101 protein-coding genes, 1 tRNA gene and 1 riboswitch are annotated in these 113,614 nt (G+C 62.6%); of the genes, 52 read left to right on the top strand and 50 right to left on the bottom strand.

From position 1 onward, the window contains the following. Positions 1 to 203: 203 nt before the first annotated feature. Positions 204 to 2,150 (bottom strand): methyl-accepting chemotaxis protein, encoded by a 1,947-nt coding sequence (locus tag G522_RS0112755; RefSeq protein ID WP_026791381.1) that lies wholly within the window; start codon positions 2,148 to 2,150, stop codon positions 204 to 206. Positions 2,151 to 2,504: 354 nt separating this feature from the next. On the opposite strand from G522_RS0112755, the gene G522_RS0112750 reads away from it, so the two are divergent. Continuing rightward, positions 2,505 to 3,575: an AbrB family transcriptional regulator gene (locus tag G522_RS0112750; protein WP_036839063.1), complete on the top strand. Its 1,071-nt coding sequence runs from the start codon at positions 2,505 to 2,507 to the stop codon at positions 3,573 to 3,575. Here the strand turns inward: G522_RS0112750 and ppdK are convergent. The 4 genes from ppdK to ygfZ all read right to left on the bottom strand — a co-directional run bounded on the left by ppdK (position 3,565) and on the right by ygfZ (position 8,371). Further along, on the bottom strand, positions 3,565 to 6,246 hold the full coding sequence (ppdK, locus tag G522_RS0112745; RefSeq protein WP_026791379.1) for a pyruvate, phosphate dikinase: 2,682 nt from the start codon (positions 6,244 to 6,246) through the stop codon (positions 3,565 to 3,567). The genes G522_RS0112750 and ppdK overlap by 11 nt on opposite strands. Positions 6,247 to 6,351: 105 nt before the next feature. After that, positions 6,352 to 6,879 carry a tyrosine phosphatase family protein gene (locus tag G522_RS0112740; RefSeq protein ID WP_026791378.1) on the bottom strand — a complete coding sequence of 176 codons (528 nt, stop codon included), beginning with the start codon at positions 6,877 to 6,879 and terminating at the stop codon, positions 6,352 to 6,354. Then, positions 6,876 to 7,496, bottom strand: coding sequence for an HD domain-containing protein (locus G522_RS0112735; RefSeq protein ID WP_026791377.1), 621 nt, complete (start codon positions 7,494 to 7,496; stop codon positions 6,876 to 6,878). The genes G522_RS0112740 and G522_RS0112735 overlap by 4 nt, the downstream gene beginning before the upstream one ends. Before the next feature lie 5 nt (positions 7,497 to 7,501). Beyond that, a complete protein-coding gene (gene ygfZ, locus G522_RS0112730; RefSeq protein WP_026791376.1) occupies positions 7,502 to 8,371 on the bottom strand; it encodes a CAF17-like 4Fe-4S cluster assembly/insertion protein YgfZ in 870 nt (289 codons plus the stop codon). 332 nt (positions 8,372 to 8,703) lie between these two features. Between ygfZ and G522_RS0112725 the strand changes: the two genes are divergently transcribed. Both G522_RS0112725 and G522_RS28990 read left to right on the top strand, forming a co-directional pair. Further along, positions 8,704 to 11,715, top strand: coding sequence for a hypothetical protein (locus G522_RS0112725; protein WP_156886930.1), 3,012 nt, complete (start codon positions 8,704 to 8,706; stop codon positions 11,713 to 11,715). A gap of 388 nt (positions 11,716 to 12,103) precedes the next feature. Then, entirely contained in the window at positions 12,104 to 14,527 is a 2,424-nt protein-coding gene (locus tag G522_RS28990; RefSeq protein WP_051228582.1) for a putative bifunctional diguanylate cyclase/phosphodiesterase, read from the top strand. A gap of 64 nt (positions 14,528 to 14,591) precedes the next feature. On the opposite strand, the gene tyrS is transcribed toward G522_RS28990, so the two are convergent. Continuing rightward, positions 14,592 to 15,845 carry a tyrosine--tRNA ligase gene (gene tyrS / locus G522_RS0112715; RefSeq protein ID WP_026791374.1) on the bottom strand — a complete coding sequence of 418 codons (1,254 nt, stop codon included), beginning with the start codon at positions 15,843 to 15,845 and terminating at the stop codon, positions 14,592 to 14,594. A gap of 102 nt (positions 15,846 to 15,947) precedes the next feature. Between tyrS and G522_RS0112710 the strand changes: the two genes are divergently transcribed. Next, complete coding sequence (locus tag G522_RS0112710) at positions 15,948 to 17,054, top strand: anhydro-N-acetylmuramic acid kinase (RefSeq protein ID WP_245586648.1); 1,107 nt, start codon at positions 15,948 to 15,950, stop codon at positions 17,052 to 17,054. An 18-nt stretch (positions 17,055 to 17,072) separates the two neighbouring features. Beyond that, positions 17,073 to 17,894 carry a hypothetical protein gene (locus G522_RS0112705; RefSeq protein WP_026791372.1) on the top strand — a complete coding sequence of 274 codons (822 nt, stop codon included), beginning with the start codon at positions 17,073 to 17,075 and terminating at the stop codon, positions 17,892 to 17,894. On the opposite strand, the gene G522_RS0112700 is transcribed toward G522_RS0112705, so the two are convergent. Together G522_RS0112700 and G522_RS0112695 are read right to left on the bottom strand one after the other, a co-directional pair. Beyond that, the gene (locus G522_RS0112700) at positions 17,891 to 18,751 is read right to left on the bottom strand and encodes a 4-(cytidine 5'-diphospho)-2-C-methyl-D-erythritol kinase (protein WP_156886929.1); all 861 of its coding nucleotides are present in this window, start codon (positions 18,749 to 18,751) and stop codon (positions 17,891 to 17,893) included. The two genes, G522_RS0112705 and G522_RS0112700, sit on opposite strands and share 4 nt — an antisense overlap. A gap of 20 nt (positions 18,752 to 18,771) precedes the next feature. Continuing rightward, the gene (locus tag G522_RS0112695) at positions 18,772 to 20,526 is read right to left on the bottom strand and encodes a tetratricopeptide repeat protein (RefSeq protein ID WP_169453519.1); all 1,755 of its coding nucleotides are present in this window, start codon (positions 20,524 to 20,526) and stop codon (positions 18,772 to 18,774) included. A 277-nt stretch (positions 20,527 to 20,803) separates the two neighbouring features. Here G522_RS0112695 and G522_RS0112685 point away from each other — a divergent pair, with 277 nt between their 5' ends. After that, positions 20,804 to 21,475 carry a DnaJ domain-containing protein gene (locus tag G522_RS0112685; protein ID WP_169453518.1) on the top strand — a complete coding sequence of 224 codons (672 nt, stop codon included), beginning with the start codon at positions 20,804 to 20,806 and terminating at the stop codon, positions 21,473 to 21,475. A gap of 116 nt (positions 21,476 to 21,591) precedes the next feature. Here G522_RS0112685 and G522_RS0112680 read toward each other — a convergent pair whose 3' ends face one another. After that, on the bottom strand, positions 21,592 to 23,280 hold the full coding sequence (locus G522_RS0112680; RefSeq protein ID WP_084633152.1) for a serine hydrolase: 1,689 nt from the start codon (positions 23,278 to 23,280) through the stop codon (positions 21,592 to 21,594). Between the two features lie 518 nt (positions 23,281 to 23,798). Between G522_RS0112680 and clpS the strand changes: the two genes are divergently transcribed. Beyond that, positions 23,799 to 24,167 carry an ATP-dependent Clp protease adapter ClpS gene (gene clpS, locus G522_RS0112675; RefSeq protein WP_026791367.1) on the top strand — a complete coding sequence of 123 codons (369 nt, stop codon included), beginning with the start codon at positions 23,799 to 23,801 and terminating at the stop codon, positions 24,165 to 24,167. Positions 24,168 to 24,176: 9 nt separating this feature from the next. Further along, complete coding sequence (gene clpA / locus G522_RS26645) at positions 24,177 to 26,582, top strand: ATP-dependent Clp protease ATP-binding subunit ClpA (RefSeq protein WP_036839059.1); 2,406 nt, start codon at positions 24,177 to 24,179, stop codon at positions 26,580 to 26,582. Between the two features lie 58 nt (positions 26,583 to 26,640). Here clpA and G522_RS0112665 read toward each other — a convergent pair whose 3' ends face one another. Further along, a complete protein-coding gene (locus G522_RS0112665; protein WP_026791366.1) occupies positions 26,641 to 27,387 on the bottom strand; it encodes an alpha/beta fold hydrolase in 747 nt (248 codons plus the stop codon). A gap of 130 nt (positions 27,388 to 27,517) precedes the next feature. Here G522_RS0112665 and G522_RS0112660 point away from each other — a divergent pair, with 130 nt between their 5' ends. The 5 genes from G522_RS0112660 (at position 27,518) to G522_RS0112640 (ending at position 31,909) form a co-directional block, all read left to right on the top strand. Next, on the top strand, positions 27,518 to 27,763 hold the full coding sequence (locus G522_RS0112660) for a zinc-finger domain-containing protein (protein WP_026791365.1): 246 nt from the start codon (positions 27,518 to 27,520) through the stop codon (positions 27,761 to 27,763). A gap of 20 nt (positions 27,764 to 27,783) precedes the next feature. After that, complete coding sequence (locus G522_RS0112655) at positions 27,784 to 28,983, top strand: FAD-dependent monooxygenase (RefSeq protein WP_026791364.1); 1,200 nt, start codon at positions 27,784 to 27,786, stop codon at positions 28,981 to 28,983. A gap of 21 nt (positions 28,984 to 29,004) precedes the next feature. Beyond that, a complete protein-coding gene (locus tag G522_RS26640; protein WP_051228578.1) occupies positions 29,005 to 30,201 on the top strand; it encodes an MFS transporter in 1,197 nt (398 codons plus the stop codon). A gap of 108 nt (positions 30,202 to 30,309) precedes the next feature. Beyond that, complete coding sequence (gene rpmG, locus G522_RS0112645) at positions 30,310 to 30,477, top strand: 50S ribosomal protein L33 (RefSeq protein WP_026782960.1); 168 nt, start codon at positions 30,310 to 30,312, stop codon at positions 30,475 to 30,477. Between the two features lie 187 nt (positions 30,478 to 30,664). Beyond that, entirely contained in the window at positions 30,665 to 31,909 is a 1,245-nt protein-coding gene (locus G522_RS0112640; protein ID WP_026791363.1) for a TCR/Tet family MFS transporter, read from the top strand. 4 nt (positions 31,910 to 31,913) lie between these two features. Here the strand turns inward: G522_RS0112640 and G522_RS26635 are convergent, their stop codons facing one another. Then, positions 31,914 to 32,927 carry a cell envelope integrity EipB family protein gene (locus G522_RS26635; RefSeq protein ID WP_084633151.1) on the bottom strand — a complete coding sequence of 338 codons (1,014 nt, stop codon included), beginning with the start codon at positions 32,925 to 32,927 and terminating at the stop codon, positions 31,914 to 31,916. A gap of 184 nt (positions 32,928 to 33,111) precedes the next feature. Between G522_RS26635 and G522_RS0112630 the strand changes: the two genes are divergently transcribed. Together G522_RS0112630 and G522_RS0112625 are read left to right on the top strand one after the other, a co-directional pair. Continuing rightward, on the top strand, positions 33,112 to 33,576 hold the full coding sequence (locus G522_RS0112630) for a RidA family protein (protein WP_026791362.1): 465 nt from the start codon (positions 33,112 to 33,114) through the stop codon (positions 33,574 to 33,576). A 5-nt stretch (positions 33,577 to 33,581) separates the two neighbouring features. After that, entirely contained in the window at positions 33,582 to 34,337 is a 756-nt protein-coding gene (locus tag G522_RS0112625; protein WP_026791361.1) for a glycerophosphodiester phosphodiesterase family protein, read from the top strand. 59 nt (positions 34,338 to 34,396) lie between these two features. On the opposite strand, the gene G522_RS0112620 is transcribed toward G522_RS0112625, so the two are convergent. Further along, a complete protein-coding gene (locus G522_RS0112620) occupies positions 34,397 to 35,287 on the bottom strand; it encodes an SDR family oxidoreductase (RefSeq protein WP_026791360.1) in 891 nt (296 codons plus the stop codon). A gap of 153 nt (positions 35,288 to 35,440) precedes the next feature. Here G522_RS0112620 and G522_RS0112615 point away from each other — a divergent pair, with 153 nt between their 5' ends. Continuing rightward, a complete protein-coding gene (locus G522_RS0112615; protein WP_084633157.1) occupies positions 35,441 to 35,824 on the top strand; it encodes a winged helix-turn-helix transcriptional regulator in 384 nt (127 codons plus the stop codon). A gap of 9 nt (positions 35,825 to 35,833) precedes the next feature. Here the strand turns inward: G522_RS0112615 and G522_RS0112610 are convergent, their stop codons facing one another. Then, entirely contained in the window at positions 35,834 to 36,259 is a 426-nt protein-coding gene (locus tag G522_RS0112610) for an HIT family protein (RefSeq protein ID WP_026791358.1), read from the bottom strand. 56 nt (positions 36,260 to 36,315) lie between these two features. Next, a complete protein-coding gene (locus G522_RS0112605) occupies positions 36,316 to 37,530 on the bottom strand; it encodes a GNAT family N-acetyltransferase (protein ID WP_026791357.1) in 1,215 nt (404 codons plus the stop codon). A gap of 207 nt (positions 37,531 to 37,737) precedes the next feature. On the opposite strand from G522_RS0112605, the gene G522_RS29580 reads away from it, so the two are divergent. After that, positions 37,738 to 38,052 (top strand): PilZ domain-containing protein, encoded by a 315-nt coding sequence (locus G522_RS29580; protein ID WP_084633150.1) that lies wholly within the window; start codon positions 37,738 to 37,740, stop codon positions 38,050 to 38,052. Between the two features lie 51 nt (positions 38,053 to 38,103). On the opposite strand, the gene G522_RS26630 is transcribed toward G522_RS29580, so the two are convergent. After that, positions 38,104 to 38,607: a DUF6803 family protein gene (locus G522_RS26630; RefSeq protein ID WP_036839054.1), complete on the bottom strand. Its 504-nt coding sequence runs from the start codon at positions 38,605 to 38,607 to the stop codon at positions 38,104 to 38,106. A gap of 256 nt (positions 38,608 to 38,863) precedes the next feature. Here G522_RS26630 and G522_RS0112590 point away from each other — a divergent pair, with 256 nt between their 5' ends. Continuing rightward, positions 38,864 to 39,106 carry a hypothetical protein gene (locus tag G522_RS0112590; RefSeq protein WP_026791356.1) on the top strand — a complete coding sequence of 81 codons (243 nt, stop codon included), beginning with the start codon at positions 38,864 to 38,866 and terminating at the stop codon, positions 39,104 to 39,106. Positions 39,107 to 39,180: 74 nt separating this feature from the next. On the opposite strand, the gene hisI is transcribed toward G522_RS0112590, so the two are convergent. Together hisI and folE are read right to left on the bottom strand one after the other, a co-directional pair. Then, positions 39,181 to 39,654, bottom strand: coding sequence for a phosphoribosyl-AMP cyclohydrolase (gene hisI / locus G522_RS0112585; RefSeq protein ID WP_026791355.1), 474 nt, complete (start codon positions 39,652 to 39,654; stop codon positions 39,181 to 39,183). A 6-nt stretch (positions 39,655 to 39,660) separates the two neighbouring features. After that, positions 39,661 to 40,275, bottom strand: coding sequence for a GTP cyclohydrolase I FolE (folE, locus tag G522_RS26625; protein WP_036839053.1), 615 nt, complete (start codon positions 40,273 to 40,275; stop codon positions 39,661 to 39,663). A 172-nt stretch (positions 40,276 to 40,447) separates the two neighbouring features. Between folE and G522_RS0112575 the strand changes: the two genes are divergently transcribed. Then, complete coding sequence (locus G522_RS0112575; protein ID WP_026791354.1) at positions 40,448 to 40,888, top strand: iron-sulfur cluster assembly scaffold protein; 441 nt, start codon at positions 40,448 to 40,450, stop codon at positions 40,886 to 40,888. 8 nt (positions 40,889 to 40,896) lie between these two features. Continuing rightward, a complete protein-coding gene (yidD, locus tag G522_RS26620) occupies positions 40,897 to 41,271 on the top strand; it encodes a membrane protein insertion efficiency factor YidD (protein ID WP_084633149.1) in 375 nt (124 codons plus the stop codon). On the opposite strand, the gene G522_RS0112565 is transcribed toward yidD, so the two are convergent. Beyond that, positions 41,263 to 42,663, bottom strand: a complete 1,401-nt coding sequence (locus tag G522_RS0112565) for an MFS transporter (RefSeq protein ID WP_026791353.1) — start codon at positions 42,661 to 42,663, stop codon at positions 41,263 to 41,265. The genes yidD and G522_RS0112565 overlap by 9 nt on opposite strands. A gap of 174 nt (positions 42,664 to 42,837) precedes the next feature. Then, positions 42,838 to 42,988: riboswitch (FMN riboswitch) on the top strand. Positions 42,989 to 43,090: 102 nt separating this feature from the next. Between G522_RS0112565 and G522_RS0112560 the strand changes: the two genes are divergently transcribed. The 8 genes from G522_RS0112560 to G522_RS0112525 all read left to right on the top strand — a co-directional run bounded on the left by G522_RS0112560 (position 43,091) and on the right by G522_RS0112525 (position 52,344). Further along, positions 43,091 to 44,023, top strand: coding sequence for a DMT family transporter (locus G522_RS0112560; RefSeq protein ID WP_026791352.1), 933 nt, complete (start codon positions 43,091 to 43,093; stop codon positions 44,021 to 44,023). 203 nt (positions 44,024 to 44,226) lie between these two features. Then, a complete protein-coding gene (locus G522_RS0112555; protein WP_026791351.1) occupies positions 44,227 to 44,928 on the top strand; it encodes a phosphatidylserine decarboxylase in 702 nt (233 codons plus the stop codon). A gap of 11 nt (positions 44,929 to 44,939) precedes the next feature. After that, positions 44,940 to 45,794 (top strand): CDP-diacylglycerol--serine O-phosphatidyltransferase, encoded by an 855-nt coding sequence (pssA, locus tag G522_RS26615; RefSeq protein WP_084633148.1) that lies wholly within the window; start codon positions 44,940 to 44,942, stop codon positions 45,792 to 45,794. Positions 45,795 to 45,860: 66 nt separating this feature from the next. Beyond that, positions 45,861 to 46,778, top strand: a complete 918-nt coding sequence (gene puuE / locus G522_RS0112545) for an allantoinase PuuE (RefSeq protein WP_026791350.1) — start codon at positions 45,861 to 45,863, stop codon at positions 46,776 to 46,778. Positions 46,779 to 46,924: 146 nt separating this feature from the next. Further along, positions 46,925 to 48,526 carry a peptide ABC transporter substrate-binding protein gene (locus tag G522_RS0112540; protein WP_051228576.1) on the top strand — a complete coding sequence of 534 codons (1,602 nt, stop codon included), beginning with the start codon at positions 46,925 to 46,927 and terminating at the stop codon, positions 48,524 to 48,526. Positions 48,527 to 48,700: 174 nt separating this feature from the next. Then, positions 48,701 to 49,624 carry an oligopeptide ABC transporter permease OppB gene (gene oppB, locus G522_RS0112535; RefSeq protein ID WP_026791348.1) on the top strand — a complete coding sequence of 308 codons (924 nt, stop codon included), beginning with the start codon at positions 48,701 to 48,703 and terminating at the stop codon, positions 49,622 to 49,624. 1 nt (position 49,625) lies between these two features. Then, entirely contained in the window at positions 49,626 to 50,750 is a 1,125-nt protein-coding gene (locus G522_RS0112530; RefSeq protein WP_425414061.1) for an ABC transporter permease subunit, read from the top strand. Between the two features lies 1 nt (position 50,751). Further along, a complete protein-coding gene (locus G522_RS0112525; RefSeq protein WP_026791346.1) occupies positions 50,752 to 52,344 on the top strand; it encodes an ABC transporter ATP-binding protein in 1,593 nt (530 codons plus the stop codon). 91 nt (positions 52,345 to 52,435) lie between these two features. On the opposite strand, the gene G522_RS0112520 is transcribed toward G522_RS0112525, so the two are convergent. Both G522_RS0112520 and G522_RS0112515 read right to left on the bottom strand, forming a co-directional pair. Beyond that, positions 52,436 to 54,046, bottom strand: a complete 1,611-nt coding sequence (locus tag G522_RS0112520) for a peptide chain release factor 3 (RefSeq protein ID WP_026791345.1) — start codon at positions 54,044 to 54,046, stop codon at positions 52,436 to 52,438. A 58-nt stretch (positions 54,047 to 54,104) separates the two neighbouring features. After that, positions 54,105 to 54,512, bottom strand: a complete 408-nt coding sequence (locus tag G522_RS0112515) for a hypothetical protein (RefSeq protein ID WP_156886928.1) — start codon at positions 54,510 to 54,512, stop codon at positions 54,105 to 54,107. Positions 54,513 to 54,904: 392 nt separating this feature from the next. Between G522_RS0112515 and G522_RS0112510 the strand changes: the two genes are divergently transcribed. The 7 genes from G522_RS0112510 to G522_RS30760 all read left to right on the top strand — a co-directional run bounded on the left by G522_RS0112510 (position 54,905) and on the right by G522_RS30760 (position 61,217). Further along, a tRNA-Gln gene (locus tag G522_RS0112510) sits at positions 54,905 to 54,978 on the top strand. Between the two features lie 44 nt (positions 54,979 to 55,022). Beyond that, a complete protein-coding gene (rpiA, locus tag G522_RS0112505; protein WP_026791343.1) occupies positions 55,023 to 55,742 on the top strand; it encodes a ribose-5-phosphate isomerase RpiA in 720 nt (239 codons plus the stop codon). Between the two features lie 248 nt (positions 55,743 to 55,990). Further along, positions 55,991 to 57,304 carry a GGDEF domain-containing protein gene (locus G522_RS0112495; RefSeq protein WP_156886927.1) on the top strand — a complete coding sequence of 438 codons (1,314 nt, stop codon included), beginning with the start codon at positions 55,991 to 55,993 and terminating at the stop codon, positions 57,302 to 57,304. 174 nt (positions 57,305 to 57,478) lie between these two features. Beyond that, entirely contained in the window at positions 57,479 to 58,120 is a 642-nt protein-coding gene (locus G522_RS0112490; RefSeq protein WP_169453517.1) for a GntR family transcriptional regulator, read from the top strand. Positions 58,121 to 58,371: 251 nt separating this feature from the next. After that, entirely contained in the window at positions 58,372 to 59,073 is a 702-nt protein-coding gene (locus G522_RS0112485) for a haloacid dehalogenase type II (RefSeq protein ID WP_156886926.1), read from the top strand. Positions 59,074 to 59,184: 111 nt separating this feature from the next. After that, entirely contained in the window at positions 59,185 to 59,862 is a 678-nt protein-coding gene (locus G522_RS0112480; RefSeq protein WP_026791339.1) for a response regulator transcription factor, read from the top strand. A 365-nt stretch (positions 59,863 to 60,227) separates the two neighbouring features. Further along, a complete protein-coding gene (locus G522_RS30760) occupies positions 60,228 to 61,217 on the top strand; it encodes a sensor histidine kinase (RefSeq protein WP_425414060.1) in 990 nt (329 codons plus the stop codon). Here the strand turns inward: G522_RS30760 and G522_RS26605 are convergent. The 6 genes from G522_RS26605 to G522_RS0112445 are packed head-to-tail and all read right to left on the bottom strand — an operon-like array spanning position 61,174 to position 66,068. Beyond that, positions 61,174 to 61,887, bottom strand: a complete 714-nt coding sequence (locus G522_RS26605) for a class I SAM-dependent methyltransferase (protein ID WP_051228573.1) — start codon at positions 61,885 to 61,887, stop codon at positions 61,174 to 61,176. The two genes, G522_RS30760 and G522_RS26605, sit on opposite strands and share 44 nt — an antisense overlap. Continuing rightward, the gene (locus G522_RS0112465; protein WP_026791338.1) at positions 61,884 to 62,552 is read right to left on the bottom strand and encodes a tetratricopeptide repeat protein; all 669 of its coding nucleotides are present in this window, start codon (positions 62,550 to 62,552) and stop codon (positions 61,884 to 61,886) included. The genes G522_RS26605 and G522_RS0112465 overlap by 4 nt, the downstream gene beginning before the upstream one ends. A gap of 23 nt (positions 62,553 to 62,575) precedes the next feature. Then, positions 62,576 to 63,343, bottom strand: a complete 768-nt coding sequence (locus G522_RS26600; RefSeq protein ID WP_036839048.1) for an SDR family NAD(P)-dependent oxidoreductase — start codon at positions 63,341 to 63,343, stop codon at positions 62,576 to 62,578. Continuing rightward, the gene (locus G522_RS0112455; RefSeq protein ID WP_026791337.1) at positions 63,333 to 64,001 is read right to left on the bottom strand and encodes an iron-containing redox enzyme family protein; all 669 of its coding nucleotides are present in this window, start codon (positions 63,999 to 64,001) and stop codon (positions 63,333 to 63,335) included. The genes G522_RS26600 and G522_RS0112455 overlap by 11 nt, the downstream gene beginning before the upstream one ends. Before the next feature lie 35 nt (positions 64,002 to 64,036). Continuing rightward, the gene (locus G522_RS26595; protein ID WP_051228572.1) at positions 64,037 to 65,494 is read right to left on the bottom strand and encodes an AMP-binding protein; all 1,458 of its coding nucleotides are present in this window, start codon (positions 65,492 to 65,494) and stop codon (positions 64,037 to 64,039) included. Beyond that, entirely contained in the window at positions 65,478 to 66,068 is a 591-nt protein-coding gene (locus G522_RS0112445) for a thermostable hemolysin (protein ID WP_026791336.1), read from the bottom strand. The genes G522_RS26595 and G522_RS0112445 overlap by 17 nt, the downstream gene beginning before the upstream one ends. A 318-nt stretch (positions 66,069 to 66,386) precedes the next feature. On the opposite strand from G522_RS0112445, the gene G522_RS0112440 reads away from it, so the two are divergent. The 3 genes from G522_RS0112440 to G522_RS0112430 all read left to right on the top strand — a co-directional run bounded on the left by G522_RS0112440 (position 66,387) and on the right by G522_RS0112430 (position 70,152). Further along, positions 66,387 to 68,123 (top strand): cation:proton antiporter domain-containing protein, encoded by a 1,737-nt coding sequence (locus tag G522_RS0112440; RefSeq protein WP_026791335.1) that lies wholly within the window; start codon positions 66,387 to 66,389, stop codon positions 68,121 to 68,123. A gap of 228 nt (positions 68,124 to 68,351) precedes the next feature. After that, positions 68,352 to 69,707, top strand: a complete 1,356-nt coding sequence (locus tag G522_RS0112435; RefSeq protein ID WP_026791334.1) for a sodium-dependent transporter — start codon at positions 68,352 to 68,354, stop codon at positions 69,705 to 69,707. Positions 69,708 to 69,840: 133 nt separating this feature from the next. Beyond that, positions 69,841 to 70,152: a hypothetical protein gene (locus G522_RS0112430; protein ID WP_156886925.1), complete on the top strand. Its 312-nt coding sequence runs from the start codon at positions 69,841 to 69,843 to the stop codon at positions 70,150 to 70,152. A 69-nt stretch (positions 70,153 to 70,221) separates the two neighbouring features. Here the strand turns inward: G522_RS0112430 and G522_RS0112425 are convergent, their stop codons facing one another. Then, on the bottom strand, positions 70,222 to 71,136 hold the full coding sequence (locus G522_RS0112425) for a TIM barrel protein (RefSeq protein ID WP_026791332.1): 915 nt from the start codon (positions 71,134 to 71,136) through the stop codon (positions 70,222 to 70,224). A gap of 366 nt (positions 71,137 to 71,502) precedes the next feature. Here G522_RS0112425 and G522_RS0112420 point away from each other — a divergent pair, with 366 nt between their 5' ends. After that, positions 71,503 to 72,495 (top strand): lactate/malate family dehydrogenase, encoded by a 993-nt coding sequence (locus G522_RS0112420; protein ID WP_026791331.1) that lies wholly within the window; start codon positions 71,503 to 71,505, stop codon positions 72,493 to 72,495. Here the strand turns inward: G522_RS0112420 and G522_RS0112415 are convergent. The 7 genes from G522_RS0112415 to G522_RS0112385 all read right to left on the bottom strand — a co-directional run bounded on the left by G522_RS0112415 (position 72,482) and on the right by G522_RS0112385 (position 80,325). Continuing rightward, positions 72,482 to 72,793, bottom strand: a complete 312-nt coding sequence (locus G522_RS0112415; RefSeq protein WP_026791330.1) for an MTH1187 family thiamine-binding protein — start codon at positions 72,791 to 72,793, stop codon at positions 72,482 to 72,484. The two genes, G522_RS0112420 and G522_RS0112415, sit on opposite strands and share 14 nt — an antisense overlap. Positions 72,794 to 72,841: 48 nt before the next feature. Then, positions 72,842 to 73,699 (bottom strand): glycosyltransferase family 10 domain-containing protein, encoded by an 858-nt coding sequence (locus G522_RS26590; RefSeq protein ID WP_051228571.1) that lies wholly within the window; start codon positions 73,697 to 73,699, stop codon positions 72,842 to 72,844. A gap of 166 nt (positions 73,700 to 73,865) precedes the next feature. Next, positions 73,866 to 76,004 (bottom strand): beta-galactosidase, encoded by a 2,139-nt coding sequence (locus G522_RS0112405; protein WP_026791329.1) that lies wholly within the window; start codon positions 76,002 to 76,004, stop codon positions 73,866 to 73,868. A gap of 15 nt (positions 76,005 to 76,019) precedes the next feature. Then, complete coding sequence (locus G522_RS0112400; RefSeq protein WP_026791328.1) at positions 76,020 to 77,156, bottom strand: ABC transporter ATP-binding protein; 1,137 nt, start codon at positions 77,154 to 77,156, stop codon at positions 76,020 to 76,022. Between the two features lie 26 nt (positions 77,157 to 77,182). Then, positions 77,183 to 78,034: a carbohydrate ABC transporter permease gene (locus G522_RS0112395; protein WP_026791327.1), complete on the bottom strand. Its 852-nt coding sequence runs from the start codon at positions 78,032 to 78,034 to the stop codon at positions 77,183 to 77,185. Beyond that, positions 78,034 to 78,918 (bottom strand): carbohydrate ABC transporter permease, encoded by an 885-nt coding sequence (locus tag G522_RS0112390; RefSeq protein WP_026791326.1) that lies wholly within the window; start codon positions 78,916 to 78,918, stop codon positions 78,034 to 78,036. The genes G522_RS0112395 and G522_RS0112390 overlap by 1 nt, the downstream gene beginning before the upstream one ends. 126 nt (positions 78,919 to 79,044) lie before the next feature. Then, complete coding sequence (locus G522_RS0112385) at positions 79,045 to 80,325, bottom strand: ABC transporter substrate-binding protein (RefSeq protein WP_156886924.1); 1,281 nt, start codon at positions 80,323 to 80,325, stop codon at positions 79,045 to 79,047. Between the two features lie 200 nt (positions 80,326 to 80,525). On the opposite strand from G522_RS0112385, the gene G522_RS0112380 reads away from it, so the two are divergent. After that, complete coding sequence (locus G522_RS0112380) at positions 80,526 to 81,683, top strand: ROK family transcriptional regulator (RefSeq protein ID WP_026791324.1); 1,158 nt, start codon at positions 80,526 to 80,528, stop codon at positions 81,681 to 81,683. Between the two features lie 101 nt (positions 81,684 to 81,784). Here the strand turns inward: G522_RS0112380 and G522_RS0112375 are convergent, their stop codons facing one another. From G522_RS0112375 to G522_RS0112360, 4 genes are all read right to left on the bottom strand, one after another. Beyond that, a complete protein-coding gene (locus tag G522_RS0112375; RefSeq protein WP_026791323.1) occupies positions 81,785 to 81,991 on the bottom strand; it encodes a hypothetical protein in 207 nt (68 codons plus the stop codon). A gap of 78 nt (positions 81,992 to 82,069) precedes the next feature. Beyond that, positions 82,070 to 82,684, bottom strand: coding sequence for a cysteine hydrolase family protein (locus G522_RS0112370; protein WP_342663896.1), 615 nt, complete (start codon positions 82,682 to 82,684; stop codon positions 82,070 to 82,072). Between the two features lie 2 nt (positions 82,685 to 82,686). After that, on the bottom strand, positions 82,687 to 84,798 hold the full coding sequence (gene katE, locus G522_RS0112365; RefSeq protein WP_026791321.1) for a catalase: 2,112 nt from the start codon (positions 84,796 to 84,798) through the stop codon (positions 82,687 to 82,689). A 274-nt stretch (positions 84,799 to 85,072) separates the two neighbouring features. Continuing rightward, complete coding sequence (locus tag G522_RS0112360; RefSeq protein ID WP_026791320.1) at positions 85,073 to 87,406, bottom strand: glucose/quinate/shikimate family membrane-bound PQQ-dependent dehydrogenase; 2,334 nt, start codon at positions 87,404 to 87,406, stop codon at positions 85,073 to 85,075. Positions 87,407 to 87,559: 153 nt separating this feature from the next. Between G522_RS0112360 and G522_RS30045 the strand changes: the two genes are divergently transcribed. From G522_RS30045 to G522_RS30040, 4 genes are all read left to right on the top strand, one after another. Then, positions 87,560 to 87,697 carry a hypothetical protein gene (locus G522_RS30045; RefSeq protein WP_156886923.1) on the top strand — a complete coding sequence of 46 codons (138 nt, stop codon included), beginning with the start codon at positions 87,560 to 87,562 and terminating at the stop codon, positions 87,695 to 87,697. A 191-nt stretch (positions 87,698 to 87,888) separates the two neighbouring features. Continuing rightward, the gene (locus G522_RS0112350) at positions 87,889 to 89,310 is read left to right on the top strand and encodes a cytochrome ubiquinol oxidase subunit I (protein WP_026791318.1); all 1,422 of its coding nucleotides are present in this window, start codon (positions 87,889 to 87,891) and stop codon (positions 89,308 to 89,310) included. After that, positions 89,300 to 90,304, top strand: a complete 1,005-nt coding sequence (gene cydB, locus G522_RS0112345) for a cytochrome d ubiquinol oxidase subunit II (protein WP_026791317.1) — start codon at positions 89,300 to 89,302, stop codon at positions 90,302 to 90,304. Before G522_RS0112350 ends, cydB begins: the two co-directional genes overlap by 11 nt. Then, a complete protein-coding gene (locus tag G522_RS30040; RefSeq protein WP_156886922.1) occupies positions 90,304 to 90,420 on the top strand; it encodes a DUF2474 domain-containing protein in 117 nt (38 codons plus the stop codon). The genes cydB and G522_RS30040 overlap by 1 nt, the downstream gene beginning before the upstream one ends. Positions 90,421 to 90,442: 22 nt before the next feature. Here the strand turns inward: G522_RS30040 and glgA are convergent, their stop codons facing one another. Then, positions 90,443 to 91,891: a glycogen synthase GlgA gene (glgA, locus tag G522_RS26585; protein ID WP_036839164.1), complete on the bottom strand. Its 1,449-nt coding sequence runs from the start codon at positions 91,889 to 91,891 to the stop codon at positions 90,443 to 90,445. Positions 91,892 to 92,393: 502 nt separating this feature from the next. Here glgA and G522_RS0112330 point away from each other — a divergent pair. After that, positions 92,394 to 93,173, top strand: coding sequence for an SDR family oxidoreductase (locus G522_RS0112330; RefSeq protein ID WP_026791316.1), 780 nt, complete (start codon positions 92,394 to 92,396; stop codon positions 93,171 to 93,173). Between the two features lie 25 nt (positions 93,174 to 93,198). On the opposite strand, the gene G522_RS0112325 is transcribed toward G522_RS0112330, so the two are convergent. The 7 genes from G522_RS0112325 to kdpF are packed head-to-tail and all read right to left on the bottom strand — an operon-like array spanning position 93,199 to position 101,616. Continuing rightward, entirely contained in the window at positions 93,199 to 93,651 is a 453-nt protein-coding gene (locus G522_RS0112325; RefSeq protein ID WP_026791315.1) for a PTS sugar transporter subunit IIA, read from the bottom strand. 52 nt (positions 93,652 to 93,703) lie between these two features. Beyond that, positions 93,704 to 94,396, bottom strand: a complete 693-nt coding sequence (locus tag G522_RS0112320; protein ID WP_026791314.1) for a response regulator — start codon at positions 94,394 to 94,396, stop codon at positions 93,704 to 93,706. Continuing rightward, positions 94,393 to 97,098 (bottom strand): sensor histidine kinase, encoded by a 2,706-nt coding sequence (locus tag G522_RS0112315; protein ID WP_026791313.1) that lies wholly within the window; start codon positions 97,096 to 97,098, stop codon positions 94,393 to 94,395. Before G522_RS0112315 ends, G522_RS0112320 begins: the two co-directional genes overlap by 4 nt. A 52-nt stretch (positions 97,099 to 97,150) precedes the next feature. Continuing rightward, positions 97,151 to 97,720 (bottom strand): potassium-transporting ATPase subunit KdpC, encoded by a 570-nt coding sequence (gene kdpC, locus G522_RS0112310; RefSeq protein ID WP_026791312.1) that lies wholly within the window; start codon positions 97,718 to 97,720, stop codon positions 97,151 to 97,153. Positions 97,721 to 97,732: 12 nt separating this feature from the next. Next, the gene (gene kdpB, locus G522_RS0112305; protein ID WP_026791311.1) at positions 97,733 to 99,775 is read right to left on the bottom strand and encodes a potassium-transporting ATPase subunit KdpB; all 2,043 of its coding nucleotides are present in this window, start codon (positions 99,773 to 99,775) and stop codon (positions 97,733 to 97,735) included. Between the two features lie 25 nt (positions 99,776 to 99,800). After that, complete coding sequence (kdpA, locus tag G522_RS0112300) at positions 99,801 to 101,504, bottom strand: potassium-transporting ATPase subunit KdpA (RefSeq protein ID WP_026791310.1); 1,704 nt, start codon at positions 101,502 to 101,504, stop codon at positions 99,801 to 99,803. Between the two features lie 22 nt (positions 101,505 to 101,526). Then, on the bottom strand, positions 101,527 to 101,616 hold the full coding sequence (kdpF, locus tag G522_RS29575; RefSeq protein ID WP_084633147.1) for a K(+)-transporting ATPase subunit F: 90 nt from the start codon (positions 101,614 to 101,616) through the stop codon (positions 101,527 to 101,529). Positions 101,617 to 101,994: 378 nt separating this feature from the next. On the opposite strand from kdpF, the gene G522_RS0112285 reads away from it, so the two are divergent. Then, entirely contained in the window at positions 101,995 to 102,939 is a 945-nt protein-coding gene (locus G522_RS0112285; RefSeq protein ID WP_026791309.1) for a lactate/malate family dehydrogenase, read from the top strand. 17 nt (positions 102,940 to 102,956) lie between these two features. Here G522_RS0112285 and G522_RS0112280 read toward each other — a convergent pair whose 3' ends face one another. The 4 genes from G522_RS0112280 to G522_RS26580 all read right to left on the bottom strand — a co-directional run bounded on the left by G522_RS0112280 (position 102,957) and on the right by G522_RS26580 (position 106,364). Continuing rightward, on the bottom strand, positions 102,957 to 103,787 hold the full coding sequence (locus G522_RS0112280; RefSeq protein ID WP_026791308.1) for an SDR family NAD(P)-dependent oxidoreductase: 831 nt from the start codon (positions 103,785 to 103,787) through the stop codon (positions 102,957 to 102,959). A 95-nt stretch (positions 103,788 to 103,882) separates the two neighbouring features. Continuing rightward, complete coding sequence (locus tag G522_RS0112275) at positions 103,883 to 104,749, bottom strand: DMT family transporter (RefSeq protein WP_026791307.1); 867 nt, start codon at positions 104,747 to 104,749, stop codon at positions 103,883 to 103,885. Further along, on the bottom strand, positions 104,746 to 105,474 hold the full coding sequence (locus tag G522_RS0112270; protein ID WP_026791306.1) for a copper homeostasis protein CutC: 729 nt from the start codon (positions 105,472 to 105,474) through the stop codon (positions 104,746 to 104,748). The genes G522_RS0112275 and G522_RS0112270 overlap by 4 nt, the downstream gene beginning before the upstream one ends. Beyond that, on the bottom strand, positions 105,471 to 106,364 hold the full coding sequence (locus tag G522_RS26580) for an ROK family protein (protein WP_036839046.1): 894 nt from the start codon (positions 106,362 to 106,364) through the stop codon (positions 105,471 to 105,473). The genes G522_RS0112270 and G522_RS26580 overlap by 4 nt, the downstream gene beginning before the upstream one ends. A 322-nt stretch (positions 106,365 to 106,686) precedes the next feature. Here G522_RS26580 and G522_RS0112255 point away from each other — a divergent pair, with 322 nt between their 5' ends. From G522_RS0112255 to G522_RS0112230, 6 genes are all read left to right on the top strand, one after another. After that, a complete protein-coding gene (locus G522_RS0112255; protein WP_026791304.1) occupies positions 106,687 to 106,887 on the top strand; it encodes a YgaP family membrane protein in 201 nt (66 codons plus the stop codon). Between the two features lie 13 nt (positions 106,888 to 106,900). Next, positions 106,901 to 107,854 (top strand): efflux RND transporter periplasmic adaptor subunit, encoded by a 954-nt coding sequence (locus tag G522_RS0112250; RefSeq protein WP_026791303.1) that lies wholly within the window; start codon positions 106,901 to 106,903, stop codon positions 107,852 to 107,854. Beyond that, a complete protein-coding gene (locus G522_RS0112245) occupies positions 107,851 to 111,075 on the top strand; it encodes an efflux RND transporter permease subunit (protein ID WP_026791302.1) in 3,225 nt (1,074 codons plus the stop codon). Before G522_RS0112250 ends, G522_RS0112245 begins: the two co-directional genes overlap by 4 nt. 241 nt (positions 111,076 to 111,316) lie before the next feature. Continuing rightward, positions 111,317 to 112,453, top strand: a complete 1,137-nt coding sequence (gene tgt / locus G522_RS0112240; RefSeq protein ID WP_026791301.1) for a tRNA guanosine(34) transglycosylase Tgt — start codon at positions 111,317 to 111,319, stop codon at positions 112,451 to 112,453. Then, positions 112,450 to 113,112, top strand: coding sequence for a thiaminase II (gene tenA / locus G522_RS0112235; RefSeq protein ID WP_026791300.1), 663 nt, complete (start codon positions 112,450 to 112,452; stop codon positions 113,110 to 113,112). The genes tgt and tenA overlap by 4 nt, the downstream gene beginning before the upstream one ends. A gap of 41 nt (positions 113,113 to 113,153) precedes the next feature. Then, positions 113,154 to 113,549, top strand: coding sequence for a TfoX/Sxy family protein (locus G522_RS0112230; protein WP_036839044.1), 396 nt, complete (start codon positions 113,154 to 113,156; stop codon positions 113,547 to 113,549). The last annotated feature ends 65 nt before the right edge of the window (positions 113,550 to 113,614 follow it).

Raw genomic sequence — 113,614 nt, 5'->3', positions numbered from 1 at the left:
AAGAAGTTGTTCGTCTATTATAAACTGACTTGGGGCGTCTAGATAATTTAGCTGATAGCTTTTCGTATTTATGCTCAGATGTGCGATATTCATTTGTTTTATTGCTCTAGAAAGAGCTGAACGGTTATTTTGTTGCGTCGGCGACCTAAAGAAAAACCCGGCCGAGGTCGGCCGGGCTCCAATTCTTCCAGATCGAGGATGTGTCAGGCTGCGTCGATCTCGGCGAGGAAACTCTCGACCTTGCGGCCAAGATCAACCGATGATGTCTTCAGCGAAGTCACCGCATCCAGCACCGTTTTCGCCTCGGCGCGGGTGGTGGCGGCGCCGTTGCTGAGTTCGACGATGGTACGAGACAGTTCGCCATTGCCGCGCGCCGCTTCCTGCATGTTGCGGGTGATCTCGCCGGTGGCTCCAGTCTGCTGGGTGACGGCGGAGGTGATGCTGGCGGAGACGGTGTTCACCTCTTCGATGATGTCACCGATCTCGGTGATCGCATTGACGGTGTTGTCGGACACCACCTTGATCTCGCCGATCTTGCGAGAAATATCCTCGGTGGCTTTCGCCGTCTGATTGGCGAGCGACTTCACTTCCGCCGCAACAACTGCGAACCCCTTGCCAGCCTCGCCGGCTCGCGCCGCCTCGATCGTGGCATTGAGAGCGAGGAGGTTGGTTTGCTCGGCGATGGCTGTGATCAGGCTGACCACCTGAGTAATCTGGTCGGTGGCGGCGAGCAGTCGGCCGACCGTCTCGCGCGTCTCGTTGGCCGAAGAACGCGCCTTGCCGGCGACCGCTTGTGATGTGCCGACCTGACGGGCGATCTCCGTGGTCGACGCCTCGAGCTCCTCGCAGGTGGCGGCGACCGACCGGACGTTGCCCGAAGCCTGTTCTGCGGCCGATGCGGCGACGCTGCTGCTGCGTTCGCTGCCTTCGGCGGTCGCCATCAGTTCCTGAGCAGAAGCTTCGAGGCGCTGGGCGGCGTCGACGACGCTGCCGATGGTGCCGGTAGCTTCGGCACGGAAGCGATCGATCAGCGCTTCGGCACGGGCAGCGCGGCGTTCTCGTTCCGCCACGGCGGTGCGCTGGCCTTCTTCCAGGCGATCGCGTTCCTCGGCATTGGTCCGGAACACCGCGACTGCGGCCGCCATCTGGCCAATCTCGTCGCGGCGGTCGAGGCCGGGAATGTCGGCCTTGCGGTCGCCAGCGGCCAGAGAGTGCATGGCGGCGGTCATGGCAGTGATCGGCCCGGCAACCACGCGCTTCAAGACGAAGCCCAGAGCGAGCAGCATCAGAATTGTCGCGGCGATGGTGGCGACGAGAGCGGTGATGCCGAGCTTGTTGAGGCTGGCGTAGGCCATGTCGCTGTTGACGGCGACGCCAACATACCACTTGACCGGCAGGCCATCGATGGCAACGAAGCTGGCGACGTGTTCGCGGCCACCAAAGGTGGTATCAAGCACCCGGCCGGCAGTCGGCGTCGTCAAGCCGGTGAAAGCTTCCGACAGCGGCTTGCCAACCAGGCTGGCGTCGGGATGGACCAGAATTTTGCCTTCGGCGGAAACCAGGAAAGCCTGGCCGATGCCGCCGAAGTTGGCTGCCTTGATGCGTTCGATAAGGGCATCGAGAGAGAAATCGCCGCCGAACACGCCGATCAGCTTGCCGTTGGCGTTGACGGGCACGCAAGCCGAAATGACCACCTTGTTGGTTGCCAGATCGACATAGGGCTCGGTCAACTGGACTGACATCGCCTTAGCGGTATCCATGTACCAAGGACGTTTGCGAGGGTCGTAGTCCTTGGGCATGTCGGCCTTGGGAGAGATGGTGAAAGCACCATTTTCTTCGCCCAGATAGACGGACAGAAACTCCGCGCTCATCGTTTTCCCCGCCAGCACGAGGCCGAGCACGTCCTTGGATGTCCCAATGGCATCGGCGGCCTGGGTGGCGATCAGCAGGCGTCCCTGGAACCAGTTGCCGGTGCCGGAGGCGACGCTGCTTCCCGTGGTGGCCAGGATACGGGCGACATTGTCTTCGAGATCCTGCCTCTCCAGCACGTAGATGGTGGTGGAAAACAGGGCGAAGCTCGCGATCACGATCAGCGATGCGATGAAGATGATCCGGTGTAGCAGTTTTCCGCGGGTGTTGAGGAAGGTCATGTTATTCGACTCTTGTGTTGATTACCAAGAGAAATAATCGATGACCTATTTATGAATGGTAACTTCAGCCCACGTTTCGTTTCTAAATCGAAAAGATATGCGAATTCCTTCTTTCCGAATAAAACTTACTTAGAACAGTTATGTTATTTGTGCACTGCTCTGTACGATCTCTGGTTGTTTCGGTTGTACTTGGCACAGAAAGGTTGAGTCGTCCGCAGGGCTGCCATTCGAAAACATGTCTGGTCGAGTGGACCTTTAAGGGTATAGCGCTCATTATGCGCAGGAGGCCTCTGGCATCCTTGTGCTCAGGCTGTGCAACAGCCGACGCTTTTCCACCGCCGATCGGTATTGTTGATGCTTCTCCCGACGCCGGGCACCGGCTTCCGCGCCAATATTTTCCGCTGGGCCATCCTGCTCTCGATATCGGCGGCGATTAGCATAGCCTTTGAGCTCCTTCACTTGCCGGCGGCCTTGCTGCTCGGCCCGATGCTGGCAGCGATCCTGCTTGGCATCAACGGACAGGCCGTGGCGATGCCGAGGCCAGTCTTCATGATGGCACAGGGGGTTGTCGGCACGCTGATGGCGCGGGCGATGCCGCCCACCGTGCTCGGCGAGATACTCGCTGCCTGGCCGGTGATCCTAATCGGCGTCGCCTCGGTGGTGCTGACGGCGAACGTCATTGGCTATGCGCTGGCTCGCTTCCGCATACTACCCGGCACCACCGCCGTCTGGGGCGCTTCGCCGGGGGCCGCCACCGCCATGGTGATCATGGCCGAAGCCTATGGCGGCGATACGCGTCTGGTTGCCGTCATGCAGTATCTTCGGGTGCTGATCGTCGCCACCATGGCCTCGCTGGCGGCGCGCTTCTATCTCAACACCACGCTGACCGGCGGCACAGCGGCGGCCTGGTTCCCGGCAATCCATTGGACGAATTTTCTCGCAACGCTGACGGTGATCGGCGCCGGGCTTGTTCTGTCCCGCATCTTCCGCCTGACGACGGGCGCGATGATCCTGCCGATGCTGTTTGCCATCGGACTGCAAGGCGCCGGCGTGCTTGCCGTCGAACTGCCGCCGGTGCTGCTCGCTGTCTCCTACGCCATCTGCGGCTGGGCAATCGGCAGCCGGTTCAATCGAGAGATCCTCGCTTACGCGGCGCGCGCTCTGCCCACCATTCTCCTGGCGATCGTCGTGCTGGTTGCCATCTGCGCCATCTATGCCAGCGTATTGGCGTCGGTAACCGGAGTCGACTTTCTGACCGCCTATCTCGCGACGTCGCCGGGTGGTGCCGATTCAGTGGCGATCATTGCCGCGTCCAGCAACGTCGACATGTCCTTCGTCATGGCCATGCAGACCATGCGCTTTTTCATGGTGCTGTTCACCGGGCCGGCGACGGCGCGTTTCATCGCCGACCGCGTCAGGTATTGAGCTGCTCCTCGCGGCCCATGACGACGGCGCGCGCCGCTGCGAGGCGGGCGATCGGCAAGCGAAAAGGCGAGCAGGACACATAGGCAAGGCCGGCTTCTTCGCAGAAGGCGATGGAAGCCGGATCGCCGCCGTGCTCACCACACATGCCCAAGCCGATATCGGGCCGTGACTTTCGCCCTCGCTCGATGGCGATGCGGATCAGTTCGCCGACGCCGTCGCGGTCGATGCTGACGAAAGGATCACGGGCGAGCACGCCCTTCTGCAAATAGGTTGGCAGGAAGGAAGCGGCGTCATCGCGGCTGATGCCGAAGGTGGTCTGGGTGAGGTCGTTGGTGCCGAAGGAAAAGAAGGCGGCGGACTGGGCGATGTCCTCGGCCATCAGCGCGGCGCGCGGCAGCTCGATCATGGTGCCGACCTTGTAGTTCACCGGCTGGCCGGCGGCCTCGGACACCTCGACGGCGACGCGGGCGATGATCGCCTTGACGTAGTCGAGCTCCTTGCGGGCGGCGACGAGCGGCACCATGATTTCCGGTACCACCGGCTGGCCGAGCTTTTTTCCCGCCGCAATGGCTGCCTCAAAGATGGCGCGGGTCTGCACCTCGGCGATTTCCGGGAAGGAGACGGCGAGGCGGCAGCCCCGGTGGCCGAGCATCGGATTGTATTCTTCGAGATTGGCGATGCGGCGGCGCAATACATCCGGCGCCACTCCCGCCGTCTGAGCCAGTTCGGCCACCTCCCGCTCGGTGCGCGGCAGAAACTCGTGTAGAGGCGGATCGAGAAGGCGAATGCACACCGGCCGGCCGTCCATGATCTCGAACAGCTCCTCGAAATCCTGGCGCTGCATCGGCAGGATTTTTTCAAGCGCGGTGCGGCGGCTCTCGGGTGTCTCGGCGAGGATCATCTCGCGCACGGCGGAAATGCGCGAGTGCTCGAAGAACATGTGTTCAGTGCGGCAGAGGCCGATGCCTTCGGCACCGAACTGGCGGGCGATGCGCGCCTCGGTCGGCGTCTCGGCGTTGGCGCGCACCTCGAGGCGGCGGACGGCGTCGGCCCAGGTCATGATCTCAGCAAAGGGACCGGACAGCTCCGGCTCCTTCATGGGAACCCGGCCAGCCATGATCTGACCTGACGAGCCATCGATGGTGATGAAGTCCCCGGCACGGAGCTCGCGCTTGCCGATGGTAACGGTGCCGGCTACCGGATCGGCCTTGAGGGCGCTGACGCCGACCACGCAGGGCTTGCCAAGGCCGCGGGCGATCACCGCCGCATGTGACGTCATGCCGCCGCGTGCGGTGACCACACCGATCGCCGAATGCATGCCGTGCACGTCGTCCGGACTGGTCTCGGCCCGTACCAGGATGACCTTGATGCCGCGCTGGCGGGCCTTCTCGGCCTGTTCGGAGTTGAAGGCGATCTCGCCCACCGCCGCGCCAGGCGAAGCCGGCAGACCCGTTGCCAAAATGTCGCGTGGCGCGTCGGCCTCGATGGTCGGATGCAGGAGCTGTTCCAACGACGACGGGTCAATGCGCTCGAGCGCTTCTTCCCGCGTGGTCAGCCCCTCGTTGGCCATGTCGACGGCGATCCGCAGGGCGGCCTCGACGGTCCGGCGGCCGGAGCGTGTCTGCAGCATCCAGAGCTTGCCGCGCTCGATGGTGAACTCGAGGTCCTGGATATCCTTGAAGTGCCGTTCGAGCTTCTGGCAGTAACCGATGAACTCACGGTAGGTTTCGGGCATCAGCGTCTGAAGCGAGGGGCGGTCGGAACGACTGGAGAGCCGGGCTGCCTCGGTAATGTCCTGGGGCGTCCTGAGGCCGGCCACCACTTCCTCGCCCTGGGCGTTGAGCAGGAACTCGCCGTAGAGCTGAGGTTCGCCGGTGGACGGATTGCGCGTGAAGGCGACGCCGGTTGCCGAGCGCTCGTCCATGTTGCCGAACACCATGGTTTGGACGTTGACGGCGGTGCCGGAGTTCGAGGAAATGCCGTGCAATTTGCGGAAGGTGGCGGCGCGGCTGTTGCTCCAGGAGCCGAACACCGCGCCGATGGCACCCCAAAGCTGTTCCAGCGGGTCGAGCGGAAACGGCTTGCCCGTCTCATCGATGACCAGTTCCTTGAAGGAGGCGATCACCTTGCGCCACTCGTCGGCGGTGAGCTCAGTGTCGTTAAAGTAACCCTCGCGCTCCTTGAGATCGTCGAGGATTTCCTCGAAGGCTTGGCCGTCGACGCCCATGACGACATCGCCGAACATCTGGATGAAGCGTCGGTAACTATCGAGCGCAAAGCGCGCGTCGCCGGCCTCGGCGGCCAGTGCCTCGACCGTGACATCGTTGAGGCCGAGGTTGAGCACGGTGTCCATCATGCCCGGCATGGCAGCCAGCGCGCCGGAGCGGACCGATACCAGAAGCGGCCGCTCGGGATGGCCGAACGAACGGCCGGTGCGCCGGCTCAGAAGGTCGATCGCAGCATTGACCTGCCGCTCCAGATCCGGCGGATACTGGTGGCCGTTGGCATAGTAGTGCCGGCAAACCTCGGTGGTGATGGTGAAGCCAGGCGGTACAGGCAGGCCCAGGCTGGCCATTTCCGCCAGGTTGGCGCCCTTGGTGCCGAGAAGATGTCGGAGACCGACGCCGCCGTCCGCCACGCCCTCGCCGAAGCTGTAGATCCACGTCGGCATGCTGCCGCTTTCCAGTTGCGTGTCGCGAGTATCCATGACCTGCCTATAACACGGAAACCCGGCCTGCGCGTCCGTTGAGACGCTCAATCGTTTCGCTTGCGCAGGTTACGGTTCCACCTCGAGTTCGAGGCAGAATGGCGTGCCCTCAAAGGCATCGGCACCGCGACCGATGGCGTCGATAGCCGCCACCATGCGACCGTCGCGGCCGAGCAGCCGATCGGCGATTTCGACGATGCGACGGTTGGGTGTCGCCGATGGCGCCCGCTCGCGCAACAAGGCGGCAAGGGCGGCCTCATCGCGCCACGGATTGAACGCCGAGACCAGCGTGTAGGCAGCAGCCGTGGAGCGGGAGATGCCGGCAAAGCAGTGGACGACCAGCGGTGTCGTTCGATCCCAATCCTTCACCCATTCCAGCATCTTAGCCACGTGCGTTTCTCCGGGCGGTGTCATGCCGTCGACCGTTTCGATGATGTCGTGCATGGCGAGGAAAAGATGGTTGTCGTGGCCGATCGTTGTCGGAAGGCGCATGGGCGTGCCGGCGTTGATCAACGTGATGACGTGACGAGCGCCGGTGAGCGCCACCGTTTCTTCGAGCTTGGTCAGGGAGCAGACGTAGATGGATGCGGCGGTCATCTCTGGCTTTCGAGCTGTTGGAATCGATTGAGGAAGGCTTCTTCCGCTGAGACGGTGGGCAGAGGATCGAGGCCGAGCGCCGGCCCTGCCGGGGTCTGGCGGCCGATGCCTTTTGGCACGCCAAAGATACGCTTCGCCTCCTCGGTGGTGAAGCCGGCCAGCTCCACCGCTTCGAAATAAGCCGACATGAGATCGGCCTTCTTGGCGAGCCTCTTGAGACGCTCGGTGTCGTATTTTTCAAGCCCGAAACGACGATGAATGGCATCGGCGAGACGCTTCTCGACTGTCTTGTAGTCGCCGCCCATCACCGCCTTGAACGGCGAGATCATGTCGCCGATTACATATTCAGGGGCATCGTGCAACAGCACGATGAGGCGCTGGCAAACGGTGAGTTCCGGCTCGAGTAGGCCGGCGATGTCCTCGACGACAAGGCAATGCTGGGCCACCGAAAAGGCGTGATCGCCAATGGTCTGGCCGTTCCAGCGGGCGACGCGTGCCAGTCCGTGGGCAATATCGGTGATCTCGACGTCGAGCGGCGAGGGGTCGAGAAGATCAAGCCGTCGTCCCGATAGCATGCGCTGCCAGGCGCGGGGTGGAGAGCCGGCTTTGTCGGCCATAGATGTCAGTCGTCCGGTTTGGATGCGTCGGGTTTTGCAGTCTCTGGCCAGCCGTAGTCGGCCCATGCCGGAAGCGCAACCGAAACCGGCAGGCCGTCCACGGTGATGGCCTCGCTTGAGCTCATCGCATCGCGGACGCGATCGAGCCTTAGGACCGCGATGCCGTTGGCGCCGCTCGCCGAGCCGAGATGGCCGGCAACCCGGCCGCCGATCAGGATTTCGGTGCCGGCCGACGGCAAACCCGCCTCGGCTGAGATCAGGACAGGCCGGCGGCGGGCGGTACCGCGATAACGCATGCGGCTCACCACTTCCTGGCCGACGTAGCAGCCCTTGTCGAAGTCGACGCCCTTGAGGCTATCCATGGCAAGGTCGTGGGGAAAGGCGTCGAGAAGCGGCAGATCGGCGCCGGCTTCCGGAATGCCGAGCGAAACGCGATGGGCCTGCCAGGTCGCCTCATCGGCGTTGGTCGCCACCGATCCCTCCGGCGCGTAGATACGCCAGCCGAGATCCTGATGACGAGGATCGATGGCCAGAAGACCGGCATCGGGTGGCGTGCCTACTCCGGCATACACAACGAGTGGCGAGGCCTGGATGGTCACGTCAGCGCGCAGCTTGAACATTGTCAGGCGCTTGCGGAGGTCGTTGGCGCCAGTGGACGGCGCATCGAGCAGAAATCCGCCATTTTCCTGCCGGACAACAAGAAAATCCGAAATGATCTTGCCCTGCGGTGTCAGGAGCGCGCCGAAGGCGGCGGTTCGTCCGTCCGCGGCTTCGGTGTTTTGTGTAATCATGCGGTCGAGAAAGTCGGACGCCTCTGGACCGGCGACTTCAACGAGGCTACGGCTTTCGAGACGGCAGAGGAAGGAATCGGCCATGGTGGGATCTTTCCGATCGTGTCAGCGCGTGACCGCTACGTAGTTTCCGATTGGTAGCCGGCTGTCAGAAGAGAGGCAAGTCTGGCACCACTGCCAAAGATGATTCTGGCCCGGTGCTCTGCCGGCCAAGCTCGATCAGGGAGGACGCCGACATAGCGGGGACCGGTATCGACGGAAAAAAGCCGAACGGCCGAACGCGCTGGTGGAGACGCGCCCTCCGGTTCGCGGTGATTTTGTTCGCCGTAACCGGTATCGCGGTTGCTTTTTTAGTTTGGCGCCTGTTGCAAGGGCCGCTGTTCCTGCCGTTCCTGGCGAGCCGGATCGAATCGGTCATGGCTGCCAACGGCAATGGTGCCAATGTCAGCGTCGGTCTTGCCGGCATCGAAATTGCCGACGATCTTAATCCCAATCTCGTCATTCGCGACATCAGACTGGAGCGGCCGAACGATCTCATCGTGTCGATCAACGAATTGCGCATCGCCGCTCGCTGGCCAAAACCGACAGCCAACATCGCTCCGATAGATGGCGTGGAGCTGGACCATGTTCTGGTCAGCGATATCGGGCCCAATTCGAAATTGCCGCCGCTCGACCAGGTGATCACGGCGGTGCGTCAGGCGGTCGAGGAAAACGGTCTGCGTTTTTTCGAGATCCGCTCCTTCGGATTTGGCATCGAGCGGCCGGGAAAAGCGCGCCGCGAAATCGTATCCGACGTGTCGGTAACCGGCGGCGTTAGGGACGGTCGCACCATCGAGGCTCAGGCGATTGGTCTTGGGGCCAACGGTGCCGTTTCGGTGCGGCTCACCGCAGATCTGCCGGCGCCGGGCGCTCCGATCGTCGTCAACAGCGAGACGCGTGGTTTCGATCTTGCCGATCTCGCTTCGGCGGCGGGCCGCGACGATCTCAACCTGTCGGGCACGATCGGATGGACCGGCACCGTTACGGTCGATTCTGAAAAGGGCGTCACCGCTGCCGGCTGGCAGGTGACGGTCGGACCTTCGCTTCATTTTGGCGATAGCGACCTGGACGCGCTCACGGCGCCGGTCCGGCTTGATTTCACCTGGAATCCCGAGAAGCGATCGATCTCTCTCAACCCATCACCGATCATTCTCAGTACCGGCTATCTGCTCGCCCATGGTGAAGTGGTGCCGCCTCGTGGCACCAAGCTCTGGACCTTCGACATGCAGCTCGAAGGGCAAGACGTCCTGAGTGGCATACGGACCAGCGGCGGGCGGATCGCCGGCAGTTACGATCAAGCCGCCGCGTTGCTCGTCATGGACGACATGCATGTCGAGGGAGCCGGCATCAGCTTTACGGCGGCGGCGCGGGCCTCACACAAAGAAGGGGCCTCTTTCGCGGTGCTCTCGGGCGTATCGCCACGTCTGCCGGCTGCCGCGTTGAAGGTGCTCTGGCCGACCACGGTCGCACCCGAGGTGCGCGACTGGATCGGCAAGCATATCCATTCGGGGCTGATCTCCAACGCGACGGTAGACATCTCCATGCGTGGCGACCAAATGGCAGGCGGCAGCACCCCCCCAGATGCCATTGTCGCTTTCGATTTTTCCGAAGGCGCCTTTACACCGTTCGATGACGCACCCCTGATCCGCGATGCATTTGGGCGCGGGAAGCTCTCCGGCAACCGCTTCGAGGTTACGGTCGACAGCGGTTGGGTCGACCTCGGGGAAGGGCGGCGCCTCAACATCGGGCCTTCCACCTTCGTGGTTCCGATGGTGAATGCAAAGGTGCCGGACGGCGAGGTTGCACTCAAGCTTTCCGGCTCGGCGGCCGCCGGCATCGCCCTGTGGAACCGTCTGCAGCTTGCCGAGGCGGGCGATTTTTCGCCCGATCCCGCCCGTGCCGCCGGCGACATGACCGCCGATTTGTCCATCCGCTTGCCGCTCGCGGACGAAATAGCCGATACCGACATCATCTATAATGGCCGGATCGATCTGACCGGTTTCGATCCAGGCGCGCCGATCAACGGGCGAGCGGTGACGGATGGCAATCTTGCCATTGAGCTGCATGACGGTGCGGCGCATGTCAGTGGCAAGGCGTCGATCGATGGCGCGCCGGCCGATATTTTCTTGACGCAACCGCTCTCAGGCGACGGCGCGGCGAAATCGGTGGTCAAGCTTGATCTCGATGCCGGTGCGGCCAAGGGCTATGGCCTCGATTTCGGTGACATGCTCGACGGCGTCGTTTCCGTTGAAATGACTGACAACGGAGAGTCGCGTCATGTCACGGTCAATCTCGCCAAAGCCGGCATCAATTTGCCGCTGGTCGGATTTCGCAAGCCGGTCGGCAAGCCGGGCACGCTGGCTTTCGATATGACGGCGCGGGCAGGTGGCACCGCCGTGACCAACCTTGCGCTGAAGGCGGGAGCGGCTGAGGTCGAAGGGCAGATTAGCCTCGATGCCAAGGGCGGCTTCGTGGGCGCCAACCTCACCAAATTCAATTTTTCGCCTGCGGACCGTCTGGCTCTCAAGGCTTCGAGGGGCGACGGTGGTCTCAAGATCACAGTCAACGGCTCTCGCCTCGACGCACGCTCGCTGGTCAGCAGCCTTTTGCGCCGAACGTCAGCACCGGGTATGCCCGGCGATATGTCGCTTGACCTGTCTGCCGCCATTGCCAACGTGTCTGGCGAGGGAGGCGAGCAACTTGATGGGCTCAACCTCTCAGCGGCGATCTCGGGCGGAAGGATCGACGATCTATCGTTGACGGTGCAGACGTCGGGTGGCGGCTCGGCGTCGGCGACGTTGCAACCTGGTGCGAAGGGGAGGGACATCAAGGTAGAGGCCGGCGAGGTGGGGCGGCTTCTGCGCTTCCTTGGTGTCTATCGGCGTGTCTACGGCGGGCGCGCTACGCTGACAGGGGTTATCGACGACAATGGCATCCTGTCGGCCAGCATCGATGGTAGCCGCTGGAAAGTCGTGGAAGAGCCTGCCCTGGCGCAGCTCTCGACCGCCTCGCGCAATGGCCCGACCGAGGGTCTGTCGACGGCCGATATCGGTCGGCTGATCTTCGATGTGAAGTTTGGCAACGGCATGCTGTCGATCGGCGAGGGTTTCATCCGGACCGAGACGGCCGGTCTCACCATGGCTGGCGATGTCGATTTCTCGAAGAACGCATTGCGCCTTGCCGGCAGTTATCTGCCGGCCAGCCAACTCGACAGCGTGTTGGCGGCCATCCCGGTGCTCGGCCAGACGATCTTCGCCGGGGGCGGTCGCTCCGGCCTGCTCGGCGTTTCCTATCGCCTCAACGGGCCGATCGATGCGCCATCGCTGTCGGTCAACCCGCTGTCGGCCATCGCGCCGGGTATTTTCCGACGCCTGTTTGAGCTGAAATAGCGTCTCGCCGATGGACGACAGGCGAAGGCAATGCCGCGCAGCCGGAGGGCGACGCGGCTGCGTTGCCAAATTTCTCGCCAAAAGGGTGTCGCTCCTCGCCTCCGTGCCCAATCGGAAAGCAGTAAATCCCTCATGGGTCAAGGAGATAGACTTTCTGATAGTTGGCAGTGCCAATAGTTCAGATGAGCAAATGCGCCTACAGTGTTAGTTTGATTTATGTGACTGCTGGGCTGTTTGTTGGGGGGCACGAAAATGGCACATCGGCTTCGGGTGCGGACGAGGTTCGGCCAACGAGAAGGACGGTAAGCCGTGCGTCGGCGCTTATGTGGCGCCGAGCTCTGCACGGCACACCACAACTCTCCAATAATCCAAATCCGGATTAGCCGTCATGTTTGCTTTGCTGGTTTTGCAAATAGCCGCCTTCTCGGTGTTTCCTCTCTATTTTACGACCCTTTCCGGCCCGATCCGCCAGGTTCATTTCTACGTCTATATTTCTCTGGTGCTGCTGATCGGCGGTTTCATGGGGAACGTCTACTCCCTGCCGGTCGCCGACGGCATCGTCGTTTCAGGCGGCAATCTCTGTTACGGCGCCTTCATGATGACGTCGGTGATGTTCGTCTGGGTCGAGCGAAACGCTTTCATCCTGCGCCATTTGGTTCGACTGGTCTTTGTCGTCGATCTCTTCAACATCGCCTTTTCTTTCCTGACGCAGTCCGTCCTGGAAACGAAAGGGGTCATCAATCCGCACGGCGTTCCCACCGGGATGTTCGAGGTTTCGACGTTCCTGATCGCGCTCGGCGGTGTCCTGATTGTCAGTGAGCTGTTGATTCTCCTCTATATTTTCGAGTTTACGAAGAAGAGAAAGCCGGCGCTTGCCATTACCGCGACGATTTACATTCTTTCCTTCGTCCTGGTTCTCGTGCTGGACGGCATCGCGTTTCCCTTCATCGCCTTCGGCATCAACGCGCAAATCGCTGCGATCGTCTTTGGAGGGCTTTCCGGCAAGGTTTTGATAGCCGCCGCCTTCGGCGTTCCGCTTGGCCTTTTCATTCTCTGGCAGCGAAAGGCTTTCGTCGATTATCTGGAGACGGACACGGTTCGCTGGCGCCTCCTGGTCTCCAGCAGTGCTCAGCTGATCAGGGAAATGGCGAAGAAGGATCAGGATGTTCGGCGCGGCGATATCGTCTTCAAGAATTCAACCGAAGGTCTCGCGATTGTCGGCCCGACCGGCGCCATGCTCAAAGCCAACGCTGCCTTTCAGCGGATGCTCGGCATCGGGGAGGCTGGCGAGCCAAGTCTGGTCAGTCTGAGCGAAGCCTTCTGGTGGGATGGGAAACCGGTTCCGCTTCCGCAAAATTCCAAGGAGATGTGGCGGCGGGAAGTGATGTTCGGGAAGGACAGGAATCGGCCTGGGATTCTCTCCATTACTCCCGCCGGAGAGGATACCGAGGGGGGCGAGACCTATGTCTACTCGCTCATCGATATCACCGAGCAAAAGAATACTCAGGAGCGGTTGGGATATCTTGCCTCGCGAGACCAACTGACCGGCCTTGCCAACCGTCGTATTCTCGATCAGCGCCTTGCCGAACTCAAAGACACTCCCTTTGTGCTGATCATTGTCGATCTCGACCACTTCAAGGATGTGAATGACAGTTATGGCCATGGGGCGGGCGATCGCGTCCTCCAGGTCGTTGCCAACCGTCTGGATGCGATCCGGCAGGAGCATCTCAAGCCGGACGACATCCTGTGCCGCATCGGCGGCGATGAATTCGCATTTCTCATTCGTTCGGAAGATGGCTTTTTCATCGAAAGCACGCTCGAGAAAATTCAAACCACTCTGGGCCAGACCGTCCGCATCGACGACAGCTTGGAAGTGTTTTCCTCTGCGACGCTCGGGGTGAGCTACAAGTTGGGCGCTGGCGGTCAAGATGCACTTCTGGAAGCCGACGCCGCCCTCTATGAGGCAAAGCGCAACAGGCGAGGGTCGGTCGGCGTTTATGAGGACCGGCTGACCGCGGAGAGCCAAAAGAAGATAAAGCTGGGCGTGAAACTGAAGAATGCTTTGGCGAACAACGTGTTGCAGGTTCACTATCAACCGCAGTTCGATGCCGTGAGCCATAAGTTGTGCGGTGTGGAGGCCCTCGCCAGATGGACGGATCCGGAGCTTGGCGTGGTGCCTCCGAGCGATTTCATCCCTGTGGCGGAAGGAACCAGCCTTATCGAGGCCGTGGGCGAGTATGTTCTCGAACGAGCTTGTCGGGATGGCCAGGATTGGCTTCAGGGCGGATATGCGCCCATTACCGTGTCGGTCAACATATCGGCGAGCCAGGTCAGATTCGGCAGTTTCATATCCATGCTGTCGAAGACCCTATCCAAGACAGGTTTCCCGGCCCGCAATCTTCAAATCGAAATAACGGAATCCTCCTATATCGAGCGCGAGAACGAGGTGACGCCGCTTCTCAAGGAGTTGAAGGATATGGGCGTCAGTATCGCCATCGACGATTTCGGTACGGGATACTCGTCCTTTTCCTATCTCAGAGAGATGCCGTGGGACTGCATCAAGATCGATCGCAGCTTTATCACCGGGATCCCTACGGATACTCAGCAGTGCGGCTTGGTATCGACGATCATCGGACTTGCGAAAGTCATGTCATTCGATGTCGTTGCAGAAGGTGTCGAGACCAGGGAACAACTGAACTTCCTGGCTGCCCTGGGCTGCGATCTTATCCAGGGATACTATTTCTCGAAGGCTCTTCCAAAAGAGAGCCTCGTCTCCCTGCTGCCTCTGCGTGACGAGTCTTTGGCACTTTAACCTACAGGCCAGCGCCCCCGGCGAGAGCCGGACGGCGCCTTCTTATGTCGGGTCGCTCTGCCAATCACACCGGCTTCAGCAGGATGTGCTTCTTCTTGCCGAGCGACAGCTTGATGACGCCGTCCTTGTTGAGACTTTCAAGCGTCAGCATTTCCTTCGGATCGGTGACCGTGCGGTCGTTGACCTTGAGGCCGCCGCCCTGGGCAGAGCGGCGGGCGTCGCCGTTGGAGGCGGCGAGGCCGGCCTGCACGAAGGCGGTGAGCACGCCGACACCCGCTTCCAGATCGGCCTTCGGAATTTCCAGCGTAGGCAGATCGTCGGCGTGGACGCCTTCCTCGAAGGTCAGCCGCGCCGTCTCGGCGGCCGCGTCCGCCGCTTCCCGCCCATGGACGACGGCAGTCGCCTCGGTGGCCAGGATCTTCTTGGCCTCATTGATCTCGGCGCCGCCCAGGGCTCCCAGCCGGGCGATCTCCGAAAGCGAAAGACGGGTGAAGATCTTGAGGAAGCGGACGACGTCGGCGTCTTCAGTGTTGCGGAAATACTGCCAGAAATCATAGGGGCTGAAGAGGTCGCTATTGAGCCAGACGGCGCCATTGGCGGTCTTGCCCATCTTCTGGCCCGAGGAGGTGGTGAGCAGCGGCGTCGTCAGCGCGTAGAGCTGCGGGCCACCCATGCGGTGGCTGAGGTCGACGCCGTTGACGATGTTGCCCCACTGGTCGGAGCCGCCCATCTGGAGCACCGTGCCGTAGCGGCGGTTGAGCTCGACGAAGTCGTAGCCCTGCATGATCATGTAGTTGAATTCGAGGAAGGACAGCGACTGCTCGCGGTCGAGCCGCAACTTGACGCTGTCAAACGACAGCATGCGGTTGACCGAGAAGAAGCGGCCGACGTCGCGCAGGAACTCGACGTAGTTGAGCTTCATCAGCCAGTCGGCATTGTTGGCCATGATGGCGTCGGTCGGACCGTCGCCGTAGCGCAGGATGCGCGAATAGACCTTCTTGATGCTCTCGATGTTGGTGGCAATGGTCTCCGGCGTCAGCAGCTTGCGCTGGTCGTCGCGGAAGGAGGGATCGCCGACCATCGACGTGCCGCCGCCCATCAGGCTGATCGGCCGGTGGCCGGTCTCCTGTAGCCAGTAGAGCATGGTGACGGTGATGAGGTTGCCGATGTGGATGGAGGTGGCCGTGGCGTCATAGCCCACATAGGCGGTGATCGGACCCTTCATGCACGCTGCGTCGAGACCTTCGGGGTCCGAGATCTGGTGGATGAAGCCGCGCTCGTCGAGCGTGCGCAGGAAATCCGACTTGAAGCCGCTCATCTTTCTTTACCTTTGGTTTGTTCGCGGACCCGAATTGACGTATCAGTCCGCTGGGCTTCCTATCAGGATCGAAGCGGGATTTCACGGGGTATGAGGTCAAAAATGTCGGACGATTCGGCCATGTGGGCACTCGGTCTGATGAGCGGTACGTCGATGGACGGCGTCGACGCGGCGCTGATCCGCACCGATGGCGAGGGGATCGCCGAATTCGGGCCGACGCTATTCCAGGCTTACGGTGACGAAGAGCGGGCGGTTTTGCGGGCTGCTCTGAAAGATGCGCGCGGCATGACCGCGCGCGACGACCGCTTTGGCAGGCTTGCCGAGGCGGAAACCATTGTCACCGACGCCCACGCCCACGCGGTGGCGGTGCTGCTGATCGCCGCCGAGAAGAAGGGCATCCGCCCGGAGGTGATCGGTTTCCACGGCCAGACGGTGCATCACGCACCTGATCGCGGCTTTACCGCCCAGATCGGCGACGCCGGTGTGCTCGCCGAGCGCTTCAATCTGCCAGTGGTGTACGATTTCCGATCTGCCGACATCCGCGAGGGCGGGCAGGGGGCTCCCCTGGTGCCCGTTTACCATCGGGCATTGGCTCAGAAGGCCGGACTCACGCCGCCCGTGGCCTTCCTCAACATCGGGGGGGTGGCCAACGTCACGCTCATCGGCGAGGATGGCGAACTTACCGCTTTCGATACCGGCCCGGGCAACGCGCTGATCGACGATCTCGTGTTCAATGCCACGGGTGCCCGCTTTGACGTCGATGGCGCCATCGCCGCGCAGGGTCGCGTGGATGCCAGCGTGCTTAGCCAGTTGATGGATCATCCCCATTTCGAAACGCCGGCCCCGAAGTCGCTCGATCGCAATACCTTCCGCGCCGATGCCGCCGCCCGCCTGCCGTTTGCCGATCGTGTCGCGACGCTTACGGCGTTCACGGCCGAGGGCGTCGCCGCCGGCCTGCGCCTCGCTGGGGCTCCGATTCGGACGGTCATCGTCTCGGGTGGCGGCGCACGCAACCCGGTGATGGTGCGCATGATTGCCGAGCGGTCCGGTGTGGAGGTCGTGCCGGCTGGAGATGTCGGCTTTGATGCCGACTTCGTCGAGGCGCAAGCCTTCGCCTATCTTGCCGCGCGACGCCTGAAGGGGTTGCCGTCATCCTTCCCCACCACCACGGGCACGCCAAGGCCGGTGGTCTGCGGCGAAATCGCCTGACCCAAGCGGATACCACGCATGCTCGCCGAGGCCCTCCTGTTTGCAGTCACCCGTCTGACCTCACCTAGAAGCCGTTCGGCGGCCGTGCGTGATGCCATCGGGTTAAGGGCACGTGCCCGGCGCTGTCATGTCGCCTGGGCCGAACACCAGGCGCGGACGCGGGCGGCGATCGACCGGGCGATCGATGGCGTTGCGGTGCGCCGCACGGTGGTGGTGCTGGGATCAGGCCTGCTCCTCGATGTGCCGATTGATCGGCTTTCCAGCATGTTCAACAGGGTGGTGCTGGTCGATATCGTTCATCTGCCGACGGTTCGGTTGAAAGTATTGCTGCGGCGCTATCCCAACGTCACTTTCATGACCCGCGACATCTCCGGCTATGACAAGCTTGCCGAGCAGTCGCGCATCAAGCTGGCGACCGGACAGGACGATCTCGGTGTTCGTCTCGATCCCCTGGGTTTTCTCCGCAAGATCGACGAACTCGATCTGGTGATCTCGGCCAATGTACTGTCGCAGATCGCGGTGGGTGCCGTGAGCCGTTTGCATTCGAAGGACGGGCAGGCACGCATCATGCCTGACGACGCGGTAGCACAGCTGGTCGCCGGGCATCTCGATGGGCTTGCGCAATTACCCTGCAAAACGGTGATCGTCACCGACGTGTCCTATATTCGACGCCGCCGCGATGGAGGTGTCATCGAGACCCGCGATCTTCTCCACGGCGTCACCCCGCCCATTCCCTTCGATGCCTGGGATTGGCCGGTGGCGCCGTTTGGCGAGGAATCGGCGGATGAGGAGCGCGTCCACCATGTCATCGCTGCCGAGGACGTGGCCGTCGATCTCTAGAACACCGACGTCGTCGGCTGTATCCACCAGCTCGGGCGATCGGCGGCGAGCTGCGTGGCCGCCATTTCCGCCGCCGTCCTATCGTCAAACAGCCCGAAGCAGGTGGCGCCGGATCCCGACATTCGGGCCAGCCGAATGCCCGGCAGGCGGGCAATGGCTGACAGCACATCGACTATGATCGGGGCGATGGCTTCGGCCGGCAGCTCGAGGTCGTTGCGCGTTTCGATGGTCAGGAAGGCCGCAAGATCCGCTACCGTGTCGAAGGCGGGCAGGGTGGGAAGCGGGGGATTGTCGTGCCGCTCCAGCATCCGAAAGGCGGCAGGCGTCGATACGCCGACGCGCGGATTGACCAACAGCAGACCGAAGCTAAGGCGCCCGCCCGTTGGTGCGATGCGTTCGCCGATACCAGCCGCGTGAGCGGGCCGGCTCATAACGCACATTGGTACGTCGGCGCCGAGGGACTGGGCGAGAGCCGTGATGGCGGGATCGTCTGCCGAGCGATCATGCAGATTGCATAGGCCACGGAGAATGGCTGCCGCATCGGCCGAGCCGCCACCGATGCCCGAGGCGACCGGCAGACGCTTCGTCAATCGGATCGCCAGCGGATCCGTCTGCCCGCTCAGGTCACGAAAGCCGCGCAGCGCCCGCAGCACGAGATTATCAGCGCCGGCGCCGATATCGCCGGCCATTGGCCCGTCGATGTCGAAGCGGTCCCGATCACTCGGCGCCAGGGTCACGGTATCACCGGCGTCGGCAAAGGCGACGAGCATGTCGAGCTCGTGATAGCCATCGGGCCGCCGCCCGATGACATGAAGCGCCAGATTGACCTTGGCGCGGGCCTCTTCGACGATCGGCATGGTCGTCGATCCCAGGCGCGTCAGGGCGTCGCCTGAGCCGGCTTGGGTTCGACGGCTTGGGCTGCCGCTTTGCCCGTGTTGTCCTGCACCAGACCGTGCTCGATCTTGGCTTCGATCTTGGCGAGATCCTCCGGCTCAGGCTTGCTGGCCTTGGCGTGGTTCCACTGGAAGCGTGCCTCGAGACGGCGGCCAACCTGCCAGTAGGCGTCCCCGAGATGGTCGTTGATGGTCGGATCGGACGGCATCAGCGACACGGCTCGCTCAAGCTGGTCGACCGCATCCTCATACTCGCCGAGTTTGTAATGCGCCCAACCGAGACTGTCGACGATATAGCCGTCCGCCGGTGACAGGCTGACCGCCTTCTCGATGAGCGCCATGCCCTCCTTGAGGTTGAGCCCCTTATCGACCCAGGAGTAACCCAGATAATTGAGGACCAGTGGCTGATCCGGCTTGAGTTCCAACGCCTTCTTGAAATCGGCTTCCGCTTCCGGCCAGCGGTTGGTGCGCTCGTAGGTGATGCCGCGGTTGTAGAACACCTGCCAGTCGTCGGGCTGGGGCTGATCGCCAATGACTTTTATGGTCCGCGTATAGATATCCGCCGCTTCGACGAACATCTTGCGCGTCCTCAGAATATTGCCGAGGCCGTTCAGCGCCTCCTTGTCCTTCGGGTCCTTGCGAATGACTCGCTTCAGGGTAGACCGCGCTTCATCTACCCGATCGAGCACATTGTAATCGAAGGCCATCATGATCTCGGCATTGCGCCGAAGCGGCGAGCGCGTCGGAACCTTGTCGAGAATGGCGATCGCATCGTCCGGGCGTTCCAGGCGTTCGAAATTCTCGGCAAGAGTGATGCGGGTCATGTCGTCGGCCGGATCGAGAAACAGCGCGAGCTGCAGAAAGACGACGCCGAAATCGTTGGTGTCCTCGCGCACCACGGCTGAGCCGAGACCGGAGAGTATTTCGGCCGCTCCTTCATTGACCGTGCGGACGCGCGGCGCAGGGCGGCTCTTGGCGTTGACGATATCCGCCACCTCCTTGAGGAGCGGATGACCGGGGGCCGAGGCGAGCGCCTTGTCTATGGTGGCTTTGGCAGCGTCAAAATCGCCATTGCGAGCAAAGGTGCGTGTCGCCGCGTCGATCACCGATACCGGACCGTCGTCGATGGCGAGCGCCGCCTTCAGCTCCGTGGCGGCCACATCGCCGCGGCCGGCCACTGAGGCGATGAGACCGGCATGATAGTGACGGAAAAAGAGGTACCATTTTTCGCCATCAAGCTTGGCGAGGCGGGCGAGCGCCTCATCGGTCCTGCCGGCGCCCTGTTCGGCCCAAGCCGACAGAATTTCCACGGCCAGCGTCAACAGCGGCCCAGACTTGGCGTGCTGGAAAGAGGCGATCGCGTCGTCCCAATGACCGGCCTGAAAATCATCAAGGCCGATGGTCAGGCTTGCGATCGGGCTTTCGGCGTCCACGGCGCTCAGGCGTTCGGCAAAGGCGCGGACTTCCGTCAACTCGCCGGCGGCAATGTAGAGCGACAGGGCACGCTCGAGAAGAAACTTGTCATCGGGTGCGTCGATCAGCGCCGACGCAAAATAGTCGGCCGAGGAACGATAGTCGGAAATGCTGCCGGCAAAGCGGCCGGCGAGATAGTTGCCCTCCAGCGAGGAGGCAATGGGCAGCCCACTATCCGGTTGCGCCGCAGCCATGCCGCGCGCACCGGCTGGGAATGAGCCGGCTAAGGCAAAGGTGGCCAGCGCCGCTCCGAAAAGAGGACCCATGGCGAAGCGTCGAAATGTCGGCTGGCGTAGCATCATGGGTGAAGGATCCCGTCGTCGGTTTGGGGCAGCGCGCAAATATCATGGCGCCCGAATATCGGTCGCCGACTCCACTAAACGGCAAAATGGCGGCAAAGGCGTGGCGCTTCAAGCGGCGCGTAGCGTCCCGCCTCAAGAAAGTCGTCGATGTCCATTGCCATTGCATTCCAGCCGGCAAAGTTCGAAATGAAGCGTCAAACAAATCGAACGCTGGATGCGCCCTTTCATGAATATGGCCTTCATGCTGGTTCTGCTGCTCGCCTTGGGCGCGTGGCTCATCCGTTGGCGCGGCGCCAGCCTCAAAGCCGACATTGATGCTCTTGCCCGCAATTACGCCCTGCTGGCCGGGCTTGGCGTCGTTGCTGCTCTCGCGGTTACTGGCCGTGTGGCGTTCGCCGTGGTCGGCGCTGCCATACTGATGGGGCTTCATCGATCGGGAATGCTCGGGTCTTTCCGAGGGACCCGACGTGGACAGCCGGTATTGCGGTCGCCGATGGTTGAGGTGGTGGTCAATGGCAGCGCGATCGGCGGCCGGGTTGTCGGGGGCGCCTTTCGCGGCCGCGATCTCAACCGCCTCGGCGGGGCGGAACTCTCCAGCCTCTATGCCGAGACGGCGCGCGATGGTCGCAGCCGCGCGACACTAGAGATTTATCTCGACCGCCGAATGCCCGGCTGGCGTGAGGACATGCAGGGTGAGGCCGCATCGCGGAGCCGTCGAGCGGCGAATGCGGGCTCCATGAGCGAGGAGGAGGCGTACGAGATCCTTGGGCTTCAAAAGGGCGCCGGAGAGGCCGACATCCGGGCCGCCCACCGCCGTCTGATGAAGCGGGTGCATCCCGACCAGGGCGGCTCCACTTTCCTGGCGGTACGTATCAACCAGGCCAAGGACCGGCTTCTGTCCAAACATGTCTAGCTCCCGTTACGCAAAACAGTGGGTGCTGGTGACTAACTAAGCGGACCGCGCCGGACGAAAGGCGGAGACTTGCCTTAAGGATGGGGCGCGGGGTGCTCCAACCGCCGGAGGGGCGGTCAGAGCCTGATTGTGAAACAGGCGAAGTCGTTTTTCTTCAGGGCCGCGCAGGCCCGATTTGCGGCTTTCTCATTCTCGAAGCCACCAAAACGCGCCCGCACCACGCCTTTGCCTGCCGTTTCAGCCAGGGGGCTGGCAGAGGCAAGCTGCGGTGCGGCCGATTTCGCCTTGTCGAGCAGATCCATGGCGGCGGCCTTCGAACCGACAGCGCCGATCTGGATATACCAGCCGCTTTGGCGCGCGGCGGCCGGAGCCGTCGTCTCGCGCGGTGTCGGAGCGGCATCGGTCATAACGTTGGTGGGAGCGGCGGAGGCCACTTCGACGTCTTTGGCGGCTGCGCGGCGCGAATGGCCATTGGCACGGGCGACAAGGTCGGCCATCGGATCGGCCTGGGGCGCCGGACCGATGTCAGCGAAGGCTTCCGCGGCCGAGGAGGGCAGGTGCGCGTTGGCAAGGCTGGCCGGCAGTGTGGCCGTCGCGAGGCTGAGCGGCTCGGGAGAGGGGGCTGCAGTGTGGCTGACGACAGGGGCGGGAGCTTCGGCGACGTCTTCTTCCTGTTCAGCGGACGGAGCCGCCGGCGGCAGGGGCGAGGCTGGAGCGACCGAGGCGGTGATCAGGGCCGGATCGGGATCGTCGTTGTTGGCGTCGGCCATCATCGGGCGCGGCACCGGCGCCGGATGGGGCGGCAGCGTCGACGCGGCGACGAGGCGGGCCGGCTCATCTGGCACGGCCGATCTGACGGCGGCCACCTTCGGAGCGTTCATGGCGTCTGCCACAAGCTGATCGTCATAGCCGCGGGCGCGCGATGCCTTGGGCAGGTAGGTATTGATCAGCTGAACCATGTGGGCGTCGCGTTGGGCGGCTGTCTTCCCCCCCATGACGACGGCGACGATCTTGCGGCCGTCGCGTTTCACGGAGGTGACGAGATTGAAGCCGGAGGCGTTCACATATCCGGTCTTGATGCCGTCGACGCCGTTGACGCGACCGAGCAGGTTGTTGTGATTGCCAATGGTCCGCCCACGGAAGTTATAGGAGCGGATCGAGAACATCGGATAATACTGCGGAAAGCGGACCTGCAGCGCCACACCGAGCTTCATCATGTCGCGCGCCGACGTGAACTGACCGGGGTCGGGCAGGCCATTGGCGTTGCGGAAGCGTGTGTTGGTCATGCCGATGGCGCGCGCGGTGCGCGTCATGCGATCGGCGAAGGCCGGCACCGAGCCGGCGACGTTCTCGGCGATGACCGCGGCGGCATCATTTGCCGACCGGGTGATCAGGCCCTTGATGGCATCCTCGACGGAAATCGTCTCGCCGGCGCGCAGACCCAGCTTGGTCGGCGACTGGCGCTGGGCGAGCGCGGAGACGCGCAACGGCGTCGATAGCTTGAAGCGTCCCCTCTCTAGCTCTTCGAACATGACGTAGAGCGTCATCATCTTGGTGAGCGAGGCTGGGTAGCGGTGGGTATCGGGGGCCACCTCGTACAGGACCTTGCCTGTCGCGGTATCGACCACGATAGCCGAGTATTTCGAAGGGACGACTTGGCTTGGGAATTCCTTGGCCGCGATGGCGGCTGTGGATACGCCCGCCGCGATGACGGCGACAGCGGCCGGAACCGCCACTCGGTGCAGGACCTTGGATACTAGATTACGCAAACTCGACAATGGACCGCCCTCACAACGCCAACTCATGGCTTCCTCCGGGCTGTTCGCCGGATTCAAAGCCAAAATGACCTGTTCTCCATCCCCTGCGCCCAACGGGCAACGCTCGCAAAATTAGCGGCAACGCGGTTACAGAAGCGTAAAGTTTGAATCGAGTTTTCTGGATTTGCACCGTCCCGAAATAGGACTCCGCATTTTTCGGAGGTTCATCGGGAATTGTCGCGGGTCATGCGAAAAGCTGGGGGCTGCCAGCAATTCATCATATTGCATCGCGTCTTGACCTAAGCGAAACTGCTTACCAGATACGGAGAGACAGGCGATCGTCTTCTCACAAGTGCGTGGAGTGTCGGCCTGGACTCCAGATTGGAATTGCGCCCCCGTTGTCCCTGATTCAATATGTCCCTACGACCCGCAAGATCGGGGCAAGCAATCGGAGGAAAAAGGTGGTTGAGGCGGTTCAGGCTGGCGTGACGGAAATGGCACCCGTGGATCTCGACTGCGGTGTGCCGGATTGCCGTTTCGTGGTCAGCCAATGGGCCGACCTTAAGATGGAAGAGAAGACGCGCCGTTCGACCCTATCGGCCGACGACGAAGAAGACGGGGGAAGTGGGAACGGGTCGGACTCGGGAACCGGGGTAGCCTCCAAGGTCCTGACTAAGACCAAACGACCGAGCATGTATCGCGTTCTGATTCTGAATGACGATTACACGCCAATGGAATTCGTGGTGCACATCCTGGAGCGTTTCTTCAACAAGGGGCGTGAAGAGGCAACTCAGATCATGTTGCACGTCCACCATCATGGGGTGGGGGAGTGCGGTGTCTATACCTACGAAGTCGCCGAAACCAAGGTGACGCAGGTGATGGACTTCGCGCGTCGCCATCAGCATCCGCTTCAGTGCGTCATGGAAAAAAAGTGAGGGTCCATCGTGCCATCCTTCTCGCGCAGTCTCGAAAAAGCCCTTCATCAGGCCCTCGCTTTCGCCAATGAACGCCGCCAGGAATATGCGACGCTTGAGCATCTCCTGCTGTCTTTGGTGGAAGATCCCGACGCGGCCGCCGTCATGCGGGCCTGCTCCGTCGATCTTGATGTGCTGAAGCGCAACCTCGTTGAATATATCGACACCGAACTCGATAACCTCGTCACCGAGCTTGGCGAGGAAGCCAAGCCGACAGCCGGCTTCCAGCGGGTCATCCAGCGGGCGGTGATTCATGTCCAGTCGTCCGGGCGGGATGAAGTGACCGGTGCCAACGTGCTGGTGGCCATCTTTGCCGAGCGCGAAAGCCACGCCGCCTATTTCCTGCAAGAACAGGACATGACGCGCTACGACGCGGTCAACTATATCAGCCACGGCATCGCCAAGCGGGCCGGTATGAGCGAAAGCCGGGCGACACGCGGCGTCGACGAAGAATCGCCATCCCCGGAGACGCCGCCGAGCGGCGGGCCGACGGCCGAGAAGAAGAAAGCGGACGCGCTCGATGCCTATTGCGTCAACCTCAACGAGAAGGCGCTGAAGGGCAAGATCGATCCGCTGATCGGTCGGGCCGACGAAATCGCCCGCACCATTCAGGTGCTGTGCCGTCGCTCGAAAAACAATCCGCTCTATGTGGGCGATCCAGGCGTCGGCAAAACGGCGATTGCCGAGGGCCTTGCTCGCCGCATCGTCGACGGCGACGTGCCGGGCGTCTTGAAGGATGCCACCATCTTTGCGCTCGACATGGGCGCACTCTTGGCCGGTACCCGCTATCGCGGCGACTTCGAGGAACGTCTGAAGCAGGTGGTCAAGGAGATCGAGAATTATCCTGGCGCCATCATGTTCATCGATGAGATCCATACGGTGATCGGTGCCGGCGCCACCTCCGGCGGCGCGATGGATGCCTCGAACCTCTTGAAGCCGGCGCTGTCCAGCGGCAGCGTCCGTTGCATCGGCTCGACCACTTATAAGGAATACCGCCAGTTCTTCGAGAAGGACCGGGCACTGGTCCGCCGCTTCCAGAAGATCGACGTCAACGAGCCGACCGTCACCGACGCCATCGAAATCCTGAAGGGCCTCAAGCCCTATTTCGAGGAGTTCCACAAGGTCCGCTATACCCAGGACGCCATCAAGTCGGCCGTCGAGCTCAGCGCCCGTTACATCAACGATCGCAAGCTGCCGGACAAGGCGATCGACGTCATCGACGAGACGGGCGCCAGCCAGATGTTGTTGCCCGAGGGCAAGCGCAAGAAGGTGATTGGCGTCAAGGAGATCGAGGCGACCATCGCAACGATGGCCCGCATCCCGCCGAAGTCGGTGTCCAAGGACGACGCCGAGGTGCTGGAACGCCTTGAGACCAACCTCAAGCGCGTGGTCTATGGCCAGGACAAGGCAATTGCCGCGCTCTCCTCGGCGATCAAGCTGGCGCGTGCCGGCCTCAGAGAACCGGAAAAGCCGATCGGCAACTACCTGTTCTCCGGCCCGACCGGCGTCGGCAAGACCGAAGTCGCCCGTCAGCTCGCTTCGATCCTCGGCGTGCCGATCCTGCGCTTCGACATGTCGGAGTATATGGAGCGGCACACCGTCAGCCGGTTGATCGGCGCGCCTCCGGGCTATGTCGGCTTCGACCAGGGCGGTCTTCTGACCGATGGCGTCGATCAGCATCCGCACTGCGTGCTGCTGCTCGACGAGATCGAGAAGGCGCATCAGGATCTGTTCAACATCCTGTTGCAGGTGATGGACCACGGCAAGCTGACCGACCACAACGGCAAGCAGGTCGATTTCCGCAACGTCATTCTGATCATGACGACCAATGCCGGTGCCGCCGACATGTCGCGTGAGCCGATCGGCTTCAATCGCAGCCGGCGCGAGGGCGACGATACCGAGGCGATCAACCGCATGTTCACGCCGGAGTTCCGCAACCGCCTGGACGCCGTCATTCCGTTCGGTGCGCTGCCGCCGGAAGTGGTGCGTTCGGTGGTGCAGAAGTTTGTCATGCAGCTCGAAGCGCAGCTTGCCGACCGCAACGTCACCTTCGAACTGGACGACGCGGCGATCGAATGGCTGGCCACCAAGGGCTATGACGAGCACATGGGCGCCCGTCCGCTCGGCCGGGTCATCCAGGAGCACATCAAGCGTCCGCTCGCCGACGCGGTGCTGTTCGGCGTGCTGAAGAAGGGTGGCACCGTCAAGGTGTCGGTCGAAACCAACGAAGCCGGCGAAGTCGGCCTGAAGCTCGATTGCCTGCCCGACCCGGCGCTGAAGCGCAAGGTGGAAGAAGTCGACGCCAAGGTCGCCGATGCACCAGTGCCGCCGAAGCCGCGCAAGCGCAGCCCCAAGCAGAGCGCCAAGGCGGTGTGACGGCGGGCGTTCATTGAGACAGTGAGAGCGGCGCGATCGCAATGGTCGCGCCGCTTTTTTATTGGCTGAAGAAGGTCGCGGCACCTTCCTTGAACATCTGATCACCAGTGGCGTGCATGTGATCCCGGTTTGGGATGTCCAGCACCTCGGCTTTGGGGATCATCGCAGCAAGTTCGGCCGCCGAGCCGGCAACAACGTCTCTGCTGCCCACCGCCACCAGTGTCGGGACAGCGATGCGAGCGGTCTCTGTTGGATCGACCGGACGGCCGTAACCGCGAATGCAGGCCGCGAGCGCTTGCCGGTCGGATCGGGTCTTGTCGGCGAACAGTCGATAGCTCCGGCCGACCGGGTCGCCGACATTATCGAGGGACGGAGCGAGGAGGGCGGCAGCGATAGGCTCGCGGTCAAGACCGGTCTTTGCCATGGTGCCGCCGATGCCACCGAGCACGAGTCTTTCCAGACGATGGGAATGGCGGGTGGCGAAGTCGAGAAGAATGCGGGCCCCCATCGAATAGCCGATCGCCCGGACACTCGGGAATCCGAGGTGATCGATTAACGCCTCGACATCGCCAGCCATCTTCTCAAGACGATAGTCCTCGGGGTCGTGGAGCTTGACCGAGCCGCCGTGCCCGCGGTTGTCGAGAGCGATCGTCCGATAGCCGCAGCGCACCAGCCAGTCGATCCAGCCGGTATCCAGCCAGTTGACGCGGGCACTCGAGGCAAAGCCATGGACGAGGATTACCGGCTGGCCGCTGCCTTCATCGATATAGGCAAAGTCGCCCTCGGCTGTCGAAAAGCTCGGCATATGGCCTCCTCCGTTGCGCCGTTGGCGCCGTCCTGCAATGTCCCGCCGCTTTTGCCGCAAAGGGACTGTTCTTGCTGTCATCTTGCCGGTATGCTTCGTGAAGTCACGGATTTCAACAAGGGTATCGTGCATGGCCGACGCTATCGTTCCTCACTTCGCCAACGACGCCGGGGTAACGACCATCCGGATTGGCGCGAAGGAATTCATGTGCATCGGCGCAAAGCCGCCCTTCGACCATCCGCACATCTTCCTAGAAATGGGGGATGACGCTGAGGTCGTCTGTTCCTATTGCTCGACCGTCTATCGCTACGATCCGACGCTGAAAGCGACCGAATCGGAACCCAAGGACGCCGCGTGGCAGCCCAAAGCGGCCTGACCCACGCTAAGGATGGAGCTATGCCGGATCATTTACCGGTGGTGGTGATCGGGGCCGGAATTGCTGGCCTCACGTTATCCTTATGCCTGGCGCGGGCCGGCGTGCGGGTTACGGTTATCGACAAGGCGCCAGAGCTGAGAGAGGTCGGTGCCGGCCTGCAGCTGTCGCCTAACGCGTCGTCGATCCTCTTTCATCTCGGGCTAGGCTCGGCGCTTGATGCCACGGGTGTGCGGCCGGAAGCGGTCACCATTCGCGACGGGGTGAGCGGCCGCCTCGTCCTGCGCATGCCGCTTGGCGAGGCGATGGTCGAGCGCTATGGCGCGCCCTATATCGTCATCCACCGTGCCGATCTCCAGGGAACGTTGCTCGCTGCAGTCGAGCAGGAGCCGCGCGTCACTCTGCATCTCGGCGTCCAAATCACGGCAATCAGTGAGGACACCACAGGCGTGGTGGTCGAAGGCCTGGAGGCTGACGAAGCCGTTCGCTTTTCCGGCAGCGTGCTGGTTGGCGCCGATGGTGTCCGCTCCATGGTGCGGGAACAGGTGATCGGCGGCGGTCCGGCGACCTACACCGGTCGCACGGCCTGGCGCGCTACCTTCGAGGCCGAGGGGTTCGTTGCGCAGTCCTTCCGCCACAACGAAACCGGCCTGTGGCTCGGCCGGCATGCCCATCTCGTCCACTATGCCATCGATGCCGGCCGGGAAATCAACCTGGTCGCCGCCATTGACGACGCCTGGAACGAGGACGGCTGGGATGTGCCGGGCGACGTAGCGCAGATCCGGGCGGCGTTCGAAGCCTGGCCGGAGTCGGTGCGGAAGCTGATCGCCATGCCGGACAGTTGGCGGAAATGGGCGCTCTGCGAAGCGCCGCGCGACACGCCATGGACGAAGGGGCGGACCGTGCTGATCGGCGACGCCGTGCATGGCATGCCGCCCTTTGTTGCGCAGGGCGCGGCGATGGCGATCGAGGATGCACGCGTGCTGTCCAGCGTGCTGGCGGCCGGTCTTGGCGATGACATCGAGGAGAGGCTCGGCCGTTTCGCCGAGGGACGCAAGGCGCGCACCGACAAGGTCGCCGCCGCCGCGCGGCGTAACGGGTTCATCTACCACCTCGGCGGAGCGCCTGCCAAAGCGCGCAATCTCGGCATGCGTCTTCTCGGCGCGGAGCGGCTGGCCTACAACATGGATTGGATTTACGGCTGGCGTCCGGTAGAAGGCTAATCCCTTTCACGGATTTCCTCCATGACGTCACCCGCTCCCGACCGTTTCGACCGGCGCCGCCTTGCCGGGCTTGCCGCCGCGATCGGCTCGATTTCGGCTGTGGGAATGTCGTTGTCGCTCGGCATGCCTCTTTTGGCCGTCATCCTTGAGCAGCGCGGTCATTCGAGTTCGGTTATCGGTCTGGTGACGGCGGCGGCGGGTGTCGCGGCGCTCTTCAGCACACCCTTCGTGCCGATGCTGACCCGCCGGTTCGGCGCCGCCTGGGTGCTGCTGGTTGCGGTGACGCTCGGCACCGTCATCTTCCCGCTGTTCTATTTCTTTGATTCGATCATCGTCTGGTTCGTGCTGCGCTTTGTCTTCTCGCTCTGTCTCAACACGGCCTTCATTGTCTCGGAATTCTGGATCAACGCACTGGCGCCAGCGGCGAAACGCGGCTTCGTCATGGGTGTCTACGCCACCATCCTGTCTATCGGTTTTGCCGTTGGACCGGCGATTCTAAGCCTGATCGGTTCAGAGGGTTGGCTGCCGTTTGCCGTCGGCACGGGATTGATGGCCATCTCGATCCTGCCGATCATCGCCGGCTTCCGCGCCGACCCGCCGACGCACGAAGGCAAGGGCGGCAATTTCCTGCACTTTCTCACTGTGGTGCCACTCGCCACCTTCGCCGCCTTCACGGTGGGAGCGGTCGAATCGTCGGTGATGAGCTTCTCACCGGTCTATGGTCTTCGCCTGGGGTATAGCGAGCAGATCGCGGCGCTCCTAGTCATGGCGGTTGCCGTCGGCAATATCGTGGCGCAGTTGCCGCTTGGCATGCTGTCTGACCGGATGGACCGACGGCGCCTTCTGCTTTGCATCGCTCTGGGCGGCGTCGCATCGGCCTTGCTGGTTGCAGCGGTGTCGTCGGAGGCGTTCTGGCTGATGCTGACGATCGGCCTGTGGGGTGGGGTGGTGGCCGGCCTCTACGCGGTGGGATTGACCCATCTCGGAGCGCGCCTTTCCGGCAATGATCTCGCCTCGGCCAACGCTGCTTTCATTTTCATGTACTCGGTTGGCATGCTGGTGGGGCCGGCGGCGACTGGTGCAGGCATGGATGCGCTGGGGCCGCAGGGCTTGGTCGTCGTGACCGTATTGATCCTCGCCAGCTATGCTTTTTTTGCCGCCTATCGCATCCGCCGAGTGACCGAGCCAAATGCGGACGAGCCATCAAGCTCGTCTTGACTTTCGGGCGCTTTCGACTAGGGTGCCCGCCGAACGAACGACGCTTCCCGCGTGGGGCGTCCAGCCGCTTTGGCTGTCACCGTCAACAAGCACAAGGAATCGGATGCCATGGCCAAGGCAACGACCATCAAGATCCGGCTCGTCTCGACCGCCGACACCGGGTACTTCTACGTCACCAAGAAGAACTCTCGCACGATGACCGAGAAGATGACCAAGACCAAGTATGATCCGGTCGCTCGCAAGCACGTCGAGTTCAAGGAATCCAAGATCAAGTGATCCGGTCTCGGCCGGATGTGCCTGAAGGCGCCCGGCCTGGACGAGACTCCACGCAAGAGGCACCCGTTTGGGTGCCTTTTTGTTTTTTGGCTTCATGGGACGGAGTCGCCGGGCGCTATGTCGCTGCGGACAGGTTTTGACCCCGGGCAAACTACAGTCCGTGGTTCAATGCTGAAGGATGTCTCCAATGGTTGCTGAAAACCTTGCCGTCTCTGTCACGGCCGTCGAGGCGCGTCGGGCCACCGCTTTCGCACTGGTCGCCGTGTTCCTCGACGTGGTCGGCTTCGGCTTGATCATTCCGGTTCTGCCGCGCCTCATTGAGGAGGTGGGGCACACGGGGCTCGATGGCGCCGCTCGTATTGGCGGCTGGTTGTTCGCAGCCTTCAGCCTGGCGCAATTCGCCTTCGCTCCGCTGGCCGGCACGCTTTCGGACCGGTTCGGCCGGCGACCACTGCTGCTGCTGGCCATCGCGGGTCTCGTGGTGGACTATATCGTTCAAGCGCTGGCCCCCACCGTTCTGTGGCTGTTTGTCGGTCGACTGATCGCCGGTGTTTGCGGCTCGTCCTATGTCATCGCCAACGCTTGCCTCGCCGACGTCAGTTCGCTGGAGAATCGGGCGCGTTCCTTTGGTCGAATGACGGCCGCGTTCGGTCTCGGCTTCGTGCTGGGGCCGGCGATTGGCGGTCTGTTGGGAGAGTTCGGCACGCGCGTTCCTTTCTGGAGCGCGGCAATACTGGCCGGCGTCAATTTCCTGTTCGGCCTGTTTGCCTTGCCAGAGACACTTGCGCGCGCGAATCGTCGTGCCTTCCGCTGGCGTGAGGCCAACCCGCTCGGTGTTCTCGCCGTGTTCGGTCGCTATGGCGGCGTGCTGCCCTACGCCATGGTGCTGACGGTGTTCTTCCTCGGCACCTCGGTCTATCCGTCGATCTGGGCGTTCTGGGGGATGGCCAAATACGGCTGGCCCAGCACGACCGTTGGGCTGACACTCGCCGCATCCGGCCTCACGGTGGCGCTTCTGCGGGGATTCGGTACCGGGCCGGCGGTGGCTCGCTGGGGCGAGCGGCGGATGGCGGTGGTCGGCCTTGCCGGCGCGGCAATGACCTGCATTGGCTTTGCTCTTTCGCCGACCACGGCGGTTGTCGTGGCGATGCTTGTCGTCAACGCGGTAGAGGGCTTCGCGCACCCCATGCTGTCGGCGTTGATGTCGAAGGCGGTGCCGGAAGATACGCAAGGGGCACTCCAGGGCGGTATATCCGCTCTGATGAATCTTGCCATGCTCGCCGGCGCGATTTTCTATACCCAGGCCTTCGGTTATTTCCTGTCGGAGGCTGCGCCGATGCGCAGCCCCGATGTGTCGTTTTTCATTGCCGCCGCTTTGATGCTCTCGGCTCTCAGCTTGTTTGTTTGGCAGGCCAAACGAACCGAGGGGTAGAGCGTCAGTTGCTGGGCTTCTGTTCCGGTTCGGCTGGGGCGGCGGGGAGCTTGTCGTTTGCCGGTGGAGTATCGGTCGCAGCCGGCGCATTTTGAGGCGCTGGCACATCGCTCTTGGGCGGCGCAACCTCGGCAGCCGGCTTGCTATCCTTGGGGGGCGTTACGGCCGGCGGCGTCGCGGCGGGAGACTCGGTGGCGGATATCGACGGGGTGGCACAGGCGGTCTCCGGCAGCAGCTCGAGGTGGGCGATCTTGCCGTTGAGGATGAAATCGCCGTAGTCGAGACGCATCTTGGAGGAGATGCCGTTCTCCCACAGGTCGAAAGAGATCGAGTAGTCCGGCGGCTGGTCGTTGCCGGCGTCGGCGCCGAAATAGGAGACGGTGACAGGCCAGCGGCGCAGGTTTCCGATCGGCTTTTCGCTCTCGTCGGGTGGCGTGGTTCTGGCGGAGCCGATGACGGTCGAGGTGTGGAACACGTGCTGGCCGCCATCCGATCCGTCATAAATGTCGTCGGAAAAGACGGTGGTGCCTTTCTCGGCTTCCGCAATGGTCTTGATGAGCTGGGCGGTCGGGAACATCACCGGCTTGTCGATGGAAAACTCGGTGTTCTCCGTGAGCTTCAGCTTGACGTTGACCTTGTCGCCATCGCGGACGGCCGTCCCGTTGACGTCTTCGGTCTGTACCTCATTGACGAAGGTCTGGGACTGGAAGTTGTAGCTCCGGCTGTCGCCGCTCTCGAAATTCTTGTTTCTGAGATCGGTGACTGCCGAGTTGCCCTCGCCATCGCCGGTTTCCAGAACGAAGCGAAAATTGACGCTATAGCCCTCGCAGGCGTTGCCCGTGAATTCGTAGACCATGCGCCCTTTCATATTGACGCTGACGTCGCTCATCTGGGCGCTGTTTTCGAGGGTAAGATCATAGGCAATACGATGCGGCACCAAACCGCCGGCCAGTGTCGGCTCGATCAGCGCCGAAAAGGCGCAGGCGATCGTCGCCGATCGGAAAAGCAAATTCATCATGTGTTCCCCGGCGCATCTACAAAAATGGATTCGTTGAGTATGCGGATGAATGAAGGCAAGATAGCACGTATACTCACCCAAACATCAACCGATCGTATAGCGGTTTGAAGGGGGCCGAGAGGGGCGAGTTGCGCCCGTCGGCCTGATGGGGCATGACTCGGCCTTCTATTCCGGAGGCTTTCCCATGACCAGTTCCGTCGAATCGGCGCTCAAGCGCCTTGATCTGTCGTTGCCCGAAGCGATCGCGCCCGTTGCCAACTATGTGCCCTATGTCCGCACCGGCAGCCTGTTGTTCGTCTCGGGGCAGATTTCCAAGACAACGGCCGGCGCCGCGGTCACCGGCAAGCTCGGCGCCGATGTCGACGTGGCAGGCGGTCAGAAGGCGGCCGAGCTCTGCGCCCTCAATATTCTGGCGCAGGTGAAGGCCGCCGTCGGCGATCTCGATCGTATCGTTCGGGTCGTCCGCCTCAATGCCTTCGTCAATTCAGCGCCGGAATTCACCGATCAGCCGCAGGTCGTCAACGGAGCGTCAAATCTGTTCGCTAACGTCTTGGGCGACAAGGGCAAGCACAGCCGCACAGCCGTCGGTGTCGCTGCCCTGCCGCTCGGCGTCGCGGTGGAAATCGACGCCATCATCGAGGTGTCCTGAGGCAAATGACTGATTTTTCCTGGCTGACCGCCCGCCCCATCGCCCACCGCGGCTTGCATGACGCCAAGGCGGGGCGGATCGAGAATACGCTGTCGGCTTTCGACGCTGCCGCGCGAGCGGGGTTTCCGATGGAGATGGATGTCCACCTCTCCGCCGACGGCGTCGTCTATGTCTTCCATGACGATGTGCTCGATCGCTTGACCACCGGCAAGGGGCCGGTGGCCGGCCAGACGATGGCCGAGCTCAAGGCGATCCCCATGGTCGGCACCGAGGACCGCATCCCGACGCTCAGGGAGGTGCTCGACCTGGTCGGCGGACGGACCGGTCTGGTCATCGAGATCAAAAGCTATTTTACCGAACGTCAGCGCGACCTCGTCGAAGCGACGGCCCGTGAGCTTGCCACTTATGGCGGATCGGTGGTGGTAGAGTCCTTCGATCCGCGTCAGATTCAGGATCTCGCGGAAATCGCGCCTGAGTTACCACGCGGCATCGTTGCCGACGATGCGGCGAGCGCCGAAGACTATAATCACTACCGCGTCCTGGGGCGTGAGGAGCTCGCCACGCTCTCTCACCGCTCCTGGTCGCAGTTCCAGTTCGTCAGCTATTGGGTGAAGCTCCTCGGCAACGACGTCAGCCGACGGGTCCGCGACGAGTGGAATCTGCCGATAACCGCCTGGACGATCCGCAAGCCGGACCAGCGACAGGCGGCGAAGGATTTCGGCGCGCAACTGGTATTTGAGGGCTTCGATCCCAACGCCTGAGCCGGCCGGCGCTATGAACGAAAGAGAGTAGGGCGCCATGGTTGGCGCCCTTCCTGCTTTTAGGCCGTCAGGGCGGCCCGATTTGCCTCGAAGAAGGCGGCGAGCGAACGCGGCTTGCGTCCGGTCAGCTCTTCCACGGCGTCCGATGTTTTCGACAGCAGGCCGGCGCTGTTGGTCGCGTCCATCGACAGCATGAGCGTGATGACGAACTCGGGCACACCGGCTGCCTTGAGGTTGCTGGCCAGCACGTCGGGCGGCAGCGTCACGACGCTGATCGGCTTGCCGAGAAGCTTGGTGGCGAGACGGGCGACTTCCTCGGTCGAGAAGGTCTCCTCACTGGTAATGTCATAGATCGACTTGTCGTTGGTCCAAGGGCGAGTGAGTGCGGCCGCTGCGGCGCGAGCACAATCATCATGGGCGACGTAGGTTACCTTGGTGCCCGGCTTCTCCGATGTGTACCAGGTGCCCTGCTTCAATATGCCCGGCAGGCCCATGAAGAAGTTCTCCTGGTACCAATGGTTGCGCAGGATGCGGTAGGGCAGACCACTATCGAAAATGGCCGTTTCGGTGCCGGCGTGGTCGCCGGCGAAGAACAGGGGATGGTTGTCGCCGTGAGGGTTGGGCGCGGAGGTGTAGACGATGCCCTTGACGCCGGCGGACTTCGCGGCCTTCACGGCTGCCTGCTGGCCGGCAAGACGACTGCCGATGGCGTCGGTCGAGACGATGAGCAGACGATCGATGCCGGCGAAGGCGGAGGCCAATGTCTCTGGTTTGCCAAAGTCGACGGCCCGCACGGTGACGCCGCGCGCTGAGAGATCGGCGAGCTTGCTGGGATCGCGGGTGCCGGCGACGAGGTCGGTGGGGGCGATGCCGAACTCGTCGAGAAGAAGGTTGACCACGCTGCGGCCTAGCTTGCCGGTTGCTCCGGTCACCATCAATTTCTCGCTCATAGCCGCTCCTTGATCTAGTTAGGCAACATTGTCTCTTTTTGAGATCGCCCCTAAGATAGATGGGACAGTCTGGCGGGCAAGACGGCAGTTTGGCGTCAGTTAGTTACTTGGAGGGAACCGGTGTCGACGTTGATTTCTGGCGAGGTGGACGTGATGCTCGATGGTTTCGAGCGAGCCATCAAGACGGATCCGGATTTCGAGGCCTGTCCGGTTCGCGGCGTGCTCGATCGCATCGGCGACAAGTGGAGCACGTTGATGGTGCTGACGCTGGCGTTGCGTCCGCATCGCTTCGGCGAGCTGAAGCGCGCCATTCCAGACATTTCGCAGCGCATGCTGACGCAGACTCTGCGCGATTTGCAGCGCGATGGTTATGTGGCGCGCAAGGTGTTTCCGACCACACCGCCGGCCGTCGAATACAGCCTGACCGACCTTGGCCGGTCGCTGATGCTTCCGCTATCCGGATTGGTCGAGTGGGCGGTCAGGACGCGCGGTGCCATTGAGGCAGCGCGCGCGGCCTTCGATCGTGAAAACGTCTGACGTTGGTTCTTATGTGGCCAAGGCAGCCTTCAGCTTTTCAGCGTGAGCGGTAAGCAGCGCGCTGTCGGCCATCTTGCCGGTGTGTGGCCGGAGGGGCACGCCGAGATAGCGCGGCACGACATGGAAGTGCAGGTGGAACACGGTCTGGCCGGCCGTCGCTTCGTTATACTGCATGACGACGGCTCCATCGGCCTCGAAGGCGCTGACCGCCGCCTTGGCAACCTTTTGCGTGACCTTGATGACCTTGGCCAGCACGTCCGGATCGACGTCGAGAATGTTGCGGGCCGGTGTCTTCGGGAGAATCAACGTGTGTCCGTCCGACTGCGGCATGACGTCCATGAAGGCGAGGACATCACCGTCTTCATAGACCTTGTAGGCGGGGATATCGCCGCGCAGGATCTTGGCGAAGATGTTGTCGGCATCATAAGCGGTCATCAGACTCTCCCGGGATAAACTGTCGGCGCGCAAGTTGGTCCCTCGCGTCCCGTCGGTCAATCCTGTTCCTGAAGTGGTCCGCGACGGAAGGGGCCAAGGCTTTCGAGCTCGGTTTCGGCGTGAAGCACGGCGCGCCGCTCGCGGACAAGGAAATCGGCTATGGCACGCCGCAAGCTGGCGTCGGCGATATAATGGGCCGAACGGGTCGTCTCCGGCAGATAGCCTCGGGAGAGTTTGTGTTCGCCCTGGGCGCCAGCTTCGACCACGGCCAGGCGATGCTCGATCGCATAATCGATGGCCTGATGGTAGCAGACCTCGAAGTGCAGAAAGGGGTGATCCTCGATCGCCCCCCAATTGCGACCGTAGAGCCGGTCGGAGCCGATGAGATTGAGCGCGCCGGCAATGTAGCGGCCAGCCCGCCGCGCCATTACCAGCAGAATGCGATCGGCCATCTTCTCCGATAGCAGCGAGAAGAAGCGGCGGTTGAGGTAGGGCGTGCCCCACTTACGGCTGCCGGTGTCCATGTAGAAGGCGAAGAAGGCATCCCAGTGGGCTTCGGTGAGGTCGCGGCCGGTGACCCATTCGATGCTGATGCCGTCCTGCAAAGCTTCCCGTCGTTCGCGTTTCAGCGCCTTGCGCTTGCGCGAGGCGAGGCGGCCTAGGAAGTCGTCATAGCTTTCATAGCCATCGTTTCTGAACTGGAACTGCTGGTCGAGCCGTTCGAGCCACCCTTCGGCACTGAGGGCGGCGGCGCTTTCCTCGTTGGCGAAGGTCACATGTGCCGACGACAGCTCGTAACGGTCGGCGACCAATTTCAAGCCGCGGGCCAGCGCCTGACGTGTCGCATCGTCGGCGGCGAAAAGGCGCGGACCGCTGACGGGCGTGAATGGAACGGAGCACTGGAGCTTCGGATAATATTGGCCGCCGGCTCGCTCCCAGGCATCGGCCCAGCCGTGGTCGAACACGTATTCGCCGTAGGAATGACCCTTGAGATAGGCGGGCGCGGCGCCGATGAGGCGGCCAGCCTCGTCTTCCAGCAGCAAGTGGCTCGGCAGCCAGCCGGTTTCCGCCGTGGCGCATCCCGACTCCTCGCAAACAAGCAGGAAGTCATGGCTGACGAAAGGATTGTAGGGGGACGGCGTTTCATTCTCCGTCGGGCGAATGGCGCCGCGCGGCCCCACGTCCCAGCCGGGATTGGCGAGGCCATCCCAGTCGGCCTTGCCGACGGTGGCAAGCGTGTCGACGGTACGCAACGAGAGCGAATGGGGCATGAAGGGATGATATCGCGTCTTGATAAGGGTTTGTCCTAGGATAGACCCGGCGCGGCCCCAGACGCAAATCGTCGATTTTTCAACGGCCCACGATCAGGACATCGAAGGAGAAGAAACTAAGGATTAACGAGAAGGTCTCTATTTATAATTGTTGCCAATGACGGGTTTTCTGACGTGCATAAAAGCCAGAAGTTGTCAAAGCGTGAGATGGCGGAGCTGATTGCCCGTCTCAGGAATCCAAACGTAAGGGTCGGCGAGCAGCGAAGGGCTGACCGGCTGAACTGTCACTGGCCAGCTCTAGTGCATTCCGAACCCCGTGATATCGCCTGCGTTGTTGAGAACATCAGCCATAGCGGTTGCCGCGTTCGTACCGCTGGCATCTTGTTTATGCCGGGCGATCCGGTCATCGTTCGCATTCCATCTCAGAAAATGGTTCTGGACGGTGTGATTGCCTGGTCTCGGAATGAGGAAGCAGGCATCCAGTTCAGCTTCGGCGACGAAAGTCACAATCTGACCGTCTGATACGCCGGATCGGCGACGGGCATTGTCCGCCCGCCGCCGAAAGGTTGCTCGTCAGTGGACCATGCCGGGCATGGCTGCCATCGGGTCGGCGCCGGTCAGCAGCGTCGGGTCGAGCATGCCGAAAATCATCGCCACATGGGCGACGATCAGGAACAGCGCCACGAAGCTGGCGTGCAGGCCGAGTCGAGCCTCCGGGCTGCGATCCTTCCAGAGAAAACCAAGATCGATCAACGCGATGCCGCCGAGCGGTATGACGCCGGCGAGATAGAAGCCGACCGCGATCACGTCGGCCGGGCCGCGCCAGGCGCCGCCTGAGGTCAGCGGCACCACGGCCGTGAAGAACAGATAGAGGAAGACGCCGAGGAAGTAGATGCCGGCGATCGAGCCGGCAATCCGGCTCACTTGCCGAACGGCGCCATCGAGGCGGCGCGTATAGAGCAGATAAAGCTCGGCAATGGCGATGGTCTCGGCGAGGATGACCGGCACAGCCATGAACTTGATGAGGTTCCAGGGCTGGTTGGTGGCGAGAAGTTCCATGTAGTGGGTCATAGGCATAATCGTCTGTCTCCATGCCGGCAGGCGTGACGCTGTGGCCAGCAACTGCGGCAATTGGTCCGTAGGTGGGGATGTGGAGGGACGATCAGGCGCGCGGTGGAGGCGTGGGCGGCGCAGAGCTCATGGCGAGCAGACGCGGCGTTCCCTCGGGCATGGCGGCAGACGCCTCTGTCGCGAGGCGAGGGGAGGGGACTGCCAAACTAAACAGGCCGGCACATGCGGCGGGGCAGGTACAATCGGCGAGTGTGCCGTGGTTATGGCAGGCTTTGCCGGCGGCATCGTCGCAATGGGACGTGCTGTGGGCGATGAGCTGGACGGTTGTGTGGTCGACCGGCTGCGTCGTTTCGAGGAATACGACGGGCGCCTGTGTTGTCGCCTCGCTGCTACCGGACAGGCGCTTCATGCCATGCTCGTGCGCACTGGCCGCCGACACCAGGGTCAGCGTAAGCAGCGCGACAAGGAGGAGGAAGCGACGAATCACGACAACTGCATAACTTGATGACGACCGGGTAGACCTATCGGCGCTGATCAGTCAGCGTCAATGACGGGGAATTGCGGTGGATCGCCGGATCATCAATGCTTGTGGCCGTAGACTTCGGCGGGGTCGAAAAGACGGTCGCCGCCGACATGCTCAAGCTGGACGGCTCCCTTGGCCGCCTTCTGTCCAAGGGGAACACGCCGGTAGAAGCAGGAGATCTGTCCGGTGTGGCAGGTGGCGCCGGCGCCTTCCACGCGGACGCGCAGCACCAGCGCATCCTGGTCGCAGTCGGTCAAAAGCTCGACCACCTTCTGGACGTTGCCGGAGGTAGCGCCCTTGTGCCAGAGCTCGCCGCGCGATCGGCTCCAGTACCAGCCTTCGCCCGTTTCGATGGTGAGCGCCAGGCTTTCGGCATTCATATAGGCGACCATCAGAACCTGACCGTTGTCGGCATCGACAGTGACGCAGGCGATCGTACCGTCCGCTCCAAAGCGCGGGGTCAGCACATCGCCAGCCTCAAGCGCCGCCTTGTTGCCAGCGGGCGGGAACAGTTTCGTCTCGGATGTCATATCGGATCACTTGCCTTCGCCACGCACCATCATCATGAAGCGGGCCTGCTCGGTGGGGTCGGTCTTGAAGCAGCCGGTGAAGCGCGCGGTCACCGTCGATGCGCCCGGCTTCTGCACACCGCGCATCGCCATGCAGAGATGCTCGGCCTCGATCAGCACGGCGGCTCCGCGCGGCTTCAATACCTTTTCAATGGCGTTACTGACCTGGGCGGTCATCGTCTCCTGCGTCTGCAGGCGGCGGGCATACATCTCGACGATGCGGGCGAGCTTGGACAGGCCGACGACGCCCGTGGTCGGATAGTAGGCGATGTGCGCCTTGCCGATGAACGGCACCATGTGGTGCTCGCAATGGGAATAGAAGGGGATGTCACGAACGAGGATCAGCTCCTCATAGCCGGCCACCTCGGTGAAGATGCGGTCGAGCACCTCCTCATCGGTCTGGCTGTAGCCGGAAAACAGTTCGGCATAGGCTTTGACGACGCGCTTCGGTGTGTCGCGCAGCCCCTCGCGCTCCGGATCTTCGCCGGCATAGGCAATCAGCGTGCGGACGGCGGCCTCGGCTTCCTCGCGGCTGGGACGGCGGATCTTGCGGGCGCCGGCGGTGAAGATGGCATCGTCCATGCTTGGTCCTTCCTGGGGTCTCGCGCATACTGGCAGAGGCCACAACGTCCGGCGTGTCACCGCGCTTGGCGGGAAGGCCGTCTCAGGCCTATATACGCGCCATGTCCCGGAGTTCAAAGGTGGTTGGCGAGGAGCATGGTAATATGCTCTGCCATCTGCCGAAGGTGTCAGCATGCTCGACGACGTCTACAACGCCCACATCCTCGAACTGGCCGGCAATATCGCTCGCATCGGCCGCCTTGCCCAGCCGGATGCCACGGCGACGCGCCATTCGAAGCTGTGTGGCTCACGCATCACAGTCGATCTCCGGATGGAGGGTGATGTCGTTGCCGACTACGCTCATGAGGTCAAGGCGTGCGCGCTCGGTCAGGCGGCGGCGGCCGTGGTGGCAAAAAACGTGGTGGGCGCAACCGCGGCCGAACTCCGGCAGGCGCGCAACGATATGTTCGCCATGCTGAAGGAAGGCGCCTCGCCACCGACCGGCCGCTTTGCCGAACTCCGCTATCTAGAACCGGTGCGCGACTTCAAGGCGCGTCACACCTCGACGATGCTGGTGTTCGAGGCGGTTGTCGCCTGCCTCGATGACATCGCTGCGGCGCGCGCTGCCAGTTAGGATCGGCCATGTGCGAGTGCGGGCAGCATGTGAGGGAGGCTGGCCACGTTCATTCTGGCGGTTTGTCGCGTCGATGGACGCCCGGTCGCCTTGTCGGCCGGGCACTGATCCGGGTCTATCAGGTCGTGCTTTCGCCTTTGATGGGGCGGCAATGCCGCCATCTTCCCACCTGTTCGAGTTACACCGATGAAGCGATCAGCCGCTTCGGTCTGTGGGCCGGCGGCTGGATGGGACTTGCCCGCATCCTGCGCTGCAATCCCTGGGGCTCGTCCGGCTTCGATCCGGTGCCCAAAACGCTCGCTCAGGGCTATCGCTGGTGGCGGCCGTGGATAGGCGCGCGCTGGACCGGCGCCCATATCGACCCCAAGACGAAGCTAGACTGACGCCTCCTCAGCGGCCTCGGCAACGCGATGGCCTGAGACTTCTGATCCGGCGTTCTGCGACATGCGGGCATAGATCGGGATGCAGAGAAGGCCGATCACCGCCAGCGCCAGGAAGGCCGGTATGAAGTCGGTGGGAAGGACGGTCATGTCGCCGCGCATCGACCGGGTGATCTCAAGGGCGGTAGCGCCGATCGCGACGCCGAGCGCCGCCGAGATCTGTTGACCGACCGATGAGATCGACGTGGCATGGCTCATGTGCCGGTTGTCGACCTCCGCGAAGGCGAGCCCGTTGAGCGCTGTGAATTGCAGCGAGCGGAAGAAACCGCCGACCAGCAGCACGGCGAAGATCACCATGTGCGGCGTCTCCTTGCTGAACGAGATGATCGCCAGCAGGAAGGCGGTGGTGAACAGCGTGTTGACCATCAGCACCATGCGAAAGCCATAGGTGCGGAGGATGCGCGGCGCAGAGAACTTCATGAACACGGCACCGGCGGCGGTGGCGAAGGTGAGCATGCCGCTTTCGAACGGCGTCATGCCAAAGCCGAGCTGAAGAAGCAGCGGCAGCAGGAAGGGGATGGCACCGACGCCGATGCGGAACAGCAGGCCGCCGAGCACCGAGACGCGGAATGTCGGCAAACGAAACAGATTCAAGTCCATCAACGGATCGGGGGTTTCTACCGCGTGGCGGGCATAGGCATAGAGCGAGGCGGTGCCGACTGCGATCAAGATGAAGTCGAGCCAGGATGGCAGCACGCCGATGCCGCCGGCTGCGACGCCAAACACGAAGCCGGCGAGCCCGATGCCCGACAGCACGAAGCCGCGCGTATCGAGCGGCGGCAGGTTCTCTTCCTTGTAGTTCTTGATGAAGATACTGACGAGGACGAGGCCGATGACGCTGATCGGGACGTTGATCCAGAAGATCCAGCGCCACTGGAAATAGGTGGTGATGAAGCCGCCGAGCGGCGGTCCCAACACCGGGCCGATCATCGCGGGCACCGTCAGCCAGCTCATGGCGCGTAGATAGTCGGACTTCTGTACTGAACGCAGCATCACCAGACGCCCCACCGGCACCATCATCGCGCCGCCGGCGCCCTGAACGATGCGGGCGGCGACGAAACCTTCCAGCGACGACGACAGGCCGCATAGTATCGATCCGGCCACGAAGACCAGGATTGCGAGACGGAAGATGGTGCGGGCGCCGAACCGATCGGCCATCCAGCCGGAGATCGGCAGAAAAACCGCGACTGAGATGAGGTAGCTGGTGAAGGCCAGTTTCAGGGAAATCGGATCGACCGCGAGGTCGACGGCTATTTGAGGAAGCGAGGTGGAGACCACCGAACTGTCCAGATTTTCCATAAACAGCGCGCAGGCGACGATCAGCGGAATAAGCATGATGTTCTCGTGTTTCGTCCGGTTTATGGCGGAAGCGCGCTCAACGGTCGAGGGGATAGCGATCACATGTCGGAGAACATGACTGTCATGCGCGGGGAAACGGTGTGTCGCCTTTGATTTCGGGGGCTTCCCGGACTAAAGTCTTTTTGCCGGTGTGGGGTTCCCTGTGCTGGCAACCATTCTCGGGGCGGGGCGAAACTCCCCACCGGCGGTAATGGCGACGTCAGTTGCCTAGCCCGCGAGCGCTCTGGCCGTATGGCCGGGGGTCAGCAGATCCGGTTGGATTCCGGAGCCGACGGTACAGTCCGGATGAAAGAGAAGGGTATGCTGAAAATCCCGCTCGCAGCTGGCGATAGCCAATTGCGACCGATTATCTTCATGGCCCGATCGCCCTGGTTCCGTGTCGTTCCTTTTTGGGATTCGAACCTTGAATCAGAGCCCGAACAAGACCCGATCGTTCCCTGTCCTTGGGGCGGTCTACATGGTGTCCGCCGGCGTCGTCTTCGCCGCCATCAACGTACTCACCCAGTGGGTGACCGGAACCTACCACTTCTCCTCGCAGGCGCTCGCTTTCTGGCAATACGGGCTGTCGCTGGTCTTCTTCCTGCCGACCCTTCTGAAACTCGGCGCCGGGGCCTTTCGCACCGTGCATCCGGTGGCGCACATCATCCGCGTCATCTTTGCGACGCTTGGCGTGCAGTTCTTCGTTGGCGCGCTGGCGGCCGGTGTGCCGATCGCTCAGGTGGTGGCCATCGACATGACCTCGCCATTCATCGTCATCGTCGCGGCGCGGCTCATTCTGGGTGAGCGCATCGGTCCGCACCGGGCGCTTGCCACGCTCGTCGGCTTCATCGGTGGCATGCTGATCCTGGCGCCCTGGTCCGACAGCTTCACGGTCTATAGTCTGCTGCCGCTTGGCGCGGCGGCAATGTGGGCGGCCTCATCGGTGATGACCAAGCAGCTTGCCGCCGTCGAGCGGCCGGAGGCAGTGACCGTCTATCTTCTGGCGCTGCTCACGCCGATCAACGCAGCCTTTCTCATGACCTCGACCGGCTTCGACGTGGGAGCCGCTTTCGCTCTGCCGGGTGGTACCGTCCTCTGGGTCGTGGTGGCGCTGGCGGCGCTGACCGCTGCTGCTCAATATCTGCTGACGCTCGCCTATGCCCGTGCCGACGCCTCCTACCTCCAGACATTCGACAACGTTCGTCTGCCGCTCAACACGCTGGCCGGCTGGCTGGTGTTTGCCTACGCGCCGAGCGGCTATCTCTGGATTGGCGCGGTATTGATCATCGGCGCGTCTTTCTATCTGCTGCGTACGGAAACCGGAAAGTCGCTCAACAACGAGCCGGTACCTGCGTGACCTCAGGCGAGCGCTGGAAAGCGGTTGTCTTCCAAATTTCGCCTTAACGGCCGGCGGGGTGACAGTTCCGCCGGCCGCTTTTCGTTGAAAGCGGTGTGAACAACCGGCAAGCGGCAACGACCGGCTTTGCATGTGTCGCTCTTTCGTGCGAAAAGTCCGTTTCTCTCAGCGGGGTTGCCCCGCGATTGCACGGGCTAAACGACATGTCGGTGTTGAAGTCGATCCGAAACGGTATGCCACCGATCCACCCAGAAGGGCACAAGTTCATCCTGATTTTCCTGGCGGCCACCGTGCTGCTCGGCTGGTTGTTCGAACCGCTGTTCTGGATCGGGCTGGGACTCACCCTCTGGTGCGCGCTGTTCTTCCGTGACCCTGTGCGCGTCACGATCGTGTCGAACTCACTGGTCATTTCGCCGGCCGATGGCCGCATCTCCGCGGTTGGCCTCGCCGTGCCGCCGCGTGAGCTCGGCCTCGGCCCGGAGCCGATGCTGCGCATCTGCGTGTTCATGAACGTATTCGACGTGCACATAAACAGAGCGCCGGTGACTGGTCGCGTGACCCGCATCGCCTACAAGGCCGGCAAGTTCATCAATGCCGAGCTCGACAAGGCCAGTGAGGACAACGAGCGCAACGGCCTTGTCATCGAGCGGCCGGATGGGCGGGTGGTCGGCGTGGTGCAGATCGCCGGGCTGATTGCGCGCCGCATCGTCTCCTTCACCCGCGAGGGTGAAAGCCTGACCGTTGGTGACCGCTTCGGCCTCATTCGCTTTGGTTCGCGCGTCGACGTCTACCTGCCGACGACGGCGACGGCGCTGATCTCAGAAGGGGCGAGAGCGATTGCCGGTGAGACGGTGCTTGCCGACATCGATGGCACGACGAAGACGCCGTTCGTGCGTGTGGCCTGAGGCGGACAGCGATGCCTGGACTTTTCCCGCCGTTCGATCCCGAGCCGGAGGCTGTTGAGCGCCCGAAACGGCTCCGCCGCATTCCGATCCGCAGTGTGATCCCCAATTTGGTGACGTTGCTGTCGCTCTGTGCGGGGCTCACCTCGATCCGCATGGGGTTTGAGGGCCGCATCGATATGGCGGTTTATGCCATTCTCGTCGCGGCCGTGCTGGACGGGCTCGACGGCCGGCTCGCCCGCTACTTGCGCGTGACCTCGAAGTTCGGCGCGGAACTCGACTCTCTCAGCGATTTTCTGAGTTTCGGTGTGGCGCCGCCGCTGCTGCTGTTTGTGTGGAATTTCCACGACATCAGTTCCTTCGGCTGGGTAGCTGTGGTGCTGTTTGCCATTGCCGGTGCCCTGCGCCTTGCGCGCTTCAACACCATGCTGGGCGAAGACAAGCCAGCCTGGCAGGCCAACTTCTTCACCGGAGTGCCCATTCCGGCCGGCGCGCTTGCGGTGCTTTTGCCTGTTTATGTCGACCGTGTCGGTATCGACGTGCCGCAAGCGGCAGCGCCGGTCGTGGTTGCCTATGTGGTGCTGATCGCTGCGCTGATGGTGAGCCGCGTGCCGACCTTTTCGGGCAAGAAATACGGCGGCATTCAGCGTGAATGGGTGGTGCCGATCCTGATCGGCGTGGTCATCCTGGCGATGTTGCTGGTCAGCTATCCTTTCCACGTGCTCAGCATCGTGACCATTCTTTATCTCGCCTATATTCCGTTCGGCTGGCGTGCCTGGAACAGGCTGGCACGCACCCACGGGACAAAGGAAGACGAGCTGACGCTCGATGTCGGCGGCTCTTTCCCCGACGACGAGGCCACGCACTGAGCTGGCCGCGCTCTTGCTTCTGCCGATGTCGGGCGCCGTTCGCCCAACCAGACGAGGTGATGCGACATGATCGACAAGACCTATCCCCGTGACATGGTTGGTTACGGCCGCAATCCTCCCGATGCCGCCTGGCCGGAAGGCGCTCACATCGCAGTGCAGTTCGTCGTCAATTACGAGGAAGGCGGCGAGAATTGCATCCTGCATGGCGATGCCGCCTCTGAGGCCTTCCTGTCGGAAATCGTCGGCGCCCAGCCCTGGCCCGGCCAGCGGCACGCCAACATGGAGTCGATCTACGAGTACGGCTCGCGCGCCGGCTTCTGGCGGCTCCATCGCCTGTTCACCTCGCGCGCCGTGCCGGTGACGGTCTACGGCGTCGCCACGGCGCTCGCGCGCAACCCCGAGGTGGTGGCGGCGATGAAGGAGGCCGACTGGGAAATCGCCAGCCACGGCCTGAAGTGGATCGACTACAAGGACTATACCAAGGAGGCCGAGCGTGAGCACATGCTCGAGGCCATCCGCATCCATGAGCAAGTCACAGGGTCCCGACCGCTCGGCTGGTATACCGGCCGCGCCTCGATCCATTCAACCGAGCTCGCCATGGAAGAGGGGGGCTTTCTTTATTCCTCCGACTCGTATGCCGACGACTTGCCGTATTGGCTCGATGGACCGAACGGACCGCATCTCATCATTCCGTATACGCTCGACACCAACGACATGCGGTTTGCGACAAATCAAGGTTTCAACTCGGGTGATCAGTTCTACACCTACCTCAAGGACGCCTTTGACGTTCTCTATGAGGAAGGACGAAACGGCAGTCCCAAGATGCTGAATGTCGGCCTGCATTGTCGCCTCGTCGGCCGGCCGGCCCGCGTCGCCGCGCTTCAGCGTTTTGTGGACTACGTGCTAACCCATGATAAAGTTTGGATACCCCGCCGGATCGATATCGCTTGGCACTGGATTGCCCAGCACCGTCCCGGCATTTGAAGCTGGCGAAGAGAAAGAGAACGACTGGCGCCGTTTGGTATTTCTGGCGCTCTTGGATCACTAGCAAGCCAACCAATAAAAACTCAACGACAGCGACCGGTAGCAAGGCTCCGGTCGGCGCGACTACAGGCAGGAGGCTCGAAAATATGAACACTCACCGTGTATTTCGGACGTTGTCGGCGACGTTGATCGCCGGCTCGATGCTGGCGGTTCTGGCGACGCCGTCGCTGGCCGAGGTGGTCATCCATCGTGGCAACGGCGGCGAGCCGCAAACGCTCGATCAGGCGCATATCTCCATCGACGTCGAGGGCTTCATCGTCCGCGATATGTTCGAGGGCCTCACCATTTATGATCCGCATGGCAAGGTGATCCCGGGTGTTGCCGAGAGCTGGACGCTGTCGGACGATGGTACCGTCTACACCTTCAAGCTGCGCCAGAACGCCAGTTGGTCGGACGGCAAGCCGGTCACCGCCAATGACTTCGTATTCGCCTACCGCCGGATGGAGGATCCGAAGGAAGCGGCCGAATACGCCAACATTCTCTATCCCATCAAGAACGCCGAGGCGATCAACGGCGGCAAGGCGGCGATCGACACGCTGGGCGTCAAGGCCGTTGACGACAAGACCCTCGAGATCACGCTCGAGCGTCCCACTCCCTATTTCATTGAGCTGCTCGCCCACTACGCCGCTCTGCCGGTTCCGAGCTGGGCCATCGAAAAGTTCGGCAGCTCGTGGATCAAGCCGGGCAACATCGTTTGCAATGGCGCCTACTGCCTGACCGAAAACGTGCCCAACGACCACATCACCTCGGTGAAGAACCCGAAGTACTGGGATGCGGCCAGCGTCAAGATCGACAAGGTCATCTACAACCCATCGGAGGATCAGGCGACCACCGAGCGCATGTTCGAGGCCGGCGAGCTGGATGTGGTCTATAACTTCCAGGCCGACCAGAAGAAGTTCCTGGAAGGCAAGCTCGGCAAGGACCAGGTTCTGGCCGCGCCGGACCTTTCCTCCTATTACTACGTGCTTGATACGCGCAAGCCGCCGTTTGACGACGTGCGCGTCCGTCAGGCCTTCTCCATGGCCGTCGACCGCGACTTCCTGTCGGACAAGATCTTCTCCGGCACGCAGCTTCCGGCTTATTCCTTCGTGCCGGAAGGCATCGTTGGCTATACGCCGGCCAAGCCGGAGTGGGCCGATCTCGATCAGCTCGATCGCGAAGACAAGGCCAAGGACCTTCTGAAGCAAGCCGGTTACGGCGAGGGCGGCAAGCCGCTCAAGGTCGACATCCGCTTCAACACCAACGAGAACCACAAGAAGGTGGCGACCGCCGTTGCCGACATGTGGAAGGCGCTCGGCGCCGAGGTCACCATCCAGAACCTCGACGTCAAGTCGCACTACGCCTACCTGCAGGAAGGCGGCTCGTTCGATGCGGCGCGTTGCGGCTGGCAGGCGGACTACGCCGACCCGGAAAACTTCCTCAACCTGATGGTCAGCTCCAACAAGACCTTCAACTACGGTCACTATTCGAACCCCAAGTTCGACGATCTGATGAAGGCCTCCTATTCGGAGCGCGATGCCGCCAAGCGCCTGCAGCTGATGCATGACGCCGAGCAGATCGCCATGGACGAACAGGGTGTCGTGCCGCTGATGGTGCACGCTTCCACCTGGCTCGTTTCCAACAAGGTCAAGGGCTTCGCTCTGAACGGCGTCAACGAGCACCTGACCAAGTTCCTGTCGCTTCAGTGAGATGATCGAAGGCGTCCGCCCTTTTCCCAATCGGGAAAGGGGCGGCGTTCCTGAGGGCGGCGCATTCCCGTAAAGGGGAGGCGGCGCCCGTCGGCCTATCCGAGGGCTCGTCTTCGGGTGCCCGGCCGGCGTGTCGTTCTCGCCTTCCGTGACCACTCCAACGGGGACGGGTCTATGTTACGTTTTGTCCTGCGACGGCTGATGTCGGCCCTGCCGACCATCTTCATCGTCGTTACCTTGTCTTTCTTCCTGATGCGCGTCGCGCCCGGCGGGCCGTTCAACCTTGAACGCCCCCTGGAGCCGCAGGTCCTCGAAAACCTGAAGCGCGCCTTCCTGCTCGATCAGCCGCTGGTGGTCCAGTATGGCCATTATCTCTGGAATCTCTTCCACGGTGACCTTGGCCCGAGCTTCATCTATCGCGATTTCACTGTGGCCCAGTTGATTGCCAACAGCCTGCCTTATTCGATGACTCTTGGCGCGTGGGCACTGCTGGTGGCGGTTTTCGGCGGCATCGCCATCGGTTCCTACGCGGCGCTCCGGCAGAATTCCTTTGTCGACTATGCCGTGATGACCGTCGCGAGCTTCGGTATCACCGTGCCGAACTTCGTGCTGGCGCCGATCCTGTCCTTTGTCTTCGCCGTGGTGCTGCACGTGCTGCCGGCTGGCGGTTGGGGGGACGGCGGCCCGAAAAATCTGCTCTTGCCGGTGATTTCGCTGGCGCTGCCGCAGCTCGCGGTGTTCGCGCGCATCACCCGCGGCTCGATGATCGAGACGCTCCGTGCCGACCATATCCGCACCGCGCGCGCCTACGGTCTGCCGACCCGGGTGGTGGTGATCGTTCACGCCATGCGCGCCGCTCTGGTGCCGGCCGTCAGCTATCTCGGCCCGGTTGCCGCCGCCGTTCTGACCGGCTCCGTGGTGGTCGAGACCGTTTATGGGTTGCCCGGTGTCGGCCGCTATTTCGTCCTCGGCGCTCTCAACCGCGACTACACGCTGGTGATGGGCACGGTGGTGCTGATCTCAGTGTTCATCGTCGTGTTCAATCTTCTCGTCGACATTCTCTATGCCGTTCTCGATCCGAGGGTCCGTTATGAGTGAGATGACGCAAACCCTCAATGAGCCGACGACGGCGGTGCGCGGCATCAGCCTGTGGGCCATGGCCCGCCACCGTTTCGTGCGCAACAAGGCGGCGATGGCCAGCCTTTTCGTGCTGATCATCGTGGCGATCTTCAGCTTTGGCGGTACCTGGGTCTATCCGCACAGATATGATCAGATTTTCCCGTCCTATGTGGCGGTGCCGCCGTCGCTTGATCCCTATCCGCTCGAGGACACGCTGCATCAGGTGATGCAGACGGCTGTCGAGCGGGCGCATCTCCGACTCGACGCCTTCGACGCGGAGGGCACGGACTACACGGCGCGCATCAGCTCGGACAAGCCGATTGATCCCCGTGCTACGCGCTATCTCGATCGTCCCGATGAGTTCGACGGTTCCGAAATCACCTCGACGCTGGATGACGGCAAGACCATCGAGGTCAAGGGCAAGATCAACGGGCAATATTTCCCGTTCGGTACAGATCGCAACGGCCGCGACCTCCTGCCGCGCATCATGGTTGGTGGGCAAGTGTCGATCACCGTCGGCCTTCTCGCCACCTTGGTATCGCTCATCATCGGCGTCACCTATGGCGCCGTGTCGGGTTATGTCGGCGGTCGCGTCGACAACGTGATGATGCGCTTCGTGGAGATCCTCTACTCGCTGCCGTTCATGTTCTTCGTGATCATGCTCGTCGTGTTCTTCGGCCGGCATTTCGTGCTGATCTTCGCGGCGATCGGCGCCATCGAGTGGCTGGATATGGCGCGTATCGTTCGCGGGCAGACGCTGTCGCTGAAGCGGCGCGAGTTCGTCGAGGCAGCACACGCCATGGGCCTCTCCAACTGGCAGATCATCCGCCGGCACGTCATTCCCAACACCATCGGCCCGGTCGTGGTGTTCGTCACCGTGCTGGTGCCGAAGGTCATCCTGCTCGAAAGCTTCTTGAGCTTCCTGGGGCTTGGCGTTCAGGAGCCGATGACCTCCTGGGGATCGCTGATCGCCGAGGGCACCACGGGCATGCAGTATGTCCCCTGGCTGCTGATCTACCCGGCCGTCTTCTTCGTGGTGACGCTGTTCGCCCTCAACTTCATCGGCGACGGTTTGCGCGACGCCCTTGATCCGAAGGACCGCTGACATGGCCGATACGCTTCTCGATATTCGCGGGCTCAACGTCCGCTTTTCGACGCCGACCGGTGACGTCCACGCGGTGAAGGGCATCGATCTCCAGGTCAGCAAGGGCGAAACGCTGGCCATCGTTGGCGAAAGCGGCTCGGGCAAGAGCCAGACCATGATGGCGATCATGGGCCTTCTGGCCAGCAACGGCCGCGCCGAGGGTTCGGCGAAGTTCCAGGGCCAGGAGATGGTTGGCCTGCCGCTCGGCAAGCTGAACCAGATCCGCGGCGCCAAGATCACCATGATCTTCCAGGAGCCGATGACCTCGCTCGATCCGCTCTACAAGATCGGCAAGCAGCTTGCCGAGCCGATGATGCAGCACCGCGGCCTTTCGGCCAAGGCGGCACGGGCGAAGGCGATCGAGCTGCTCAAGCTCGTCAAGATCCCCGACCCGGAACGGCGCGTCGACAGCTATCCTTACGAGATGTCGGGCGGTCAGCGCCAACGCGTGATGATCGCCATGGCGCTGGCCAACGACCCGGAGCTGCTGATCGCCGACGAACCGACGACGGCGCTCGACGTCACCATCCAGGCGCAGATCCTGGAACTGCTGGCCGAGTTGAAGCAGCGGATCGGCCTGGCCATCGTGTTCATCAGCCACGATCTCGGCATTGTTCGCCGCTTCTCCGACAGGGTGGCGGTGATGCGCACCGGCGAGGTGGTGGAGACCGGTACGGTGGCCGACATCTTCGCCAACCCGCAGCATCCCTATACCAAGATGCTGCTGGCTGCTGAGCCGACGGGCCGCAAGGCGCCGCCGCCAGATAACGCGCCAGTGCTGCTGGAGGGCCGGGACGTCGACGTCCGCTTCTCGATGGGTGGCGGCTTCATGGGTGGCAAGAAGCTGGATATCCACGCCGTCGACCATGTCGACATCCGCCTCAAGGAAGGCCAGACGATCGGCATCGTCGGCGAAAGCGGCTCGGGCAAGTCGACGCTTGGCCGGGCGCTCTTGCGCCTCAACCACGGCACCGGTGCCATCCGCTTCGGCACCGACGACATCTCCGAGGCGAGCCGCCAGGAGATGCGCCGGCACCGGCGTCAGATGCAGCTGGTGTTCCAGGATCCGTTCGGATCGCTCAGCCCGCGCATGACCGCCGGGCAGATCGTCACCGAGGGGCTGCTGGTTCACGAACCACAGCTCAGCAAATCGGATCGCGATCTTCGGGCCATCAAGGCGTTCATGGAGGTCGGCCTCGATCCGGCGACGCGTAACCGCTATCCGCACGAATTCTCGGGCGGCCAGCGCCAGCGCATCGCCATTGCCCGCGCCATCATCCTCAAGCCGCAGGTGGTGGTGCTGGACGAGCCGACGTCGGCTCTGGACCGATCCGTGCAGAAGCAGATCGTCGAGCTGTTGCGCGACCTGCAGGCCAAGCACGGCCTCAGCTACCTGTTCATCAGCCACGATCTGGCGGTGGTCCGGGCGCTGTCGGACTATATCGTCGTCATGAAGAGCGGCAAGATCGTCGAGGAGGGATCGACCGACCAGATCTTCGACGCGCCACGCGAGGGCTATACCCGCGAACTGATGGCCGCCGCCTTCGGTAAGTGACGGTGGCATAAGTCTCTAAAAAAGCGAAGGCCGGGCGTAATGCCCGGCCTTTTGCATTCTGAGCTGCGACTGATGGGCGGAGGGCTTGGCTTTACGCCTCCACTGCCCGCGCCTGGGTTTCCTTGATGTCGGTGAAGCGGATCTTCGGCCACTTCTCCTTGATGTAGTTGAAGGCGTAGCCGGAGGTGGCGAGCAGCACCGGGTCGCCGTCGACGTCCTCGGCCATGGCCGAGCGATTGCCATTCTGGAAGTCGGTGACATCCTGATGCTCGCCGGCCAGCCAGCGCGCCATATTGTACTGGCTGACCTCGAAGCCCACCTCGAGGCCGTATTCCTGCTCGAGGCGGCCTTGCAGCACGTCGAGCTGCAGGGCGCCGACAAAGCCCACCAGGGTCGGCGAGCCGTCGACGGGGCGGAACACCTGCACGACGCCTTCCTCGGCAAGCTCCTGCAGCGCCTGCCTCAGCTTCTTGGCCTTCATGGCGTCTTCCAGGCGGACGCGGCGCAGGATTTCCGGCGCAAAGCTCGGCACACCGACGAAGGTGAGGTTCTCGCCCTCGGTCAACGTATCGCCGATCCTGAGCGTGCCATGGTTGGGAATGCCCACCACGTCGCCGGCCCAGGCCTCGTCGGCGATCTGGCGGTCCTGGGCGAAGAAGAACTGCGGCGCGGTGAGGCCGATGGTCTTCTGCGTCCGGACATGTTTGACCTTCATGCCGCGATTGAGCTTGCCCGAGCACAGGCGCACGAAGGCGATGCGGTCGCGGTGGTTGGGGTCCATGTTCGCCTGGATCTTGAAGACGAAGGCGCTCATCTTCGGCTCCTCCGCCTTGACCACGCGGGTGCTGGCCGCCTGATCGCGCGGAGGAGGGGCATAGGCGGCGAGGCCATCCAGGATGTCCTTGATGCCGAAGTTGCGCAGCGCCGAGCCCCAGAACACCGGCGTCAGGTGGCCCTCGCGGAAGGACTGGAGGTCGAAGGCATTGGTGCCCTCGGCGGCGAGATCGATGCCTTCCCTGAGCTCGGTCAGATAGCGCTGCTCCAGAAGCTCATTCAGCTTGTCGTCGCCGATCTCGTCGCGGTGGTCATCACCCTTTTCGTTCATCAGGCGCGTCTGGCGGCGCTTGAGGTCATAGGTGCCGATGAACTCCTTGCCCGAGCCGACCGGCCAGGTGATCGGCGCCGTGTCGAGGGCCAGCGTCTTCTCGATCTCATCTAGCGTTTCGAACGGGTCGCGCGCCTCGCGGTCGAGCTTGTTGACGAAGGTGACGATGGGTATGTCGCGCATGCGGCAAACTTCGAACAGCTTGCGCGTGCGATCCTCGATGCCCTTGGCGGCGTCGATCACCATGATGGCGCTGTCGACGGCGGTCAGCGTGCGGTAGGTGTCTTCGGAGAAGTCTTCGTGGCCTGGCGTGTCCAGGAGGTTGAAGACATTGCCGCCATATTCGAAGGTCATCACCGAGGTGACGACGGAGATGCCGCGGTCGCGTTCGATCTTCATCCAGTCGGAGCGGGTGCGGCGGTTTTCGCCACGGGCGCGCACCTGGCCGGCCATCTGGATGGCACCGCCGAACAGCAGCAGCTTTTCCGTCAGCGTCGTCTTGCCGGCGTCGGGATGCGAGATAATGGCGAAGGTGCGCCGCCGCTCGATTTCGCGGTGAAGCCGCGCTTCGGCGGAGGTGGATTCAAGGCTGCTCATGTGTGATCTCGCGGCGGTCCCGGAAAGGCCGCCAAACCACAACGCGGCGACCCGTTTGTCAACCGTCGCCGGCGATTTCTTCGCGATCTTGCGCCGCGCGGGGCTTGCCAAGGGCAGTTTTCAGAAAAGCGTGGATGTCTGCCGTGTCGAGCAGCGCCTCTACCTCCTTGCGGGCGCGGTCGCTGACCTTGTCGAGCAAGAGGCCGCGCGCCGTATCGACGCGCCAGACAAGATCACGCAGCGCCATGGTGGCGGTGCGGCTGGCAGAGGTCCAATCGGTCGCCTCGCCGACCAGCGCCCGGGCAACGCTGACGATAGCCGAATCACGCGTGAGACGGCAGCCCTCGCTTCCAGAAGCGTCGACGCCAGCCAGCACAAGCTGCATCAAGCGCAGCAAGGCACCGCTATCGTCAGGCGCTCCCGGCTCTTCCGGCGGGAGATCATGGGCAAAACTCGTCCACGGCATCAGGGTGCAGCGTAGTCCATTGTCAGGGCGACTGGTGCGCGTCGCTATCGTTGTTCTGGGCCGGTATGCCTTGCGGCGGCCGGCGTCTTGGCGCGATCGCGTAACCGCCATATTGGCACGGAAACATTTGAAGCGTCAGGCCGCGGCGCGACTTTTGGCTGCGACTTTCTTAATATACCTTAAAGATCATTGTCATTAGTATCATCCGTAATAAGGGCCAAGTCCGGCAACTTGCGCGGCTTGGTTGGCTTGGTGCCGCAAATTCGCGCCCTGCTGCGTGGTGTGCCGGACACTTTGCCGGCGCCTTGACAGGGCAATTCCGATCGGGTACCAGAACGCCGCAGCCGATGAAGCGCCCCTTCGTCGTCGCCTCCGAACCGTCGGAGTCCCGCTGGGGGATAATTTAACGGTAGAATGACGGACTCTGACTCCGTTCGTCTTGGTTCGAATCCAGGTCCCCCAGCCAATCTCTCTCCAGAAACAATCTGTTAGTATCCTGGAGACCGTGTGATGCCCAATCTTGCCGCGTCGGCGCCCCTCTTTAAGCAAATGGCCGGAGAGCATGCGGCTTCGCTGGTGCAATCCGGCATGGTGGTCGGTCTTGGTACCGGATCGACGGCGATCTTTGCCACCCGCAAGATCGCTTCCCGGCTTCACGAAGGTGATCTCTACGATATCGTGGCCATCGCGACGTCGCGCGCCACCGATGCCGCCGCTCGCGCGCTGGGCATCCCCATGCTGACGGACGATATTCCACGCGAGATCGACCTCACCATTGATGGCGCCGACGAGGTGGATCCGGCGATGGAGCTGATCAAGGGCGGCGGCGGTGCCTTGCTGCGTGAGAAGATCGTGGCTGAGGCCAGCCGCCGGGTCGTAATCGTCGCGGATGCCGGCAAGCTGTCGCCCCGGCTCGGCACGCACTGGCCACTACCGGTGGAAGTGCTGGAGTTCGGGTGGCGGTCACAGGCGCGTTTCCTGAAAAGTCTTGGCGCCGAAGTCACGCTGCGGCCGGGCGAAGGCGGCCTTTTCCGCACCGATCAGGACAACATCATCCTCGACTGCCGATTCGACCCGATCAACAATCCCTCGGAGCTGGCCGGCAAACTGGAAGCTCGGGCCGGGCTCGTCGGGCACGGGTTGTTCATCGGCATCGCCTCCGACCTGGTCGTGGCGGGAGAGGACGGGATTCGCCATCTTGAGCGCGGTCCGAAGGCGACAACGCGGTAGTTCGCCCGCCAGAAGTCTTGCGGACAAGGCTGTAGGCTGACGAGACATGGCTTCACACCGTGTTGGTCGATGCGCCTTGCCGAACTGCCGGCGATCCTCGCAGCACTGACCTATGGCTTCGCGCGTGCCATCGTCTTGGTGTCGGCCGCCGCTGCGATCGGTCGGTGCATCACCTCGTCGCGCGAAGCTTCCGTGCGGTCATGTCAACGCGATTTATGCTGTCTTTAGACTCGGCATGCTAGGCTAACGTGGAAGGGGGCGCTCTTCAGCTCAATTCGCGAAGACAGAGTACCACACGACTACGCGTTTATACTTGTCTTCTTGTTAATGGCCGGAGAATGAAGGGGGGTGGCTTGAGCGAGTTTCTCGATATTCCAACCCTTTTCTTCATTCTGTCGGCGGCGAGCTGCTGCATTTGTATCAGCCTGCTCCTAACCTGGTGGTCATCCCGGCGCGAGTTTTGTCTTCTGTCATGGGCCGTGGCCTTTGGTTTGGCCATTCTGACCATGCTCCTGGTTGCCTTGCGGGACCGCGTGCCACACCTTCTGTCCGTCACTGTTGCGGACGCCGTCCTCCTCGCGTCTTTCGGCTATCTTTGGCTGGGCTATCGTCAGTTCACCGGTCGCATACATCGCCGGGATCGCTGGGTCGCCTGCGCCGGAATGTTCGTTTGGTTCGCTATCGCGTCGGCCAGTTCCATTTTGGATGATATGAATGCCCGTGCGGTCATCCTGTCGGGCATCGAGTTCGTCTATTTTGTATTCATCATCACTGATCTGGTTCGCCATTATCCGGAGGAGCCCCTGCCGTCGCTGGCGCTGACGACGGTCCTCGTTGGCGCTCACGCCGCGATGCAGGCCTACTGGGTCGCCGCGTCAATCGCGGCGCCGATCGATCCGAACACCGTCGTCCTGCCGAACAGCCTCAGCATGGGGCTTCGGTTCACCGAGTCCTCGATCTTCGTGGTGTTTCTCGGCCTGTTGCAGCTGGTCCTGATCGGACAACGCTCGGAACGCCGCTACCGTATTGTCGCGGAAACGGATTCTCTGACTGGCCTGGCCAACCGAGGCCATTTTTTCAGTCGTATCGAACCTGCTCTGGTCGATGGTGACGAGCGCGGGGCCTTGATCTTGTTCGATATCGACCACTTCAAGACGATCAACGACACCTATGGGCATCCCACCGGCGATCGCGCTTTGATTGCGTTCGCAGCCATCCTGGCAACAACAGGTTCGGCCGATGGTATTGCCGCCCGCGTTGGCGGTGAGGAATTTGCGCTGTTCTTGCCGAACGGGGTCACGGACGAAGCCGTCGAGGTGGCCGATCGCGTCCGCCGCATGACCGCCGACCTTCGTGTCGCTGTCCCTGCCGGAACAGTGGCTATGACCGTCAGTTGCGGCGTTGCCGGTGTTGGCGAGGCCGGGGCCGACTTTCAGGCCCTGCACGCGGCTGCGGATCGCGCGCTCTATGCAGCCAAAAGCGGTGGCCGCAACCGGGTCGCGGTCCATCGGTCCTTGGCGCCAAAATCTCAGTGTACCCACGCAAGGCTATCGACGTCGTGATGCCCGCACGGTGACACGACAGGCTCATAATCTCGGTAGGTTGGCTTTGAACCCACGTCGATTAGCTTTCTATTGGACCCGATTGTCGACAATAGCCAATCGGTGTGTTAGCCATCGATTATGTCGACAGGGCCAGAATTCAACATTCCCAAAGTTCAAAAGTTGAGCGCCGAGGTGCAGACTGCCTCGGCCTTGCGGCAGGGTATTCTGGAAGGGAAAATACCTCCTGGTACGCGGCTCACCGAGATCCGCATGGCCGAGCAACTCGGTGTTTCCCGCGCGACGATCCGGACTGCGTTTCACCAGCTGACGCAAGAAGGGCTGATCGATCAGATCCCCTATACCGGCTGGATGGTGATGTCGCTCAGCGCCCATGACGCTTGGGAACTCTATACGCTCAGATCGAGTCTGGAGGCGCTGGCCTCGAGGCTCGTAGCCACCGAGATCCGCAGCGGCGGAGCGTCGGCCATGAGCACCCGAATCGATGACGCTTTCGGCAAATTGAAGTCGGCCTGCGCCGGTGGCAACCGCAAACAGATCGCTGATGCCGATTTTGGCCTGCACCGTACCATCATCGATCTCGCCGGGCATCGTCGGCTGGCCGAGCAATATGCGCAAGTCGAGCGGCAGGTCCGCATCTACATTGCCTCCAGCGATGCTCTTTTGGACCCGACCACGATTGTCGGCCAGCATCGCCCCATCGTCGAAAGCTTGACCGTGGGCGATGTTCAGCGGGCCATCCGAGCTGCTATCGACCACAACGAGCAGGAAGGCGAGAAGCTCGTGGCGCATCTTGCCGCCCTTGGAGCACATTAGTTTTTTTGAGTTTCATTCCTTGAGGCGTTCGTGCCATTCGCCGGCAGGGGAGAATTTGCTGGGGTCAATAGGGGCATCGTCTTCTTTGAAGATTGTCAGACAATCGATTGACACATGAAAGGACTCGTGACACTCATCGGTTTCAGCGAGCCTGTCTTGCCCGACCCAAAGGCGGGATCGTGCTGCGTTTCCGAGCCTGTTTGCCATGTTGCGCCGGTGCGGTCGCGCTGCCTTCAAGGAAAGGGATTCTCATGCTTTCCGGCCCCCGGCCCGAATGGCTGACTTTCGATTGCTACGGCACGCTTATCCAATGGGACGAGGGTCTGTTGGCGGCCGTCAACACGATCCTCGCCAAGCGGCCCGGCTCCGATGTCGATGCGGAGACGCTGATCCGCGTCTACGACAAATACGAGCACGCGCTCGAGGCCGAGCCGCCGCACAAGTCGTTCCGCACCGTCGCGGGCGAGGGGCTACGCCACGCCATGGACGAACTCAATCTTACCTATTCGCCTGCCGATATCGACACCCTTACCGGCAGCATCTCGCGTATGCCGCCGTTCCCGGAGGTCGTGGCGGCTCTCGGTGCGCTGAAGGCACAGGGCTTCAAGCTCTGCATCGTCTCCAATACCGATGATGATATCATTGCCGGCAATGTTGCCCAGCTTGGCGGGCATATCGACCGGGTGATCACCGCCCAGCAAGCGGGTGCCTACAAGCCGACCCGACAGATCTTCGATTATGCGCATGCGGCTCTCGGCGTTGGTCGCGGCGAGGTCGTCCATATTTGCGCCAGCCCGCATCTCGATCTCGTCGCGGCGCGAGATCTAGAGTTCCGCTGCATTTGGATCGATCGGGGAACCGGCCGTAAGCCGCTGCCGGATTATACACCGGACGAAACCTTTCCGACTCTCGATCGCGTCCCAGCCCTTTTCCAGCACCTTGCCTGGGGATGAAGCAGGGAGTGCGGGGCGGGTTGCCTCGGTATTTCTGGCAGGTTCGACAGACGCCCGACAGGTTCGGAACAACAAGACTGGCCTCGCGGGCTGGCAAAGGTTGTTTCGGAATTGCGCATTCTCTACGTCGAGGACAACAAAGCGCTTGGCGACGCCGTCGCCAAAGCCCTGCGAGTCAACGGTTTTACGGTCGATACCTTCACGACCGCCTTTGACGCGGAGGAAGCCGCCGCCACCACGCCCTACGATGCGATCGTTCTCGATCTTGGGTTGCCCGATCGCGACGGCATGGAACTGCTCGAAGCGCTACGCCACGCGGGCGTTGCGAGCCCCATCCTGTTGCTGACGGCGCGAGATGCGCCGTCGGATGTCATCGCCGGCCTCAACGCCGGCGCCGATGACTATCTCAAAAAGCCCTTCAATATGGACGAGCTCATCGCGCGTCTCCGCGCTCAGCTCCGCAGGGTAGGGCAGCCCCTCAGCATCATATTCCAGGAGGGCAACGTGAACCTCGACACGTCGATGCGGCTCTGTCGCATCGACGGGCGCGACGTCGATTTGAGCCGGCGCGAGTTTGGAGCGCTGGAGCTTCTGATGCGTCGTACCGGCAACGTCATCACCAAGATCGCCTTTGAAGAGACGCTCTATGGATTCGGCGAAGAGGTCAGCTCGAACGCCATCGAAGTTCTCGTCCATCGTCTCCGAAAGCGCCTGGTCGCCGCTGGTGCTCAAATCGAAATCCATACCCTGCGCGGCATCGGCTACATGCTGACCAGGGGCGTATCGTGAAGGTCGGTCCGCGCGGTTTGTTCGGTCGCCTTGCGGTCGGGCTTTTGCTGGCCGCTGTCGCTGCTGTTCTCCTTGCATCGGCCTTTCTGTATTTCCGCTTTCACGCCTCGGAGAGCCAGTTTCGCGAGGGAACCTTGCAGAGCTTTGCGAGGGCCATCGCAGCCGATGTCACCGCCAGCGGCGGCCGGAGTTTTGTCGCCGGCCACCAAACCGAGCGGCTGATCGAGCGGGCCAACGGCGCCTATGCCGTTCTCGACGCCGATGGGCGATGGCTGGGGGGCAATTCGGCTGATCGCCAGGCTTTCGTCCCGCTGGACGGTAAGGACGGGTTCTTTTTCGAACTGCCCGCCGGCTCGACCCGGACGATGCGCTATGGCTTTGCTGCACCGATCGATGGGACCGACCGACCATTGTTCGTTGAGGTCGTCTTTCCCGGCGGCGAGATGGTTTTTGATTCCGTTCTGGAAGAGTTCATCAAAGACATCGCCTGGCTGTGGCTGCCTTTCCTGCTTCTCATGCTGCTTGCCAACCTCGGCGTCGCTCACATTGCTCTGAGGCCGGTTCGCACAGCCGTCGCCCAGGCCGAGGCCATCACGACGCAGGCGCGGGTGGCCGCCATTGATGAGATAGGATTGCCGGATGACGTGCGGGCTCTGGTGCGGGCCGTCAATCTGGCATTCGGCCGGTTGCAGGCCGGGTACCGCGCGCTTGAGGAGTTCGTCGCGGACGTGGCGCACGACCTCAGGACGCCCATCGCCGTTTTGAAACTGCAGCTGGCTGGCAACAGCGATGATGCAACGCCTTTGCTGAAGCCGGAAATCGACCGCATGGAACGGATGATCGAGCAGCTCTTGGATCGGGCGCGTCTCGGCCGAGTTCAGCTTTCGCCAGACGACCATGTCGATCTCGGCGATGTTGGCCGCCGCGTGGCCGAATTCATGGCGCCTCTCGTTGTCGCGCGTGGAAGATCCATCGAGCTGATCGGCGCCGAGCATCCCGCTCCTGTGGCGGGCCTGTTTGATGAGCTCTTTCGGGCGCTGCGCAATCTCGTCGAAAATGCTCTGTCTCACGCCCCGCCCGGCAGCGAGATTTCCATCGCAATCGACCATGACACCTGCTCGCTCAGCGTGACCGACGATGGACCCGGCTTCCCGGTTTCTCTCCTGTCCCGCGATCTTTCGACGCGAGCCCCTATCCGCAGCGATCGGTTCGACGGCGTCGGGCTTGGTCTATCGATCGCCGCAAGAACTCTCAGCGCTTTTGGCGGGCGACTTGTTGTCGAAAACGCGCCGCCGCGCGGCGCCAGGGCGACTATGATGCTGAACCCCTGGTCTCCGCAGGATCGGCTGACCTGACAGAGGAAAGCGCGCTTCGTTCAGCGGTTGCCATCCACCCCTGCATTCCCAGAGGCAGCGAAACGGCTGTCAGTTTGATGTTGCGGGGCTCGAAACCGGCGCCAACCAGCATGGTCTCAATATCCGTCTTGCCATAGAGGCGGTGGGTTTCCGGCCCGGCCAAACGCCAGCGGGCCATGGTGTCGCGGTCCGTGACGTAGAGGACGAGCCGGCCACCCGGCCGCAGCACGCGGTGAAGTTCACGAGCCGCAATGCCTTCCTCATCGAAGAAATAGGCAACGTTGACGGCCAGCACCTTGTCGAAGCTCGCATCTGGCCACGGAAGGTCGGACAGGGTGCCGATACGCAAGTCAAGCGCGCCGCCGGCACGCCTGTTTCGCCAGCGTGCCAGATCGACCATCTCGGCGGAGCGGTCGATGCCATGGAGGCGACAGCCAGGTGCAACGGCAAGAATATCGCCGAGGGCCTGGCCCGGGCCGAAGCCGACTTCGAGAATGGCCTCACCGCCCCTCGGGGCCAGGGCGGCGACGGCCTTGCGATTTGGGGAGCGGTTAAGCGGGACCATGATATGGCCCAGAAGCCAGCCGGCGACGCCCCTGGGATAAGCGAGCTGGCGGTCGATCCGGCTCCAGAGGTCGTCGCCTCGGTGCTGTGGGAGCGCAGAGGTCACGTCTTGGCCTGCAGCTTGGCGAGATCTTCCTTGATCACTTGGCGACGGCTCTTGTCCCAGAGCGGCCGTGCCGGATTTTCCGGAATCGACAGGGCATAGGTGAAGACCTGACGCGCTTTGTCATTCTCGCCCTGGTTCATCAGGAAGTCGCCATAGAAATACCAGGCGTCGAGACCCTGCGGGGCAGAAGCCGTCGCCTGTTCGAGAAGCGAGCGGGCTTTCTTGTTGTCGCCGAAGGCGATCGGAAAGCCGGGAACGCGGTAATAGAGAACGCCGAGGCTGGTCGGCGCTCCGGCGTCGAGGGCAGCGGGATTTTCGGTATAGGCTTTTTCGAGGACGGCTCTCGCCTCTTTGGCAAGCGACAGGGCCGAGAAGGCCGAGGCCATCGACGCCTGTTCCGATTTCAGGATGCCGTCCCAGATCTCGGCTTCGACCCGATTGGGGTAGCGGGCCATGAGTGCATCCGCTTCCGCGCCGACCTTTTCCATTTCGGTGGTTTGCTTGTCGCCCGGGGGAACGGTGAACTTCACCGTTTCCCAGTGGACCTCCAGATTATGCAAGGCGCCGTCGAAAGCAGGATCAGCATCTGCGAACGCTGGGAAAGCAGAGAGCGCCAGAACGCCGAGAAGGGTAGCGCGAATTGTGGTCGTGCGAACGATGGTCATGATTCAACTTCCGTTTTTGGGCTTCACTTTGCCGTCAGAGCGCGATCGATCAGAGCGGGGAACAGGCTCTGGATGAGAATGAAAAGGCGTTCGGGACCGGCGGGGTAAACGGTTCGTCGTCCTCGCCGGACGGCTTTCCAAATCCTTCGGGCCACGGCGTCCGGTGCGTCGAGCGACATGCCCTGGCTTTCGATAAGGTCATCGAAGGCTGCTGCGGCGTCGGTTCGGGTGGCGCGGGGGGATGCGTAGGTGACTTCGATGCCGTGGCGTTTCCACTCGCGTCTGAGGGCTGACGAAAAGCCGCGCAGGGCGAACTTGCTGGCCGAATAGGCGGCAAATTCTGGGTAGGCGATTTCGCCGAACACCGAACCGACGTTGACGACCCGCGGTGAGGCCGCTCGGCTCGCTTGGAGGAGAGGAAAAGCCGCCCGTGTGAGCGCCATCGGAGCCAGCACGTTGGTGGCGAACAAATGCTCGACGGCTTCGTCGTCGAACGAGTCGTGCGGTCCGCCTTCAACGATGCCGGCATTGTTGATCAGAATGTCCAGCCTGCCCCAGCGATCGGCGATGGTATCGATCACGCGGGTGCGGCCGGCGGGGGTGGTGAGATCGGCGGGAATGACAAGCGGATCGCCGCTGCCCTCAAGGAGGGAGGCCGTTTCGGTGAGCGCATTGCCCCGCCGCCCGCACAGGGCGATTTCGGCCCCATCGCGGGCAGCGGCCAGCGCCAGGGCGCGCCCAATGCCAGAGCCGCCGCCCGTGATCAGAACGAGGGGGGGCTCAGGCCGCATTGGCGAGGCCCTCGCGCGCGTCGATCTCCTGGAAGATGCCGCCGTAGAGGTGATGGAAAATCTTGGAATTGTCGATGATCAGGCGCTGGACCACCGGGTCGGTGAAGCCGTTGATGAGGTCGCGGAAGAAAGCGACGTGGCTCTGATCCAAACTGCCGTGGGAGCGCAGATAGGAAAAGCCCTTGGCGTCCTGTTGCCCCCAGGACTGGCTCAGGCGGTCGGCCAGCTTGTCGGCGAGCAGAACCGACATCCCTTCGAGCACATGCACGCTGCCGAGCATGGCGTAGGGGGTCAGATGCTCGATGGCATAATAGGTATAGCCGACCATGGCGATGGTTGCTGGCGACGGCCCCCGCCGGCGAACCGTATCGGCATTGCCGCCGAAGAACACGATGTCGTCGAGGATCCATTTCTCGTGGCCGCGCTCCTCTTCCATGTATTCGACCAGCGCGTCCTGATAGCGCTCGTCGGTGGTGCGCGAGGCCGCCAGCGCCAACAAAGGGAAGGTGTGGCTGACGTGGTGGTAAGCCTCGCCAAGGAAGGCGAGATAGGTCTCGCGGCTGGCGCCTTCGGCGATGGCCCGACGGATGAGCGGGATGGAAAGAAAGCGCTGCCGCTCGACTGCGGTTTCCTGTTGAAGCTGATCGTAGAAGGACATGATCATTCCTTGCTGGGGGTGTTTATCGAGGATTGTCAGGCCGCTTGTTCGTTGCGGGCCGAAAGGAAGGCGGCGATCGCGTTACGGCGAACGCGGCCATTGTCGGTGATGAGCTGTTCCGCCCGCGCGGTGGCGAGGGAGAGGGCAACGGCCTGCTCGGGACGCGCGTAGGTCGGCAGCGCCGACGTCAGGTCGAGGACCAGCTCGATGAGATCCGCCTCGCTGGCCGCCATGAACCAGGGTTCTGCCGCCGGAGCTGGCATCAGGACGGCGGTGAGTGGCCGATCCGAGCTGCCGCATACGCAGGCGAGCGCGAGACGCGGGTCCGAGAGCAGGGCGGTCTCCACCCATTCCGGACTGACGTTGCGGCCATAGCCGGTGACGATCAGATTGTCCTTGCGGCCCAGCACGATGAGGTTGCCGCTTTCATCGAAGTGGCCGAGATCGCCGGTTCGCCACGAGCCGACATGGTCCGCTTTCCCAAGGTAGCCTGCCGTTACCGACGGGCCGGAGACGATGATTTCGCCGTCCTCAAGAGTGACCTCGAGACCGTCGAGCGGCCGACCGACGGTTCCTGCCGTCCTTGCACCCGGCCTGTTCATGGCGACTACCGAACAGCATTCGGAGAGACCGTAGCCTTCATGGATGGGGATACCCAAGAGGACGGCGCGATCCGCCACCGATCTCGGAACCGGCGCGCCGCCCACGGCGACGAACCGTAGCGAGCCTGGGGCGATCTGCCCCTTGGTCAAAAGTTCCGTCACCCAGATCTTGAGGAGCTGAGGCAGGAGGACCGACGACGTCGGCTTGTGACGCTCGAAAACGCCGGCCAGCGATCGGACGTTGCCATGACCAATGGCATCGGCCGTCTCTCGGTCGAAATAGGTGCTTCCGCCCACCGAGAGCGGAACGAATATCGCGGCGAGCATTTCGAGAAGCAGCGACAGCGGCAGGATCGAAAGGTAACGGTCGGTGCGGGATGCCTGGCTTGCCTCGACCAGGGCACGGGTAGACCAGGTGATCTGCCGTTCGCCGAGGCGTACGCCCTTGGGCGTTCCTGTGCTGCCGGATGTGTAGATGACCACGTCGAAGTCCGGTTCCGGGTGAAGCACGCTCGGCGCTTCTGGATCGATATGCACGGCGAGGGTGGCGGTTCCCTTCAAGGTCTCCGCCATTTTGAACTGGCCGTCAGTCAGGATGAGTTCGACACCGGCATCGGCGACGATGTAGGCGATCTGGGCCGCGCTGAAGAAGGTCGGCAGCGGCACGATGGTCTTTCCCGCGGCGGCGGCGGCGACGAGCGTAACTGCCCAGGCGACACCGTTGGGCATCAGGATGCCGACGGTTCGAGGCATATGCTGGAGCTGACCGGCAAGAGTGCTCACCGCCGCCAGGAACTGCCCCCGGGTGAAGTCATGTTCTGCGTCGGCGAAGGCCTTGGCTGCGCTGTCGATTTGTGCATGGCCGAAGAGTGGTTCAAATAGCGATGGCATGGTCTAGGGTGCCTCCGGGAGAGGTTGTGCGAGCCCTGAGGTGCTCGATCGAAATGGCGAAGACGCGGGGAGAGGTCAGGTAATAGCGCCCCCAAGTCTCAGGCGAGGGAACGCGGTGAGCCTCGGCGGGAGCGAGGTCGATGGGGGAAAGTCCCTTGCGTTTCAGCAGCAGGGCGAGACGGCTCGTCAGCGTATAGAAGGACCAGCTGAAACCGAGGGCGGCAATTTGTGCTGCGATGTCGTCGACGAATGCGCCTGTCTCATGCGGCGAGTTGCTGACAAGAGAGGTGACTTCGCAAATGTCGGCGCGCCGGACCTCGTGCCCGATAGCGCTCGCCAGCGCCTGTTCGATCGGCAGATCGAGATAGCATTCCGAGAAGAAGCCGTCCTTTGGCGTCCTCAAGCCAGCCGCGCAAAGTAGGTCACCATGCTTACTGTATTTTGCGAGCAGCTTTTTGGGGAGATTTGCCGGCTTCGCGAAGTATGATCTCTGGTATATATCGCGGATAAAGTTCTCTATTTCTGGATATCGGGTGTCATCGCTGTCAACTAGAACTGACGTTCCCATCATCATGTCTCGCTTGTTGCGTTGTGGAGACGATGATGTTCCAGCCTTACGTGTTGCTTACAGCTTTCGGGGCGTGGCGTGAAAAGATTGAGGAGTTTTCAGGGCGGCCCGAGCGCTCAGCGCATCAACTCAGGCGACGTTTCGCTTGCCGCAGGTTTGAGTTGCGACCTGGCTCGCCGCGTTGTGTGATGGCGAGCATTCCGAATGAGGTTCCGATCGTACGCCGAGTTTGGCGTGCATTGTCACCAACATGCGAAGCCGCCACCGCTTATCGTTTCGACAACGGCCTCCTGATAAGGTCCAAGATCACAGGAGAGCTCTTCCATGACTGCTGAGGCCGCGCTCGACCTTCGCGAAACGGTTGTGTTTCTGGCCGCCGCCGGCATTGTGCTTCCGTTCATCCACCGCCTGCGGATCAGCCCGATCATCGGATTCCTCGGGATCGGCATGCTGCTCGGTCCAGGTGGGCTCGGGCGCTTTTCCGGTAGCCTGCCCGGGATCGACTATCTGTTGATCACCGACCGCGCTGGCATCGCACTGCTGTCCGAGCTCGGCCTGGTTTTCCTGCTTTTCATGATCGGCCTCGATCTGTCTCTCGATCGGCTGTGGGCAATGCGTGTTCGCGTCTTCGGCCTTGGCAGCGTTCAGGTGATCGCCACGGCGACGGTGATGGTCGCCCTGCTGCTGGCGATCGGCCTGACGCTGCCGGCCGCTGTGGTGGTCGGCTCCGCCCTGTCGATGTCATCGACCGCCATCGTCATGCAGATCCTCACCGAACGCGGCGCCGCCGGTAGCCGCCTAGGTCGTTCGGCGCTGGCCATCTTGTTGTTCCAGGATCTGACGGTTGTTCTGATCCTCTTGATGACGCAGGCCTTCGGCAATCCGGGCGGAAGGTCGGTGCTTCTTGACCTCGTCTTCGCCGTCATCAAGGCGTCGATCGCCATTGCCGTGATCATGGCGCTCGGACGGCTGCTCCTTCGCCGCCTGTTCCGTATGGTGATCGCCACCGGCATCCGCGAGCTGTTCCTGGCTGCGGTCCTCGTTACGGCCATCGGCACAGCGGTCCTTACCGAAACGATCGGTTTGTCGCTGGCCCTCGGGGCCTTTCTCGCCGGTCTTCTTGTTTCCGAAACCGAATACCGTCACCAGATCGCGGTCGATATCGAGCCGGTAAAGGGCTTGCTGCTCGGCGTCTTCTTTGTGTCGGTCGGACTTGGCATTGATATTGATCGCGTGGCTGCGACGCCTCTGCTGTATCTCGGTGCGCTGGTCGGCTTCCTGGCAATCAAAGCCGCCTTGTTGCTGGCTATCGGTCGAGTGATCGGGCTACCGAAGCCACTGACGGTGGAATTGTCGCTGCTGCTCGCCGGTGGCAGCGAATTTGTCTTTGTCGTGGTCGGCCTCGCCAACGGCTTTGGCTTGATCACGCCGGAGACCGGTAGTTTGATCGTCGTGGTCGTCGGGCTTTCCATGCTATCGGCACCCACGGTCAGTGCGATTACCAGCCGCATCGTGCTGCGCCTTCCGCACGATGAAAAGCCGGTCCCCGACCTGCCGCCGGAAGGCGAAGATGGTCATGTCGTGATTGCGGGGTATGGCCGTGTCGGCCGGGCTGTCGGCGCGGCACTTACCGAAGCGGGCATCCCTATCGCCGCCGTCGATGCAGATGCACTCACCGTAGGGGGGCTGCGCAAGGCTGGTGTCGCCATCCACTGGGGCAACGCGATTCACCGGTCACTCCTAAAGCGGCTGGGAACTGGCCGGGCGGCGGCGCTGGTCGTCACCATGAACGATACCGTTGCGGTGGCCGATGTCGTTCGCGTTGCCAGGGCGGAATGGCCGGACCTGCCGATTTTTGCTCGCGCCCATGACACCCAGCACGCCCGGCTGTTGCTGGCGGTGGGGGCTACCAAAGTCGTGCTGCTACCCCTTGAGGCCAGCCTGCAGCTCTCCGAAGCCGCCCTTGCCGCCGTCGGCATTCCCGACGAACTGGCGCATGCCATCGTCGGCGCCGAGCGGGATCGCCAGCAAGCCGCCCTGTTGCCACCTTTCGTGAATTGATGATGGCTGGAGTTACCCCTCAGGTCCGAAGCTGAGAACGACGGCGTTAGGCTTCGGGCTGCTCGGCATGGCTCCGTCAGAATCGCGGGAAATGCTGCACTATGCTGGGCGCTATCCCCGACTTTTGCACAGGACGGTCCGAAGGTGGTGTACCTCCCTATCTTGAATGCGTTTCCCCGGTAGTCGATAGCTTTGTTCAAACGAATAAGTTCGCAGGGGGTAAGCGTAATGTCTCAAGGTCGCGACGGGTTTACCAGCACGTTCGGCGCATTGATGGCCACCCTTGGGTCGGCCGTCGGTCTTGGCAATATTTGGAAGTTCCCATCACTGACCGGTACCAATGGGGGCGCCGGTTTTCTTTTGGTCTACCTTGCCGCTACCGTCATCGTCGGTCTGCCGGTCATGATCTCCGAGATTATGCTCGGACGCACGGCACGGGCGGATGCGATCTCGACCTTTGACAAGCTCGCGCCAAAGAACCAGTGGTGGTGGAAGGCGATCGGCTGGATGGGGTTCCTGGCCGCACTTCTCATCATGGCCTTCTATTCCGAAGTTGCCGGCTGGGTTTACGCCTATATCTTCAAGTCGCTGACCGGTGAGATTGCCACCACTGACCCGAAGGCGGCCGAAGTGGTGTTCGGCCAGATGGTCGCTAATCCCTGGTCGTCACTTATCTGGCAATGGGTGGTGCTTGGTCTCACCGGCTTCATCATCGCCTTTGGCGTTTCGAAGGGCATCGAAGCGGTCGCGCGCCGCTTGATGCCGCTGCTGTTCATCTTGCTGCTGATCCTTTGCGTTCGCAGCCTGACGCTATCGGGCGCGGAGCACGGGCTCGCTTTCCTGTTCAATCCCGACTTTTCCAAGATCACTCCGGCGGTGATGCTCACGGCGCTCGGGCTGGCGTTTTTCAAGCTGTCGCTCGGCATGGGTACCATGCTGACCTACGGTAGCTATTTCCGGGAAGATCAGAATATCGCCGCCACGGCGACGCGGGTGGTGTTCGCGGACCTGTCGGTGTCGCTGCTCGCCGGTATCGCCATCTTCCCGGCGGTGTTCGCCTTCGGTTTCGAGCCGGCCGCCGGTCCGTCGCTGGTGTTCATGACCATTCCGGCCGTGTTCACCTCGATGCCGGGCGGCATCATCTTCATGACGCTGTTCTTCCTGCTGACGGCGATTGCCAGTGTTGGCGCCATCCTGTCCCTGCTTGAAGTAATGGTGGCCATTCTGTCGGAACGCTTCCGTCTGCCGAGGAAGATGGCGGCTCTCTGCACGATTGCCATGATCGCCGTGCTGGGCGTGCCTGCCGCGCTTTCTCAGAGCCTGACGGCCGATTTCAAGATCTTCGGCCTCAATCCATTCGATCTCTTCGATTTCCTGAGCTCGAACATACTGCTTCCGGTCGGAGGCATCCTGATCTGCCTGTTCGTCGGCTGGGTCTATGGCCTCGCGGCGCCGGAGAAGCGGCTTGCCGAGGGGGGCTCGCCGATCAATCGCATCGCGATCCGCAGTGTGTTCTTCCTGGTGCGCTTCGTGGCTCCCGTGGCCATCGCCATCGTCCTTCTGAACGGGCTGAAGGTATTCTGACACGTTGTTTGAAAGTGGTTAGGCATAACCTCATAGGGAGCTTCCCCGTGGTTGCATCACGCTCGACTTACGTTAGCTTGGTGGTGCAGTGAGCGGGGGAGTGACTATGAGAGTCTTGGGGAAATTTGCATCCGTGCTGGCCTTTGGACTGGCCGCAGCGGGCTGTTCGATGACGCTGCCAGTCACGGGGCAGATGACGACGGGTGACGAGACCTTTACGGGTAAGGCCACCGGATATCTGGATGGTGCCGGCACGCTGGAGCTGACCAGTACAAAGGGAAAGCAGTGCAAGGGAACGTTTGTCTATGTGTCTCACCGGGACGGTGCAGGCACTTTCACCTGCAAGGATGGGCGAAGCGGTTCGTTTAGTTTTGTATCGACTGGAACGCGCGGGACTGGAACCGGTCACCTTGGTTCTCAGGAGTTTACGTTCACCTTCGGCTGATAAGCCAAGGGCAGAATGTAGGTCTTTCATACGGGGAGGCGCCGGAGGGGTTCGGCGCCTCCTCGTCGTTTATTCGGCTGCCTTTACGGCCCTGCCGGCGTTGATGTCGATGAGTCGCCTGGCAATTGCCAGCGATTCCGGCTGCTCCGAGCGATAGCGGGCCTCGATCTCCATGATCAGGAAGGTATCCGGCAGCACGTCGATTTCGCCGAACAGGCTTTCCCAGTCGATGTCGCCCCAGCCGAGCGGCATATGCAAGTCGCCAAGGCCAAGCGCGGTGGCTTCCTGAGGGTAAAAGGGTTTGAAGCGGCCGATCGGCCGGCCGAAGCTATCATGCACATGAAGATGGCCGGTGACGGAGGCCATGGCTGCCAGTTCCGCCTTGACATCGAGCCCGCGATAGGTCGCTTCGATGTAGGCGTGGCTGAAATCGATGAGTGCCATCAGGTTGGGGTGATCAATCTCCCTGACGGTCGCGGCCAGTTCGGCCGGCGTCTGCCGGTATTGCCCTTCCTCGGTCGTGAAGATGTTCTCGAGCGCGATGCGGACGCCATAGCGGCGGGCGAATTCTGCGAGGTCGAGAAGAGCCTCGCGCTGGCGTGCGTCAGCTCCAGCGCGCGCGCTTGTCTGGTCTGGCCGCAGTTCGCCGCCATGCTGCACCAGCACGCGCGCGTCGATGCGATCGCAAACTTCCACCAACGCCTTGGCAGCGGCGAGCTGCAAAGGCAGCGTTTCCGGATCCATGAAGTTGGAGGACACCAAGCCATGCACGCTGTAGCGCAGCGGCAACCGCGCGGTCATGGCTGCCAGGCGACGCAGCCGATCGCCGATGATCCGTCCGCCAGCAATCAGATCGAGCCCGCTAAGGCCGAGCTCGGCGACATCGGCGCCGATGGAAACCAGCCGGGCGAGGTCGTCTGCCAAGCTGTCGATCTCGCCATCCCTGGAACTGGCGCTGAAGCCGGCGGCAATAATGTTGGGCATGACATGCATCTCTGGTTACGATCAGGACATCGTCTCGTCGGGCAGGCTCCAGAAAGCTCTCCGTCATTCCGAGGGAGAGGGTGTTCGCCCATCCCGCGTTCCGGTTTGCCCACAGTTCTGTGAATTTTAAATGATACCGCCTGCGGGCGAGTATCCGTCTCCAAATTCGTGTGCGGACAGGTTGCCGCTTTTGGGGCGCTCCGCTGTGGCCAGGCTCGGCGCTGCCAGTACGGTGGGGTTGTGTTGCCTATTGAATGAGCTTGTCGCTCCGCGCCCTCGGGAGTACCCACCGTTACTGTCAAGGTGTCAATAGTGGGGAATGCGGTTGTCCGGGCAGGGCGGCTGTCGCCTCAGGGAAGCGAAATCGTGCATATCAACAAGCTGGTTGTCGTCGGCGTTGGCCACGTCGGCTCCTATGTTCTCGCCGACGCGATGAAGACCGGACTGTTCGGCAAGATCGGAGTCGTGGATCTTCTGAAGAACGTGGCCTATGGAGAGGCCCTCGATCAGGCGCATGCCACGGCGCTGACCTACATGACCAACGTCGATGTCAGGGATGGCGGATACGAACAGTGCGCCGATGCCGACGTGATCATCGTCGCGGCAGGCGGCAGCGTTGTCCCCGATCCGAACAAACCGAAAGGCGAGCCCGATCGCGCCCTGTTGACCAAGGCCAACTGCGGTGTCATTCGCGAGGTCATGGCGGGCATCACACGATATACCAGGGATGCCATCGTCATCCTGATCACCAACCCACTGGATACGATGGTCTATATCGCGGAGAACGAATTCGATTATCCGCGAGGCCGCGTTTTCGGCACGGGCACCATGCTCGACTCGGCCCGGCTGCGCAAACTGGTCGCCAACGCCTACCGCATCGACCCGAAGTCGGTGACCGGCTTCATGATGGGGGAACATGGACGGACGGCCTTTCCCGTGCTCAGCCATGTCAATGTCGGCGGGATACCCTTCGAAGAGTTGGATCGCTATTTCGAGGCGACGGACGACATTCGTGATCCCGACGTGGTCAAGGCAAGGATCGTCAGCGCGGCTTACGAGGTGCTGAATGGCAAGGGTTGGACCAATGCCGGCGTCGCCCAGGCGGCGATCACCATGGCCAGGGCGGTCCTCCTTGATGAACGCAGCATCTACCCCGCCTCTACGACGCTCCGCGGGCACTATGGATACGACGGCGACGTTGCGCTGAGCATGCCCTGCATGATCGGACGTGAGGGCATTCTGAAACAGTTGCCCGTCGCGCTCAATGACTGGGAGAAGCACAAGCTGGCGGAATCGGCCGACTTCATCCAGGCGACCATGAAGGACGCCGAGACCGGGCCAGCCTTCAGCCGGTGCTGAGTTTCCGGCCGAGCTTGTCTTCCACCGACGCGATCTTGGCGGCGAGACGGCTCGTTTCGCCTTGGCGATAGTCGACCTTGAGCGCCACCTCGACGCGGGGGCAGTCGGCACGCATCGCCTCGAAACAGGCTGTGACCACGGCCATCACCTCGTTCCATTCGCCTTCGAGGATCGTCCCCATGGGAGTCAGCTGATAGGCGACACCGCTCTTGTCGATGATATCGAGCGAACGGGCGACGTAGGGACTGAGGCTTTCGCCCTTGCCGACGGGGTACATGGCAAATTCCAGCAGGACCATATCGGGTTCCTTTCGTCATCGCCGGATCTGGCAAGATGTGGTTACGGGCTAACTGCCGGTCCTCGTCAGTTCAGCCATTTTTTCGGAGAGCATGGCGTTGAGATTCGTATACTTGAGCGCTGCCGCGAAATTGCTCTCGATGGCGGTCCGTCGTGACTCGTAGTCCTGTTCCGTCACGGTATTTATGGCCTGGATCAGCTCTTCCTTGGTATCGCAGTAAATGATCCCCTTCGGGTCGAAGTGGTGGCCGATCTCCGGGTCGCCCCAATAGATCGGCACCGTCTTGTTGATGAAGCAATCGAGGATCTTTTCGGTAAAGTAGCCGCCATATCGGCTGTTCTCGATGGCCACCGAAAACCGATAATCGAGCAGTGCATCCGACTTGGAATGGATTGATTTGTAGGCGCGGCCATAAAGATCCAGTTTGTCGCGACAGGCGTCGGCGACGACATGGCGCAGGCGATGGCCGTAGAGATCCCGCTTCTTCGACGCGATCAGCGATATGTTCCTGGTCTTTTCAACATCGCCTGGTGGTGTGGTGCAGACGTGAGGGTTAAAGAAAACCCCGTTGGGACATTTTCTAAGTATATTGGTTGAATGCGTTAGGATGTATTTGAAATTCCAATAGAAAAACGGCAGCGTGAAATAATGTCTCGGCTTGATGCCTTGCGGCTCCAGCATCATCAGCGAGATGTTGCACTTGGTCCCCCAGTAGGGAATGAAGTGACGGCTGCTGAAATAGACCACCACATGGTCGTTGGCCGTCAAATCCCCAACCGTTGCGTCGGTTTTGGCCGCTGCGGCGGCTGCGTCATTCAGCGGCATATAGGCACTAAGAGGATGATCGGTCAGGCGCACGTCCCAACGCATCTTGGACGGCTGAGAGAAAATCTTGGGTTCGGTCATTCGTCAAACTCGCTCCGGCGGAATCGTCGGAGCCTTTAGCTACCTGAGGGGCGAGTCTCGCCTGGAGCCTCGCGTTTGGCGGCCAAACTAGATGGGTCGGCGACGCCAGTCCAGCAGGACGATGCACCGCCTCCCGGTTTATCCTGGAGGCGGGCTAGGTTGGTAATCAGCTCAATTTGACGATGGCGCAGCCGTAAGGCTCTAGCGACAGAACGCCTTCGACGGGGTGGCCAGTCAAAAGATCGGTGCCGGAGGGCACGGCCGGTACGGTTACGGATTCGGCATCGGTGTTGAGGACGAAGAGCAGCTTGCGATCTTCTGCTTCGCGCAGCGTCACCTCCACATTTGGCGGCAGATCGGGGAGGAGCGGCGCGATGCTGGCGGTCGGGAACAGCTGATTGGCGAGGCCTTCCACCAGCGTATCGGTGAGATAGGTGCCGACATAGATCGCCCGGCCGGCCCCGACCTTGCGACTGGTGATGACGGCGCGGCCGCTGGCAAAGCGGTTGCTCCATTGACCCAGCACCTCGACGTCCGGTTCCGTTTCCAGGAGTTCGTAGAGGTGGGCCGATTCATGCTCGCGGTTGCCGAGCGTGAAGTTGTAGCGCCGCTCCGTCGAGCCAGCCGGCAACTGCCTGGCCGGCTTGTGCAGTCCTCCCTCGGTGCCCTGAAGGACGAAGAGGCCGTCGGACCCCGGTTCGGCCACGCGGCCAAACTCCTCGACCCGAACGCCGCAGAGCCTGGATAAGCCGGGGCCGGGCGCCATGGTCCGGATAATGTGATTGTTGGTGTCGCGCGTGCCGGTCATGGCGCCGACCACCAGGGTGCCGCCCGCCTTGACGAAAGCTTCCACCCGCTCGTCCCACTCCGGCTTCCACATCACCCAATGGGGAATGTAGAGCAGCTTGAGGCGCGACAAGTCGTCTTCGGGATGGATGAAGCCGCAGGCGATGCCGTTCCTGTAGCAATAGCGGTGCAGCCGCGTCGCGTCTTCGAGGGGGCTTGGCATGCCGATCGGATAGGTCTTGTAGGCTTCCTGGTTGTCGAAGTCGGCACCAGCGATCCCGATGTCCATGCGCACCGAGGTGCCGAGCAGATCGCCCTTGATCCGGGCGATATCGGAGGCGAAGCGGGCGGCCTCCTCATAACGCCGGCGGGGGACGTCGTCATGGTCGAGAATGCCCATCCAGTAGATCTCGGCGCCGAAATGCGCCGGTCGCCAGCGGAAGAACATCAGCCCGTCGGCACCGCGCGCCACCGAGCTCATGGCCATGCGGCGCATCTCGCCCGGCTCGGGCGTCATGGTGGAGAAGGTGGGTTGGCTGCCGAAGCCGGAGGCCTGCTCGGGAACGATGAAGTTGCCGGTAAAGCCCCGGCAGATATCGAGGTGCAACGCCTGCGTTGCCGGATGGCCGCCGGTGCGCTGCATCTCGTCGTAGAGCATCGGGTAGATATCGAAGCCGAGGAAATCGAGGTCCTGGCTGAACTGCCCACGGAAATCGATGTCGACCAATCGGCCGAGATTGTGAAAGATGAACCAATCGGGATTAGTGGCGCGCAGGATCTCCACCTGGTCATGCTGGAAAGCGGCGGTGGCAGCCGCCAGGAAGCGATGGAAATCCTGGACATGGCCGGGCGATGGGTGACCAGGCGCGCCGGCTAGCGGCAGGACCACCTGGTCGAAATCGTCATAGGCCAGTGCCCAGAAATCGCCGCCCCAGGCGAAGTTCAAGTCGGCGATGGTCGCGTAGCGATTGCGCAAATAGCGACGGAATTCGCGCAACGTAGCCTCCGAATAGGAGGTAGAGACGGTGGTGTTGAGTTCGTTGTCGGTCTGCCAGCCGATCACATGCGGGTTGTCGCGATAATGCTCGGCCAATGCCCTGGTGATCCGCTGGCTGTGCATGCGGTAGACGGGGCTTGCGGTATCGGCGTGCTGGCGCGAGCCGTGGCGGGTGGCGCGTCCGTTCTCGTCGACACGCAGCACTTCCGGATAGGTGGCCGTCAGCCAGCGCGGTGGCGTTGCCGTCGGCGTGCAGAAGATGGTGTTGACGCCCTGTTGGCCCAGAACGGCGATCGCCCGGTCGAACAGCGAGAAGTCGAAGACGCCCTCGCGCGGTTCAAGGAGATGCCAGGCGAATTCGCCCATGCGTACGACATTGAAGCCGGCGGCTGCCATGCGCTCGGCATCGCGCTGCCAGTAGCTGTCATCGACGTGCTCGGGGTAGTGGGGAGCGCCGACAAGGAAATCGTCGAGGGCGAGCGGGCGCCAAACCGACAGCGGCGCCGGAGATGCGAGTTTCATTTGCTGGAGTCCTTGTCAGGTCTTGGTGACGGGCTTGGCTGCGGACAGGGTTTTTCCGTCAGAGGCAAAGAGATAGGCTGCGTCCGTGTCGAAGCCGATCGTAACAGGCGCATCGGACATGAAGGGCTGTATATCGCCGATCTGAACGGTGAACACTCCCGTGCCGCTATCCGATCCGGACGTCACAAGAGGGGCAGCGTCAGCATAGACGATGGTCTCCCGTCCGAGATACTCGGTCAGCCGAACACGTGCCGGAAAGCTAGTCCCCGCGCTGGGATCGCCGATACGGAGCTTTTCCGGGCGGATGCCGACCGTGACAGTCGCTCCGGTTGCCGGCGTCTCGGTGAGATCGTGAAAATCGATCGTCAGGCCATCGCCGCAGGTCACCGAAGCGCTGCGGCCGTTTGCCGAGGTCACATTGCCGGCGACGAAGTTCATGCGCGGCGCGCCCAGAAAGCCGGCGACGAACAGGTTGACCGGGTTGGTATAAAGTTCCAGCGGGGCGCCGACCTGTTCGATCCGCCCACCGTTGAGCACGACGATGCGGCTCGCCATGGTCATGGCTTCCACCTGATCGTGGGTTACGTAGATCATGGTGGAGCCGAGCCGGTCGTGCAGCGTCGACAGTTCAACGCGCATCTGGGTGCGCAGCGCGGCGTCGAGATTGCTGAGGGGCTCGTCGAACAGGAAGACATCGGGCGAACGGGTGATGGCGCGGCCGATGGCGACGCGCTGGCGCTGGCCGCCGGAAAGCTGCTTGGGATATTTCTGCAGCTGCTCTTCGAGCCGCAGGATCTGCGCTGCCCGAGCAACGGCGGCATCGATCTCGGCCTTCGGGCGCTTGGCCATCCGGAGGCCGAAGCCCATGTTCTCCTCCACCGTCATGTGCGGATAGAGCGCGTAGGACTGGAAGACCATGGCGATGCCGCGGTCGCCCGGCTCGAGATGGGTCACGTCGCGCCCCTTGATCCGCAACTCGCCGGCGGTGACGGTTTCCAGCCCGGCAATGGTCTTGAGAAGGGTCGACTTGCCGCAGCCGGATGGCCCGACCATGACGATGAACTCGCCTTCCTCGATGGTCAGGCTGATATCTCTGAGGGCGTGGAAGCCACCGTAGTGTTTCTCGACGTGTTGAATTTCGACGCTCGCCATGGGGAGGCATCCTTGAAAGTGTGTGGTCAGCCCTTCACCGCGCCCATGGTCAGGCCGGCGATGAAGTGACGCTGCATCAGGAAGAACATTGCGACGGGCGGAATCGCGACCATGATCGTGGCGGCCGCCACCAGGTTCCAGGCGGAAGTCCACTCACCGCGCAGGTTGTTGAGGCCGGCTGTCACCGGTTTGACGGCGTCGCTCTGCGTCAGCACGATCGCCCAGAAATAGTCGTTCCAGACGAAGGTGAAGGTGAGGATGGCCAGCGCGGCAAGGGCCGGGCGGATCAGCGGTACCACGACGTGCCACAGCGTCTGCCAGGGCGACGCGCCCTCGGCGCGGGCGGCCTGGAACAGCTCGTCCGGCAGGGCGGCGATGAAGTTGCGCATGAACAGCGTGGCAAAGCCCGTCTGGAAAGCGGTGTGGAAGATGATCAGCGCAAAATAGGTGTCATAGAGGCCGACGCCGACCATCAGGTCGCGCACCGGGATCATCATGATCTGCGCCGGCAGGAAGTTGCCGCCGACGAACAGCGCAAAGACCAGGCGGTTGCCGGGGAAGCGATGGCGCGACAGCACGTAGCCGGTCAGCGTCGACAGCACTAGTACGCCGACGACCGAGGGCAGGGTAATGATCAGGCTGTTGACGAAATAGCGAGCCAGCGCCGTCTGCTTGAAGACGGCCGTGTAGTTCTCGATGAAATTGAACGACTTCGGCCATCCCCAGTAGTTGCCGGCCATCACCTCCTCGAAGGAGCGCAGCGAGGTCAGCATCACCGTGACGAGCGGCAGGAGCCACAGGATAAGCACGGCGACGACGAGGGCAATGTAGGCGGCGCGCGCCGAGCGGGCGGTTTCCGGAATAGGGCGTGGATACATCAGGCAGTCTCCCGTTCCGGCCGGAGCAGCGTGCGCAGATACCAGGCGATGAATACCGCCATGATGGCGAACAGGACGGTGGCGATGGCAGCGCCATAGCCGAAGCGATAGGAGAAGATCGACTGCTCGTACATCTGATAGGCGAGCACGCTGGACGAGCCGAACGGTCCGCCTGAGGTCATGACCGCCACCATATCGAACGAGCGAAGCGCGCCGATCACTGTGACCGCCAGGGCGATGAAGCTCACTTCGCGCAGCTGCGGCAGCACGACGTGCAGCAGCATGGCAAAGCCGCGCGCCCCATCAACCCGGCCGGCGCCGATCAGGTCTTCGTTGAGGTTGTTAAGGCCGGCGAGGAACAGCACCAGGCAGAAGGCGATCTGCGGCCACAGCGCGGCAATCACCACCGCAAAACTGACCAGATGCTCGTCGGAGAGGAGGGCAGGGGCGGTGGCGCCGAACCAGCCGTAGATCAGCGACAGCAGGCCAAAGGTGGGGTCGTAGACCCAGGTGAAGACGACGCCAACGGTGACTGAGGCCAATACCAGCGGCACGAAGAACAGCGATTTCAGGAATTTCATGCCGGCAATCGCCTGGTTGAGCAGCAGGGCGAGGGCAAGCCCCAGCGGCGGTGCCAGCATGAACATGACAAGCCAGATCACGTTGTTTTTCAGCGAGACATAGAACTGCGGATCGGCGGCCAATTGCTCGTAATTGGAAAGGCCGACCCACTGCATCGGGCCGACGCTGTCCCAGTCGAAGAAGGAAACCCAGATCGTCTGGACCGAGGCCAGAATGATCACGATGCCGAACAGCAACGCGCCGGGCAGAATGAAGAGGGTGGGCGCCAGCCAGTGACGATGACGCCGCCAGAATTGGCTCATCTGGTCGTTTCCGTTGAGTTACGTGACCGATGGGAAGGCCTCGGGCGAGGTGGCTCCGGAGGGGAGGGAGGAGATGTCCTCGCCCGAGGCGAGCGATCGGGGGGAAGCCGCGACCGCCTGGAGACTTCAGCCCTTGAAGATCCGCTTGCGCGTTCCCTCAAGGCGCTCGAGAATCTGGTCGCGGCGCTCGGGCTTGACCATGAATTCCTGGAAGCCCTTCAGGCCTTCCTGCGCCATGTCCGGATCGGTGTCGCGATCGTAATACTGGGCGGTACCGACGACCGTCTTCATCGACTCGACCGCGGCATTGATCAGCGGGTCCTTGCTGGGTGGGCAGTCGATGCGTGGCGGCACGGCGCTTTCGGCTTCCAGGAAAGCAGCGAGATTTTCCGGCTTGTAGAAATAGGCCAGGAAGTCGCGGGCGTTTTCCTTGTTCTTACCGTTCTTCGGGATGTGCACCGAGTTGAGCGAGAAGTCCTCGTAGCGGGGCATGCTCTTGTCGATGACCGGGAAGGGCGCGTAAGCGATCTTGTCGACGTCCTCCGGCGGGAAGCCGTATTTGATGAAGCCGCCGAGATCCATCAGGGCCGCCTTCTTCTGGGCCAGCGCGGCGGCCGCCTGCTCCCAGCCGGAGGAGGTGTGGTTCGGCGTGAACAGGTCGGCCTTGATCAGCTCTTCCCACTTGTCGAACACCGGCTTGAGCGAGGCGTCGGTGTAGGCGAGTTTGCCGTCCATCAGCGCGAGATGCTTCTCCAGGCCGCTGATGCGCAGGTTCATATGGTCGAACCAGCCGGCGGCCGGCCACATCTCCTTGGTGCCCATGCTGACCGGCACCATGCCGGCGGACTTGGCTTGCTCGCCGAGTGCCAGGAGATCCTCGATGGTGGCGGGCGCAGTCCAGCCTTTCGCTTCGAATACGTCCCTGCGGTAGAACATGCCCCACAGCAGGCCGCCGAGCGGCAGGCCATATTGCTTGCCATCGACCGTCAACGCGCCGGTGGTCGCGCCGAGAACCTTTTTGTAGCCCTCGCGCTCATAGAGATCGGACATGTCGTCGAACAGGCCGCGCGTGACGAAGGCCTTCATGCGATTGCCGGAAAACCAGAAGCAGACGTCGGGGGCTCCAACCACCAGATAGCTGCGGATGGCGGTTTTGTGGGCTTCGTGGTCCATGTTGTTGATGGTGACGGCAACGCCCGACGCTTTGGAATACTCATCGGCGAGGCGCTGCAGGACGGCGCGCTGATCTGCATTTCCGATGTTGGAAATGATGGTCAGCTCCTTCGACTGAGCGAGGGCCGGCCGGGCGAGCATGCCGCCAGCCAACACGGCGCCGGTGCCGATCATGAACCGGCGGCGCGTCGTGGCAAGCTGCATACCGATCACGGAACCTTTGTCTTTTTCCATATCAATCTCCTCCCGAGACATGACGAGGCATTCTCGAACGGGCACCCGCTCGAAGCTCAATGACTGCAAGACTGATGTTTGCCTCCAGGCGCGGAAATAAGCCGCGCGGGCAACCTCTCCCCGATTGCCTTATGAAATCTGATACCCTAGTTTCAGCAGAGCGCCAAGAGTTAATTTAAGAAATAAACTAAGAGGACATCGTGCGGGGCAATTCCAGTACATCGCGAGCGCTGAACCGGCGGCTCATCCTCAACCTCCTGCGCCGCCATGGCCCCGTTTCGCGCGCGGAAATCGCAACCATCACCGGCCTCAGTCCGGCGGCGGTCACTTTCGTGGTGGCGGAGCTGGTGGAAGAGACCCTGATCATCGAGCGGGAGGCGGTGAGCGGCGCCACCGGCCGGCGGCCGGTTCCGATCGATATCAACTACGAGGCTCACCTGGCTTTTGGTTTCAAGCTCAACGCCGACGGCATCGACTGCGTGCTGACCGATCTTGCGACCAATCCTCTGGTGACCTGGCACGCACCGATATCCGACACCAGCCCGGCGGGCATGATCAAGGCGATCTCGGAGGCCATGCCCCAGATGCTTGCCGAGAGCGGCCGTCTACAGTCCGAAGTCATGGGGATAGGGGTTTCCATTCCCGGTGAAGTCGATGTCAGCAGCGGCATCTGTCGTCGGAGCCCACGCTTCGGCTGGCACGATTTGCCCTTTGGCGAGCTGCTTGGAGAGCATGTGCATGTGCCCACCTGGATCGATGACGACATCAGCGCGTTTGCCGTTGCGCAAAAGCTGTTCGGAGCCGGCCGCGATCGCCGGAATTTCGTTGCGCTCGCCGTCGGAACCGGAATTGGCACCTCTTTGATCATCAATGGCGAGATCTACCGAGGCGCTCGCAACGTCGCTGGCAGGTTCGGCCATATCACGTCGGTCCCGAACGGCAGACTCTGCGAATGCGGGCGTCACGGGTGTCTGATGGCCCACGCGGCTGAGCCCTACATGCTGGAGGTATGGCGGGCGAGCCACGGTACGAAGTCGGCGTCACGCGCGGATTTCGTGGCGGCGGTCGAAGCCGGTGTTCCGGTCGCGATCTCCATTCTTGAAGAAGCCGGCGCGCGGATCGGCCACCATCTTGCCGATCTGGTCAATCTGTTCGATCCGGAGGTCATCGTCGTCGGGGGCGAGGCGGTCCAATTCGGCGAGACCCTTATCGGACCTATTCGGCGAGCCATGGAAGAGCGCGTGTTCTTTTCCAAGCCGGAACTGCTACCGGATTGGGTCCCTGGCTCCTGGGCTCGTGGCGCCGCTGCATTGGCAACACAGGGCATTTTCGACTTTGAGCGATCGCCAAGCGGCTGAAAAAAGAAAACCCCGCGCGCCCGGCGGAACCTTGGCTTCGCGGGGAAAAGTTGGCCGAGGCAAACGCCATAAGGCGGGGGTCAAGTTGCCTCGGCAGGGCGTCAGGCCTGATAGCCGACCAAGGCGGCCATTTCGGTGATGCGTGGGTCGCAACGGTTGCCGCCGAGGCGTCCCTCGGGTGCGGCGAGTTCTTGGTTGCGGCGAACGAAATCCTGTGCGGTGAGACGGAGAATGTCCGGCGGTGCGTCGCCGCTTTCGATGAGATAGTCGCGATACTCGTCTTCGAGTTCCTGCAGACGGGCAGTCATGGCTCTCTCCGTTGAAACAACGCTCCAGTGTCCAACCCGCGAGGTGGCCGGTGGTTCCCGCCGGATTCGGTTTTCCGGCTAGCGCCAGTTTTCGAGAACCTCTTCGGCGCTGGCGACCTCGAGCTGCTCGGTAAATCGGGTGAGGTAGAGCTCCATCAAGGCGTCGTGCGTCTTGTCGATGAAGCTGCAGAGTGCGTCGCCCACGAGGATCACCCGAAAGCCTCGATCGATGCCCCCAAGCGCCGAGGCCAAGACACAAACATCTGTTTCGCCACCAGTGATGACCAGCGTGTCGATATCGGAGGCCGCGAGCATCGCGTCCAACTGTCCCTCGGTCCATGGGGAGTAGACACGTTTGTCGAGAACGCGCGCCGGCGGCGCAAAGCGTTCGAGAGCGGGTATGATCCGCACGGCTTCGGGGTCGAGTTTCTCAAGCGTTATGTCAGCCCAGCGCTGATAATAGCGTGCCCAAGTTCCACGTCCTTCGCCGGGGCGCGCGGCGGGAATGAAGCGCGTGAATAGCGTGCGATCGGCATGGCGCCCGCAAATCGTCTCGATCGTCGGCGTCACCCGTTCCAACCATGGCATCGCCCAAGGGTATCCGGGGCCGAACAGCCGTTGCATGTCGACGCAGAGATGCAACGCGCCCGGCCCCAGCGGGCCATGGACCAAACCTTGATCGGCCATCGGCATTCTCAGAGCTTCACGGCCGCCTCGCGTGCCCACAGGCGAAGCTTGCGGCAGCTTTCGATGAACGTGGATATCGAAGCGCTGCCCGCGAGATTGATGAGCCCCTCGTCGGCATCCGGGGCCACACCAGCCTTTTCGAACAGCGGCGCAGCCTCGGGAGTGAAGGCGATGAACTTGCAATGGGCAAAGGCGTCAGCCACGAAGTCGCGCGCGGTGGCTTCCTTGGCCAACCTCTGAGCGCCTTCTTCAGACAGCACCAGAGCGACGGCGTCGAACAACACCGAAGGGCCGCCGTCGATCATATACTGCACCGGCAGATGCGCGCCGTTGGCCGTGACGACGCCGCCGACCTTGGGCGCGACCAATTCCACCATCGCTCCTTCCTTCTCGATGGCAGTCTGGAGCGCCTTGAGCAGCTTGCCGTCGCAACCGTTGGAAACCAGAATACCCACCTTGCGCCCGGCGAAGCTCTTCGGGCCATTCTGGATGATGCTGAGGGCGGGGGAGGCCGGCAAATCATCGCGGGGTGGAATAGCCGCGTCAGCTGGCTTGGGCAGGTTTTCGATGCCAAGCTTGTCGGCGACGGCAGCGCCGAGCGCCTCGTCGATATTGAGAAGATGGGCGACCATCCGCTCGCGAATGACCGGGTTTTCACAGCGGCTGAGCTCGAAGGTCAGCGCCATGGCGATGTGCTTTTGTTCCGGCGTGGTCTGGCTATTGAAGAACTGACGCGCCTGGCTGTAGTGATCGGCGAAGCTCTCCGGCCGCAGCCGCGCCTTGGGTGCGTTAATCGGCTGGCCGAAGGAGCGCGCTCCGCGAAGGGGATCCTCGCGCGGACCCTCACCCCAGGAGTTCGGCTGGTAGTTGACGCGCCCCGCCGGGTTACGCATTGCCATGTGCCCATCCTGCTGGAAATGCGCGAAGGGGCATTTAGGCGCATTGATCGGAATATGCGTGAAATTGGGGCTGCCGAGCCGCTTCAGCTGGGTGTCGAGGTAGGAGAAGTTGCGGCCTTGCAGCAGCGGGTCGTCCGAGAAATCGATGCCCGGCGGCACGTTCTGCGTCATGAAGGCGACCTGCTCGGTCTCGGCGAAGAAGTTGTCCGGCATCCGGTCGAGAACAAGCCGGCCGACCGGGCGTGGCGGCAGGATCTCCTCGGGAATGAGCTTGGTTGGATCGAGCACGTCAAAGTCGAAGCTGTCGGCAAAGTCCTGGTCGAACAGCTGGACGCAAAGCTCCCACTCCGGGAAGTTGCCCGACTGAATGGCATTCCAAAGATCGCGTCGGTGGAAGTCGGGATCGGCGCCATTGATCTTCACCGCCTCGTTCCACATCACCGACTGCAGGCCGAGCTTGGGCTTCCATAGGAACTTGACGAAGGTGGATTCGTCACGCTCGTTGAGAAGCCGGAAGGTGTGCACGCCAAAGCCTTCCATGAAACGGAAGGAGCGGGGAATGGCCCGGTCCGACATGACCCACATGATCATGTGCATCGATTCCGGCGTCAGCGAAATGAAGTCCCAGAAATTGTCGTGGGCCGACTGAGCCTGAGGAAAGGCGCGATCGGGCTCCGGCTTGACCGAATGGATGACGTCGGGAAACTTGATGGCGTCCTGGATGAAGAACACCGGGATGTTGTTGCCGACGAGATCCCAATTGCCTTCCTTGGTGTAGAGCTTCACCGCGAACCCGCGTACGTCGCGCGCGAGGTCGAACGAGCCCTTGGAACCGGCGACCGTCGAGAAACGGACAAAGGCCGGCGTCTTCTCGCCGGGGCGCTGGAAGATGTCGGCGCGGGTATATTCAGCCAGCGATTCATAGGTCTCGAAAAAGCCGTGCGCACCATAGCCACGCGCATGGACCACCCGTTCGGGAATGCGTTCGTGGTCGAAATGGAAGATTTTCTCGCGAAAATGAAAGTCCTCAATCAATGCAGGGCCGGGCGCGCCGACCTTCAAGGTGTTCTGGTCATCGGAAACCGGGGCGCCTTGCGCCGTGGTGAGAACGGCCGCGTCGCCGGTCCGCGTCTGGTGCAGTTCGCCGCCTTCACCGCGCAGCAATGTCTGATCATGGATTTTCGCCGTCGTGCGCTTGTCTTGCGTTGCCTGCTTGGCCATGTTTATCGCTCCATTCTAGCTGTTCGGCAAAATCCGGCCGCCGCCGACTGGCTCACAACGCTCTGGGGCGGCGAGCCGCTGGCGGGGATGGCGGCCCCCTGTTGGATCATCGGCGCTCGTGCTCCGCTCACCCGTCTTTTGGGAGAACCACAGGCATCGGCCTTTGTTCCCCGAAAACGTGCAATTCGAGCTCGTGCGACGGATGAGTTCTGAAAACGCAGGTTGAATGAGCTGGCAGGACGCGGCGACGAGGTTCACCGCCGCGCTGCGGGTCTTAGGGGAGCGAGTAGGCGATCACATAGTCGCCCGCCTTGGTGCCGATCGATCCGTGTCCGCCCGCCACGATCACCACCATCTGGCGGCCGTCGGCAAGGGCATAGGTCATCGGCGTGGCCTGACCGCCAGCCGGCAGGCGGGCCTGCCAGAGCTGCTTGCCAGTCGTCAGATCATAGGCGCGAAGGTAGTTGTCCACCGCCGCCGCCAGGAAGGCCACGCCCCCCTTGGTGATCATCGGGCCGCCGATGCCGGGTACGCCGAGTTTGATCGGCAGGGGAAGGGCTGTCATGTCGTAGACCGTGCCGTTCCGATGCTTGTAGACGATCTTGCCGGTGGAAAGATCCGCACCGGCGACATAGCCCCACGGCGGCGACTGGCAGGGGATTCCGAGCGGGCCGAGGAACGGCCCCATCACGACGCCATAGGGCGCGCCTTCATTACGATTAAGTCCTTGCTCGCTGCCTTTGCTGCCTTGGCCAGGAGCAGGAATGTCGGCCCGCGGCACGAGACGCGAGGTGAAGGCGAGGTAGGTCGGCATGCCGAACATCACCTGCCGTTCGGGATCGACGGCAACGCTACCCCAATTGAAGACGCCGAAGTTGCCAGGATAGACCAGCGTGCCGTTCAACGAGGGGGGCGTATAGCGGCCCTCGTAGTTCAGCTTGTGGAAGCTGATGCGGCAAGCCAGCTGATCGAACATGGTGACGCCCCACATGTCCCGCTCCTGAAGGGGCGGAGGCGTAAAGGTGAGGGCGGAAATCGGCTGGGTTTTCGCCGAGAAATCTTCGGGGATCGCACCGCCGGGCGCCGGTTGCTCGGTGACGGGTATGATCGGCTCGCCTGTGCGCCGGTCGAGCACATAGATGTCACCCTGCTTGGTCGCACCGACGAGGGCCGGCACGGTGGTGCCGTCGGCTTTGGTCAGATCGAGGAGAGCCGGCTGGGCCGGCACGTCCATGTCCCAGAGGTCGTGATGGACGGTCTGGCGGACCCAGCGGTCCTTGCCCGTTTCCACGTCCAGAGCGACGATCGACGAAGAGTATTTCTCGACATTGGCGCTTCGGCCCATGCCAAGCTGGTCGGGCACCTGATTGCCGAGGGGGATGTAGACTAACCCCAGCGCTTCATCGACGCTGAACACCGACCAGCTGTTCGGCGAGTTGGTGGTGTAGGTCTGGCCCGGCGGCAGCGGTGCGGTTTGCGTCGGGTTGCCGGAGTCCCAGTTCCAGATCAGAGCGCCGCTATCGACATCGAAGGCACGGATGACGCCGGACTGCTCCTGGGTCGAATAGTTGTCGTTGACGGCACCGCCGATGATGATCTTTCGCCCAGCGATGACGGGAGGCGAAGTCGAGTAATAGTAGCCCTCAGGCTTGTATTTCATGCCGGTTTCGAGATGCAGCACGCCCTTGTCTGCGAAAGAAGTGCAGACGGTACCGGTGCGAGCATCAAGCGCGATCAAACGCGCGTCGGAGGTTGGCAGATAGATGCGTTCCGCGCAGGGAGCGGCGGCTGTCGCGGCGGTGTCGCGGTAATAGGTTACGCCACGACAGGTCTGGTGCTGACGGTTGGGATTGAGGCCGACCTGCGGATCGTATTTCCACTTTTCCTTGCCGGTCGCCGCGTCGAGGGCGATGGCCCAGTTGTGCGGCGTGCAAAGGTAGAGCGTGTCGGCGACCTTGAGCGGCGTTACCTGATAGGTGGTCTCGCCGACATCTTCAGGGCGCTTCACGTCGCCTGTCTGGTAGCGCCAGGCTTCCTTGAGATCATTGACATTCTCGGCGTTGATCTGCGTGAGCGGCGAATAGCGCTGGCCAAGCGGCGTCCGGCCATATTGCCACCAGTCGGCATCGGGTACGCCGCGCTGATCGGCGGCGGCCTGCCCCTTCTTGCCGGGCAGGTGGCCTTCCAAGTCGTGAGGGTCGATGAACATCGACCAGCCTGCCACGACCGCCGACAGGGCGCAGGCGCCGACCAAAGCCAGCGCCGGCAGACTGCCAAGGCTCGGAGATGTCGGTGCTCGGTCGAGCTTCCGTCGGACGAAAGGCAGCAGCAGCCAGAGACCCAGCAAGACGGGCACACCGCCTCGCGGCCCGAGTTGCCACCAGTCGAAGCCAACCTCCCACAGCGCCCAGATCAACGTGCCGAACAGGACCGCGGCATAGACGGTGAGAGCATGGGCGCTTCGTCGATAAAGCAGAAGGGCGGTGATCAGCAGGCCGCCACCGGCAAGAACGTAATAGGCACTGCCTCCGAGAACGACGAGATAAATCCCGCCGCCCAGCAGGATCAGGCCGAATAGGCCCGTCACAAGGACGCTTAAGATCACCATCGCGCGCCATCTCCTTCGTAAAAAACGCCCACCTATTGAAGTGCGCAGAAGGGCTTTGGTTCCCGCGCCATGGCATTTTTTACGAGGTATCGGAACAAGTTCGCAGGTACCGAGTTAGGCCAGAGACATCGACACGCATTGAAAGGACGGAAAATGCGCATCAATCCGCTGTTGCTAGGCTTGGGACTGCTGCTTGTCGTCGTGGTGGTGATCGGAGCGATCCGCCTCGGTGGAAACCTCGGCCGCGGCGAAGATCAAAAGCAATTTCCTCCCCATTCGGTCCAGCAGTAGGGGCCCCTTGTCGGCATTGCTGAAGCGTTCACGGAACTTTTCCCGGACAAAGAACGTTGCGCGTGGGAACATGCATGGAGATGCAGGCGAGCTGACTCGGCGATCCGGCGCGGGCCGATCCATTTCACGAACCGTATCTTTGATCGGCCACTGGTTGGCGGGCCGCTTGGCAGGGAAGGGAAACGCACCTGATGCTTGAACACCTCGATGCCCTGCTGCTCGCACGGTTGCAGTTTGCCTTCACAATTGCCTTCCACATCGTTTTGCCCGCCTTCACCATTGGTCTGGCCAGCTATCTCTTCGTGCTCAACACGCTGTGGCTGATCACCAAGCGACAGGTCTACGAGGAGCTGTTCGACTTCTGGAAAACGATCTTCGCGGTGGCTTTTGCCATGGGCGTGGTGTCCGGCATCGTCATGTCCTATCAGTTCGGCACCAACTGGAGCCGGTTCGCGGATAAGGCCGGTCCGGTGATCGGGCCGCTAATGGGCTATGAGGTGCTGACGGCCTTCTTCCTCGAGGCAGGCTTCCTCGGCGTCATGCTGTTCGGTCTCAAGCGTGTCGGCCATGGCCTGCACCTGTTCGCGACCGGCATGGTTGCCGTCGGCACGTTATTGTCGGCCACTTGGATTATTGCCGCCAATTCGTGGATGCAGACACCGCAGGGCTTCGGCACCAACGCGGCAGGGCAGTTTGTGCCTCTCGACTGGTGGGCCATCATCTTCAACCCATCGTTTCCCTATCGCCTCGTGCACATGGTGCTGGCTGCCTATCTCACCACGGCGTTGGTCGTCGGTGCCTGTGGCGCCTGGCATCTTTTGAAGGGAACCGCGTTACGGCGCAGTGCGACCATGTTCACCATGGCCATGGGCATGGTGGCGGTGGTGGCACCGCTGCAGATCGTGGCGGGCGATTTCCACGGCCTCAACACGCTTGAGCATCAGCCGGCCAAGATCATGGCGATGGAGGGACACTTCGAAAGCCATCCCGAGGGCAGGGCGCCGCTGATCCTGTTCGGATTGCCGGATCAGCAAAACAAACGCGTCGATTACGCCATATCGATTCCCGGCCTTTCCAACCTGATCCTCACCCATAGTTGGACCAAGCCGCTCGCCGGCCTCGACACCATCCCCGATGAACTGGAGCCACCGGTCGTCGTTATCTTCTGGTCGTTCCGCGTCATGGTCGCGTTGGGCATGGCTATGCTGCTTCTCGGCCTATGGTCGGCTGTTACCTGGTGGCGCGGACGGCTGACGACGGACCGTTGGCTGCACCGGGCCGCTGTGGCCATGGGGCCGGCCGGCTTTTTGGCCGTGCTTGCCGGCTGGATAACCACCGAGGTCGGGCGCCAGCCCTATACGGTTTACGGCCATCTGCTGACGGCCGATTCCTTGTCTCCGGTGGCCGCGCCCGCTGTCGCGGCCTCGCTGACGGCCTTCGTGGTGGTGTATTTCTTTGTCTTCGGAGCGGGGATTTTCTACATCCTCCGCTTGATGGCGCGCATGCCCGCCGAAGCTGAGGAAGCAGAGCTCGATAAGGGGCCGGTCAGGACCGCCGGTATTACGCCAGGCCCTGCTCAGGGCAATCCGCAGGGAGGCAGCCATGGGCATTGATCTCGCTTTCATCTGGGCCTTCCTGATCGCCTTCGCGGTTCTTGCCTATGTGGTCATGGACGGCTTTGATCTCGGCATTGGCATCCTGTTCCCGTTCTTCCGTGAAAAGCGGGATCGCGACACGATGATGAATACCGTCGCGCCCGTCTGGGATGGCAACGAGACTTGGCTGGTGCTCGGCGGCGGTGGTCTGATGGCGGTCTTTCCTCTTGCCTATGCCGTCGTGCTGCCGGCGCTTTACATTCCACTGACGGCCATGCTGCTGGGGTTGATCTTCCGCGGCGTCGCCTTCGAATTCAGGTGGCGCACCGAACGCTGGCTGCCTGTCTGGGACTGGGGCTTTTCCATCGGTTCGACGGTAGCCGCCTTCTCACAAGGTATTGCGCTCGGCGCGCTGATCGAAGGCATCCAGGTGGCCGATCGAGCTTATGCCGGCGGTTGGTGGAACTGGCTGACCCCTTTTTCAGTGGCAACGGGCGTTTCGCTCGTCATCGGCTATGGATTGCTTGGCGCGACCTGGCTCGTGTTCAAAACCACTGACGATCTCGCCGATCGGGCGCGGCATATCGCTCGCCGGGCAACTTATCTCACCCTGCTTGGAATGGGCGTCTTCAGCCTGTGGACGCCGCTGATCGGACCGCACTATCTCGGCCGCTGGCTGAGCTTCCCGGCGGTGATTTTCAGCATTCTCGTGCCGCTGCTCGTGCTCGTCTGCGTCGCCGTCATTATCTCCGGACTCAACAGCCAGAAGGACCTGCACCCGTTTCTCGCCTCGCTGGGGCTGTTCGCGCTGGGGTTTGCTGGCATCGGCATCAGCTTCTACCCCTATATCGTGCCACCCTCGCTCACCATCGCCGAGGCGGCTGCGCCGCACGCGAGTCTCGCCTTCCTGCTGGTCGGAGCGTTGGTGCTGATCCCCATCATCCTGGCCTATACCGCTTATGCCTATTGGGTTTTCCGTGGCAAGGTGCGGCCGGAAGACGGCTACCACTGATGACGATTCGACCGATGCTGGTGCGTCTTCTCTGGTTCGCTGGCTACTGGCTGGCCGGGGTAGCGGTTGTCTCTGTCGTTGCGGCAGGTCTTCGGTTCTGGCTGGTGCCCTCCTGACTGACCCCAGCAGAGTGCTTTGTCACCCTGCGGAGTCGGCGTGGCGGCGAGTGAGCTGTCGATAAAGCCGGGCATAGCGGTCGGCGCTACGCCCCCAACCAAAATCTGTCCGCATCGCCTGGGTTTGCAACCGGTGCCAAGAGCGGACGTTCTCAAAGGTCGTCAGGGCTCGATCGATGGCATTGTAAAGATCCTCGATCGAACCGGGACGAAACTGAAAGCCGGTTGCCACGCCGGCCGCAATCGCAGCCTCGTTGGCATCGATCACCGTCTCGGCCAGCCCACCCGTGCGGGCGACGATCGGAATGGCGCCATACCGCAAAGCATAGAGCTGGGTCAGTCCGCAGGGCTCGAAACGGGACGGCTGGATGACGATATCGCTTCCGGCATGCAGCAGATGGGCGGATTCTTCGCTGAAGCCGAGATGGACGACAACACGGCCGGAATGCATCTGGGCCTGTTCGGCAAGGCCATGGACGATGTTCGGATCGCCTTCACCAATCACGATCAGGCGCGCCCCACGGTCGATGATCCCCGGCACTACGGGAGCTAGAAGGTCTATGCCCTTCTGCCAGGTGAGGCGGCTGATGATACTGATGATGGCTCCGTCTCCCGGCGTCAGGCCGAAAACACGTTCGACCGCTTCGCGGTTCGCCTGCCTTTGTTCAATTGTCTCAAGGCCGTAATTTTGGTCAATGTAGGGATCGGTCAGTGGATTCCAGATGTCCTCATCAATGCCGTTGACGATGCCTGACAGAACCGATCGCCGGCTTTGCAATACGCCGGCCATGCCCATCCCCAGCTCCTCGCTCAAGATCTCCCGGGCATAGGTTGGCGACACCGTCGTGACGGCGTCGCTCATGCGGATGCCGGCTTTCAAGAAGCTGATGTCGCCATAATACTCGAGCGCGTTGACATGAAAGAAATGGTCGGGCAACCCGAGCGCCGGGAAAACACTGGCGGGAAATTGTCCCTGAAAGGCCAGATTGTGAATGGTGATGATGGTGGGTATATCGACGCTGGCTGCCCGCATGTAGGCGGCGGTGAGGCCGGCTTGCCAGTCGTGAAGTTGCACGATGTCAGGGCGCCAATCCTCCACGCCCTCGGCGGCGATCCGGGCGCCGACAGCCGATAGCAGGGCGAAGCGCCGCCAATTGTCGGGATGGTCTTTGCCCTGATCATCGAGATACGGGCCACCGCGCCGGTCGAATAACGCCGGGCAGTCGACCAGCAGCAGCTCTAGCCCATGGCAATGGCTGGCCCAAAGCGTAACGTTCTCGCCGAGCACCGACATCTGCCCGACGACTTCTTTATCTCCGCAGTTGGCCAGTACGATCGGATAGGCCGGAATGAGCGTCCGCGTGGCAACCCCCTGCGATAGCAGGGCCTTTGGCAGCGATCCGATGACGTCGGCAAGCCCGCCGGTCTTGACCACCGGAAAGGCCTCCGAGGCAACGGCCAGGACGGCCAGCGGTTCGAACCGCCTCACGATATGAATCTTGGCATATGTGTCCGATTCCATTCGGTCGAAGGTCTGTTCGTCGTCGCTGTCGAAGGGCGGGATTTCGAGTTTCCGGGTCACGGGCGCGCCAACCTTTTCTGCCGGACGACGATCCGACATCTCACATGGTTTGGAACCAAACCGTCATGCATTGGTTCCCCGAAAAGAGAGAACACACGCTTGGGAACAATCGTTTGACGACACGATTCGATCCGCGAATGAACGCACCCGTAGGCTCGTTAATCGACGCTGTGCCGGAAATTGAAACAAACCCGACGGAGAACTGAGACGCTGGGATTTGCGAAGGCCCAAGGCGATACAACCCAAGGCTATGCGACCGACGCACATCATACTCTATTGAGTCCCTTACCGGAAGGCGGCTTGCGAAGTGAATGATGGAAACGTCATCAATTCGGTTTCAAAGAAAGATGCAACTTTAGGTATAATTGACGTATAATCGGGAGACAAACGAATGCCGACTGCAAAAGTTGCTCTGGTTACAGGTGCGGGATCCGGCATTGGGCGGGCCACAGCCATCGAATTGGCTGGCAATGGCTTTGCCGTGGGGTTGCTCGGGCGCACGCCATCGGAACTTGAGGAGGTCGCACAACGCCTCCGCGAATCCGGCGCTGAGGTGGAGAGGCTCGACGCTGATATTTCCCAAGAAGACCAGATGGAGGCGGCGGTCTCGAAACTCATCGATCGCTTTGGCCGGCTCGACGCGGTAGTGGCCAACGCCAGCATCAACGGCACCTGGGCGCCGATCGAGGACATCAAGTCCGACGAGTGGGACAAGACAATTGCCGTCAACTTGCGCGGTACCTATCTGACCCTGCGCTTCGCGGTGCCTCACCTCAAGAAGGGCGACGGTGGCTCCATCGTCGTTGTTTCCTCGATCAACGGGACACGGACCTTCACCTCTCCCGGCGCCACCGCCTATTCGGCCACCAAGGCAGCTCAGCTCGCCATGGTGTACCAACTGGCACTGGAACTCGGACGGCACCGCATTCGGGTCAACGCCGTCTGTCCGGGGGCGATCGAGACCAACATTGACGACAGCACAACGGTACGTGCCGAGGAGGAGACGCTCATTCCGGTGGTCTGGCCGGAGGGGCAGGTTCCCCTGACGGGCGGGCGGTCGGGCAAGGCGGAAGACGTCGCTCACCTCATCGCCTTCCTGGTGGGCGATGCGTCGTCGCATATTACCGGCACGCCGATCTGGATCGACGGCGGCCAGGGTCTGTTGCGCTGATCGATTGGCCTGACGTGTTGAACCTTCAGCTGGGCGCGCTGGCGAGCAACACGTGAAGGGCGGCAGGCGAGGGCGCCTGCCTGACCGCTCGCGACCACGTTTCCGATCGCGCACTGCGGGCAATGCAGGCGAGAAGGTTGAGGTGCGCCGAGCCCTTGTGGGCCGGCGAAAGCACGAGAAAGACGATGTCGACGGGCTTCTCGTCGATCGCCTCGAAGTCGATGGGCCGCTTTAGTCGGACCAGCAGCGTGAGAGGGGCCAGGAGGTCGGGGACGTTGGCGTGGGGAATGGCGATGCCGTTGCCGACACCGGTCGAGCCGAGGCCCTCGCGGTTGACCAGCGGCCCGAGAATGGCGTTCGCATCGATGCCGGTCCGCTCGGAGGCAAGACCGGCAAGGTCACGGAGGAGGTCTGCCTTCGAGGCAACCGTGTGGTTGATGAGCACGTTCTGCGGCTCGATCATGTCGGCGAGTTGCATGGCCTTCTCGTTTCAAGAGGGTGTCTGTCGGCAGTGCGGAAAGGCTTGGGGCTCACTCCGAAGCGCGAAGCCGGTATCCAACTCCCGTCTCGGTGAGGATGTATTGGGGTTGGTCGGGGCTGGTCTCGATCTTCTGCCGGAGCTGCCGGACGTAGACGCGCAGATACTGCACGTCCGCCGATCCGCCCCAGACCTGCCGAAGAATATGCTGATGCGTCAGCACCTTGCCGGCATGCTGCACCATGAGGCGAAGAATGTCGTATTCCTTGGGGGAAAGGCTGACCTCCCGCCCCGCCACTTTGACGATGCGCTTCACAAGATCGACGGAGAGGTCTCCGACCTGGAAGATCGGCCGCTCGCCCTGCTGTTGCAGACGATGACGCAGGGCGACGCGCACGCGCGCCGCCAGCTCGGCGACGCCGAAGGGCTTGGCGACGTAGTCGTCGGCCCCGAGTTCCAGCGCCTTGACGATGCCGGTTTCATCGGTACGGCTCGACAGGATGAGGATCGGCAGCTCGAGCCCCGAGGCCCGCCAGCCGGCGAGGAGATCGTGGCCCTGGACGTCGGGCAGGCCGAGGTCGAGGATGATGACATCCGGCTTTTCGCGCGCGATCTCGGCGTTGGCCTCGCCGGCGTCGGCCGCTTCGACGACCACGTAGCCTTCCGTTGTCAGCCCAACCCGCAGAAGCCGGCGGATCGGCGCTTCATCGTCCACGACCAGTATTTTGACCGCCGGGGCTGTCATGATGGCTCTTCCAGACTGTCGGTCTGCGGGGGGATGGGAAGGCGGATGGTGAAACTTGCTCCCGAGCGGTCGGCGCGGTTCGCCGCGGTGATGGTGCCGTCCATCGCCTCGATAAAGCCGCGACAGATGGCAAGGCCGAGGCCGGTGCCGGCCGGGACATGGTCGGTTTTGCGCACCCGATAGAAGCTGTCAAAGACGCGTTCGAGATCCTCCGGAGGAATGCCGGGCCCCTCGTCGAGAAGGCGTAATACCACGTGGTCACCGTCTCGCCAGCCCTGGATGGCGATGGTGGAGGCCGGCGGCGCGTATTTGGCGGCATTGTCGAGCAGATTGAAGATGACCTGTTCGAAGAGCACGGCGTCGACCCTGAGCATCGGCAGATCGCTGGGCAATGCCACGTCGAGCGTGTGGCGGGCCAGCAGCCGGCCGGCGCGCCGAAGGGCGCTGCCGACGATGTCTCCGGGGAAATGCAGCGAGGCGTTTGGTTGCGTGGCGCCCGATTCCAATCGCGTCATGTCGAGCAGGTTGCCGATGAAGCGGTGCAGGCGCTCGGATTCCTCGACGATGGTCGAGACGAGTTCGGTCCGGTCGGCATCCGGCAGCGAGGAGGCGTAATCGTTGAGGGTACCGGCCGCGCCGAGAATGCCGGCCAGCGGCGTCTTGAGGTCGTGCGAGATCGACGACAGCAGCGCCGTTCTCAATCGGTCGGCCTCGGCGGCCAGCTTGGCGGACTCGACGTCGGCAACCAGCTGGATCCGCTCGATGGAGACGGCGGCCTGATCGGCGAGGGCGTCGAACAGGCGCTGCTCTTCGGGCGTCAGCAACGGCCCCGGCTTGTCGTTATCGAGGCCGATGACACCGATCGGCGTGCGGCCCGTCTTAAGAGGCATGTAGAGGCGCTTGGCGCCGGGCAGCGTATAGGCCCCGCGCCCGGCGGCCTGCTTGTGCTCCCAGGCCCAGCGGGCGGCGGCGATGTCGGCGTCGACCAGCACGTCATCCGGCGGATAACCGACCTTGACGGCGAGCGTGTCACTCTCGGGCATCAGAATCACCACCCGCACCCGCAGCATGGCGGCGATCTGGTAGGCCGTCGCCCAGAGCACGTCGTCGAGGGTGCCCGTGCCGGCCAGCTTGCGCGAGAACTGATAGAGGTCGTCGGTCATCCGCGCCCGTTGCCGGGCGGCGGCCGCTTGCCGGTGCAACCGGGCTGCGAGGTTACTGGCGGTCACGGCCACGATCAGAAACACCACCAGGGCGACCACGCTTTCCGGGTCGCGGATGGTCAGTGTGTAACGCGGCTCCAGGAAGAAGAAATTGAAGGCGAGCGCACTGGCGAGGCAGGCGTAAAGCGCCGGCCACAGACCGGACGTGACCGCCGACGCCAGGACACCCATCAGGAAAACCAAGGCAAGGTTGCGGACGTCGAGGAAACGATCGAGCGCGCCGCTGATGGCCAGTGCGCCTGCCACATAGAGGGTAGAAACGAGATAGGGCTTGATGTTGAAGGTCGTCGCCGGCGTCGCCGTGCGAACGCCTTTGGTCGGTGCGGTGGCCGGTTGAGCCCCTGAGATGACGTGAATGCTGATGTCGCCGGACCGGCGGATCAGGTCATGCGACACCGATCCTTCGAACCACTCCCGCCAGCGCGGTTTATGGGGCTTGCCGACGACGATGTGGGTGAAGTTATTGGCTTTGGCGTAGCGGAGAATATCACGGGCCACGTCCTGACCGGGGATGGTGACGGCCTCGCCACCAAGCTGTTCGGCAAGGCGGAGGTGGTCGGCCAGTCGGTCCTTGTTGGTTTCCGCCAGGGCCACCGAACGGGCGTTCTCCACGTGGATCGCTGCCCATGGCGCCCTGAGACGATCGGCCTGTCGGCGCGCGTAGCGCACCAGGGCGGCCGAACGGGGGTGCTCGTCGATGCAGACCAGTACCCGCTCGCCGGCTTCCCAGGGACCGGCGATGGCATGGGCCTGCATGTGGCTGACCAGCTGGTCGTCGACGCGCTGGGCGGTGCGCCGCAAGGCCAGCTCGCGCAAGGCGGTGAGGTTGCCCGGCGAGAAATAGTTGGCCGTCGCGCGCGTTGCCGTCTTGGGCAGGTAGATCTTACCCTCGTGCAGCCGCCGGATCAGGTCGTCCGGCGTCAGGTCGATGATCTCGATATCGTCGGCCCGGTCGATGATCGAATCCGGCACCGTCTCGCGAACTCGGATGCGGGTGATACGGGCGACGACGTCGTTGAGGCTCTCGACGTGCTGGATGTTCAGCGTCGTGTAGACGTCGATGCCCCGGCTGAGCAGTTCCTCGACATCGAGATAGCGCTTGGGATGGCGACTGCCCTCGACGTTGCTGTGGGCAAGCTCGTCGACGAGGACAAGCTCAGGCCGGCGGGATATGACGGCGTCGAGGTCCATCTCGTCGAGCTCATGGCCCTTGTAGCCGAGCTTGAGGCGAGGGACGATCTCGAAGCCGTCGAGCAGCGCCTGGGTTTCCTGCCGTCCGTGCGTTTCGACCACGCCGATGACGACGTCGGTGCCATCGGCCCGGCGGGCTCGACCGGCCATCAGCATTTCATAGGTCTTGCCGACACCGGGCGCCGCGCCGAGGAAGATTTTCAGGCGACCGCGTTCCTCCCGCTCGGCACTCTCGAGCAGAGCGTCCGGGGAAGGCCTGTCATCGGCATTCCGATCGTCCAAGGGCATGTTGTCCTCGTGGTGCGGGTCGGGGCCGTGGACCGGCCCCGACGGGATTCGATCACTTCTTCTGCAGGTCGTCGAGAGCGAGGTTGAGTTTCAACACGTTGACGGTCGGCTCGCCCATGAAACCCAACTCGCGGCCACTGATCGCAGCATCCACCAGCGTCTTGACCGCCGCCGGATCGAGAGCCCTGGCCTTTGCGACGCGTGGAACCTGGAAGTAGGCCGCCTCAGGCGAGATGTGCGGATCGAGGCCACTACCGGAGGTGGTGACCAGGTCCATCGGCACCGCTGCGCCGGGATTCTCGCTTCTCAGCTTTTCGGCGTCGGCGCGGATGCGGTCGATCAGCTTGGGATTGGCGGGACCGAGGTTGGAGCCGCCCGAACTTGATGCGTCGTAGCCGTTTCCGGCGGCCGAGGGACGGCCGTGGAAATAGGTCTCGCCGGCAAAGCTCTGCCCGATCAACTCCGAGCCGACCACGACGCCGTTCTTTTCGATCAGGCTGCCGGCGGCCTGATGAGGGAAGATGGCCTGAGCGATGCCGGTCATGGCCAGCGGGTAGGCGAGGCCGGTGAGGGCCGCCAGGACGATGAGGGTGACCGCTGCGGGCCTCAGTTGTTTCAACATGGGAATGGTCCTTCAAACGAGGCCGAGGGCGGTGACGGCGAGATCGATCGCCTTGATGCCGATGAACGGCACGATGATGCCGCCGAGGCCGTAAATGAGGAGGTTGCGCGTGAGTAGTGCGCCGGCGCCGACCGGCCGGTAGCGAACGCCCCTCAGTGCCAGCGGGATCAACGCCACGATGATCAGGGCGTTGAAGATGATCGCCGAGAGGATGGCGCTTTGCGGCGTGGCAAGGCCCATCACGTTGAGCGCGCCGAGCTGCGGATAGAAGGCCAGGAACATGGCGGGGATGATGGCGAAATACTTGGCGACGTCGTTGGCGATCGAGAAGGTGGTGAGCGCACCACGTGTCATCAGCAGCTGCTTGCCGATTTCGACGATCTCGATGAGCTTGGTCGGGTCGCTGTCGAGGTCCACCATGTTGCCGGCCTCGCGGGCGGCAACGGTGCCGGTGTTCATGGCAACGCCGACATCCGATTGGGCGAGGGCAGGCGCGTCGTTGGTGCCGTCGCCGCACATGGCCACCAGCTTGCCCTTGGCTTGTTCGGCACGGATGAGGTTCAACTTGTCCTCGGGCGTGGCCTGGGCGAGGAAGTCGTCGACACCGGCTTCGGCGGCGATGGCGGCGGCGGTCATCGGGTTATCGCCGGTGATCATTACGGTGCGGATGCCCATGCGGCGCAGTTCGGCAAAGCGCTCGCGGATGCCGCCCTTGACGATGTCCTTGAGCTCGACGACGCCAAGCACCTGACCGTTCCGCATCACGGCCAGCGGCGTGCCGCCGGTCTTGGCGATGCCGTCGGCGGTCGACCGCGTTTCGCGCAATGCCGCCGCGGCGGTCGGTTCGGCCTGGGCGAGGATGGCATCGACGGCGCCCTTGCGGATGCTGAGGCCGTCGTAGTCGACGCCGCTCATCCGGGTCTGGGCGGTGAAGGGCACGAACGTGGCGTGCAGGCTCTCCATTTCCCGCCCCCTGAGGCCATACTTCTCCTTGGCGAGCACGACGATCGACCGTCCCTCGGGCGTCTCGTCGGCCAGCGAGGCGAGCTGCGCCGCGTCGGCGAGGGCCTCGACGGTGACGCCACCCACCGGGTGAAGCGCCGTGGCCTGACGGTTGCCGAGCGTGATGGTGCCGGTCTTGTCGAGCAGTAGCGTGTCGACGTCGCCGGCCGCCTCGACCGCGCGGCCGGACATGGCCAGCACATTGAAGCGGACGAGACGGTCCATGCCGGCGATGCCGATGGCCGACAGCAGCGCGCCGATGGTGGTCGGGATCAGCGTCACGAACAGGGCAACCAGCACGACCACCGGGATGGAACCACCGGCGTAGCTGGCAAAGCTCGGGATGGTCACCGTTGCCAGCACGAAGATCAGCGTCATGCCGGCCAGAAGGATATTGAGGGCGATTTCGTTGGGCGTCTTCTGACGCTCGGCGCCTTCCACCAGCGCGATCATGCGATCGATGAAGGTGGAGCCGGCGGCCGCCGTGATGCGCACGCGAATCCAGTCGGACAGCACCTCGGTGCCGCCGGTTACCGCCGAGCGATCGCCGCCGGATTCACGGATGACCGGGGCAGACTCGCCGGTGATCGCCGCCTCGTTGACCGAGGCGACACCCTCGACCACCTCGCCGTCGGAGGGGATGATATCCCCCGCCTCGACCAGCACCACGTCGCCGACCTTGAGGCTGTGGCCGGGAACCATCCGGTAGGCCTTGTCGCTGCCGGTGATGAGCTTGGCCTGCGTTTCGGTGCGGGTGCGACGCAAGGCATCGGCCTGCGCCTTGCCGCGCCCCTCGGCCACCGCCTCGGCGAAGTTGGCAAACAGCAGGGTGAACCACAGCCAGACGACGATCTGAAAGGAAAAGCCGAGGTGCCCGCTGCCGGTGACGACATCCTTGACGAGAAGCACGGTGGTCAGCGCCGAGACGACGGCGACGACGAACATCACCGGGTTTCTGATCAGGCTGCGCGGGTCGAGCTTGCGGAAGGCCCCGCCGATGGCCGGCAGCAGGATGCCGGCGTCGAGGAGGCTCGCGGATCTGGACTTGCTCATGAAAAACTCCTTGTCCGTCCGAGGCTCAGAAGGTCTGGCCGGCGGCAATTGCCAGGTGTTCGACCACCGGTCCGAGCGCCAACGCCGGGAAGAAGGTGAGGCCGCCGACGATGACGATGACGCCGACCAGAAGGCCAACGAACAGCGTGCCGTCGGTGGGGAAGGTGCCGGCAGATTCGGGCACGGTCTTCTTGGCGGCGATGGAGCCGGCAATGGCCAGCACCGGAATGATCACCAGGAAGCGGCCCATCAGCATGCCAATACCGAGGGTGATGTTGTACCAGGACGTGTTGCCGGAAAGGCCGCCGAAGGCCGAGCCGTTGTTGGCCGCCGCCGAGGTATAGGCGTAGAGGATCTCCGAGAAGCCGTGGGGCCCGGCGTTGGCGATCGAGGCGACGCCGGTCGGCAGCACCATTGCGACGGCGGCGAAGCCGAGCATGGCGAGCGGCAGGCAGAGGACGGCCAGCATGGCCATCTTCACTTCCTTGGCCTCGATCTTCTTGCCGAGATATTCCGGCGTGCGACCGACCATCAGGCCGGCAACAAAGATGGCGATGACGATGAACATCAGGATGCCGTAGAAGCCGGCACCGACGCCGCCGACGATGATCTCGCCGAGCATCATGTTGATCAGCGGGATCATGCCGCCGAGTGCCATGAAGCTGTCGTGCATGGCGTTGACCGCGCCACAGGAGGCAGAGGTGGTAATGACCGCGAACAGGGCCGACAACGCCGTGCCGAAGCGCGCTTCCTTGCCTTCCATGTTGCCGCCGTCGATGCCGAGGGCATGGACCAGCGGATTGCCGGCCGCTTCGGCCCAGTAGCAGACGGCGACGCCGACCAGGAACAAGGTGCCCATGGCGGCGAAGATCGCCCAGCCCTGCTTCTCGTTGCCGACCATGCGGCCGAAAACGTTGGTCAGCGCCGCGCCGATGGCGAAGATCGCCACCATCTGGATGAGGTTGGAGAAGGCGTCGGGGTTTTCGAAGGGATGGGCGGCGTTGGCGTTGAAGAAACCGCCACCGTTGGTGCCCAGCATCTTGATGGCGATCTGGGAGGCGACCGGGCCGACCGCGATGGTCTGCTTGGCGCCTTCCAGCGTCGTTGCGTCAATGGAGCCGCTCAGTGTCTGCGGCATGCCGAGCCAGACGAGGACGAGCGTCATGATGATCGAGATCGGCAGCAGCAGGTAGAGCGTGCCGCGTGTCATATCGACCCAGAAATTACCCACGGTGCGAGCCGATTTTCGGGCAAAGCCCCGGATCAGCGCCATGGCCAGCGCGATACCTGTGGCCGCCGACAGGAAGTTCTGGACCGTCAGCCCCAGCATCTGGGTCAGATACGACATGGTGCTTTCGCCGCCGTAGTTCTGCCAGTTGGTGTTGGTCACGAAGCTGGCGGCGGTGTTGAAGGATAGCTCCGGTGGTACGTTGGCCATGCCGGTGGGGTTGAGCGGCAGAAAGCCCTGCAGGCGCAGCACCAGATAGAGCACCAGGAAGCCGAGGAGATTGAACAGCAGCATGGATATCGCATAGGCGGTCCAGTGCTGTTCCTCCCGCTCGCTGGTGCCGGCGAGGCGGTAGAGACCTCGCTCGACCGGGCCGAGAACCAGCGAGAGCGGTGTCCGCTCGCCGTTGAACACCGCCGTCATATAGCCGCCGAGCGGCCTGATGAGGGCAATGATGATCCCGCAGAAGACGAGGATCTGTATCCATCCATTGATGGTCATGGGAATTTTCCTGGCCGGTGCTTCAGAAGCGTTCGGGGCGGACGAGGGCGTAAATCAGATAGGCCGAGAGGAACGCCGCTGTGGCCCCGCCCAAAATGTATTCGAACAGCATAGTTGGAACTCCAAAGCTCAAAGTCGTTCGCAGGCCCTGACGTAGCCGAGCATCAGAACAAAAAAGACGATGCCTGAAAGGGACAGGACGATATCCATTTGTGCGACTCCCAAGTCGATCCGGGGCGGCGGTTTGCCTTCACCTTTTCGAAGGCCTCACCGCGCGCGAATTCACCTTCCGCATTGCCGCGACGGGAGGCGGAAGGTTTACGAATTCTGCACTTAGGGTAGGACCGAACCGCATAGGGGTTCGAGACGGAACGGGGCGCAAAGATATAAAAAAGTCATAGTGATCGCCGGCAACGACTCCGCCCGGCGATTGCCCTTCACATGCGAAGTGATCTAGCTTCGGTCAAAGATCATGCGTCAGGGGGCGGGGATGAAGATCACGGTCATCGGCATGGGAGCGGTGGGCACTGAGGTGGTCGGCCATCTTCTCAATAGCGGCGTCGCCTCGGAAATCGTGGTGGTCGATCAGGCGGCCACCAAGGCGCAGGCGGAGATCTGGGACTTCTCGCACACCACGTCCTTTATCAATGCGCAGAACCCTCGTCTCGTCGCCGGCGATTACGCGGATTCTGCTGGCAGCGACATCGTGGTGATCACCGCGGGGGCGCAGATCAAGCCGGGGCAGACGCGCGACGCGCTGGCCCAGATCAACAGTGCCATCATGAAGTCGATCATCGCCGAGGTGGAGCGGACGTCGCCAAGCGCCATCGTGCTGATGGTCACCAACCCCGTCGATATCTTGGTTCAGGTGGTGCTGCGCCACTCCTTCTTTCCGAAGGAGCGGGTGATCAGCCTCGGCACCATCATCGATACCGCCCGGTTCATGCGCATCGTCAGCGAGCACGTGGCGATCGACCCCAAGAACATCTTCGGCTGGGTACTCGGCGACCATAGCGATACCGGCTTCATTCCCTGGAGCCTGTGCAACGTCTGTGGTCTCGATGTCGACAGCTATTGCGAGCTGAACGGCCTGCCGCCCATCGATCGCGCCGAGGTTCGGCGGCGCGTGCTGCAGGTCGGCCTGGATATCTTTGCCGGCAAGGGCAACACCAACCACGGTATCGCCGCCTCGGTGTTCCGCATCATCCGGGCGATTGCCGGCAATGAACGCTCGGTGCTGCCGGTCGGTACGCTGCTGCAAGGCGAGTATGGCGTTTCCGACGTGGTGATGAGCGTGCCCTGCGTCATTGGCCGTGCCGGCCGCGAGGCGGTGGTCGCCTGTCGATTCACGGAGGAAGAGCAGGCGGCCTTCGAAGCCTCCCACGCCCACGTGCTGGCATTGCTCGCACAGGCGGAAGCGCAGACGGCCGGATAGTCGTCCGCGCTATTCCGTCAAATATCCAGGCGGGTGAGTCTGAGCGCCCGACCGTCGCTGGCAACGAGATCATCCATCGCCTGTTCCAGTGCGTCGCGATCCTCGACACCCCGCAACATGCGGCCGGCCAGCTTATCGAAGCGCCCGGCGGCAATGTCGGCGATCAGGACGGCGGCCCGACTGGGCGGGATGTTGACGCCTTCATCGAACAACCGCTCGATGTCAGGCAGGTGCTTCTTGCCAGCATCCGAATTGAGCTGCAGTTCGGTCATGGCGGTGCGTACCAGGCCCGGATCGACGGCGAAGGCATAGACGCCAGCATCCTTCACCGTATCGTTGAAGCACTCGGTGAAGCGCATGATCGCCGCCTTGCTCGAGGCATAGCCGGAGCCGTTGGGAAAACTGGTGCCGGTGCCGCCGCCCACCAGATTGACGACGCGGCCGCGCCCACGGGCGCGCATGGCCGGCGCCACGGCGCGGCAGGTGTGGAAGGTGCCGCGCAGATTGATCTCGATGTCGCTCCACCAGACGTCGGGATCACAGTCCCAGATCGGACCGAAGGCGCGGAAGGAGCCATGGTTGTTGACGAGAGTGTCGATCGGTCCGAGTTCGCTGCCGATACGGGCGATGGCCGCTTCGACGGCGGCTCGATCGACGAGATCCACCGGGATGGCGATGGCCGTGCCACCTTCGGCGGCAATCAGCGCGGCGGTCTCCTCGATTTCGCGGGCGGTGCGGGCAAGCGCTGCGACCTTGGCACCGCCACGCGCTTGGTGAAGGGCGATTTCCCGCCCGATGCCCCGGCCGGCGCCGGTGACCACCGCGACCGTTCCCTCAAGATTTGCCATCACGTCCTCCCTGGAGCGGTTTGGGGGATACGTCCGTCCCCTCCTCACGGCAGGCTATGTCGTGGCGCCACTCGCAGCAAGCGAAGCGCAGTGACTCAGGCGGCGGCCCGGTCGGCTCTCAGGACCATGAATCCGGCGGCGATGATGATCGCCGCGCCGATCCAGGTGAACAGCTCCACTGAGGCGCCGAATACCAGCCAGCCGTTCAGCGCGCCCCAGAAGATCAGGCAATATTGGAATGGGGCGAGGAAGGACGCTACGCCGATGCGATAGGCACGGACGATCAGCAGGTTGCCCGCGAACAGGCAGAGGCCGGCGACCAGGATGAGGGCGAGCTCGCCCATGGAAATCACCGGAAAGCCGGCCGTCAGCAGCGTCATCAGCCCACTGCCCACCGCCAGGATGACCATCGGGCTGATGACCAGTGCCAGATCGGACTCGCGAGGCGGCGCAATGCGGATCATCACCAGCGTTATCGCGAAGATCAGCGCCGATCCGGCAGCGGCGAAATGACCGAGCTCAAGAGTCATGGCGCCGGGACGGAAGGCGACGAGCACCCCGGCGAAACCGAGCACGATGCCGATCGCCACGAGGGGCGACGGACGTTCGCCCAGGAAAGCGATGGCGATCACCGACACGAAGATCGGCGTCAGGAACGTCAAAACATAGACGTCGGCGAGCGGAATGGCGGAGAAGGCATAGTAGATGACGGCTGTTTCACTGGCCAGCAGCGCGCCACGGCCGAGCGTGAAGGCCGGTGTCGCCGGCAAAAGCGTTCGCCCCTGACCCTTTAACACGGCATAGAGCGCAATGATCAGCGCTGCCGCCCCGGTGACCATCGCCGTGACAGCGGGAACGGGCAGGAACTGCGTTTCATATTTGACGATGGTATCGGCGATCGAGAAGATGCCGAAAGCGCAAACCGCAAGGACAGCCCCCCGGACGTTATCGCTGAGGATCACGAGGGCTCTCCAGAGGTTGCGGCCGCCTTCAGCGCCCGGATGCGATCGGGATCGGCAAGGCGCCGCTCGGCCGGTCCAAAGCCGAAATGGCGGATTTCGCTCTCATTGGTGATGGCGCGGGAGCAGGACGAGTGCAGCCAGTCCGCGCGCGTGGATCGCCGGATGGTTGCTGCGTTTTCGGGGCGAACGCCGCTGCCGGCCATGATGCCGATCCGGCCTGAGGCACGCTCCACCATGGCATTAATAACAGTGGCGCCTGCCTCGGCGTTGAGTTCGCCTCCGGACGTCAGGATGCAATCGAAGCCGAGTTCGATGGCGAGATCGACGGCAGCGACGGGGTCGGGCAGCAGATCGACGGCGCGGTGCAGCGTCTTGCCGAGCCCTTCGGCTGCCGCGACGAGGCGGGCCAGGACGGCTTGATCGAGGTGATGATCAGCGTCTGTCGCGCCGAGCACGACACCGGCAAGACCGACCGCCTTGATAGCCGCGATGTCGGCAAGCATGACGTTCACTTCGACCTCGGTGAAGCAGAAGTCGCCGGCACGCGGCCGGATCATGGCGCGGGACGGTAAGGGGCATTTGGAGGCGGCGGCGATCAAACCGGGGGAGGGGGTCAGACCACCAAGATCGAGCGCCGAGCAGAGCTCGATGCGGTCGGCGCCGCCGGCAAAGCAGGCCTCGAGGCTGAGAACGTCGTCAATGCAGACTTCGATGTGAACGGTCATGTCGGTGTCGCCTCCAAAACGTGGAGAGCGGCACCGATCAGGCCCTTCTCCGGGCCGGTCTCGGTAGGAAGGCAAAGCGGCGTCAGCCGTTTGCCCAGGGTACGGGCGCGCACTTCGGCGTCGATGGCGGCGATGAGCGCAGCGTTGCGCGCCAGACCGCCGCCGATCGGCACGATGTCGGGGTCAAGGATATTGACGGTGTTGGCGAGCGCACCGCCGACCACGTCGAGGTAGACGTCGAGGGTGCGAACGGCATCCGGTTCGCCCTGCTGCCAGGCGGTGAGAATGGCGGGGCTGTCGGCTTCGATACCCGAGAGTTGATGGTGCAGGCGTTCGAGGCCACGCGCGCCGCCAATCGTATCGACGCACCCAGGCTGGCCGCAGCCGCAGCGGACGATCGGCAGGGCGGCACCGGTGCGGTTGGCCGCTGCTGGGCCGTGGCCCCATTCGCCGGCACTGCCGGTCGAGCCTATGACGAGCCGACCATTGAGGACGAAGGCGCCGCCGATGCCGGTGCCGATGATGACCGCGAAGACCGACGCATGCCCTTTGCCCAGGCCAACCGTGGCTTCGGCCAAGGCAAAGGCCTTGGCGTCATTGAGCACGCGCACCCGTCGATCGAGGCGCGCCTCAAGATCGGCGGCGAGGGGCTTTCCATCGGCGCAGGGAATGTTCGCAACGGTGAGCCGGCCATCGCGCGGGTCGACCACGCCGGCGATGGAGATGCCGATCGGCTCGTCGCCCGACCCGGCGAGATCGGCGATGGCGGTACAGAAGGCGTCGTAATCACGGATAGGCGTCGGTGTGCGCCCAATTTCGTTGGCCGTCATATCGGCATCGACCCGAGCCGCTGCGATTTTCGTACCGCCGATGTCGAAGGCTATGACCATGCGTTCCTCACTGAGATTCGCTGTGGAGGCTATCACCAAAGCGGTGTGAAAGGCGACCATGTGCGCTTAGCGCTTGGCGGATCGAGGGGCGTGCCGAATGCCGGTCTTTCGATTTATCCTGATGAAATGACTACACAAATTGACGTTTCTCGTCTGAGGTCTGATTGACAGAACCTCGAGAGTGTCTCAGCCTCGTGGATATTTTTGATTGCCCTTGCTGCGCCTTGGCTGGTGCGCGGCCCATACCATCGAAAGACTTGCATTGTTCATGCCTCCCTGTATATAAGAATATTATAATATACTCTTTAAACGGAGATGTCCGATGACCCTCGATCGTGCCGTTCTCGCCTTCGCCGGTAGCGTGCTGCTGATCTCGCTGCTGCTCACCACTTTTGTCTCGCCGTATTTCGTGTGGTTGACCGCTTTTGTCGGCTTCAACCTCATTCAGTCGGCCTTCACTGGTTTCTGTCCGGCGGCGATCGTTCTGCGCAAGCTTGGCGTCAAGCCTGGTAGCGCCTTCTAATCTGGGGGTCGTCATGCGCCTTTTCCTTGCCGGATTTGCTTTGTTCTGCGTTGCCTCATCGGCTGCGGCAGGCACGCTGGTTGTCCAGCCGGTTGCCGTTCCGGAGTGGAAGGCGGTCTACGGCCGCGTCGAGGCGCGCGACAGTCTCGCCGCACGGGCTCGCGTCGGCGGGACGCTGGTGTCGCTCGACGTGTCCGAAGGCGACGCGGTGAAAGCCGGACAGCGCATTGCCGTGGTGCGCGATGACAAGATTGAATTTCAGGTGTCATCGCTCGACGCGCAACTGAAGGCGCTCGATGCGCAGTTGCAAAATGCGCAGGCCGAGCTGGTGCGTGGCCAGACCCTGGTCGACAAGGGCGTCACCACCAGCCAGCGGCTGGATCAGCTGCGCACGCAGGTCGACGTGTTCCGCAACCAGATCGCCGCCACCGAGGCGCAGCGGCAGGTGGTTGTTCAGCAGGGCGCCGAAGGGGATGTGCTCGCCCCCGCCGACGGCAAGGTTCTCACCGTTCCGGTCACCAAGGGCTCGGTGGTGATGGCAGGCGAGACTGTCGTCACCCTGGGCGGCGGCGGTTTCTTTTTGCGTCTTTCCATTCCCGAACGTCACGCCGCACTCCTGAAACAGGGCGCCTCGCTTGCCGTCGAAACGGCGACCGGCACCCTGGAAGGGCAACTCGCCAAGATCTATCCACAAATCGAGGGTGGTCGCGTCACCGCCGATGTCGAGGTGCCGGGTTTGCCAACCGAGTTCGTTGACGCGCGTCTCTTGGTGCGCGTGCCCGTCGGTATGCGGCAGGCCATTCTGGTGCCGGCAAAAGCCGTCGCCGGTCGGTCCGGTATCGACACGGTGCGCGTTGCCTCGGGTGGCCAGGAGACCGATCGCACTGTGGTGCTTGGTGAACGCCAAGGCGACAATGTGGAAATTCTGACCGGTCTTGCCGCCGGCGACGCGGTGGTATTGCCATGAAACTCGGTATCGCCGGTTCTCTCACTCGCGCCTTCATCGGTTCGGCGCTGACGCCGTTGTTCTTGCTGGCCGCCTTCGCCGTTGGCCTCGTTGCTCTCGTGACGTTGCCACGCGAAGAGGAGCCGCAGATCTCGGTGCCGATGGTCGACATTCACGTGTCGGCACCCGGCCTCAAAGCCGAGGACGCCGAAAAGCTGATCACCGAGCCGCTCGAAACCATCGTGAAGGCCATCAACGGCGTCGAGCACGTCTATTCGCAGACGCATGACGAACAGGTGATGGTCACCGCCCGGTTCTTGGTGGGGACCTCGGCCGACGCGGCGGTGTTGCGCATCCATGACCGTATCAGCGCCAACCTCGACCGGATTCCTGTTGGCATTGCCGAGCCGCGTATCGTCGGCCGTGGGATCGATGATGTCGCGATCGTGACGCTGACGCTATCGCCGAAGCCGGAAGCGGCCGCCTCGGTGACCGCTGCCGACCTCACGCGCGTCGCCAGGGAACTGCGCAGCGAGATCTCCAAGGTCGACGACGTCGGCCTGACCTATCTGGTCGGAGAAACCGGCGATGCCATTCGCATTGCGCCGGATCCGGCTCGCCTCGCTCTCTATGGTGTCACGCTGCAGCAGTTGTCGGGCAAGGTCACTGCCGCCAACAGGTCGTTTCCAGCCGGCACGGTTCGGAGCGGTGGCGAGGAAATCCAGGTGGTTGCCGGCGAGACGCTGCAGACGCCGGCCGAAATCGCCAACCTCCTGCTCACGACGCGCGACAGCCGTCCCGTCTATGTGCGCGACGTTGCCGACGTCTCTTTCGTCCAGGACACCGCCGATCTCTATGTATCAACCGTCCGCAAGGCAGCCGACGGTTCGGTCGAGCGATTGCCGGCGGTAACACTGGCCATTGCCAAGCGGGCGGGCGCCAACGCGGTGACAGTTGCGCACGACGTCCTAACGCGCGTCGAAAGCCTCAGGGGTAGCCTTATCCCGAATAGCCTCGCCGTCGAGGTGACGCGCGACTATGGGGAGACGGCCAACGAGAAGGCCAACGAGCTGCTGTTCCATTTGGGACTCGCGACGCTGTCGATCATCGCCCTGGTCTGGGTGGCGATCGGCTTCCGCGAGGCGGTCGTCGTGGCAGTCGTCATTCCCGTCACCATTCTACTCACGTTGTTCGCGGCCAAGGTGATGGGCTACACGCTCAACCGAGTGTCGTTGTTCGCGTTGATCTTCTCGATCGGCATCCTGGTCGACGACGCCATCGTCGTTATCGAAAACATCTCCCGCCATTGGGGCATAGGCGCGGATCGGGACCGGCGCGATGGAGCCATTGCCGCTGTCGCCGAGGTGGGCAACCCAACCATCGTCGCGACATTGACCGTGGTGGCAGCGCTTTTGCCGATGCTGTTCGTGTCCGGCATGATGGGCCCCTATATGAGTCCCATTCCGGCCAATGCCTCGGCCGCAATGATCTTCTCCTTCTTCGTCGCGGTAATCGTGACACCCTGGCTGATGCTGAAGGTTGCCGGCAAGGGGCCGGCTGTTCATCACGGTGACGGTGCGGGTGGCCCTCTCGGACGAGCCTATGCCGCCGTAGCGCGGCCGATTCTGGCGAGCAAGGGCAGGAGCCTTGCCTTCCTGCTGGCTGTCGGCGTGCTGACGCTCGGTTCGTTGTCGCTGTTCTACACCAAGCACGTCACGGTGAAGCTCTTGCCTTTCGACAACAAGGCCGAGCTTGCCGTCACCATCGACCTGCCGGAAGGTTCGTCCGTCGAGGCGACCGACGCGGTGGCGCAGGCGGTGGCGAAAGCAGCACTTGATCTGCCCGAGGTCATGTCAGCCCAGACACACGCCGGGTCGGCCGCGCCGTTCAATTTCAACGGCTTAGTTCGCCATTCCTACCTGCGTGCCGAACCGCAGCTCGGCGACGTGCAGGTGAACCTGACGCCCAAGAGCGAGCGCAACAGGGCGTCGCACGCGATCGCTGTGAATCTGCGTCAGCGAGTCATGGCGCTGACGGTGCCGGCTGGTACGTCGCTCAAGGTGGTCGAGCCACCGCCCGGGCCGCCGGTCATGGCAACATTGCTCGCCGAAATCTACGGCCCCGACGCCGACACGCGCCGTCGTACAGCTGAGAAAGTGGAAGCGGCCTTTCGCGAGGTGCCGTTCATCGTCGATGTCGACAATTCCTTTGGCGTGCCGGCGCGGCGGCTCCGGACGACGATCTCGACCGACGATCTCGACTTCTTTCACGTCGAGGAAAGCGATGTGTTCGATACGCTGGCCATTCTGGGCGGCGCGTCGACGGTTGGCTATTCGCACCGCGGCGGCGGCCGAGCAGCCATTCCCATCGTCGTTGAGCGGCCGAAAGGCGAAAAGGTGCTCGATGAAGCGGCGCTGACCACACCTATCCCCGCCAATGTGTTGCCGGGCGATCGTGGCGTCGTCGAGCTTGGCGATGTTGTGCGGGTGAGCGAGGAAAAAGCCTCCTTTCCGATCTTCCGTCACAATGGCCGCTTCGCTGAGATGGTGACGGCCGAGCTGGCTGGCACTTTCGAGGCGCCCCTCTATGGCATGCTGGCAGTGCAGAACGCCCTCGACCGGCAGGACTGGACCGGGCTGCAAAAGCCCGTGGTCGCGCTGCATGGCCAGCCGGCCGACGAGAGCCGGTCGACGCTGCTGTGGGACGGCGAGTGGGAAGTGACCTGGGTGACCTTCCGCGACATGGGCGCCGCCTTCGCCATTGCTATCCTCGGCATTTACATCCTGGTCGTGGCGCAGTTCGGCTCGTTCAAGCTGCCGCTGGTGATCCTGACGCCGATCCCGCTCACCTTCATCGGTATCCTCGGCGGACACTGGCTGTTCCACGCGCCGTTTACGGCAACGTCGATGATCGGCTTCATCGCGCTGGCCGGCATCATCGTGCGCAACTCGATTCTGCTGGTCGATTTCATCCGGCATGCACCCCGTGAGGTCACGGTGACCGATGAGGAGGGCGTGGCACATGTTGCGCGCCGGCCGCTTGCGGACATTTTGATCGAGGCCGGTTCGATCCGCTTCAAGCCGATCCTGCTGACGGCACTGGCTGCCATGATCGGTGCGGCGGTGATCCTCACCGACCCGATCTTCCAGGGGCTGGCCATCTCCCTGCTGTTCGGCCTTGCGTCGTCGACTTTGCTCACCGTGCTGGTCATTCCGGCGATCTATCGGTTGCTTCGAAGCTGAGAGACCGATTGGAATTCTACTCCGGCGGCCGTCTGACCCGACTTGTCTGCGCTTCCGGTGCTCACGGACCAAATGTCCGCTGCGCTCCGGTTCTCGAAAGCCGGGCCAGCCGACTCACCGGAGCGAATTTCAAAGCGGTCTCTGACAGCCGTTGTTGCCGACGGTGTTTTTCGCTATTGGCGGGCGGCGATCCTTGCGTTGATGCGCGGGGACGGCCGTCCTATTGCTGAAAGCACCGCCGATGACCCAGCCTTTTTCCTTTCGCCTGCTTGCGACCGACGGTCGGGCGCGCCGCGGCGAGATCGTCACGCCGCACGGCATCGTCCGCACGCCGGCCTTCATGCCGGTCGGCACGCTCGGCACGGTCAAGGCGATGTTCATGGACGACGTGAAGGCGACCGGCGCCGACGTTATTCTCGGCAATACCTATCACCTGATGCTCCGGCCGGGCGCCGAGCGGGTGGCGGCGCTTGGTGGCCTGCACAAGTTCTCCACCTGGGACAAGACCATCCTGACCGACAGCGGCGGCTTCCAGGTGATGTCGCTCGCCCAGCTCAGGAAAATGGACGAGCATGGCGTCACCTTCCAGAGCCATATCGATGGTAGCCGCCACGAGCTGACGCCCGAGCGGTCCATCGAGATTCAGGGGCTGCTCGGCTCCGATATCCAGATGCAGCTCGACGAATGCGTCCGCCTGCCGGCCGAGCCCAAGGAAGTGGAACGCGGCATGCGGCTCAGCCTGCGCTGGGCCGAGCGGTCGCGTCGGCAGTTCGAGGCGATGGGCGGGCCCGAGAAAGGGCAGGGGCTCTACGGCATCGTTCAGGGGGGCGACGTGCCCGCCCTCCGCGAGGCTAGCGCTCTTGAGCTCTCTGCCATGCCCTTCGAGGGCTTTTCGGTGGGCGGCCTCGCCGTTGGCGAGCCGCAGGCGGTGATGCTTGAGATGATCGATGTGGTCGATCCGATCCTGCCGCGCGACAAGCCGCGCTACCTGATGGGCGTTGGCACGCCCGACGACATCATTGAAAGCGTGGCGCGTGGTATCGACCAGTTCGACTGCGTCATGCCGACGCGGGCCGGCCGCCACGGCCTGGCCTATACCCGCTTCGGCAAACTCAACTTCAAGAACGCCCGCCACATGGAGGATCCGCGTCCGATCGATCCGACGTCGAATTGTCCGGCGGCCCGCGACTATTCGCGCGCCTACATCCATCACCTCGTGCGCACCGGCGAGGCGCTCGGCGCCATGCTGCTCACCTGGGTCAACGTCGCTTACTACCAGTCGCTGATGCAGGGCATCCGCGACGCCATCGAGGCGGGCTGCTTCGAGGACTTCAAGGCTGAGACCAAGGCCGCCTGGGCACGGGGAGAGAACGGATGACCTTGTTCGACCGTCTCATCGAGGCAAGCGCCGACGATTGGCGTACCTATGTCGAACATCCCTTCGTGGAGATGATGGCGGCCGGCACCCTGCCGGAGGCGGCCTTTCGGCATTATCTCGTTCAGGACTACCTGTTCCTGATCCAGTTCGCCCGTGCCTACGCGCTTGCCGCCTACAAGGGCCGGACGATGGAGGAGATGCGCTACGGCCTTGATGGTCTTCGAGTGATTCTCGATGGCGAGATGGCGCTTCACGTCAAATACTGCGCCGGTTGGGGGCTGGCCCCGGCCGATCTCGAAGGGGCCGACGAAGACATGCCGACGACCGCTTACACGCGCTTCGTGCTCGACTGGGGCGTCCGTGGCGATCTTCTCGACCTCCACGTCGCGCTGGCACCCTGCATGATCGGTTACGCGGTGATCGCGCGCCGGCTCGCTGCTATTCCCGGTGCGCTCGCCAACAGCAATCCCTATGCGCCGTGGATTACTGAGTATGCCGGCGATGGCTACCAGCTGATGGCGGTCTCTACGATCAGCCATCTCGACGCGCTTTCCGGCGGCGAGGTGGGACCGGCACGCTTTCGCCAGCTCGCCAGCATCTTCGCGCAAGCGAGCCGACTCGAGGCCGCCTTCTGGCAGATGGGACTCGACAGAGCTTGATGTTCGCTTTATGTTCCTGTCGCTAGATGGCGGGGACAATCATGGCGGACGATGGCTTCAGGGAATTTCTGCGCGAGCTGACCGAGCCGCTGGGCGGCGTGACCTTCCGCAAGATGTTCGGCGGCCTCTCCATCTACCAGGATGGCATAGTGTTCGCGCTGGAGATCGACGGCAGTCTCTATTTCAAGGTCGATGAGCAGACGCGGGGGCGCTTCGTCGCTGAGGAGTGTCCGCAGTTCGAATACACGACCAAGGATGGCCGCACGGTGCAAATGCCTTATTGGCGCGCACCGGAACGGCTCTACGACGAGCAGGACGAGTTCCTGGAGTGGTGTCGTGCAGCGGTCGGGGTCGCCAGACGGAGCGAGGCGGCCAAGGCCGAAGAGAAGGCACGTAAAGCGAGCCGCAAGCGCAAGGCTGCGACCGATACCGTTTGATACACTTCGGCACCCTCTCGAGAAGATCGGAGTAAGGTGGAGTGATAGGAAGAAGAGGAACCCAG

This window comes from Pleomorphomonas oryzae DSM 16300 (genome assembly GCF_000422965.1).
In the GTDB taxonomy this organism is placed as follows: Bacteria; Pseudomonadota; Alphaproteobacteria; order Rhizobiales; family Pleomorphomonadaceae; genus Pleomorphomonas; species Pleomorphomonas oryzae.
Note: the sequence above shows the minus strand (reverse complement) of the source record. Positions and strands in the feature narration are given on the sequence as shown.

Coding starts and splice junctions, on each gene's coding strand:
- G522_RS0112350 (WP_026791318.1), top strand. CDS start 87,889: ATGCTTGAACACCTCGATGCCCTGCTGCTCGCACGGTTGCAGTTTGCC.
- G522_RS0112590 (WP_026791356.1), top strand. CDS start 38,864: ATGGCAGGCTTTGCCGGCGGCATCGTCGCAATGGGACGTGCTGTGGGC.
- G522_RS0112455 (WP_026791337.1), bottom strand. CDS start 64,001: ATGTCCTTCTACGATCAGCTTCAACAGGAAACCGCAGTCGAGCGGCAG.
- katE (WP_026791321.1), bottom strand. CDS start 84,798: ATGGCCAAGCAGGCAACGCAAGACAAGCGCACGACGGCGAAAATCCAT.
- hisI (WP_026791355.1), bottom strand. CDS start 39,654: ATGACATCCGAGACGAAACTGTTCCCGCCCGCTGGCAACAAGGCGGCG.
- kdpF (WP_084633147.1), bottom strand. CDS start 101,616: ATGCTGTTCGAATACATTTTGGGCGGGGCCACAGCGGCGTTCCTCTCG.
- G522_RS0112625 (WP_026791361.1), top strand. CDS start 33,582: ATGACTGATTTTTCCTGGCTGACCGCCCGCCCCATCGCCCACCGCGGC.
- G522_RS0112515 (WP_156886928.1), bottom strand. CDS start 54,512: ATGCCGTGGACGAGTTTTGCCCATGATCTCCCGCCGGAAGAGCCGGGA.
- G522_RS26580 (WP_036839046.1), bottom strand. CDS start 106,364: ATGGTCATAGCCTTCGACATCGGCGGTACGAAAATCGCAGCGGCTCGG.
- G522_RS0112555 (WP_026791351.1), top strand. CDS start 44,227: ATGTCGGTGTTGAAGTCGATCCGAAACGGTATGCCACCGATCCACCCA.
- G522_RS0112315 (WP_026791313.1), bottom strand. CDS start 97,098: ATGCCCTTGGACGATCGGAATGCCGATGACAGGCCTTCCCCGGACGCT.
- G522_RS0112610 (WP_026791358.1), bottom strand. CDS start 36,259: ATGACCGCTTATGATGCCGACAACATCTTCGCCAAGATCCTGCGCGGC.
- G522_RS0112385 (WP_156886924.1), bottom strand. CDS start 80,325: ATGGAAAAAGACAAAGGTTCCGTGATCGGTATGCAGCTTGCCACGACG.
- G522_RS0112735 (WP_026791377.1), bottom strand. CDS start 7,496: ATGGCCGACAAAGCCGGCTCTCCACCCCGCGCCTGGCAGCGCATGCTA.
- G522_RS0112285 (WP_026791309.1), top strand. CDS start 101,995: ATGAAGATCACGGTCATCGGCATGGGAGCGGTGGGCACTGAGGTGGTC.
- G522_RS0112440 (WP_026791335.1), top strand. CDS start 66,387: ATGACTGCTGAGGCCGCGCTCGACCTTCGCGAAACGGTTGTGTTTCTG.
- G522_RS0112700 (WP_156886929.1), bottom strand. CDS start 18,751: ATGCCGATCGTCGAAGAGGCCCGCGCCAAGGTCAATCTGGCGCTTCAT.
- G522_RS0112710 (WP_245586648.1), top strand. CDS start 15,948: ATGTCGGACGATTCGGCCATGTGGGCACTCGGTCTGATGAGCGGTACG.
- G522_RS30040 (WP_156886922.1), top strand. CDS start 90,304: ATGACGATTCGACCGATGCTGGTGCGTCTTCTCTGGTTCGCTGGCTAC.
- kdpC (WP_026791312.1), bottom strand. CDS start 97,720: ATGTTGAAACAACTGAGGCCCGCAGCGGTCACCCTCATCGTCCTGGCG.
- G522_RS0112695 (WP_169453519.1), bottom strand. CDS start 20,526: ATGGGTCCTCTTTTCGGAGCGGCGCTGGCCACCTTTGCCTTAGCCGGC.
- kdpA (WP_026791310.1), bottom strand. CDS start 101,504: ATGACCATCAATGGATGGATACAGATCCTCGTCTTCTGCGGGATCATC.
- kdpB (WP_026791311.1), bottom strand. CDS start 99,775: ATGAGCAAGTCCAGATCCGCGAGCCTCCTCGACGCCGGCATCCTGCTG.
- G522_RS0112360 (WP_026791320.1), bottom strand. CDS start 87,406: ATGGTGATCTTAAGCGTCCTTGTGACGGGCCTATTCGGCCTGATCCTG.
- G522_RS26590 (WP_051228571.1), bottom strand. CDS start 73,699: ATGACCGAACCCAAGATTTTCTCTCAGCCGTCCAAGATGCGTTGGGAC.
- tenA (WP_026791300.1), top strand. CDS start 112,450: ATGACCTTGTTCGACCGTCTCATCGAGGCAAGCGCCGACGATTGGCGT.
- G522_RS0112445 (WP_026791336.1), bottom strand. CDS start 66,068: ATGATGATGGGAACGTCAGTTCTAGTTGACAGCGATGACACCCGATAT.
- oppB (WP_026791348.1), top strand. CDS start 48,701: ATGTTACGTTTTGTCCTGCGACGGCTGATGTCGGCCCTGCCGACCATC.
- G522_RS0112325 (WP_026791315.1), bottom strand. CDS start 93,651: ATGCAACTCGCCGACATGATCGAGCCGCAGAACGTGCTCATCAACCAC.
- G522_RS26630 (WP_036839054.1), bottom strand. CDS start 38,607: ATGCCTATGACCCACTACATGGAACTTCTCGCCACCAACCAGCCCTGG.
- G522_RS0112755 (WP_026791381.1), bottom strand. CDS start 2,150: ATGACCTTCCTCAACACCCGCGGAAAACTGCTACACCGGATCATCTTC.
- G522_RS26595 (WP_051228572.1), bottom strand. CDS start 65,494: ATGCCATCGCTATTTGAACCACTCTTCGGCCATGCACAAATCGACAGC.
- folE (WP_036839053.1), bottom strand. CDS start 40,275: ATGGACGATGCCATCTTCACCGCCGGCGCCCGCAAGATCCGCCGTCCC.
- G522_RS0112605 (WP_026791357.1), bottom strand. CDS start 37,530: ATGCCCCATTCGCTCTCGTTGCGTACCGTCGACACGCTTGCCACCGTC.
- G522_RS0112575 (WP_026791354.1), top strand. CDS start 40,448: ATGCTCGACGACGTCTACAACGCCCACATCCTCGAACTGGCCGGCAAT.
- G522_RS0112400 (WP_026791328.1), bottom strand. CDS start 77,156: ATGGCGAGCGTCGAAATTCAACACGTCGAGAAACACTACGGTGGCTTC.
- G522_RS0112425 (WP_026791332.1), bottom strand. CDS start 71,136: ATGCCCAACATTATTGCCGCCGGCTTCAGCGCCAGTTCCAGGGATGGC.
- G522_RS0112320 (WP_026791314.1), bottom strand. CDS start 94,396: ATGACAGCCCCGGCGGTCAAAATACTGGTCGTGGACGATGAAGCGCCG.
- G522_RS0112540 (WP_051228576.1), top strand. CDS start 46,925: ATGAACACTCACCGTGTATTTCGGACGTTGTCGGCGACGTTGATCGCC.
- G522_RS0112270 (WP_026791306.1), bottom strand. CDS start 105,474: ATGACCGTTCACATCGAAGTCTGCATTGACGACGTTCTCAGCCTCGAG.
- G522_RS0112665 (WP_026791366.1), bottom strand. CDS start 27,387: ATGCCGAGCTTTTCGACAGCCGAGGGCGACTTTGCCTATATCGATGAA.
- G522_RS28990 (WP_051228582.1), top strand. CDS start 12,104: ATGTTTGCTTTGCTGGTTTTGCAAATAGCCGCCTTCTCGGTGTTTCCT.
- G522_RS0112465 (WP_026791338.1), bottom strand. CDS start 62,552: ATGACCATCGTTCGCACGACCACAATTCGCGCTACCCTTCTCGGCGTT.
- G522_RS0112740 (WP_026791378.1), bottom strand. CDS start 6,879: ATGACCGCCGCATCCATCTACGTCTGCTCCCTGACCAAGCTCGAAGAA.
- rpmG (WP_026782960.1), top strand. CDS start 30,310: ATGGCCAAGGCAACGACCATCAAGATCCGGCTCGTCTCGACCGCCGAC.
- clpS (WP_026791367.1), top strand. CDS start 23,799: ATGGAAGAGAAGACGCGCCGTTCGACCCTATCGGCCGACGACGAAGAA.
- G522_RS29580 (WP_084633150.1), top strand. CDS start 37,738: ATGGCGGAGCTGATTGCCCGTCTCAGGAATCCAAACGTAAGGGTCGGC.
- G522_RS0112370 (WP_342663896.1), bottom strand. CDS start 82,684: ATGCCGATGGCCGATCAAGGTTTGGTCCATGGCCCGCTGGGGCCGGGC.
- tyrS (WP_026791374.1), bottom strand. CDS start 15,845: ATGAGCGGCTTCAAGTCGGATTTCCTGCGCACGCTCGACGAGCGCGGC.
- G522_RS0112630 (WP_026791362.1), top strand. CDS start 33,112: ATGACCAGTTCCGTCGAATCGGCGCTCAAGCGCCTTGATCTGTCGTTG.
- G522_RS0112725 (WP_156886930.1), top strand. CDS start 8,704: ATGGCTGCCAACGGCAATGGTGCCAATGTCAGCGTCGGTCTTGCCGGC.
- tgt (WP_026791301.1), top strand. CDS start 111,317: ATGACCCAGCCTTTTTCCTTTCGCCTGCTTGCGACCGACGGTCGGGCG.
- G522_RS0112640 (WP_026791363.1), top strand. CDS start 30,665: ATGGTTGCTGAAAACCTTGCCGTCTCTGTCACGGCCGTCGAGGCGCGT.
- G522_RS0112375 (WP_026791323.1), bottom strand. CDS start 81,991: ATGACTGCCCGTCTGCAGGAACTCGAAGACGAGTATCGCGACTATCTC.
- G522_RS0112390 (WP_026791326.1), bottom strand. CDS start 78,918: ATGAGCCAATTCTGGCGGCGTCATCGTCACTGGCTGGCGCCCACCCTC.
- G522_RS0112620 (WP_026791360.1), bottom strand. CDS start 35,287: ATGAGCGAGAAATTGATGGTGACCGGAGCAACCGGCAAGCTAGGCCGC.
- G522_RS30045 (WP_156886923.1), top strand. CDS start 87,560: ATGCGCATCAATCCGCTGTTGCTAGGCTTGGGACTGCTGCTTGTCGTC.
- G522_RS0112230 (WP_036839044.1), top strand. CDS start 113,154: ATGGCGGACGATGGCTTCAGGGAATTTCTGCGCGAGCTGACCGAGCCG.
- G522_RS30760 (WP_425414060.1), top strand. CDS start 60,228: ATGCGCTATGGCTTTGCTGCACCGATCGATGGGACCGACCGACCATTG.
- G522_RS0112435 (WP_026791334.1), top strand. CDS start 68,352: ATGTCTCAAGGTCGCGACGGGTTTACCAGCACGTTCGGCGCATTGATG.
- G522_RS0112405 (WP_026791329.1), bottom strand. CDS start 76,004: ATGAAACTCGCATCTCCGGCGCCGCTGTCGGTTTGGCGCCCGCTCGCC.
- rpiA (WP_026791343.1), top strand. CDS start 55,023: ATGCCCAATCTTGCCGCGTCGGCGCCCCTCTTTAAGCAAATGGCCGGA.
- yidD (WP_084633149.1), top strand. CDS start 40,897: ATGTGCGAGTGCGGGCAGCATGTGAGGGAGGCTGGCCACGTTCATTCT.
- G522_RS0112615 (WP_084633157.1), top strand. CDS start 35,441: ATGCTCGATGGTTTCGAGCGAGCCATCAAGACGGATCCGGATTTCGAG.
- G522_RS0112525 (WP_026791346.1), top strand. CDS start 50,752: ATGGCCGATACGCTTCTCGATATTCGCGGGCTCAACGTCCGCTTTTCG.
- G522_RS0112685 (WP_169453518.1), top strand. CDS start 20,804: ATGCTGGTTCTGCTGCTCGCCTTGGGCGCGTGGCTCATCCGTTGGCGC.
- G522_RS0112680 (WP_084633152.1), bottom strand. CDS start 23,280: ATGAGTTGGCGTTGTGAGGGCGGTCCATTGTCGAGTTTGCGTAATCTA.
- G522_RS0112330 (WP_026791316.1), top strand. CDS start 92,394: ATGCCGACTGCAAAAGTTGCTCTGGTTACAGGTGCGGGATCCGGCATT.
- G522_RS0112750 (WP_036839063.1), top strand. CDS start 2,505: ATGCTTCTCCCGACGCCGGGCACCGGCTTCCGCGCCAATATTTTCCGC.
- G522_RS26635 (WP_084633151.1), bottom strand. CDS start 32,927: ATGATGAATTTGCTTTTCCGATCGGCGACGATCGCCTGCGCCTTTTCG.
- G522_RS0112280 (WP_026791308.1), bottom strand. CDS start 103,787: ATGGCAAATCTTGAGGGAACGGTCGCGGTGGTCACCGGCGCCGGCCGG.
- ppdK (WP_026791379.1), bottom strand. CDS start 6,246: ATGCCGACGTGGATCTACAGCTTCGGCGAGGGCGTGGCGGACGGCGGC.
- ygfZ (WP_026791376.1), bottom strand. CDS start 8,371: ATGGCCGATTCCTTCCTCTGCCGTCTCGAAAGCCGTAGCCTCGTTGAA.
- G522_RS0112395 (WP_026791327.1), bottom strand. CDS start 78,034: ATGTATCCACGCCCTATTCCGGAAACCGCCCGCTCGGCGCGCGCCGCC.
- pssA (WP_084633148.1), top strand. CDS start 44,940: ATGCCTGGACTTTTCCCGCCGTTCGATCCCGAGCCGGAGGCTGTTGAG.
- G522_RS0112520 (WP_026791345.1), bottom strand. CDS start 54,046: ATGAGCAGCCTTGAATCCACCTCCGCCGAAGCGCGGCTTCACCGCGAA.
- cydB (WP_026791317.1), top strand. CDS start 89,300: ATGGGCATTGATCTCGCTTTCATCTGGGCCTTCCTGATCGCCTTCGCG.
- puuE (WP_026791350.1), top strand. CDS start 45,861: ATGATCGACAAGACCTATCCCCGTGACATGGTTGGTTACGGCCGCAAT.
- G522_RS0112565 (WP_026791353.1), bottom strand. CDS start 42,663: ATGCTTATTCCGCTGATCGTCGCCTGCGCGCTGTTTATGGAAAATCTG.
- G522_RS26600 (WP_036839048.1), bottom strand. CDS start 63,343: ATGCGGCCTGAGCCCCCCCTCGTTCTGATCACGGGCGGCGGCTCTGGC.
- G522_RS0112655 (WP_026791364.1), top strand. CDS start 27,784: ATGCCGGATCATTTACCGGTGGTGGTGATCGGGGCCGGAATTGCTGGC.
- G522_RS0112485 (WP_156886926.1), top strand. CDS start 58,372: ATGCTTTCCGGCCCCCGGCCCGAATGGCTGACTTTCGATTGCTACGGC.
- G522_RS0112705 (WP_026791372.1), top strand. CDS start 17,073: ATGCTCGCCGAGGCCCTCCTGTTTGCAGTCACCCGTCTGACCTCACCT.
- G522_RS0112660 (WP_026791365.1), top strand. CDS start 27,518: ATGGCCGACGCTATCGTTCCTCACTTCGCCAACGACGCCGGGGTAACG.
- G522_RS0112250 (WP_026791303.1), top strand. CDS start 106,901: ATGCGCCTTTTCCTTGCCGGATTTGCTTTGTTCTGCGTTGCCTCATCG.
- G522_RS0112530 (WP_425414061.1), top strand. CDS start 49,626: ATGACGCAAACCCTCAATGAGCCGACGACGGCGGTGCGCGGCATCAGC.
- G522_RS0112255 (WP_026791304.1), top strand. CDS start 106,687: ATGACCCTCGATCGTGCCGTTCTCGCCTTCGCCGGTAGCGTGCTGCTG.
- G522_RS26640 (WP_051228578.1), top strand. CDS start 29,005: ATGACGTCACCCGCTCCCGACCGTTTCGACCGGCGCCGCCTTGCCGGG.
- G522_RS0112245 (WP_026791302.1), top strand. CDS start 107,851: ATGAAACTCGGTATCGCCGGTTCTCTCACTCGCGCCTTCATCGGTTCG.
- G522_RS0112415 (WP_026791330.1), bottom strand. CDS start 72,793: ATGGTCCTGCTGGAATTTGCCATGTACCCCGTCGGCAAGGGCGAAAGC.